General features: G+C 72.8%; 115 protein-coding genes and 1 pseudogene (2 of these 116 running past the window's edge). 46 read left to right on the top strand and 70 right to left on the bottom strand.

Features of this window, described 5'->3' with window-relative positions; genetic code table 11:
- Positions 1-412: the start of an amidase gene (locus SJY07_RS23185; RefSeq protein WP_380161706.1), read on the bottom strand. The gene continues 1616 nt to the left of window position 1, outside the view; only the first 412 of its 2028 coding nucleotides appear in the window; its start codon is at positions 410-412; the stop codon falls past the left edge of the window.
- Positions 413-491: 79 nt separating this feature from the next.
- On the opposite strand from SJY07_RS23185, the gene SJY07_RS23180 reads away from it, so the two are divergent.
- Positions 492-1130 (top strand): TetR/AcrR family transcriptional regulator, encoded by a 639-nt coding sequence (locus SJY07_RS23180; protein WP_380161705.1) that lies wholly within the window; start codon positions 492-494, stop codon positions 1128-1130.
- A 7-nt stretch (positions 1131-1137) separates the two neighbouring features.
- Here SJY07_RS23180 and SJY07_RS23175 read toward each other — a convergent pair.
- The 3 genes and pseudogenes from SJY07_RS23175 to SJY07_RS23165 form a co-directional block, all read right to left on the bottom strand.
- Positions 1138-1497, bottom strand: a pseudogene (locus SJY07_RS23175) (IclR family transcriptional regulator C-terminal domain-containing protein); the annotation flags it as partial.
- Between the two features lie 68 nt (positions 1498-1565).
- Positions 1566-2801: an FAD-dependent monooxygenase gene (locus SJY07_RS23170; RefSeq protein ID WP_380161704.1), complete on the bottom strand. Its 1236-nt coding sequence runs from the start codon at positions 2799-2801 to the stop codon at positions 1566-1568.
- Between the two features lie 204 nt (positions 2802-3005).
- Entirely contained in the window at positions 3006-4481 is a 1476-nt protein-coding gene (locus tag SJY07_RS23165) for an IS1380 family transposase (protein ID WP_380161703.1), read from the bottom strand.
- A 419-nt stretch (positions 4482-4900) separates the two neighbouring features.
- On the opposite strand from SJY07_RS23165, the gene SJY07_RS23160 reads away from it, so the two are divergent.
- The gene (locus tag SJY07_RS23160; RefSeq protein ID WP_380161702.1) at positions 4901-5401 is read left to right on the top strand and encodes a MarR family winged helix-turn-helix transcriptional regulator; all 501 of its coding nucleotides are present in this window, start codon (positions 4901-4903) and stop codon (positions 5399-5401) included.
- A gap of 74 nt (positions 5402-5475) precedes the next feature.
- On the opposite strand, the gene SJY07_RS23155 is transcribed toward SJY07_RS23160, so the two are convergent.
- From SJY07_RS23155 to SJY07_RS23140, 4 genes are read right to left on the bottom strand one after another with little or no spacing between them, the layout of a single operon-like run.
- Positions 5476-5886, bottom strand: a complete 411-nt coding sequence (locus SJY07_RS23155) for a hypothetical protein (RefSeq protein ID WP_328291878.1) — start codon at positions 5884-5886, stop codon at positions 5476-5478.
- A 41-nt stretch (positions 5887-5927) separates the two neighbouring features.
- On the bottom strand, positions 5928-6749 hold the full coding sequence (nadE, locus tag SJY07_RS23150; RefSeq protein ID WP_380161701.1) for an ammonia-dependent NAD(+) synthetase: 822 nt from the start codon (positions 6747-6749) through the stop codon (positions 5928-5930).
- Between the two features lie 42 nt (positions 6750-6791).
- Positions 6792-8027 carry an MFS transporter gene (locus SJY07_RS23145; protein ID WP_380161700.1) on the bottom strand — a complete coding sequence of 412 codons (1236 nt, stop codon included), beginning with the start codon at positions 8025-8027 and terminating at the stop codon, positions 6792-6794.
- The gene (locus SJY07_RS23140) at positions 8020-8628 is read right to left on the bottom strand and encodes a winged helix-turn-helix domain-containing protein (protein ID WP_380161699.1); all 609 of its coding nucleotides are present in this window, start codon (positions 8626-8628) and stop codon (positions 8020-8022) included. The genes SJY07_RS23145 and SJY07_RS23140 overlap by 8 nt, the downstream gene beginning before the upstream one ends.
- Positions 8629-8740: 112 nt before the next feature.
- Between SJY07_RS23140 and SJY07_RS23135 the strand changes: the two genes are divergently transcribed.
- Complete coding sequence (locus tag SJY07_RS23135) at positions 8741-9166, top strand: hypothetical protein (protein WP_380161698.1); 426 nt, start codon at positions 8741-8743, stop codon at positions 9164-9166.
- A gap of 9 nt (positions 9167-9175) precedes the next feature.
- On the top strand, positions 9176-9655 hold the full coding sequence (locus SJY07_RS23130) for a hypothetical protein (protein ID WP_328291883.1): 480 nt from the start codon (positions 9176-9178) through the stop codon (positions 9653-9655).
- Between the two features lie 13 nt (positions 9656-9668).
- On the opposite strand, the gene SJY07_RS23125 is transcribed toward SJY07_RS23130, so the two are convergent.
- Entirely contained in the window at positions 9669-10226 is a 558-nt protein-coding gene (locus tag SJY07_RS23125; RefSeq protein WP_328291884.1) for an NAD(P)H-dependent oxidoreductase, read from the bottom strand.
- A 119-nt stretch (positions 10227-10345) separates the two neighbouring features.
- On the opposite strand from SJY07_RS23125, the gene SJY07_RS23120 reads away from it, so the two are divergent.
- Positions 10346-10963 carry a TetR/AcrR family transcriptional regulator gene (locus tag SJY07_RS23120; protein ID WP_328291885.1) on the top strand — a complete coding sequence of 206 codons (618 nt, stop codon included), beginning with the start codon at positions 10346-10348 and terminating at the stop codon, positions 10961-10963.
- A 6-nt stretch (positions 10964-10969) separates the two neighbouring features.
- Here SJY07_RS23120 and SJY07_RS23115 read toward each other — a convergent pair whose 3' ends face one another.
- From SJY07_RS23115 to SJY07_RS23100, 4 genes are read right to left on the bottom strand one after another with little or no spacing between them, the layout of a single operon-like run.
- A complete protein-coding gene (locus tag SJY07_RS23115; RefSeq protein ID WP_380161697.1) occupies positions 10970-11494 on the bottom strand; it encodes a GNAT family N-acetyltransferase in 525 nt (174 codons plus the stop codon).
- A complete protein-coding gene (locus SJY07_RS23110; protein ID WP_328291887.1) occupies positions 11491-11877 on the bottom strand; it encodes an ATP-binding protein in 387 nt (128 codons plus the stop codon). The genes SJY07_RS23115 and SJY07_RS23110 overlap by 4 nt, the downstream gene beginning before the upstream one ends.
- Positions 11878-11894: 17 nt before the next feature.
- Positions 11895-12743, bottom strand: a complete 849-nt coding sequence (locus tag SJY07_RS23105; protein ID WP_380161696.1) for an HDOD domain-containing protein — start codon at positions 12741-12743, stop codon at positions 11895-11897.
- Complete coding sequence (locus SJY07_RS23100; RefSeq protein ID WP_380161695.1) at positions 12740-14959, bottom strand: putative bifunctional diguanylate cyclase/phosphodiesterase; 2220 nt, start codon at positions 14957-14959, stop codon at positions 12740-12742. The genes SJY07_RS23105 and SJY07_RS23100 overlap by 4 nt, the downstream gene beginning before the upstream one ends.
- Positions 14960-15092: 133 nt before the next feature.
- Between SJY07_RS23100 and SJY07_RS23095 the strand changes: the two genes are divergently transcribed.
- The 3 genes from SJY07_RS23095 to SJY07_RS23085 are packed head-to-tail and all read left to right on the top strand — an operon-like array spanning position 15093 to position 19497.
- Complete coding sequence (locus tag SJY07_RS23095; RefSeq protein ID WP_380161694.1) at positions 15093-16970, top strand: LamG-like jellyroll fold domain-containing protein; 1878 nt, start codon at positions 15093-15095, stop codon at positions 16968-16970.
- Positions 16971-17026: 56 nt separating this feature from the next.
- Positions 17027-18139 carry an MFS transporter gene (locus SJY07_RS23090; RefSeq protein WP_380161693.1) on the top strand — a complete coding sequence of 371 codons (1113 nt, stop codon included), beginning with the start codon at positions 17027-17029 and terminating at the stop codon, positions 18137-18139.
- Complete coding sequence (locus tag SJY07_RS23085; protein ID WP_380161692.1) at positions 18136-19497, top strand: hypothetical protein; 1362 nt, start codon at positions 18136-18138, stop codon at positions 19495-19497. The genes SJY07_RS23090 and SJY07_RS23085 overlap by 4 nt, the downstream gene beginning before the upstream one ends.
- 1 nt (position 19498) lies before the next feature.
- On the opposite strand, the gene SJY07_RS23080 is transcribed toward SJY07_RS23085, so the two are convergent.
- The 6 genes from SJY07_RS23080 to SJY07_RS23055 all read right to left on the bottom strand — a co-directional run bounded on the left by SJY07_RS23080 (position 19499) and on the right by SJY07_RS23055 (position 25437).
- On the bottom strand, positions 19499-19807 hold the full coding sequence (locus tag SJY07_RS23080; RefSeq protein ID WP_380161691.1) for a transcriptional regulator: 309 nt from the start codon (positions 19805-19807) through the stop codon (positions 19499-19501).
- 3 nt (positions 19808-19810) lie between these two features.
- The gene (locus tag SJY07_RS23075; RefSeq protein ID WP_380161690.1) at positions 19811-20053 is read right to left on the bottom strand and encodes a hypothetical protein; all 243 of its coding nucleotides are present in this window, start codon (positions 20051-20053) and stop codon (positions 19811-19813) included.
- Positions 20054-20155: 102 nt separating this feature from the next.
- Positions 20156-21655 (bottom strand): hypothetical protein, encoded by a 1500-nt coding sequence (locus tag SJY07_RS23070; protein WP_380161689.1) that lies wholly within the window; start codon positions 21653-21655, stop codon positions 20156-20158.
- A 78-nt stretch (positions 21656-21733) separates the two neighbouring features.
- Positions 21734-24583 (bottom strand): aconitate hydratase, encoded by a 2850-nt coding sequence (locus SJY07_RS23065; protein ID WP_380161688.1) that lies wholly within the window; start codon positions 24581-24583, stop codon positions 21734-21736.
- 132 nt (positions 24584-24715) lie between these two features.
- Positions 24716-25066 (bottom strand): DUF202 domain-containing protein, encoded by a 351-nt coding sequence (locus SJY07_RS23060; RefSeq protein ID WP_380161687.1) that lies wholly within the window; start codon positions 25064-25066, stop codon positions 24716-24718.
- A complete protein-coding gene (locus SJY07_RS23055; RefSeq protein WP_380161686.1) occupies positions 25063-25437 on the bottom strand; it encodes a YidH family protein in 375 nt (124 codons plus the stop codon). The genes SJY07_RS23060 and SJY07_RS23055 overlap by 4 nt, the downstream gene beginning before the upstream one ends.
- Before the next feature lie 131 nt (positions 25438-25568).
- Between SJY07_RS23055 and SJY07_RS23050 the strand changes: the two genes are divergently transcribed.
- The gene (locus SJY07_RS23050; RefSeq protein ID WP_380161685.1) at positions 25569-25910 is read left to right on the top strand and encodes a hypothetical protein; all 342 of its coding nucleotides are present in this window, start codon (positions 25569-25571) and stop codon (positions 25908-25910) included.
- Positions 25911-25938: 28 nt separating this feature from the next.
- Positions 25939-26121, top strand: coding sequence for a hypothetical protein (locus tag SJY07_RS23045; protein ID WP_328291900.1), 183 nt, complete (start codon positions 25939-25941; stop codon positions 26119-26121).
- 2 nt (positions 26122-26123) lie between these two features.
- Here SJY07_RS23045 and SJY07_RS23040 read toward each other — a convergent pair whose 3' ends face one another.
- The gene (locus SJY07_RS23040; RefSeq protein ID WP_380161684.1) at positions 26124-27467 is read right to left on the bottom strand and encodes a class I SAM-dependent RNA methyltransferase; all 1344 of its coding nucleotides are present in this window, start codon (positions 27465-27467) and stop codon (positions 26124-26126) included.
- Positions 27464-29497, bottom strand: a complete 2034-nt coding sequence (locus tag SJY07_RS23035; protein ID WP_328291902.1) for an APC family permease — start codon at positions 29495-29497, stop codon at positions 27464-27466. The genes SJY07_RS23040 and SJY07_RS23035 overlap by 4 nt, the downstream gene beginning before the upstream one ends.
- A gap of 72 nt (positions 29498-29569) precedes the next feature.
- Here SJY07_RS23035 and SJY07_RS23030 point away from each other — a divergent pair, with 72 nt between their 5' ends.
- From SJY07_RS23030 to SJY07_RS23020, 3 genes are read left to right on the top strand one after another with little or no spacing between them, the layout of a single operon-like run.
- Positions 29570-30235: a potassium channel family protein gene (locus SJY07_RS23030; protein ID WP_380161683.1), complete on the top strand. Its 666-nt coding sequence runs from the start codon at positions 29570-29572 to the stop codon at positions 30233-30235.
- Positions 30235-30894, top strand: a complete 660-nt coding sequence (locus tag SJY07_RS23025; RefSeq protein ID WP_328291904.1) for a TrkA family potassium uptake protein — start codon at positions 30235-30237, stop codon at positions 30892-30894. The genes SJY07_RS23030 and SJY07_RS23025 overlap by 1 nt, the downstream gene beginning before the upstream one ends.
- A complete protein-coding gene (locus SJY07_RS23020) occupies positions 30891-31277 on the top strand; it encodes a DUF1801 domain-containing protein (protein ID WP_380161682.1) in 387 nt (128 codons plus the stop codon). The genes SJY07_RS23025 and SJY07_RS23020 overlap by 4 nt, the downstream gene beginning before the upstream one ends.
- 8 nt (positions 31278-31285) lie before the next feature.
- Here SJY07_RS23020 and SJY07_RS23015 read toward each other — a convergent pair whose 3' ends face one another.
- The 4 genes from SJY07_RS23015 to dut are packed head-to-tail and all read right to left on the bottom strand — an operon-like array spanning position 31286 to position 33703.
- Positions 31286-31966, bottom strand: a complete 681-nt coding sequence (locus SJY07_RS23015) for a DUF3159 domain-containing protein (protein WP_380161681.1) — start codon at positions 31964-31966, stop codon at positions 31286-31288.
- Positions 31963-32364 carry an OB-fold nucleic acid binding domain-containing protein gene (locus tag SJY07_RS23010; protein WP_380161680.1) on the bottom strand — a complete coding sequence of 134 codons (402 nt, stop codon included), beginning with the start codon at positions 32362-32364 and terminating at the stop codon, positions 31963-31965. Before SJY07_RS23010 ends, SJY07_RS23015 begins: the two co-directional genes overlap by 4 nt.
- A gap of 56 nt (positions 32365-32420) precedes the next feature.
- Positions 32421-33239, bottom strand: coding sequence for a DUF3710 domain-containing protein (locus SJY07_RS23005; RefSeq protein ID WP_380161679.1), 819 nt, complete (start codon positions 33237-33239; stop codon positions 32421-32423).
- Positions 33236-33703, bottom strand: coding sequence for a dUTP diphosphatase (dut, locus tag SJY07_RS23000; protein WP_380162488.1), 468 nt, complete (start codon positions 33701-33703; stop codon positions 33236-33238). Before dut ends, SJY07_RS23005 begins: the two co-directional genes overlap by 4 nt.
- Before the next feature lie 84 nt (positions 33704-33787).
- Here dut and SJY07_RS22995 point away from each other — a divergent pair, with 84 nt between their 5' ends.
- Positions 33788-34261 carry a DUF3093 domain-containing protein gene (locus SJY07_RS22995; protein WP_380161678.1) on the top strand — a complete coding sequence of 158 codons (474 nt, stop codon included), beginning with the start codon at positions 33788-33790 and terminating at the stop codon, positions 34259-34261.
- Here the strand turns inward: SJY07_RS22995 and SJY07_RS22990 are convergent.
- The gene (locus tag SJY07_RS22990) at positions 34236-34532 is read right to left on the bottom strand and encodes a DUF4193 domain-containing protein (protein WP_328291911.1); all 297 of its coding nucleotides are present in this window, start codon (positions 34530-34532) and stop codon (positions 34236-34238) included. The two genes, SJY07_RS22995 and SJY07_RS22990, sit on opposite strands and share 26 nt — an antisense overlap.
- Positions 34533-34931: 399 nt before the next feature.
- Here SJY07_RS22990 and SJY07_RS22985 point away from each other — a divergent pair, with 399 nt between their 5' ends.
- Positions 34932-35189, top strand: a complete 258-nt coding sequence (locus SJY07_RS22985; RefSeq protein ID WP_380161677.1) for a hypothetical protein — start codon at positions 34932-34934, stop codon at positions 35187-35189.
- Between the two features lie 50 nt (positions 35190-35239).
- Here SJY07_RS22985 and SJY07_RS22980 read toward each other — a convergent pair whose 3' ends face one another.
- Together SJY07_RS22980 and SJY07_RS22975 are read right to left on the bottom strand one after the other, a co-directional pair.
- Complete coding sequence (locus tag SJY07_RS22980) at positions 35240-36082, bottom strand: inositol monophosphatase family protein (protein WP_328291913.1); 843 nt, start codon at positions 36080-36082, stop codon at positions 35240-35242.
- Positions 36079-37209, bottom strand: coding sequence for a ferrochelatase (locus tag SJY07_RS22975; RefSeq protein WP_328291914.1), 1131 nt, complete (start codon positions 37207-37209; stop codon positions 36079-36081). The genes SJY07_RS22980 and SJY07_RS22975 overlap by 4 nt, the downstream gene beginning before the upstream one ends.
- A gap of 106 nt (positions 37210-37315) precedes the next feature.
- On the opposite strand from SJY07_RS22975, the gene sepH reads away from it, so the two are divergent.
- On the top strand, positions 37316-38425 hold the full coding sequence (sepH, locus tag SJY07_RS22970) for a septation protein SepH (RefSeq protein WP_380161676.1): 1110 nt from the start codon (positions 37316-37318) through the stop codon (positions 38423-38425).
- On the opposite strand, the gene SJY07_RS22965 is transcribed toward sepH, so the two are convergent.
- From SJY07_RS22965 to SJY07_RS22955, 3 genes are read right to left on the bottom strand one after another with little or no spacing between them, the layout of a single operon-like run.
- Positions 38426-39565: an alkaline phosphatase family protein gene (locus tag SJY07_RS22965; RefSeq protein ID WP_380161675.1), complete on the bottom strand. Its 1140-nt coding sequence runs from the start codon at positions 39563-39565 to the stop codon at positions 38426-38428.
- 2 nt (positions 39566-39567) lie between these two features.
- Positions 39568-40164 (bottom strand): DUF5998 family protein, encoded by a 597-nt coding sequence (locus SJY07_RS22960; RefSeq protein ID WP_328291917.1) that lies wholly within the window; start codon positions 40162-40164, stop codon positions 39568-39570.
- Positions 40165-40210: 46 nt separating this feature from the next.
- Positions 40211-42901: a GNAT family N-acetyltransferase gene (locus tag SJY07_RS22955; protein ID WP_380161674.1), complete on the bottom strand. Its 2691-nt coding sequence runs from the start codon at positions 42899-42901 to the stop codon at positions 40211-40213.
- 26 nt (positions 42902-42927) lie between these two features.
- Between SJY07_RS22955 and SJY07_RS22950 the strand changes: the two genes are divergently transcribed.
- The 7 genes from SJY07_RS22950 to SJY07_RS22920 all read left to right on the top strand — a co-directional run bounded on the left by SJY07_RS22950 (position 42928) and on the right by SJY07_RS22920 (position 51632).
- Entirely contained in the window at positions 42928-43539 is a 612-nt protein-coding gene (locus tag SJY07_RS22950; RefSeq protein WP_380161673.1) for a nitroreductase family protein, read from the top strand.
- A gap of 38 nt (positions 43540-43577) precedes the next feature.
- Positions 43578-46067: a DNA topoisomerase IV subunit A gene (locus SJY07_RS22945; RefSeq protein WP_328291920.1), complete on the top strand. Its 2490-nt coding sequence runs from the start codon at positions 43578-43580 to the stop codon at positions 46065-46067.
- Between the two features lie 79 nt (positions 46068-46146).
- Entirely contained in the window at positions 46147-47490 is a 1344-nt protein-coding gene (locus tag SJY07_RS22940; protein ID WP_328291921.1) for a M20 family metallopeptidase, read from the top strand.
- Positions 47487-49055 (top strand): AbgT family transporter, encoded by a 1569-nt coding sequence (locus SJY07_RS22935; RefSeq protein ID WP_380161672.1) that lies wholly within the window; start codon positions 47487-47489, stop codon positions 49053-49055. Before SJY07_RS22940 ends, SJY07_RS22935 begins: the two co-directional genes overlap by 4 nt.
- A 24-nt stretch (positions 49056-49079) precedes the next feature.
- Entirely contained in the window at positions 49080-50087 is a 1008-nt protein-coding gene (locus SJY07_RS22930) for a hypothetical protein (protein ID WP_380161671.1), read from the top strand.
- A gap of 89 nt (positions 50088-50176) precedes the next feature.
- Positions 50177-50380, top strand: coding sequence for a hypothetical protein (locus SJY07_RS22925; protein WP_380161670.1), 204 nt, complete (start codon positions 50177-50179; stop codon positions 50378-50380).
- Positions 50381-50462: 82 nt separating this feature from the next.
- Complete coding sequence (locus SJY07_RS22920; protein ID WP_380161669.1) at positions 50463-51632, top strand: HNH endonuclease signature motif containing protein; 1170 nt, start codon at positions 50463-50465, stop codon at positions 51630-51632.
- Between the two features lie 63 nt (positions 51633-51695).
- Here SJY07_RS22920 and SJY07_RS22915 read toward each other — a convergent pair whose 3' ends face one another.
- The 6 genes from SJY07_RS22915 to SJY07_RS22890 all read right to left on the bottom strand — a co-directional run bounded on the left by SJY07_RS22915 (position 51696) and on the right by SJY07_RS22890 (position 59332).
- Complete coding sequence (locus tag SJY07_RS22915) at positions 51696-53015, bottom strand: ATP-binding protein (protein ID WP_380161668.1); 1320 nt, start codon at positions 53013-53015, stop codon at positions 51696-51698.
- Positions 53016-53024: 9 nt separating this feature from the next.
- Complete coding sequence (locus SJY07_RS22910) at positions 53025-54587, bottom strand: carboxylesterase/lipase family protein (protein WP_380161667.1); 1563 nt, start codon at positions 54585-54587, stop codon at positions 53025-53027.
- A 121-nt stretch (positions 54588-54708) separates the two neighbouring features.
- Positions 54709-56382 carry a putative PEP-binding protein gene (locus SJY07_RS22905; protein ID WP_328291928.1) on the bottom strand — a complete coding sequence of 558 codons (1674 nt, stop codon included), beginning with the start codon at positions 56380-56382 and terminating at the stop codon, positions 54709-54711.
- Positions 56375-56647, bottom strand: coding sequence for an HPr family phosphocarrier protein (locus SJY07_RS22900; protein WP_380162486.1), 273 nt, complete (start codon positions 56645-56647; stop codon positions 56375-56377). Before SJY07_RS22900 ends, SJY07_RS22905 begins: the two co-directional genes overlap by 8 nt.
- 20 nt (positions 56648-56667) lie before the next feature.
- Positions 56668-57126: a PTS sugar transporter subunit IIA gene (locus SJY07_RS22895; RefSeq protein ID WP_328291930.1), complete on the bottom strand. Its 459-nt coding sequence runs from the start codon at positions 57124-57126 to the stop codon at positions 56668-56670.
- A 124-nt stretch (positions 57127-57250) separates the two neighbouring features.
- Positions 57251-59332: a DNA topoisomerase IV subunit B gene (locus tag SJY07_RS22890; RefSeq protein ID WP_328291931.1), complete on the bottom strand. Its 2082-nt coding sequence runs from the start codon at positions 59330-59332 to the stop codon at positions 57251-57253.
- A gap of 259 nt (positions 59333-59591) precedes the next feature.
- On the opposite strand from SJY07_RS22890, the gene SJY07_RS22885 reads away from it, so the two are divergent.
- Positions 59592-59795: a hypothetical protein gene (locus SJY07_RS22885; RefSeq protein ID WP_380162484.1), complete on the top strand. Its 204-nt coding sequence runs from the start codon at positions 59592-59594 to the stop codon at positions 59793-59795.
- Positions 59796-59831: 36 nt separating this feature from the next.
- On the top strand, positions 59832-60326 hold the full coding sequence (locus SJY07_RS22880) for a DUF456 domain-containing protein (protein ID WP_380161666.1): 495 nt from the start codon (positions 59832-59834) through the stop codon (positions 60324-60326).
- 78 nt (positions 60327-60404) lie between these two features.
- Here SJY07_RS22880 and SJY07_RS22875 read toward each other — a convergent pair whose 3' ends face one another.
- The 6 genes from SJY07_RS22875 to SJY07_RS22850 form a co-directional block, all read right to left on the bottom strand.
- Complete coding sequence (locus SJY07_RS22875) at positions 60405-61919, bottom strand: RNA polymerase sigma factor (RefSeq protein WP_380161665.1); 1515 nt, start codon at positions 61917-61919, stop codon at positions 60405-60407.
- Between the two features lie 185 nt (positions 61920-62104).
- Positions 62105-62506: a universal stress protein gene (locus tag SJY07_RS22870; RefSeq protein WP_380161664.1), complete on the bottom strand. Its 402-nt coding sequence runs from the start codon at positions 62504-62506 to the stop codon at positions 62105-62107.
- Positions 62507-62555: 49 nt separating this feature from the next.
- On the bottom strand, positions 62556-63599 hold the full coding sequence (locus SJY07_RS22865) for a DUF4192 domain-containing protein (RefSeq protein WP_380161663.1): 1044 nt from the start codon (positions 63597-63599) through the stop codon (positions 62556-62558).
- A gap of 63 nt (positions 63600-63662) precedes the next feature.
- Entirely contained in the window at positions 63663-64022 is a 360-nt protein-coding gene (locus tag SJY07_RS22860; RefSeq protein ID WP_380161662.1) for a YkvA family protein, read from the bottom strand.
- 3 nt (positions 64023-64025) lie between these two features.
- The gene (locus SJY07_RS22855) at positions 64026-64697 is read right to left on the bottom strand and encodes an EcsC family protein (protein WP_328291938.1); all 672 of its coding nucleotides are present in this window, start codon (positions 64695-64697) and stop codon (positions 64026-64028) included.
- A 28-nt stretch (positions 64698-64725) separates the two neighbouring features.
- Positions 64726-64953: a hypothetical protein gene (locus SJY07_RS22850; protein WP_380161661.1), complete on the bottom strand. Its 228-nt coding sequence runs from the start codon at positions 64951-64953 to the stop codon at positions 64726-64728.
- Here SJY07_RS22850 and SJY07_RS22845 point away from each other — a divergent pair.
- From SJY07_RS22845 to SJY07_RS22835, 3 genes are all read left to right on the top strand, one after another.
- Positions 64952-65869 carry a fused MFS/spermidine synthase gene (locus tag SJY07_RS22845; protein WP_328291940.1) on the top strand — a complete coding sequence of 306 codons (918 nt, stop codon included), beginning with the start codon at positions 64952-64954 and terminating at the stop codon, positions 65867-65869. The two genes, SJY07_RS22850 and SJY07_RS22845, sit on opposite strands and share 2 nt — an antisense overlap.
- Positions 65866-66519 carry a DedA family protein gene (locus SJY07_RS22840; RefSeq protein WP_328291941.1) on the top strand — a complete coding sequence of 218 codons (654 nt, stop codon included), beginning with the start codon at positions 65866-65868 and terminating at the stop codon, positions 66517-66519. Before SJY07_RS22845 ends, SJY07_RS22840 begins: the two co-directional genes overlap by 4 nt.
- A 102-nt stretch (positions 66520-66621) precedes the next feature.
- Positions 66622-68985, top strand: a complete 2364-nt coding sequence (locus SJY07_RS22835) for a hypothetical protein (protein WP_380161660.1) — start codon at positions 66622-66624, stop codon at positions 68983-68985.
- Positions 68986-69054: 69 nt separating this feature from the next.
- Here SJY07_RS22835 and gndA read toward each other — a convergent pair whose 3' ends face one another.
- The 6 genes from gndA to SJY07_RS22805 form a co-directional block, all read right to left on the bottom strand.
- The gene (gndA, locus tag SJY07_RS22830; protein ID WP_380162482.1) at positions 69055-70473 is read right to left on the bottom strand and encodes an NADP-dependent phosphogluconate dehydrogenase; all 1419 of its coding nucleotides are present in this window, start codon (positions 70471-70473) and stop codon (positions 69055-69057) included.
- 59 nt (positions 70474-70532) lie between these two features.
- The gene (locus SJY07_RS22825) at positions 70533-71867 is read right to left on the bottom strand and encodes a nitrate/nitrite transporter (RefSeq protein WP_380161659.1); all 1335 of its coding nucleotides are present in this window, start codon (positions 71865-71867) and stop codon (positions 70533-70535) included.
- On the bottom strand, positions 71864-72490 hold the full coding sequence (locus SJY07_RS22820) for a GntR family transcriptional regulator (protein WP_328291945.1): 627 nt from the start codon (positions 72488-72490) through the stop codon (positions 71864-71866). The genes SJY07_RS22825 and SJY07_RS22820 overlap by 4 nt, the downstream gene beginning before the upstream one ends.
- Before the next feature lie 12 nt (positions 72491-72502).
- Positions 72503-73150, bottom strand: coding sequence for a UdgX family uracil-DNA binding protein (locus SJY07_RS22815; RefSeq protein WP_380161658.1), 648 nt, complete (start codon positions 73148-73150; stop codon positions 72503-72505).
- A 109-nt stretch (positions 73151-73259) separates the two neighbouring features.
- Positions 73260-74336 (bottom strand): PfkB family carbohydrate kinase, encoded by a 1077-nt coding sequence (locus SJY07_RS22810; RefSeq protein ID WP_328291947.1) that lies wholly within the window; start codon positions 74334-74336, stop codon positions 73260-73262.
- Between the two features lie 21 nt (positions 74337-74357).
- Positions 74358-75110 (bottom strand): SDR family NAD(P)-dependent oxidoreductase, encoded by a 753-nt coding sequence (locus tag SJY07_RS22805; RefSeq protein WP_380161657.1) that lies wholly within the window; start codon positions 75108-75110, stop codon positions 74358-74360.
- Positions 75111-75222: 112 nt separating this feature from the next.
- Between SJY07_RS22805 and SJY07_RS22800 the strand changes: the two genes are divergently transcribed.
- The gene (locus SJY07_RS22800) at positions 75223-76257 is read left to right on the top strand and encodes an aldo/keto reductase (RefSeq protein WP_328291949.1); all 1035 of its coding nucleotides are present in this window, start codon (positions 75223-75225) and stop codon (positions 76255-76257) included.
- Between the two features lie 4 nt (positions 76258-76261).
- On the opposite strand, the gene SJY07_RS22795 is transcribed toward SJY07_RS22800, so the two are convergent.
- The 3 genes from SJY07_RS22795 to SJY07_RS22785 all read right to left on the bottom strand — a co-directional run bounded on the left by SJY07_RS22795 (position 76262) and on the right by SJY07_RS22785 (position 81207).
- Positions 76262-76441, bottom strand: coding sequence for a hypothetical protein (locus SJY07_RS22795; RefSeq protein WP_380161656.1), 180 nt, complete (start codon positions 76439-76441; stop codon positions 76262-76264).
- A gap of 12 nt (positions 76442-76453) precedes the next feature.
- Positions 76454-77431, bottom strand: coding sequence for a YihY/virulence factor BrkB family protein (locus SJY07_RS22790; RefSeq protein ID WP_380161655.1), 978 nt, complete (start codon positions 77429-77431; stop codon positions 76454-76456).
- Between the two features lie 98 nt (positions 77432-77529).
- Positions 77530-81207: an ABC transporter ATP-binding protein gene (locus SJY07_RS22785; RefSeq protein WP_380161654.1), complete on the bottom strand. Its 3678-nt coding sequence runs from the start codon at positions 81205-81207 to the stop codon at positions 77530-77532.
- 58 nt (positions 81208-81265) lie between these two features.
- Between SJY07_RS22785 and SJY07_RS22780 the strand changes: the two genes are divergently transcribed.
- Both SJY07_RS22780 and SJY07_RS22775 read left to right on the top strand, forming a co-directional pair.
- Positions 81266-82312 (top strand): LLM class flavin-dependent oxidoreductase, encoded by a 1047-nt coding sequence (locus SJY07_RS22780; RefSeq protein ID WP_380161653.1) that lies wholly within the window; start codon positions 81266-81268, stop codon positions 82310-82312.
- 40 nt (positions 82313-82352) lie between these two features.
- Positions 82353-82562: a hypothetical protein gene (locus tag SJY07_RS22775; RefSeq protein WP_380161652.1), complete on the top strand. Its 210-nt coding sequence runs from the start codon at positions 82353-82355 to the stop codon at positions 82560-82562.
- On the opposite strand, the gene SJY07_RS22770 is transcribed toward SJY07_RS22775, so the two are convergent.
- The 3 genes from SJY07_RS22770 to SJY07_RS22760 all read right to left on the bottom strand — a co-directional run bounded on the left by SJY07_RS22770 (position 82553) and on the right by SJY07_RS22760 (position 85077).
- Entirely contained in the window at positions 82553-83059 is a 507-nt protein-coding gene (locus tag SJY07_RS22770) for a metallophosphoesterase family protein (RefSeq protein ID WP_380161651.1), read from the bottom strand. The genes SJY07_RS22775 and SJY07_RS22770 overlap by 10 nt on opposite strands.
- The gene (serA, locus tag SJY07_RS22765; protein WP_328291956.1) at positions 83059-84288 is read right to left on the bottom strand and encodes a phosphoglycerate dehydrogenase; all 1230 of its coding nucleotides are present in this window, start codon (positions 84286-84288) and stop codon (positions 83059-83061) included. The genes SJY07_RS22770 and serA overlap by 1 nt, the downstream gene beginning before the upstream one ends.
- Positions 84289-84402: 114 nt before the next feature.
- On the bottom strand, positions 84403-85077 hold the full coding sequence (locus SJY07_RS22760) for an NAD(P)H-binding protein (RefSeq protein ID WP_380161650.1): 675 nt from the start codon (positions 85075-85077) through the stop codon (positions 84403-84405).
- 27 nt (positions 85078-85104) lie between these two features.
- Between SJY07_RS22760 and SJY07_RS22755 the strand changes: the two genes are divergently transcribed.
- On the top strand, positions 85105-85929 hold the full coding sequence (locus SJY07_RS22755; protein WP_328291958.1) for a transglutaminase family protein: 825 nt from the start codon (positions 85105-85107) through the stop codon (positions 85927-85929).
- Positions 85930-85936: 7 nt separating this feature from the next.
- Here SJY07_RS22755 and SJY07_RS22750 read toward each other — a convergent pair whose 3' ends face one another.
- The gene (locus SJY07_RS22750) at positions 85937-86272 is read right to left on the bottom strand and encodes a TraR/DksA family transcriptional regulator (RefSeq protein WP_380161649.1); all 336 of its coding nucleotides are present in this window, start codon (positions 86270-86272) and stop codon (positions 85937-85939) included.
- A gap of 111 nt (positions 86273-86383) precedes the next feature.
- Here SJY07_RS22750 and SJY07_RS22745 point away from each other — a divergent pair, with 111 nt between their 5' ends.
- Positions 86384-86839 carry a pilus assembly protein CpaE gene (locus SJY07_RS22745; protein WP_380161648.1) on the top strand — a complete coding sequence of 152 codons (456 nt, stop codon included), beginning with the start codon at positions 86384-86386 and terminating at the stop codon, positions 86837-86839.
- On the opposite strand, the gene SJY07_RS22740 is transcribed toward SJY07_RS22745, so the two are convergent.
- The 4 genes from SJY07_RS22740 to SJY07_RS22725 form a co-directional block, all read right to left on the bottom strand.
- The gene (locus SJY07_RS22740) at positions 86836-87747 is read right to left on the bottom strand and encodes a proteasome assembly chaperone family protein (RefSeq protein ID WP_380161647.1); all 912 of its coding nucleotides are present in this window, start codon (positions 87745-87747) and stop codon (positions 86836-86838) included. The genes SJY07_RS22745 and SJY07_RS22740 overlap by 4 nt on opposite strands.
- Positions 87748-87788: 41 nt before the next feature.
- Entirely contained in the window at positions 87789-88280 is a 492-nt protein-coding gene (nrdR, locus tag SJY07_RS22735; RefSeq protein WP_328291962.1) for a transcriptional regulator NrdR, read from the bottom strand.
- 92 nt (positions 88281-88372) lie between these two features.
- Positions 88373-88804 (bottom strand): hypothetical protein, encoded by a 432-nt coding sequence (locus SJY07_RS22730; RefSeq protein ID WP_380161646.1) that lies wholly within the window; start codon positions 88802-88804, stop codon positions 88373-88375.
- A gap of 179 nt (positions 88805-88983) precedes the next feature.
- Positions 88984-89253 (bottom strand): DUF2277 domain-containing protein, encoded by a 270-nt coding sequence (locus SJY07_RS22725; protein WP_380161645.1) that lies wholly within the window; start codon positions 89251-89253, stop codon positions 88984-88986.
- 180 nt (positions 89254-89433) lie between these two features.
- On the opposite strand from SJY07_RS22725, the gene SJY07_RS22720 reads away from it, so the two are divergent.
- A complete protein-coding gene (locus tag SJY07_RS22720) occupies positions 89434-91020 on the top strand; it encodes a methyl-accepting chemotaxis protein (protein ID WP_380161644.1) in 1587 nt (528 codons plus the stop codon).
- A gap of 187 nt (positions 91021-91207) precedes the next feature.
- On the top strand, positions 91208-91939 hold the full coding sequence (lexA, locus tag SJY07_RS22715) for a transcriptional repressor LexA (RefSeq protein ID WP_380161643.1): 732 nt from the start codon (positions 91208-91210) through the stop codon (positions 91937-91939).
- On the opposite strand, the gene SJY07_RS22710 is transcribed toward lexA, so the two are convergent.
- The 3 genes from SJY07_RS22710 to hflX form a co-directional block, all read right to left on the bottom strand.
- Entirely contained in the window at positions 91914-92597 is a 684-nt protein-coding gene (locus SJY07_RS22710) for an aspartate/glutamate racemase family protein (protein WP_380161642.1), read from the bottom strand. The two genes, lexA and SJY07_RS22710, sit on opposite strands and share 26 nt — an antisense overlap.
- Before the next feature lie 31 nt (positions 92598-92628).
- Complete coding sequence (locus SJY07_RS22705; protein WP_380161641.1) at positions 92629-94692, bottom strand: ATP-dependent DNA helicase; 2064 nt, start codon at positions 94690-94692, stop codon at positions 92629-92631.
- 97 nt (positions 94693-94789) lie between these two features.
- On the bottom strand, positions 94790-96343 hold the full coding sequence (hflX, locus tag SJY07_RS22700) for a GTPase HflX (protein WP_380161640.1): 1554 nt from the start codon (positions 96341-96343) through the stop codon (positions 94790-94792).
- Positions 96344-96445: 102 nt separating this feature from the next.
- Between hflX and SJY07_RS22695 the strand changes: the two genes are divergently transcribed.
- On the top strand, positions 96446-97054 hold the full coding sequence (locus SJY07_RS22695; protein WP_380161639.1) for a class I SAM-dependent methyltransferase: 609 nt from the start codon (positions 96446-96448) through the stop codon (positions 97052-97054).
- On the opposite strand, the gene dapF is transcribed toward SJY07_RS22695, so the two are convergent.
- Positions 97038-97961, bottom strand: coding sequence for a diaminopimelate epimerase (gene dapF / locus SJY07_RS22690; protein ID WP_380161638.1), 924 nt, complete (start codon positions 97959-97961; stop codon positions 97038-97040). The two genes, SJY07_RS22695 and dapF, sit on opposite strands and share 17 nt — an antisense overlap.
- On the bottom strand, positions 97958-98899 hold the full coding sequence (miaA, locus tag SJY07_RS22685; protein WP_380161637.1) for a tRNA (adenosine(37)-N6)-dimethylallyltransferase MiaA: 942 nt from the start codon (positions 98897-98899) through the stop codon (positions 97958-97960). Before miaA ends, dapF begins: the two co-directional genes overlap by 4 nt.
- Positions 98900-98926: 27 nt before the next feature.
- Between miaA and SJY07_RS22680 the strand changes: the two genes are divergently transcribed.
- Together SJY07_RS22680 and SJY07_RS22675 are read left to right on the top strand one after the other, a co-directional pair.
- Positions 98927-99256 (top strand): antitoxin, encoded by a 330-nt coding sequence (locus SJY07_RS22680; RefSeq protein WP_380161636.1) that lies wholly within the window; start codon positions 98927-98929, stop codon positions 99254-99256.
- Positions 99253-99393: a hypothetical protein gene (locus tag SJY07_RS22675; RefSeq protein ID WP_380161635.1), complete on the top strand. Its 141-nt coding sequence runs from the start codon at positions 99253-99255 to the stop codon at positions 99391-99393. The genes SJY07_RS22680 and SJY07_RS22675 overlap by 4 nt, the downstream gene beginning before the upstream one ends.
- A gap of 1 nt (position 99394) precedes the next feature.
- On the opposite strand, the gene miaB is transcribed toward SJY07_RS22675, so the two are convergent.
- Positions 99395-100894 (bottom strand): tRNA (N6-isopentenyl adenosine(37)-C2)-methylthiotransferase MiaB, encoded by a 1500-nt coding sequence (gene miaB / locus SJY07_RS22670; RefSeq protein ID WP_328291975.1) that lies wholly within the window; start codon positions 100892-100894, stop codon positions 99395-99397.
- A 130-nt stretch (positions 100895-101024) separates the two neighbouring features.
- On the opposite strand from miaB, the gene SJY07_RS22665 reads away from it, so the two are divergent.
- From SJY07_RS22665 to SJY07_RS22650, 4 genes are read left to right on the top strand one after another with little or no spacing between them, the layout of a single operon-like run.
- A complete protein-coding gene (locus tag SJY07_RS22665; RefSeq protein ID WP_380161634.1) occupies positions 101025-101810 on the top strand; it encodes an amino acid ABC transporter ATP-binding protein in 786 nt (261 codons plus the stop codon).
- Positions 101811-101839: 29 nt separating this feature from the next.
- A complete protein-coding gene (locus SJY07_RS22660; RefSeq protein WP_380161633.1) occupies positions 101840-102745 on the top strand; it encodes a glutamate ABC transporter substrate-binding protein in 906 nt (301 codons plus the stop codon).
- Positions 102746-102773: 28 nt separating this feature from the next.
- On the top strand, positions 102774-103424 hold the full coding sequence (locus SJY07_RS22655) for an amino acid ABC transporter permease (RefSeq protein WP_380161632.1): 651 nt from the start codon (positions 102774-102776) through the stop codon (positions 103422-103424).
- Positions 103421-104311, top strand: a complete 891-nt coding sequence (locus SJY07_RS22650; protein ID WP_380161631.1) for an amino acid ABC transporter permease — start codon at positions 103421-103423, stop codon at positions 104309-104311. Before SJY07_RS22655 ends, SJY07_RS22650 begins: the two co-directional genes overlap by 4 nt.
- Positions 104312-104375: 64 nt before the next feature.
- Here the strand turns inward: SJY07_RS22650 and SJY07_RS22645 are convergent, their stop codons facing one another.
- The 3 genes from SJY07_RS22645 to recA all read right to left on the bottom strand — a co-directional run bounded on the left by SJY07_RS22645 (position 104376) and on the right by recA (position 106250).
- Complete coding sequence (locus SJY07_RS22645; RefSeq protein ID WP_380161630.1) at positions 104376-104669, bottom strand: putative quinol monooxygenase; 294 nt, start codon at positions 104667-104669, stop codon at positions 104376-104378.
- 10 nt (positions 104670-104679) lie between these two features.
- Positions 104680-105114: a regulatory protein RecX gene (locus SJY07_RS22640; protein WP_380162480.1), complete on the bottom strand. Its 435-nt coding sequence runs from the start codon at positions 105112-105114 to the stop codon at positions 104680-104682.
- An 83-nt stretch (positions 105115-105197) separates the two neighbouring features.
- Entirely contained in the window at positions 105198-106250 is a 1053-nt protein-coding gene (gene recA, locus SJY07_RS22635) for a recombinase RecA (protein ID WP_380161629.1), read from the bottom strand.
- Between the two features lie 212 nt (positions 106251-106462).
- Here recA and SJY07_RS22630 point away from each other — a divergent pair, with 212 nt between their 5' ends.
- From SJY07_RS22630 to SJY07_RS22620, 3 genes are all read left to right on the top strand, one after another.
- Entirely contained in the window at positions 106463-107377 is a 915-nt protein-coding gene (locus SJY07_RS22630; RefSeq protein WP_380161628.1) for an aminoglycoside phosphotransferase family protein, read from the top strand.
- 63 nt (positions 107378-107440) lie between these two features.
- Entirely contained in the window at positions 107441-108427 is a 987-nt protein-coding gene (locus tag SJY07_RS22625) for an SMP-30/gluconolactonase/LRE family protein (protein ID WP_380161627.1), read from the top strand.
- Complete coding sequence (locus SJY07_RS22620) at positions 108424-108945, top strand: DinB family protein (RefSeq protein ID WP_380161626.1); 522 nt, start codon at positions 108424-108426, stop codon at positions 108943-108945. Before SJY07_RS22625 ends, SJY07_RS22620 begins: the two co-directional genes overlap by 4 nt.
- A gap of 1 nt (position 108946) precedes the next feature.
- Here SJY07_RS22620 and SJY07_RS22615 read toward each other — a convergent pair whose 3' ends face one another.
- Positions 108947-109174, bottom strand: coding sequence for a DUF3046 domain-containing protein (locus tag SJY07_RS22615; RefSeq protein ID WP_328291985.1), 228 nt, complete (start codon positions 109172-109174; stop codon positions 108947-108949).
- A gap of 55 nt (positions 109175-109229) precedes the next feature.
- Here SJY07_RS22615 and SJY07_RS22610 point away from each other — a divergent pair, with 55 nt between their 5' ends.
- A protein-coding gene (locus tag SJY07_RS22610; protein ID WP_380161625.1) for an ATP-dependent helicase crosses the window boundary here: on the top strand, positions 109230-113377 show its 5' portion. It continues 604 nt past the right edge of the window; the window shows 4148 of its 4752 coding nt (coding positions 1-4148); the start codon lies at positions 109230-109232; the stop codon falls past the right edge of the window.

Genomic DNA, 113377 nt, shown 5'->3' with positions numbered 1-113377 from the left:
TCGGCGGCATGTTCGTGAGGCCGAGGAACACCGCCCCCGCGGCCCGCAACCGGGCGACGGCGAAGGCGTCGTCGCGGGCGACCAGGCCGGCGAAGGCGGGAGAACCGCTGGCGACGGGCAACCCCTTCACCTGGTAGGAGTCCTTGGCGGTGAAGGGGATCCCGTCGAGGAGCCCGAGTTCCCGACCGCGCGCGCGGCGCTCGTCGGCGGCCCGCGCCTCGTCGAAGACCGCGGGGTTGAGCACCGGGACGGAGTTCAACCGGGGACCGGAACGATCGTGGTGGCCGATGCGGTTCAGGTAGCGGGCCACCAGTTCGACGCTGCTGAGGGTGCCCGCGGCGAGGGCGTCGCGCAGCTGCTCGACGCTCGCCTCGACGACGGTGAAGGGCCTCGTGTCCACGGCGGGAAACATACATCGTTTGTTTTCCGACGGCCAGGGTTCCGAGCAGCCTGACGGCCGGTGACGCGTAGGCTCGGCGCGTTCCCAGGAGGTGCCCATCGCCAGACCGACGCGTCCACTGCTCAACCGTGAGCTGATCACCCGGACGGCGCTGGCCCTGATCGACAGCCAGGGCCCCGAGGCCGCCAGCATCCGCGGGGTCGCCGCCCGTCTGGCCGTCAACCCCGCGTCGCTCTACAACCACGTGCCCAACCGCGCCGCCATGATCGAGGACGTGCGGGCCCTGGTCTCCGCGCGGATCGACTCGGGACCGCTGCGGTCCCTGCCCTGGGAGGACGGCCTGCGCGCGTGGGCCCGCTCCTACCGCAGCGCCTTCGCGCGCCACCCCCGGGCGATACCGCTGCTCATGACGGAGCGCGCCTCGGCACCCGTCCTGCTGGCCCAGTACGAGGACTTCGCGGTGGCCGCCGCAACCGTCGGCTGGCCCGAGCGCGACGTGCTCCCCCTGCTGACGGCGTTCGAGTCCTTCGTCCTCGGCAGCGTCCTCGACATGTCCGGGCCGAGCGTCGTCTTCGACCCCACCGGCCAGGAGGCCGCGTTCCCCACGTTCGCCGCGGCGTTCGCGACCCTGGCCGACGAGGACCCGTACGACCCGGTGGCGACGCGCGCCTTCGAGATGGGCCTGGAGATGCTCGTCGCCTCGGCCCGTCCCGGCGGGGCGACGGCCTGAACCGTTCTCAGGAACGCAACGCCCGGGAGACCCCCGCCGCGGCGACGGTCAGCGCCGCGACGAGCCGCGGACGGTCCCGCCCGAGCGAGGACACGACGAGGCCCAGGGCCGCCACCACCTCCCCGTCGGGTCCGCGGACGGGAACGGCGACGGAGGCGTTGCCCACGTCCATCTCGCCGCTGGTGCTGGCGAAGCCGTCCCGCCGGACCGCTGCGAGTTGCCGGGCCAGGACCCTCGGCCAACTGATGCTGCAGGGCGTCACCCGGACGAGTTCGGCGAACACACGGCTCCCCACGTCCGCCGGCACGTGCGCGGGGAGGACCTTCCCGACTCCGGTCGTGTGCAACGGCAACCGGCCGCCGACGTGGCTGAGGACCGGACACCGTGGCCTACCGCCCCTTCACGGGCCGGGCTGGCGGACTCGAGGCGTCGGCGTCAGCCCCGCAGGAGGGGGTAGTCGTCCAGGCGGGGAACGTGGCGGGCGCTGGTGAGGAAGAACCTCTGTGCCAGGCCCTTGAGCGCGGGGGTCGCCGAGAGCCGGTGCGTCGCCTGCACCACTCTGACGCCGAGCGCGGAGGAAGGGTGCAGGAGGCGAGCTCCGCCGGGAGGGAGGCCCTGGGCGCTGTCGGCGTAGCGCCGCAGCAGGGACTCGTAGCGGGCGAACGCCCGGGCCGGGTGATCACCACCCGCGGCGCAGGTCCGGGCGAGTTCCCCCGCGAGCACGTGGGCGGCGACGAGGGAGAGGGTGGTCCCCATCCCCGTCGGGCCCGAACCCCACGCGGCGTCACCCAGCAGGGCGACCCTGCCCTTGCTCCAGGTCGAGACGACCACCTGTTCCATGCGTTGGGTGTAGAACTCCTCGGGCCGTGCGGTGAAACCCTCCAGGATCCGCCGGGTCTGCCAACCGGCCCCCCGGAACCGTTCGCGCAGGACCGCCAACTGCGACTCCAGCGGAAGTCCCTCGAACCCCGCGGGTTCGGACTCGAAGGACATGCTGGCCCGCATCGTGCCCACGTCGTCCGGTCGGATCGAGGCCACCCGCCCACCGGTCGCCGTGTACCAGTCCCACCAGTCGACGTCAGCGGGAACGCGGTCCAGGGTTCCGTAGGTGATGCTCACACCGAAGTCGCGGTACTCGGTCTCCTGGGCGAAGAGCAGTCTGCGCGTGCGCGAACTGCGGCCCTCGGCGACCAGCAGCAGGTCGAAACGTTCCCGGGAGCCACTGTCGAACTCGACGTCGACCCCGTCCTCGTCCTGGCGCACCGCCGTGACGAAGTCGCCGTAGCGCAGGTCGACGTCCCGCGCCACGAGGTCGACGAGGATCTCGGCGAACCTGCCGCGGAGGATCTCCAGTTCCGCCGTCGGTCCGTCACGGCCCTCCTCGCGCGGGAGGACCGCGTAGGGACGTCCGGTGTCGTCGACGTAACGCGTTCCCCGCTCCCCCGTGAGGTTCGCCTTCACGGTGGCTTCGAGGCCCATCCGCCGGACGACGTCGCGGCCCAGGCCGCGGACGTCGATGTTCTGACCCGTCTCGCGCTGTTGGGCAGACCGCTCCAGCAGGGTCACCTCGAATCCGGCCTGGCGCAGGCCCCAGGCGAGGGCGGGGCCGGCGATGCTGGCTCCGGTGATGAGGACCCGGGGCGTACGGGGACGTTTCGCGGTGTTCGTCATCGGTGGTTCCTCCGGGTGGTTCGGTGCGTGTGCGGGTGGTGGAGAACTCAGCCTGGATCCACCACCGAATGACCGATGAGCTCGTGGTGACCTGCCGAAGGCAGGTCACCACGAGCAGGGCATCAGATAGCTGCCGACCGGGTGTTGGCTCTTCCACGGCGATTCCTGGTCGTGCCCTCTCGGGCGGTGGGCGTCGGGCAGTGCTCAGATCCGGCGGGTCACGACCGGCTGATGCCGGTCGATTTCAACGATGGCGGCCAACACGTTCTCCAAGCCGGACTGCCAGGGCCAGCCGGACGGGGCGTGCAACCGCAGCCGACGAGCCGAGAACGCGACCCGCGCAGGCAAGCTGATCAGCTTGCCCCGGATCGTCCCAGCACGTTCGCGACGGTGGGTCGTCCCCGCCAACGCGGCAATGGCTCGGGTCAGGTTGTGCGTGATCGCGGCCAACACCAACCAGGCAGCGTTGGCCTGGAACTTCCCCGACGGCAGATGCGCCAACGGACCGTCCTTGGCCTCGGCGATCACCGACTCGATCACCGCGTGCGCGCGGTGATCTTTCTCCGCGACCAGCATCGGCAGCGGGGAGTCGGTGAACACCGCGTGATAGCGATAGGTCTCGAACAACTCACCCTGCCCCCGACCGAGAGCGGCGGGGTTCAACCGTTTGACGCGGCGGACGATCAACCGCGCCCTCACGTGCTCAGCCTTCCTGCGGCCGGTGAACGCGGTGTAGGTCGTCTCGGCGACCTCGGCATCAGAAACCCAGCGCCGGTCGTCTTCATCCCAGACCGCGTCGGTGTACTTGATCGGCGTCCAGGCATCGTCGGCGATGCCCGCGATCGCCCGCCGGACAGCGGGATTGCTGCGAGCGGTGAGGGAGAAGCGGGCCCGGCCGCGGCGGGCGGCGGCGATCACGGCGTGGTTGTAGTAGGCCGAATCGGCCCGCACGATCACCAACCCGCCACCGGTAGCCGCACCAGCACCAGCACCAGCACCGGTGCCGGTGCCGGTGCCGGTGCGTTTGAGGGTCGCTAGGGCATCGCCCAGTAGTTTCGGCGCACCCTTAGCGCTGGCGACCGATCCCTTTCGCAAGCGGGTTCCCACGATCACCGGCGTGCTGGCCGGGGTGGTCGCGGTCACCAGCATCGCGTTCAGGCCTTTGACTTTCGAGTAGCCGTATCCGGCGCCCTGCTTGGCGTAGCCGTAGGTCTGGCGGATGGTGTCGTCGACATCGACGTAGAGGATCTGGTCGGCATCGGCCAGTAGCGGTGACCCAACCGCGGCGGTCGTGGTCTGCAGGCCGGTCAGGAACCGGGCCGCGACGGCGTCGAGTTGGCGGACGTGGCCGTGAGTGAAGGTCCGCAGGAACGTCCCCAAGGTCGAGGGGGCGCGGACGTCGTCGAACAGTTTCGTGTTCGCGCCGTGTCGCAGGACGTCCATGTCGTCGATGCTGTCGGCGCCGACTAACATCCCGGCGACCAGGCCGGTGGCCTTGGCCGCAGCGTTAGCCGACCCGGGCCCGGCGAGGGTGAGGTGCTGGCCGAGCAGGTCGTGCAGGCCCGCGGTCTGGGCCAGTTGCAGGGCCGGGGCCAGGCCGGCGTGGGCGATGAGGTTTGGGTCGTCGAAGGTGATCGAGGACGCCGCCGCGGTGGTGGGGAGGGCGTGCGAGACTTGCATTTGGCGGGTGTCTTCCTTGCTGCTGCGTTGGAACCGTAGAGAAGTCCCATCGTTGCAGGTCAGAAGCCACCCGCCGCCTCACGTACTGGCCCCCGCAGCATCACGGGACGGTGGATCCAGGCTCAGACGACGGGAAGAGCCACGGTGACGGCGGCGTCAGCAGCCTGGCTGCGGGCGGCGGTGATCATCACCGCGGCGATCTCGTGGAGGCGACGGCGAGACCGAGGACGCGCCGGACCGTCAGGCGGCATTAGCGCTCACCTGAAGTACCTCCATATTGGAGGTACTTGTTCTTGGAGTCAAGCGCTAGCCTGGGTCACCACCACGTCAGCAGCGAGAGGGATGTGATGAGCCAGCCACGCAGTGGATCCCGGTCGGTCCGATCCGTCCCCGACGCGCCGGTAGGCGTCCGGAACCAGATGCCGTTGGCGGACCAGGTCGTCGACGCCCTGCAGGTGTACACGGCCGACAACGCCGACGTGGTCCACCACCTGGCCCGCTGGCTGGGGGTCAGCACGGCTGACGCCGAGGCGTTCGGGCAGGTGGTCTACCACCAGGACCGCGGAACACCCCTCTCACCGACCGTCCTGGGCCGCCGCATCGGTCTGAGCACCGGCGCGACGACCGCGCTGCTCAACCGCCTCGAGACCGCGGGTCTGGTGGTCCGTTCCCGCGAGCACCGGGATCGGCGGGTCGTGACCCTGCGCGTGCCGCCGGACGTGAAGGACCAGGCCGTGGGGTTCTTCGCCCCCCTGGGCGAGCGGGTCGAGGCGATGATGCGACAGCACCCACCGGAACTCCTGCGACAACTCGTGACCGTTCTCGACGAACTCCACCTCGCGGTCTCGGAGGTCGTCGAGGGTTTCGAGACGTCGGAACTCACCGGGAGACACGCTCCCCGTCCTGCCGCACGTCGGTGACGACGGACTCACCGGCGCACGGGCCTACCCCGACGCGGCGCGCTGCGGGTGCTGCGGGTACGACCTGCCGATCGTCAGGCAGCTCCAGCGGGCCACACCTGCAGGAGCCAGGTCTCGGGCGAACCACCGGGGTTGGGCGGTGTGCTCCATCCGTCCACCGAGACGCGGATCCGCACGCGCTCGGCCGGCAACTCGATGTGCTCCAACTGCTCATCGACCTCGAGGAGCTCGCACCACGCCCTGGCCACCCGGCTGGGGTAGTTCCCCTCCAGCTCAGCCGACTTCTCCCATCCTCGTGGGGGTTCGGGAGCGGAGCGGTGCACCTCCACCGTCACCCCGACGGGACCGGCGTAGTGCCCCGAGATCAGGTAGACGCCTTCACCGCCCGTCCTCCCGGCGAAGTCGGACGGGTAGTCGTCGTAGCCCCAGCCCTCGGGCTCAGCGTCTTGGAGCACCCAGAGACCGCCGAGGGAGATCTGCACCACGCCCCGGTACGTCCGGAAGCGTCCGGGGGGTGACTCCACCGCTACCGCCACCAGTCGTCGTGGCCCGAGACCGGGAGCCGGCGCTTGTGCTCGGTGGCCCGGTACCGGGCCTCGATGGCCTCGGCGACCTCCTCGCTCACGGTGCCGCCCTCGAGGTAGGTGTCGATGTCGGCGTAGCGCAGACCGAGGTTCGCCTCGTCGGTCTGGCCGGGCTGGTCGTCGAGCAGATCGGCGGTCGGCGCCTTCTCGGACAACCGGACCGGCGCCCCGAGGTGCTCCAGGAGCGCCCGGCCCTGCCGCTTGCTCAACCCGGCGAGGGGGACGACGTCCGCACCGCCGTCGCCGTACTTGGTGAAGAACCCGGTCACCGCCTCGGCCGCGTGGTCGGTGCCGACGACGAGGAGGTTCTGCTCACCGGCGACGGCGTACTGCGCCACCATCCGCAGCCGCGCCTTGACGTTGCCCTTGACGAAGTCGCTCAACGGTTCCCCCGTGGCGGACTGCACGTCGCGGACGACACCGTCGACGCCGTGCTCGATGTTGATCGTGATCCCCTCGTCGGCAGCGATGAAGCGCAGGGCGAGCTGGGCGTCCTCCTCGTCCGCCTGGCTGCGGTACGGCATCCGCACCGTGACGAACCGGGCGGAGGCGCCCCCGGCCCGCACCGCCTCCACCGCGAGCTGGCACAGGCGCCCGGCCAGGGTCGAGTCCTGCCCCCCGCTGACGGCGAGCACGTAGCCGGCGGCCCCGGTCGCCAGGAGGTAGTCGTGCAGGAACGCCACGCGCCGCGCGATCTCCGCGGCGGGGTCGACGGAGGGGACGACGCCGAGTTCCTCGGCGATGGTTCGCTGGTGTGGACGCACGGCAGGAGTATCCCGCGCGGGTCCTCCGCCGTCAGGACACGGTCACCTCGCCCGGACGCAGGAGGCGGAACCGCCGTCGCGGTCCGGGGACGCCACCGCCGGGTCGTGCGACCCGGCCTCTCCTCCGACGACCATCAGCACCGCCGCGCTCGCGCAGCCGACGGCGGTGACGACGAGCACCACCTGGAACGGCAGGACCCCCACCAGCAGGGCCCCCACCGCGATCGAGGCCGTGGTCGGCACCGAGCTCACCATCTCGTAGCCCGTCGCCACCCGACCCATGACCGCGTTCGGGGTGCGGCGCTGCAGCGTCGTGGCCGCCCCCACCGCCAGCACCGGCAACCCCGCACCGACCAGGAGGAAGCCGGTGAGCACCACCGGCAAGGACGCGACCGCCCCGGCGCCCGCCCCGACCGCGACCAGCGCCATGCCCACGGCGACCAGCCGTGCCTCGTCGACCCTGGAGACGAGGAGGCTGACGGCCACCCCGCCGGCGATGGCCCCACCCCCCTGGACGCTGACCAGGACCCCGACGAACTCCGCGGGGCGGTGCAGACCGTCGTCGACGAGGGCGTAGACCGTCGCCTCGACCAGTCCGACGGAGCCGGAGAACACGAGCGTGGAGCGGGCCACGCGGCGCAGCGCCGTGGTCCGCCACAGGTGGACCAGACCGGCGAGGACCTCGCCACGTCCCGCGGTGGAGTCCCTCCGCTGCTCGCGGTGGCGCAGGCGCAGCAGCACGACCGCGGCCAGCACGAAGGCGGTGGCGTCCAGGGTCGCGACCCAGCGTCCGCCGGCAGCCGCGAAGAGGCCCGCGCCGACGAGGGGGCCCAGCAGGCGCAGTCCTTGCCGGACCGTGCTCAGGGCCCCGTTGGCCGGCCCGAGCAGTTCGGCGGGCAGCATCGACTGGACCAGGCCGGAGGTGGCGGCGTTCGTGACGATGCTCGCGATGCCGTACCAGGCCGCGACGGCGAACAGCAGCCACAGCTGCCGCCGGTCGTGGACCAGCCACAGCGAGGAGACCACGACGACGCCGACCAGGTTCACCCCCAGCAGCACGCTGCGACGGGGCAGCCGGTCGACCACCACCCCGGCGAGCGGCGCCAGGACTCCGGGGGCCGCCATCGCGAAGACCGTCAGGCCGGCGACGGCGCTGCTGCCGGTCAGGGTCTTGGCCCAGATGCCCAGGACCAGCAGCAGCGTCCAGTCCCCGAACATCGACAGGGTCTGCGCGGCGAGCAGCAACCGGAACTCGCGGTGCCGCGCGAGTTCACGCACCGGGCGTCGTCCCGGGACGGGGAAGCAGGTAGGTCAGGACGTCGACGAGTCGGGAGTCCTCGGGCACCACGCCGTCGAAAGTCCTGCGCTGCAACGGAACGATCAACGCAGTGATGGCCGCGGTCAGGTCGGCCAGCTCCTGCCGGGTCAGCCGCAACGTCCAGTCCGACGCGTCGGCGGCCTCGCGCCACGGGTCGGAGGTCCGTCGACCGGCCCAGCCGCGGATCCGGTCGAGGTTGCGCGCGTCCAGCACCGCACCGAGGGATTCGGCGGCGGCGCGTTCCGCGGGTGAGGTGCCCTCCACGATGTGGTTGCCGATGGGGGCCCACCGCCAGGGGCGGTTCCTGCCTTCTCCCCCGTCGGCTTCGACGACGAAACCGAACCGGGCCAGTTGGCGCAGGTGGTAGGAGCACGAGGCGGCGGAGTCGCCGAGCCGTTCGGCGCACTGGCTGGCGGTGAGGGGGCCGTCGGAGACGAGGAGGTCCAGCAGTTGCATGCGGCGTGGGTGAGCCAGGGCCTTGAGGTGTTCGGGGCGTCGCAGTTGCCGCAGCGGCAGGCCGCGTTCGTCGTCGATCTCGGGGTGGTCGTCGCGCGTCGGCACCATCAAAAGCTATCTTTCGAAAGATCCCTTTTCAAGAGGGTCGCGGTTCCGGTGCCGAGGGTCCCCCGAGCGGCGCATCGAGCCCCGCCACGTTCGTCCCGATGACTCCTGCATGTTCTCCTCCGTCCCTCCCGGCAGCCGCGTCGTCGGCTTCTCGCGCGAGGGCGGGTGGTGCCAGGCGCCCCTCTGCCGGCACGCCCTGCCGACCGGCGCCGCCCTGGTGGCGACGCCCACGGGCACCGTCCTGCACCTCGGTCCGGCCTGCGTGCGACGGGTGCTCGGCGTCCAGCTGACCCTCGACGACCTGCAGGCCATCGAGGCCCGCCGGCACGCGAGCTTCGTGATGGGGTTGGCCTTCGTGCACGCGGCCTTCGTCTCCGAGGACCACGCGCTGTGCGCCCGCATCGCCGCCACGCTGGACCTGCTCGCCCCCGCCACCATCGCCGAGCTCGTCGTGCTGGAGGCGGCCCGGGCGCGGCTGCAGAGCGTTCCCGCGCCGGTGCAGGTCCAGGTCGGCGACGGGGTCGAGGTCGCCTAGGGTCTGGCCGTGCCCCTGCCGATGAGCCACCCGCACCAGCGCTACAGCATCAGCGGCTACCAGGAGGACCCCGACGCCCCCGAGGACGCCCTCGAGGTCGCCTGGTCGTGCGACCTGCTGCGGTTCGGCCAGAGCTTCGGGCTGGTGAGCAACGACGGCGCCGGCGGGGCGAACCGCTACAGCTTCACCGACACCGCGCACGGCGAGGAGTTCTGCGCCGCGGCCGGGGAACTGCACCCGGCCGCCGCGCACCCGGAGGACCGGCTCGTCGCGGAACTCGTCACGATCCGGCAGATGAACTCCCTCGACCAGGTCGCCTACTGCCTCGACGACGACCGGTTCGAGGAACTCGGCGAGCACCGCGTCGCTGAGACCGGCCGGACCTTCGAGGAGGTCCGGACGTGGCTCGCCACCGAGTTCGCCGGGCGGGCGCCGCGCATCTGGGACCGGAACGCCTCGGCGATGGTCCCGGTCGCGCCCGCCCGGTGAACTGCTGCGGGGCTCAGGCCGCGGCGACCGTGGTGGCGGCGACGAGCCCACCCAGGACGACGGTGAGCTTCTCCACGACCTCGGCGTCGTCCTTGGGGTGGACGTCGGCGAAGCGGACGACCGAACCCGGGATCGCCATGGTGATCTCGGTGAGGACGTCGGCGCCGGCGATGCCGAACGCCTTGCGCGCGTCGTCCTGCGCCCACACACCGCCGAACTGACCGAACGCGGAACCGATGGCGACGAGCGGCTTGCCGGTCAGGGGGCTGGCGCCGTAGGGGCGCGACGCCCAGTCGATCGCGTTCTTCAGCACGGAGGGCACGGTGCCGTTGTGCTCGGGGGTGACGACCAGGACGGCGTCGGTGGCGGCGATCGCGGCGCGGAAGTCGGTGACGGTCTGCGGCACGCTGCCCTCGACGTCGATGTCCTCGTTGTAGAAGGGCAGGTCACCCAGGCCCTCGAAGATCGTCAGCTCGACACCCTCGGGCGCCAGCTGCACGGCGGTCTCGGCGATCTGACGGTTCGTGGAGGCGGCGCGCAGGCTGCCGACCAGCACCAGGACGTTGGTCATCGGGGATCTCCTCGCAAAGCGGGTGGGGAAGGGCGGACACGCCCGTTCCTGATGCGGACTGTAGTCCGTTTTTCCTGCCCTCTTCAAGCATCCGGACGGGAAGGGCCTACGCTTCACCCGTGCGCCGCACAGTCAGCCTCCTGGGCTCCCCGCCGCCGCCGGAACGCGCCGACGCCTCCCGCAACCGGGAACTGCTGCTGTGCACCGCACGTCGCCTCGTCCGGGACGTCGGCGTCGCCGGCCTCAGCATGGACGCGCTCGCCGCCGAGGCCGGCCTCGGCAAGGGCACCGTGTTCCGCCGCTTCGGGTCCCGCGCCGGGCTCTTCGCCGCCCTGCTGGACGAGTACGAACGCGACTTCCAGGCCGCCTGCCTCAGCGGTCCACCCCCGCTGGGCCCCGGCGCGGAACCGGTCGCGCGACTGGTGGCTTTCGGCCACGAGCGCCTGCGGTTCCTGGCCGACCGCGGCTACCTGCTCCGCGAGGCCGACGCCCACCTGACCCGCGGGGCGAACGCCCCGGCCGCCTTCGCCCGACTGCACGTCCGGGTCCTGCTGCAGGCCGCCGGTGTCGGCGGTGACGTGGAGGTGCTGGCCTTCAACCTGCTCGCGGCGCTGGAGGCACCGCTGGACTTCCACGTCGAGCGGCAGCTCGGCGCCGTTCCACCGCTGTCCCCGCAGCGGCTCGCCGCCGGGTGGAGCGACCTCGTGGCCCGGGTCGTGGGACCGGCCCGCGCGTGAGTCCCCTCAGACCGTGCGCTGGTACAGCACGTGGTCCTGCCAGGAACCGTTGATCCGCAGGTAGCGCCGGGCCACCCCGATCCGTTCGAACCCGTTGCGCTGCAGCACGGCCTGCGAGGCGGAGTTCGACAGCAGCGTTCCCGCCTGCAACCGGTGCAGCCCCAGCCCCGCGGGCGCCTCGGCGAAGGCCGTGCGCAGCAGTTCGGCGACGGCCGCCGTGGCCACCCCGCGACCGTTGACCGCCTGCGCCACGAAGTAGCCGACGTCACCGGACTGGAGGGGGCCGCGGACGATGCCCGAGACGGTGAGGCGGCCCACGACCGCCCCCTCGTGCTCGATCACGCAGGGCACCACCCGACCGGCGGCGTGCTCCGCCAGCAACCGGGCCAGGACCTCGCGCTGACCCTGGGCGGTGAAGTACTCCGGTGCCCGCTCGGGTTCGAACGGGGCGAGGAAGTCCCAGTTCTCCCGCACCAGCGCGGCCAGGGTCGCGGCGTCCTCGAGCGTGACGAGGCGCAACCGGGTCCTCACGACAGGACGAACCAGACGGTCTTGCCGCTCGAGGCGTGCTCCACGCCCCACCGGTCGGAGAGGATGTCGACCAGCGCCACCCCACGACCTCCCTCGGCCTCCGGGGCCACGTCGCGACGCACCGGGGGGTGCGGGTTCCCGTCGGAGACCGCCACCTGCAGACCTGCGCCGTCGCCGCCGCCGCAGGAGACGCGGACCCGCACCGGCGGGCCACCGTGGCGCACCGCGTTCGTCACGAGTTCGGAGACGAGGAGCTGGGCCTCGTCGAGCACCCGCGCGTGGTGGCGCCCGCAGTAGGCCTCACTGAGGAACGTGCGGGCCCGACGCGCGGAGTGCTCGTCGTCGGGCAACGTGATCTCCGCAGCCGGGGTCGCCTCGCACACCCCGCCATCCAACCAGGTCAGGACGTGAGCAGCTGCACCAGTTCGGCCGCGGTGCGCGTCACCCCGGACCGCAGCGCGTCGACCTCGGCGTCGCGCACGTGCCCGGCGCTCAACTGCTCGGCCGGACGGGAGGCCCGGGCCGGGTCCAGGATGCGTTCGGAGAGTTCGAGTCCCAGCCGCACCGACGTCGCCAGCGGGGTCGCCCAGCCGGGGCGATCCACCTGCGCCATCGCCTCGGAGAGCTCGTCCGGGAACGCCCAGGCCGCGAGCGCCTCGGCCGACACCCGGGTGTGGGTGGCGCCGTAGCGGCGGTTCTCGGCCTCCAGCAGGTCGTCGCGGTCCGCGGCACCGGCCACCAGCACCGGGTACTCCTCGGGGTCGCAGCGCACCAGCAGCGCCTGTCCGAGGCGGGCCAGCAGTCCGACGGAGAACGCGTCCGGGGCCTTCGCCCGCAGCCTCGGGGCGAACTCCGCGGCCGCCACGGCGGTGAGGACGCTGCGGTCCCAGAACCCCTCGAGGGCCGGGGGGACGTCGTCGAGGCCGGCCATGGCGGAGACCGCCAGGCTGCGCACGGTGGAGAAGCCGACGACGGTGACCGCGAACGCGGGGGCGGACACCGTGCCGGAGAGGCCGAAGTAGGCGGAGTTCGCCAGGCGCAGGACCTTCGCCACCAGCGCCGGGTCGTAGCTGAGCGTCCGCCCCAGCGACTTCGCGTCCGAGCGGTGGTCGTCGGCCTCGGCGATGATCTTGGCCGCGACGGGACGGTGCGAGGGCAGGTCGTCGAGGGCGGCGGAGATCCGGCCCAGGACCTCCACGGCACCGGGGACGAGGGTGGAGACCACCTCGGGGGCGTGCGTCTCGTTCACGCCGTCACCTCCCGCGGTGCGGGCACGTGCGCCGGGGGCGGTGCGAGGGGGTGCGGGTGCAGCAGGCCACCGGCGCGCAGGACCTCGACGAGGGCCTCGCGGGTCAGCGGCCGCGAGTAGAGGAAACCCTGGACGGCCTCGCAGCCGAGGTCGCGGATGACCGCGTCCTGTTCCAGGGTCTCCACCCCCTCGGCCACGATCCCCAGGCCGAGGGTTCGCGCCAGCGAGACGACGGCGGCGGCGACGGCGCGGGCCGGTCCCCCGGCGACACCCTCGCCGACGCTGTGCAGGTCGCGGACGAAGGACCGGTCGACCTTGAGGTGGTCGACGGGCAGGTCCTTGAGGTAGGCCAGCGAGGAGTACCCGGTGCCGAAGTCGTCGATGGCGACGCGGGCTCCGTCGCGGCGCAGTTCCTCCAGCACCGTGCGGCAGGCGCGCAGGTCGCTGGCGAGCGAGGTCTCGGTGACCTCGAGGCAGATGTCGCGCAGGTGCAGGCCGGCCGCGGCGATCGTCTGCCGGACCCCGGCGGAGAAGCCCTCGGCCGCGAGGCTGACCGCCGACACGTTCACCGCGACGTAGGCCGGGGTGTGCGGCAGGTCGCCCGCGACGTGCGCGGCCCGCCACGAGGCGAGGTCGCGGCAGGCGAGCGCCAGGACGTGGGCGTCGAGCAGCGGGACGAGGTTCGCGCGTTCGGCGAGTTCGACGAACACGTCCGGCCGGATCGGTCCGAGTTCGGGGTGGGTCCAGCGGCAGAGGGCCTCGAGGCTGAGCAGTTCGGCGGGCGAGCCGGGGCGCACGATGGGCTGGTAGTGGACGTCGACGGTGCCGCGCGACAACGCCTCCCGCAGGTCGGCGACGAGGCGCAGGGCGCGTCGGGCGCGCTGGCGCACCTCGTCGTCGAGCAGGGTCCAGCGCCCTCCGCCGGCGGCCTTGGCCTCGTGGACGGCGATCCCGGCGTCGCGGACGACCTCCTCGGCGCTGCAGGTGAGGCCTTCGAGCAGGACGACGCCGATGCTGGCGACGAGCCGCAACCGCAACCCGTTGACCTCGACCGGGGCGAGGACGGCGTCGAGGACGCGACGTGCGGTGGCCTGCACGGCGTCGAGGTCGGTGAGGTCGGCGCAGACGAGCACGAACTCGTCGCCGCCGGGCCGGGCGACCATGTCGCCACCGCGGACGGTCCGGGCGAGTCGGCGCGCGATCTCCACGAGGACGGCGTCGCCGGCCTCCGGGCCGAGTCCGTCGTTGACCGTCTTGAAGTCGTCGAGGTCGACCATGAGGACACCCACGCCGCTCCCCGCCTGCGGGGCCCCGGCCTGCGGGGTCAGCAGGTCGGTGAGCCGCTCCAGCAGGGCGAGACGGTTCGGCAGTCCCGTCAGCAGGTCGTGCTGGGCCTGGTAGGCCAGCCGGTGCTCGCGGGCCAGGCGGTCCGTGACGTCCTCGACGGTGCCGATGAACCCGGCGCCGTAGCCGGGGGTGCGACTGGGGGCCAGTCGCACCGCGACCCAGCGGACCTGCCCGGCGGCGTTGCGCAGCCGGGTGTCGAGGGTGACGCGTTCGCCGGCGAGGACGCGGGCGACGGCCTCGACGACACCACTGCGTTCGTCGTCGACGACGTGGGTGAGCCACGCGGTCCCGCAGAGTTCCTCGGCGGGCAGGCCGATGAGTTCGGCGAAGGCGTCGTTGACGCGGGAGAGGCGGGCCCCGACGTCGGAGACGATGGTCGGCACCGGGGAACTCTGCGCCAGGGTGGCGAAGCGCTCCTCCGCGGCGCGCAGCGCGGCCTGGGCCCGCTCGTCCTCGGGCAGCACGACGGCCAGCACCCAGAACCACTCGCGTCCCTCGCGTTCCGGGACGGGCCAGGCGACGACCTCGACGTGCCGGGACTCCCCGCCGGAGGTGAGGGCGTCGACGGTGCAGCGGATGCGGCGGTCCCGCGAGAGGTGTTCCCCCTCGGGGGACTCCTCGCGACGGCGGAGCAGCCGGGTGACGGCCCGGTCCACGAGGTGGTCCGAGGCCACCCCGAACAGGTCGGCGGCGGCGGTGTTCGCCCAGCGGACGCGGGCGATCTCCAGAGGGGCGGGGGCCTGGGGGCGGGAGACGACCAGGACGGGTTGGTCTGCGGCTGCCGCGAAGTGCAGCAGTGCGGCATCGACACCGGTGGTGGAGTCGTCGCTCCCCCCGGCGTGCTGGCTGCGCCACGCGTCGTTCAGCACTGGTTCCGTCCACGGTGGTTCCCGGCGGCACCTTCCGTGGGCCGCATCAGGGTGTTCATCGGCACGGAGCGCCACGAGTTGATCGTTCGGGGTGGTGGATGCGTTCACCTGCGCGGCACCTGGGTGCGATCGGATGCGGAGCGTGAACACCTCCCCCGGCCCTTCCCGCCGTTCGATGCTGGCCTCCGGACTCGCGGTCCCCGCCGTCGCGGCCCTGCCCGCGGTCACCGGAGCGGGCAGCGCGGCCGCCGCACCCGTCACGTCCGGCGCGACCCCGCGGGGGTCCGCGGGGCGCTTCGACCCCGACTCCCCCCGCTTCTGCCTCGCCGTCCTGCCCGACACGCAGTACCTCTTCGACGCCGACAGCACCGAGCCCACCCCGCTGCGGGCCACCCTGGAGTGGCTGCGGCAGAACCGGGCCGAGGAGAACATCGCCTTCGTCGCGCAGCTGGGCGACGTGACCGAGCACGGCACCGAGGCCGAGCTCGCCGCGGCCGCGGTGGTCTGGGACGGGATGTCCGGCAGCGACCTGCCGTTCTCGGTGCTGGCGGGCAACCACGACGTCTCGGGTGACGACCAGCGCGGTCCCACCCCGTACCTGGACCACTTCGGCCCGTGGCGCTTCCGCGGGACGCCGACGTTCCGCGGCGCCTCCCCCGACGGGTACCACAGCTACCACGTCTTCACCGCGGGCGGGCGGGAGTGGCTGCTGCTGGCGATGGACTGGCGCGCCTCCGAGAAGGGTCTCGCCTGGGCCGCCGGCGTCCTCGACGCGAACCCGACCCTGCCCACGATCCTCACCACCCACGAGTTCGTCGCCGCCGACGAGCACGGGGTCGCTGCCCTCTCCGAGTACGGGAACACCCTGTGGCAGAGCGTGGTCCGGGGCCGGGACCAGGTGTTCCTCACCCTGAACGGGCACTTCTGGCCGGTGGGGCGGACCGTCCTGGTCAACGACGCCGGGCACGAGGTGCAGGCGCACCTGACGAACTACCAGGACCAGTACTACGGCGGCGCCGCGATGATCCGCCTCTACCACGTCGACCTGGCCCGGGGGATCGTCGACGTCGAGACGTTCTCACCGTGGCTGGAGTCGATCCCGCAGGACGAGCGGAACCTGCTCGCGGCGGAGAACCTCGAGAAGTCCACCGACCTCGACCGGTTCAGCTTCCCCCTGGTCGCCGAGGAACGGTTCGCGGGTTTCGCCCCACCGGCACTGCCGGCGCAACGCCCCGACCACGACGTCATCACGAAGGACACCGCCGCCTACTGGCGCTTCGACGAGGTCCGCGGGGTCGAGGGTTCCGTCGTGGGTCCGGGGACGAGGGTGCGCGACCGCACGGGCAACGGCAACGACGTCACCGCGCGCCTGGTCGGGGCGGCCGGGGCCGGGGCCCTGACCTGGTCCGGTGACCACCACGACGACGCACCCGCGCACGCCAGCCTGCGCTTCGACGGGCACCAGGGTCCCGACGGCGGGGCGGTCCTCGAGACCGGTCCCGACGCCCCGGTGAACTCCGAGCAGTTCCTCGACGGTTTCACCATCGAGGTGTTCCTCAAACTGCCCGACCCGTTCGTGGGCGACCACGCCTGGATGGGGGTCCTGAGCTGGGAGGGCAACAACGGCGACGCGGGCAAGACCAGCGGGTACACCACCGAGGAACCCAGCTGCAGCCTGAACGTGACGTCGGAGTGGTTCCTGCAGTTCGTCCTCTACCCCTCCCTCGACGACGTGAACCCGACGTCGTGGACGCACGCCCTGACCCCCGGCCGCTGGACCCACGTCGCGATCGTCAACGACGGGGAGCACACCGTCGTCTTCGTCGACGGCTCCAAGGTCGTGCGCAACCCGGCGCAGCGGGCCCGGGGGATCGCGACCCTCGGCAAGCCCTTCGCCATCGGTGCGACGCAGTCGAACGAGGAGTTCGGGCAGGGGTTCTACGGCTGGATCGGCGACGTGCGGATCTCCTCGCGCGGTCTCGACGTGACGGAGTTCCTCACCGCGCGGTAGTCTCGCGCCAAACGTCCGGCCCCGAGGCCGGTCCGCCCCACCTGGAAGGACGCGCCGTGCTCACGGCGTTCTTCGCGACGGCTGTGGCGGGCCGGATCGGCCTCGCCACGACCAACGTCGCTCTCCTGTGGTTCGTGCTCCACCGGACGGGGTCGTTCGGGGCCGCCGGTGCCCTCGGCGCCGGCCTCGCGATCTCCGAGGCCCTGGTCGGGCCGCAGACCGCCCGCGCCGTCGACCGGTTCGGGCAACCCCGGGTGCTGCCGCTGCTCGCCGTCGCGCACGCGGGCGCGGTGCTCGTGGTGCTGGGGGCGACCGGGCCGGGTTCCTCCCGGTCCGCCCTAGTCGTCCTGGGCGGCCTGCTCGGCGCCACCCTGCCCCAGCTCGGGGCGTTCTCGGCCGCCCGCTGGTCGTACCGCTTCCCGCCCGGTCCGGAGTTGTCGCGGGCCTTCGGGTGGGAGGCCACCGCGAACTCCGCCGCCTACCTGCTCGGACCGGCTCTGGGCGTGGCGCTGGGCAGTTCCGGGCACGCGACGTCCGCCGTCCTCCTCGCCGCCACCCTGGTCGTCGGGGCCACCCTGGTGCTGGGGTTCCAGCGACGTTCCGCGCCCCCGGGGCGGCGCTGCGGCCCACGCGGTCGGGTGGGGCTGCCCCGCGGGGTCGGGTTGCCGATCGCGGTGAACGTCGCGATCGGGGTCCACTTCGGAGCCGTGCCCGTGGCGGTGGCCGCCGCGGCCCGCGGGACGGGGGCGGCGACCTCGCTGGTCGTCGCGTCCAGCGCCGGGGGTCTGCTCGCCGGACTGGCTCTCTCGGCGCGGCCCTGGCGCGCACCCGCCCGGCGCCGGCTGCGGGTGAGCGCCACGGCGTTCGGACTGCTGGCGCTCCTGCTGATCGGCCCCTGGCCGGTCCCGGCCCTCGCCGTGGTGCTCTTCGTCGTCGGGGCGGCCGTGCCGCCGGTCCTGGTGGCGACGTCCGTGCTGGCCCGCGACCGCGCCCCGGCCGGCGCGCTGACGAGCACGTTCTCCTGGCTGGCCTCCTGCAGCGCCGCGGGGAGCGCGGTCGCCGCCGCGGGCGCGGGCGGACTCGTCGACGCGGTCGGGCCGCTGGGCGCCTTCGCGCTGGCGGGAGCGGGTGCCGTGGGGGTGAGCGTGCTTGAGAGGATCGTGCGGTGAGACCGCTGCGCCCGACCCGCCTCCTCAGCCTGGAGTCGGGGTTGTGGGCGCTGGACGAGACCCAGCCCGTGGCCGCGCTCCTGGACCTGCGCACCGGGAAGGTCGAGCGGATCGTCAGCTGGCCGGAGGTGCCGGCCGAACCCGTCCCGACCCCGTGGCCGCCACCGCGGCTGCTGCCGGACGGTCCCTCGTTCTGGACCCACCCGCACGGGGACGCACCGTTGGTGCGGATCGGCCCGGACGGGGTGGAACTCGCGGTCTGGACCCACGGGCTGCGGTTGTCGGCGGTGGGCCCGGACGGGGTCTGGTGCGTCCCGTCGCCCCCGCCCCAGGACATCGTCCGCACCGCCGACGGCCGGCCCAGCTGGGGGCTGCAGCCCGCGCAGCTGCTGCACGTCGGCCGCGGCGGTCGACCCCGGCGCACGAACGTCGACGCCCCCGTGCGGGCGGCGCAGGCGGAGGAGTCGGGGTTCTTCATCGCCCTGGACGACGAGCCCTGGCACCTGGAACCCCTGGGGGCCGACCTCCACGAGGTCGTCTGGAACACCCGCTGGTTCCGGATCCCCTGGGGTGCGGAGATCGGCGACGAACTGCGCGACGTCGCGGAACCCGTCGAGCACGGGCCGGAGGTCCGCACCGAGGACGGTCGCGGTACCCACTCCTGGCTGGACCCGTGGAGCGCCGGGGCCGACCGGCACGGCGTCCGGCTCGAAGGGGCCCGCTGGGGTTTCGGCTGGCGGGCGGACGGGATGGCGGCCGCGGCGGGCCACCTGGTCGCCCTGGTGCACAACGCCGAGGGGAACCCGTTGCGCCGGATCGACCTCGGCCGGGGGACGACGACGTCGGCCGCCCTCGTGGGAACCGGTCCGGCCGAACGCCTGACCGTCGCCGTGCGCCGCGACGTCCTGGGGGTGTTGCGGGCCCCGGTCGACGTCCTCACCGTGCAGCGCGGCGGAGACGTCTCCCTCCTGCTGGGTGCGGGTTCCGTCGACGTCGCCGACCACGTCCGCCCGTTGGCCCCGCGGCCGCTGGAGTCGGGTTCCTACGTCCGCCAGGTGCTGGCGAGCAACGGGAGGCTGCAGGAGCACTGGCGCACCGACGAGGGGTTCTTCCCGCTCGTCGAGGGCATGACCGCCGTCCGTGCCCGCCTCGTGGGCGACTGGCCGGACACCTTGCTGGAGTGGACGTTCGAGCACCCGGACCGACCGGGGGCACGGCTGCGGCGACGGATTCCGTTGTTCGACGAGTCGGGTCGGATCACTCCCCCGGACACCGCGGCCGTCGTGCTGATGGAGGACTTCCAGACCGGTCAGGTGCCCGGGACCGAGCACGCCGTCGGCGGGTTCATCGACTTCTGACTCATCGACTTCTGAGCGCCTCCTCGCTCGCGCGCGACGCGATGGACTGCAGCGCGGCGACGTGGTCGCGCAGGGCTGCCGAACCCGTGTCGGTGAGGGCGAGGACGGTCCTGGTGTAGCGACCGGAGGCGACCTTGCGGATGTCGACGTAGCCGGGGGCGGCCAGCGCGGTGAGCTGCTTGGACAACGTGGGAGCGCTCATCCCGCAGTAGTCGGCGACGGCCTTGAACTCCGCCTCGGCGCACCCCGACAGGTAGGCGCAGATCCGCAGCCGGGCCGCGGAGACGAGGACCTCGTCGAGGTCGGGCACGACTCAGGCCTCCGGCCTGCGGCGCAGCGCCCAGAACCAGGTGGCTCCGGAGGCGAGACCGAGGAGGACGAAGACGGCGCTCATCGTGGAGTCCGCCGTGAACCCGACGACGGCGAGTCCGGCGAGGACGAGCAGGAACGTCGTGTGCTCGGTTCGGACCCGGCCGCGGTAGCCGACCAGCCCCCGACGTCGACGCCACCGGTCCGGCAGCAGGAACGCCGCGGTGAGCAGGGCGACGGCTCCCACGAGTGCGAGCAGGTGCGCGGGTCCGTGCCCCTGCCCGAGCAGGACGACGCCCAGCCCGGCGGAGATCCCGGCGGTGACGGCGAGAGAGGTGGGGAGGGGGCTTCACCCCTTCAGCAGGACCAGCACGCTGCGGCCCTGCCACGTCCCCGCCGTGGTCGGCCAGCTCGTGATCCCCTGCGCGGGGTCGGCGCCCGCGTCGGTCCAGCGCAGGACGAACGGGGTCGGTCTCGCCGGCCCCGGGTCGCGGTGGTGGGCGTAGTTGAACTCCAGCAGCGGCTTCAGCACCGGGCCGGCCTCGGCGATGCGCGCGTCGATGACGCCCTGCAGGTACGCCGGGTCGGAGAACTGGTCGATGATCTCGCAGTCGCAGCTGTAGGCCAGCGTCCCGATCTCCCCGGGGGCGGCGACGCGTTCGTCCCCGACGATCCGGGCGAGGTCGGTCCCGGCGGTCCGGTACTCGGCCGGCGTCGCGAAGTTCGCGAACACCGGCGGGTAGCGCCACGGCAGCGGCAGGGCCGCGGACGGCACGCAGACGAAGAGACCCACCAGGGCCAGCACCGACACCGCGCTCATCGGGACCCACGTCACCCGGGACCGCGACCGCTCACCGCTGAGGACGCCGGCCCCGAGCACCGCCGCGAAGGACAGCGACGCCATCGGCGCGACGTAGTACCACTGGTAGGGCGGGACGCCGAGGACGCTGTAGACCGCGAAGTACCCCACCCCGCCGAGCGCCAGACCGAGCACGGCTCCCGTTCCCGGCCGGGCGCGGCGGCGCAGCAGGGCGAGCACGAGCAGGAGGAGGACGACCACCCCGACCAGGGCCGCGGCCACGCTCACCGCGACGGCGCCCGGCGTGTTGAGCGCGTAGTGGGTCCACAGCCCGCGCAGGTAGGTTCGCCCCTCGCCGAAGTTCCGCTGGTTGGTCTTGATGACGAACGTGTCGGGGATGGCCGACCCCAGCCACCACCAGCTGGCCGCGAACCACGGCAGGCAGACCAGCACGCAGACCCCGACGGCGACCGGCAACCGCCGGCGGACACCGCGGCAGGCCAACGCGATCACCACCACGAAGACGACCATGTCGAGACGGGCCAGCAGGCTGAACGCCGCCACCACCCCGTAGGGGAGCGCCCGGCCGGCGAGACCGGCCGAGAGCAGGGCGGTCATGGCGGTGAAGATGAGGACGACCTCCAGCCCCTGGGCGGAGACCAGGAACGGGTTGGCCAGCACCACGACGAGCGCGGCCGCGGGCCAGGCCAGGGACAGGCCCAGCCGCCCCGCCGCCCGGGCCGACCACCATCCCGCCAGCGCACCGAGCAGGGTCGTCAGCACGCCCAGCGCGAGCTCGCCGTCGGGACCGGCGAACGGCTGGACCAGCCGCAGGCAGCCGGCGAGCAGCGCGACGTTCAACGGCGAGGTCGCCGCGTTCGACGTCAGACCGGGGGTCATCCCCCAGTGCGCGTGCTCGGCGACGTTGCGGGCGTAGGCGAGGGTGATGTAGGTGTCGTCGATGAGCCCGCGGGAGGTCACCCAGCTCAGGAGGGCGCCGAGGAACGCCCCGAAGAGGGCGAGCCGCAGAGCCGGGTGGGAAGAACGCATGGGCGCCATCCCACCACACCCCGAGCACGACGACGGGCGGCCACCTCGAGAGGTGACCGCCCGCGGATCGCGAGGAACTCAGGCGTTGGTCAGCGACCGCAGCACGTACTGCAGGATGCCGCCGTTGCGGTAGTAGTCCGCTTCACCCGGGGTGTCGATGCGCACCACGGCGTCGAACTCGACCGTCCCACCGTCGGTCTTCGTCGCGGTCACCTTCACCGTCTTGGGCGTGCGGCCCTCGTTGAGTTCGGTGATGCCGGCGATGTCGAAGCTCTCGGTCCCGTCCAGCCCGAGCGAGGCCGCGGTCTGGCCCTGCGGGAACTGCAACGGGATGACGCCCATGCCGATGAGGTTGGAGCGGTGGATGCGCTCGAAGCTCTCGGTGATGACGGCCTTCACGCCCAGCAGCGCGGTGCCCTTCGCCGCCCAGTCGCGCGAGGACCCGGAGCCGTACTCCTTGCCGCCGAGGACGACGAGCGGGGTGCCCTGCGCCGCGTAGTTCTGCGCGGCGTCGTAGATCGCGGCCTGCGCCCCACCCTGGGTGAAGTCGCGGGTGAACCCACCGGAGACGTTGTCCAGCAACAGGTTCTTCAACCGGATGTTGGCGAACGTCCCCCGGATCATCACCTCGTGGTTGCCACGTCGGGACCCGTAGGAGTTGAAGTCCTGGCGCTGCACGCCGTGGTCGGAGAGGTACGCACCGGCCGGGCTGTCCGGCTTGATGGAACCCGCCGGGGAGATGTGGTCGGTGGTGACCGAGTCGCCGAGCAGGGCCAGCACCTTGGCGCCGGCGATGTCGGTGACCGGCGACGGCTGGGCCTGCATGCCCTCGAAGTACGGGGGCTTGCGGACGTAGGTGGACTCCGCGTCCCAGTCGAAGGTGTTGCCCTCGGGCGTGGGCAGACCCTGCCAGCGCTCGTCGCCGGCGAACACGTCGGCGTAGTCCTTGACGAACATGTCCTTGCTGATGGCCTCGCCGATGACCCGCTCGACCTCGGCCGCGTCGGGCCAGATGTCCTTGAGGAACACCTCGGTGCCGGACTCGTCGGTGCCGATCGGGTCGTGGTCGATGTCCCAGTCCATCGTCCCGGCGAGCGCGTAGGCGATCACCAGCGGCGGGGAAGCCAGGTAGTTCATCTTGATGTCGGGGTTGATCCGGCCCTCGAAGTTGCGGTTGCCCGAGAGCACCGCGGTGACGGCGAGGTCGTTCTCCTGGACGGCGGCCGAGACGGCCTCCGGCAGCGGACCGGAGTTCCCGATGCAGGTGACGCAGCCGTAGCCGACGAGGTGGAACCCGAGCTTCTCGAGGTAGGGCGTGAGCCCGGACTTGTCGTAGTAGTCGGTGACGACCTTGGAGCCCGGCGCGAGCGAGGTCTTGACCCAGGGCTTGACGCTCAGTCCGCGCTCGACGGCGTTCTTGGCCAGCAGCGCCGCGGCGATCATGACCGAGGGGTTGGAGGTGTTGGTGCAGCTGGTGATCGAGGCGATCGCGACCGCACCGTGGTCGATCTCGGTCTCGGTGCCGTCGTCCATCGTGATGGCGACCCGCTTCGAGGGCCGGCCGGTGGCGTGGCCGGGTTCCGCCGGCTCGTCGCGCTCGTCGCTGGAGGAGGCCGAGGGCGCGTCGGAGGCCGGGAAGCTCTCCGCGCTGGCCTCGTCCTGGGAGGAGCCCACCACCGCGTCGACGGTGTCGCTCCGGGCGCTGGAGGCGCTGTTCACGCCGGGGACCTCGTCGTCGACGTAGTCGCCGAGCGCCGCGCGGAAGGCCTCCTTCGCCTCGGCCAGCACGATGCGGTCCTGCGGGCGCTTCGGTCCGGCGATGCTCGGGACGACGGTGGAGAGGTCGAGTTCGAGGTACTCCGAGAACACGGGTTCGGTGCTCGGGTCGTGCCAGAGGCCCTGCTCCTTGGCGTAGGCCTCGACCAGGGCGACCTGGTCGTCGCTGCGGCCGGTGAGGCGCAGGTAGTCCAGGGTCACGTCGTCGATCGGGAAGATCGCTGCGGTGGAACCGAACTCGGGGCTCATGTTGCCGATGGTCGCGCGGTTCGCGAGCGGGACCGAGGCCACGCCCTGGCCGTAGAACTCGACGAACTTCCCGACGACGCCGTGCTTGCGCAGCATCTCGGTGATGGTCAGCACGACGTCCGTCGCGGTCGCGCCCGCCGGGATGGAACCCGACAGCTTGAAACCCACGACGCGCGGGATGAGCATCGAGACGGGCTGGCCGAGCATGGCCGCCTCGGCCTCGATGCCGCCGACGCCCCAGCCCAGCACCCCGAGGCCGTTGACCATCGTGGTGTGGGAGTCGGTGCCGACGAGGGTGTCGGGGTAGGCCTGCAGCTCACCGTCGACCTGGCGCGGGAACACCACGCGGGCCAGGTGCTCGATGTTGACCTGATGCACGATGCCGGTGCCCGGCGGGACGACCTTGAAGTCGTCGAAGGCGGTCTGGCCCCAGCGCAGGAACTGGTAGCGCTCGCGGTTGCGGCCGTACTCGATCTCGACGTTGCGCTCGAAGGCGTCGGGGCGACCGAACACGTCGGCGATGACGGAGTGGTCGATGACGAGTTCGGCCGGGGCCAGCGGGTTCACCTTGGTCGGGTCGCCACCGAGGGCGGCGACGGCCTCGCGCATGGTGGCGAGGTCGACGATGCAGGGAACACCGGTGAAGTCCTGCATGATCACGCGCGCCGGCGTGAACTGGATCTCGGTGTCGGGTTGCGCGGACGGGTCCCAGCCGGCGAGCGCCCGGATGTGGTCGGCGGTGATGTTCGCGCCGTCCTCGGTGCGCAGGAGGTTCTCCAGCAGGACCTTGAGGCTGAACGGCAGCTTTGCCGAACCCTCCACCGCGTCCAGACGGAAGATCGTGTAATCCGTTCCAGCGGCTGTTAGGGTAGCCTTGGCTTCGAAGCTGTTGTGGCTGCTCACCGGGAGCTCCTCACTCGTCTTCCGTCGTCATCGTCATCGATCCGTGCGTGGTGTCGATGCTCCCACCGGCGGGGGCGGGACCGCGCGCGGGGTCCGTCGCGACGGAACTCCCGGGGGATTCATCTCGACCACTTATCTCGACGTCAAGATACCACGCAGGCCGTGGTCGACGGCGAAGACCAGCGCGAACACGCCGAGGAGCGTGCAGTACCCGGCGGTCGCGGCGAGCACCCCGGCGTGCGGCCCCTCCCCGAGGTGCCCGTCGCTCAGCAGCCGGGCGGTGACCCGGCGAGAACGCGTCCGCGCCGCCAGGTAGGTCCACGCGCCCGCACCGCAGCCCACGACCCCCAGGACGAGCGCGAACACCCCCAGCTGGGGGGCCAGCAGCCGGGCACCGGCGAGCGAGCCCACGAGGAGCGCCAGGGCGCTGCGTCGCCAGGCGAGCGCCGTCCGCTCGGGCTGCAGACCCTCGTCGAAGATCACCGCAGGACCAGGCCGGCGAGGACGAGCAGCCCGGCGAGCACCGCGCCGATCGTCAGGGGCGAGGCGAGGGTCGGGGAGGCCAAGGGCGCGCGGAGCCGCATCGCCCGCTCGTCCCGGGCCCACCCGCGCCAGGCCTGCAGCGGGGTGAGCAGCCCGAGGACGATGAGGAGCACCGACGCCGCGAACCGGAACCCGGGCTGCAACGCGAGGTTCAGCCCCTCCAGGGCGACCCCCGCCGCCAGCAGGGCCAGGGAGGTGCGGATCCAGGCCAGGAAGGTCCGCTCGTTGGCCAGCGAGAATCGCGGATCGGGTTCGTCACCGACGCCGTAGACGCTGCGCGGGAACCTCTCGTCACTCACGGTCCCGATCATCCCCCAGACGTGTCGGACGGCGACGGATCACCCGGACGGGGGCACCCGGACGCACTACTGACGGCTTGAGAAGGATCACGCTCGGTCAGCACAGTAGGGGGACGACCCCCCGACGGACTCAGGAGCAGCCCGTGCACCCCACCCTCCCCCGCACCGTCCCCGCGCCGGCCACCCGCACCACCCGCCCCGCCGCGGCCCACCGCGCCCTTCCCGCCCGGCGCGCCCCCCGCGCCGTGGAACTGGGCGACGCCGAGTCCGGCACCGTCCTGACCGCGCTGCTCGCCGGTCTGCGCGCCGTGCCGGACAAGCCCGTCGTCGACGTCCGCACCCGGGTGCTCGACGCGCTCCGCGCGGTGTGGCAGCGCATCGACGTCGACGGCCTGGCCCTGGTCGCCAAGGCCGGTGCCGGCGCCTCGCTCCTCTTCACCGTCGTCCTGCTGGCGTGGCTGGCCTCCGCCGGCCGCCTCGGCTGACCCCGCCCCGAACGCCCAGGAGAACACCGTGCCGCTGCTCGCCCGCCGTCCCGCCCGCTACGTCCCGCGCCACTCCACCCGCGACACCGCGGGGCGGTGGACGGGGGACCGGGTCCTCGACCTCACCGACACCGGCGAGACGCCGGCGCAGGACGTGCTCGCGTCCGTGCTCGCCGGTCTCGACGAGCTCGACCGCGCGGGTCGCGCCTGACGTCAGCCGCGCGGCACGAACCGCGCGACGCACTCCACGTGGTGCGTCTGCGGGAAGAGGTCGAAGGCGCGGAGCCCGTCGAGGACGTAGCCGTGCTCGGCCAGGAACGCGGTGTCCCGGGCGAGCGCGGCGGGATCGCAGGCGATGTAGGCGATCGCGCGCGCACCCAGCGCTGCGATCCCCTGCACCGCCTCGCGACCCGCGCCCGAGCGCGGCGGGTCGAGCACGACGACGTCGACCCGACGGGACGTGAGCTCCACGTCGGTCAGCGACTCCTCGACGGAACCGGCCCACAGCTCGACGTGCTGCTGCCCGTGCAGCGAGCGGCGGGCGTCGCGCACGGCACGTTCCTCACCCTCCACGGCGAGCACGCTCCCCTCCTCACCGACGGCGTCGGCGAGGAGGGCCGTGAACAGGCCCGCCCCGGAGTACAGGTCCAGCGCGCTCTCCCCCGGCTGCGGTTCGAGCGCGGCGAGCACGGCCTCGCCCAGCACGGCCGGGGCCGCGGGGTGGACCTGCCAGAACCCGGCCCCGCCGACGCGGAACGCGTGCTCCTGACCCCGCACGGTGATCCGCTCGCCGACCCAGGTGCGGCCGGACACCCGGTGCAGTCCCTCGGGGGTCCGCACCGCCACGGAGGCGTCGGGCAGCTTCGGCAGGTTGGCGTGCCGTGAGGGCGTCGGGGTGATCACCACCAGCGGTGCCGCCCCGTCGGAACCCGCGGCGACCTCGACGGTCTCCACGTTGCCGAAGCGCTGGTCGAGGACCCCGCTCTCGATCACGGCCCGGGTGCTGATGGGGCAGTCCTGCACGGGCACGACGTGGTGCGAGCGGTGTCCGCGCAGGCCGGTGCGCCCCTCGGCGTCGACGGCGAACTGGGTGCGGGTGCGCCAGCGCAGACCCTCGGGCCCCGCCAGCGGCGCCTCCTCGACGACGACCTCGAGGTCGAGGCCGGCGAGGCGGTGCAACTGCTCGGCGACGACCTGGGCCTTCAGCTCCCGCTGCTTGGCCGGCGTCGCGTGCTGGAAGTCGCAGCCCCCGCACATCCCCGGCCGGGCCACCGGGCAGGCCGGTTCGACCCGCGCCGGGTCGGCCCGCAGCACCCGGACGGCGTCGGCGCGCCAGAACTTCGCGCTCGCCGCCCCCTCGGTGATCCGGGCCACGACCCGTTCCCCGGGCAGGGCGTGGCGGACGAAGACGACGCGGCCCTCGTGCCGGGCGACGCAGTGCCCGCCGTGGGCGACCGGGCCGACCTCGAGCTCGACCTCGGTCCCGGCGGCGTCCGGGCCCGCCTCGGGGCGGGGCGCCCGCGCTCGGGTCCGACGGGCTCGGGTGGGACTGCTCATTCGATCTCCTCGCTGGGGGCGGGACCGAAGGTTCCCCGCCGCACGACCCCGGGGGCGGCACGTTCGACACGGTCCTCCAGGCCCTCGGAACTGCTGAGCTGCCACGGGACGCTGGCGACCATCACCCCGGGCTGGTAGCGCAACCGGGCGCGCAGGCGCAACGCCGACTGGTTGTGCAGCAACGTCTCCCACCAGTGGCCCACGACGTACTCGGGCACGTAGACGACGACGAGGTCGCGCGGGTACCGCTGGCGCAGCGCCTTGACGTGGTCGACGACGGGCCGGGTGATCTCGCGGTACGGGGAGTCCAGCACGGTCAGCGGGATCGGGATCCCCATCTCCTCCCACCGCTTCTGCAGCGCCGCGCTCTCCTCCGGTTCGACGGCCACCGTCACGGCCTGCAGCTCCGTGGGTTTGGCGGCCCGGGCGAAGGCCAGCGCCCGCAGCGTCGGCTTGTGGATCTTCGACACGAGCACGACGCTGCGCACCCCCGTCGGCAGCGCCTTCGGCTTGGAGTCCGGGCCGATCTCGAGCTCCCGGCTCACCGAGGTGTAGTGGCGACGGATGAGCTTCATGTTCACGAACACGATGACCATGGCGAGGATCGCGATCCAGGCGCCCTGGGTGAACTTCGTCAGCAGCACGATGATGAGGACGAGACCGGTCAGCCCGAGGCCGATGCTGTTGATGACGCGCGAACGCTTCATCGAGGAACGCTTCGCCGGGTCGGTCTCCGACTTCAGGTGCCGGGTCCAGTGCCGGATCATGCCGGTCTGGCTCATCGTGAAGGAGACGAACACCCCGACGATGTAGAGCTGGATCAGCCGCGTGACCTCGGCGTCGAAGGCCACGACGAGCACGATCGCGGTGAGCGCGAGAGCGATGATCCCGTTGGAGAACGCGAGCCGGTCGCCGCGGGTGTGCAGCTGCTTGGGCAGGAAACCGTCGCGGGCCAGGATCGAGGCGAGGACCGGGAACCCGTTGAAGGCGGTGTTCGCGGCCAGCACCAGGATCACGCCGGTCGCGGCCGTCACCAGGTAGAACGCGACCGGGAAGTGGTCGAAGACCGTCGCCGCGAGCTGCCCGATCACCGGGTCCTGGACGTAGGAGCCCCCCACGGGGACGCCGTTGCGCAGCAGTTGGGTGGCGGGGTCCTCCGCGAAGCGGATCCCCGTCAGCCGGGCCAGCGCGATGATGCTGACGAGCATCGTGACGCTGGTCAGGCCGAGGAGCAGGAGCGTCGTCGCCGCGTTCTTGCTCTTGGGCTTCTCGAACGCGGGGACACCGTTGCTGATGGCCTCCACCCCGGTGAGGGCGGCCGCCCCGGACGAGAACGCCCGCAGGACGAGGAACGCCCCCGCGACGCTGGTCAGGCCCCCGGAGATGTGGTGCTCGGCGGTCAGGTCCAGCTGGGCGCTCGGCGCGTCGGGCAGGTCCCCGAACAGCAGCCGGGCGAAGCCCCAGATCGCCATCCCGAGGATCGAGAACATGAAGATGTAGGTCGGGATCGCGAAGGCGGCGCCACTCTCACGCAGTCCGCGCAGGTTGGCCGTCATCAGCAGCAGCACCAGCACGACCGCGAAGAGCGCCTCGTGCCCGCGCAGAGCGGGGATCGCGGCGGCGGCGTACTGCGCGCCCGAGGAGATCGAGACCGCCACCGTGAGGACGTAGTCCACCAGGAGCGCGCTGCCGACCGTCAGGCCGGCGTTGGGGCCGAGGTTGACGGTCGCGACCTCGTAGTCGCCGCCCCCGGAGGGGTAGGCGTGGACGTTCTGGCGGTAGGAGGCGACGACCACCACCATGACCAGCACGACGGCCGCCGCGATCCACGGTGAGAACGCGTAGGCCGCGATCCCCGCGATCGAGAGGGTCAGGAAGATCTCGTCCGGTGCGTAGGCGACCGAGCTGAGGGCGTCGGAGGCGAACACGGGCAAGGCGATGCGTTTGGGGAGCAGGGTCTCGGACAGTCGTTCGCTGCGGAACGGCCGCCCCACCAGTACGCGCTTGATCGCGTCCGTCACAGAGGGCACGTCTGGAGATGCTAGGCGGTGACCGGGTGTGCGCCGTGCTCGGAGCGCGCCCCAGGCGGTAGCGTCTGACCCGTGCACTTCGTGATCATGGGCTGTGGCCGGGTGGGGTCGAGCCTGGCCCTCACCGTCGAGCAGCGGGGCCACAGCGTCGCGGTCATCGACCAGAACGCCGACGCCTTCCGCCGACTGGGCCCGACCTTCGCCGGGCGCAGGGTGACCGGCGTCGGCTTCGACCACGACACCCTGGTCGAGGCCGGCATCCACGAGGCCGGCGCCTTCGCCGCGGTGTCCTCGGGGGACAACTCCAACATCCTCGCCGCGCGTGTCGCCCGAGAGAAGTTCGACGTCGACAACGTCGTCGCCCGCATCTACGACCCGGGCCGCGCCGAGATCTACCAGCGTCTCGGCATCCCCACCATCGCCACCGTCCGCTGGACGGCGGACCAGGTCCTGCGCCGGCTCGTGCCCCAGGGGGCGCTGAGCGAGTTCCGCGACCCCTCGGGTCGCGTCGTGCTCATCGAGACGCCCGTGCACGAGGACTGGACCGGGAAGCCGCTCTCGGCCCTGGAGGCTGCGGCCGGGGTGCGCGTCGCCTACGTGACGCGGCTGGGTCAGGGGGTCGTCCCGACCCGCGGCATGGCCTACCAGGACGGCGACATCGTCCACGTGGTCGTCGCCGACGAACGACAGCCGCAGGCCAGCGCCGTGCTCGCCGCGGCACCGGAGGAGGGTTCCTGATGCGCGTCGTCATCGCCGGCGCCGGGATCGTCGGCCGGTCCATCGCCCGTGAACTGCTCGGCAACGGTCACCGGGTGCTGCTCATCGACCGCAGCCCCACGGCCATGAAGATCACCAGCGTCCCCGACGCGCAGTGGCTGCTCGCCGACGCCTGCGAGATCGCCAGCCTCGACGAGGCCGAACTCGCCGACTGCGACGTCGTCGTCGCCGCGACCGGCGACGACAAGGCGAACCTCGTGGTGTCGCTGCTGGCCAAGACGGAGTACGGCGTCCCGCGCACGGTCGCTCGGGTGAACAACCCCAAGAACGAGTGGCTCTTCGACGAGGCGTGGGGCGTCGACGTCGCGGTGTCCACACCGCGCCTCATGACCGCCCTGGTCGAGGAGGCCGTGAGCGTCGGCGAACTCGTCCGGCTCTTCACCTTCCAGCAGGGCCGCTCCTCGATGTCGGAGTACACCCTCGAGGAGCACAGCCCTGTCCTCGGGCGCACCGTCGGCGAGGTCGTCTTCCCCGAGGACACCGTTCTCGTGGCGATCGTCCGCTCCGAGCGCCCGCTGCCGCCCACCCCGGACGACGTGCTCGAGGCCGGCGACCACCTGCTCTTCCTCTCCGTGCCCGACGCCGAGGCGGCGCTGCGGACCATGTTGGGAACCCCGTGAGCGACGAGTCCCCCACCGCGAAGATCGACGAGCTCGTCACCAGGAGCGCCGGCTGGCGCGGGGACATGCTGGCGCAGGCCCGCGCCGCGATCCTCGACGTCGACCCCGGCATCGTCGAGGAGTGGAAGTACATGGGTGCCCCGGTGTGGTCGCTGGGTGGGACCCTCGTCGTCGGGAACGTCTTCACGGAGAAGGTGAAGCTGGGTTTCCTCTGGGGCGCCTCGCTCCCCGACCCCGACGGGTTGTTCAACGGTGAACTCGGCGGCAACCAGCGCCGCAGCGTGGAGTTCTCCGAGGGCGACGAGGTGCGCGTGGAACCCCTGAAGGCCTTGGTGCGCGCCGCGATCGAGCACAACGCGGCCAAGGCCGGGAAGAAGCGCTGAGCCGGGGCTCAGACCTCGGCGACGGGTTCCGGATCGGCCGAGGGAGCCAGCGGGGTGTTCCCCTTGAGCAGCATCAGTCCGGCGATCGCGATGCCTGCCACCAGCAGCGGCCAGCCCAGGGCCAGTTTGCTGATCGCCAGTGCCGTCGTGTTCCCGCTCAGGTAGAGCGGTAGCTGCACGACGGCGCGGACGACGTAGCCGGCGAGCAGCAGCCCGGTCAGCTTCTGGCAGAGCGACACGATGCCCTTGTCACGTCGCCAGGCGGTCGGGTCCTCGGTGACGGCGCCGACGAGGAAACCCACGACGGGCCACCGCGCGAGCATCGAGAGCGCGAACACCACGGCCAGACCCAGGTTGAGCAGGATGCCGGGCAGGAACACGTCCTGGGCCCGTCCCGTGCGGGAGGCGATGAACGCCGCGACCGCGGTGGTGAGGATCCCTCCGAGCGCGTGCTGGAGGGTCTCCCGACGGGCGATGCGGGCCACGAGGGCGACCAGCAGGACCGCGAGGGAGGCACCGACGGAGACCTTGAGGTCGTGGGTCACGAGCCAGCTGACCAGGAAGGCCAGCGCGGGCGCGGCGGAGTCGAGCAGGCCTCGCCACCCACCCAGGGCCGTCGACAACCGGGTCCGGACGAGGTCCTCGACGGTGGTGGGCGGAGTGCTCGGGAGAGGTGGCGAGGGACTCACGCCTTCTCGGAGCAGAGCAGCTCGTAGACGGGGTTGAAGATCACCCGCTGGCCGTCGTCGCACGCGACGAGACCCCTCGCCTTCACCCGGCGCCCGGGCTCGACCCCGGCGATCCTGCGGCGGCCGAGCCAGACCAGCGACACCGAGCCGGAACCGTCGAACAGCTCCGCCTCCAGTGCTGGCACGCCACCGCGGGGCCGCAACGTCACCGACCGCAGGGTCCCGCACACGCAGGCCTTGGTGCGGTCGGGGATCTGCCCGCACGGGGTCCCGCCCTGACGGACGGTCTCCTCCTGCGCCTCCTCGGCGGCCAGGTCGGACTCGGAAGCGGTGAAACGCGCGAGCGCACGCCGCCAGAGCGGCGCACTCAGCACTGAGGACTTCGGCACGGCACCCACGATAGGCCCCTTCACACGGTCTGAGGGAACAACACCACCCGATGTGGTGATGTTCCTCAGCGCACCTCGGTGATCTCGGGTCCGCGCTCGAACGGCTTGAGCTCTTCGCGCCCACCGTTCTGCCCGGGTGCACCCTCGACCTCGACGCCGGCCTCGCCGTCGGCCGCCGCCTGCTCCGGCTGGGGCGGCAGCGTGAGGGGGATGAGCTCGCGCGGGGCCATGGCCTCCCCGCCGCGGACGACGACGACGTCACGGACGACGGCCTCGAGCTCCGCGGCCGCCGCCGCGTCGTGACCGGCGTGCCCGGAGAAGACCGCGCGCAGGAACCACCGGGGACCGTCGATGCCGGCGAACCGGGTCGGCTGGTGGGCCGTGCGGCCGTCCTCGGTGCGCACGGGCAGGCGGCAGAGCAGTTCGCGGCCCAGCGGGCCGTCCTGCTCCTCCGAGGTGCCGCCCTGGGCCACGACGGCGGCGGCGATCTCCTCGCGGATCTCGTCCCAGACACCGGCGCTGCGGGGCGCGGCGAAGGTCTGCAGCTGGACCGTGGAGCCGTTCATCCCGATCGTCACGGCGATGACGCGCTGGGTGGCCTCCTCGACCTCGAAGCGCAGCTCCATGCCCTCGCGGCCGGCCAGGCGCAGACCGCCGAGGGCGAGCCGGGCGTCGTCCTCGTCGACCTCGGACTCGTCGTAGGGACCGTCGGTCCGGTCGAAGGTCTCGCTCGCGACGGCCTTGGCGGGGGCGTCGGCGGCGGCGGCCGCCTCGGCCTCGGGGTCACCGACGACTCCGGCGGCCGCGGAGACGGTCTCGTCCTCGGAGAGGTCCGGACCGAGACCGGCGTCGGTCTTGCCCTTGCGGCGGTTGAACAGGCTCACGGTCGCTCCTCGCGGGACGGGCTGCTGGTCGGGGTGGTCTGAAGAGCGTCGCTGCCGCCGGTCGAGCCGTGGCCACCGGCGCCGCGCACGGATTCCGGCAACTGCGCGGCGGGGACGAAGCGCACCCGCTCGACCCGCTGGACGACGAGCTGGGCGATGCGGTCACCCGCGTGCAGCTCGACGGCCTCGCGCAGGTCGGTGTTGTGCAGCGTGACGCGGATCTCGCCGCGGTACCCGGCGTCGACGGTGCCCGGCGCGTTGAGCGTGGTGAGACCACGCTTGGCGGCGAGTCCGGAGCGGGGGACCACGAAGGCGGCGTAGCCCTCGGGGAGGGCGATGGAGACGCCGGTCGGGACGGTGACCCGCTCCCCCGGCCCGACGACGACGTCGACGCGCGTGGTGAGGTCCGCCCCGGCGTCGCCCGGGTGGGCGTAGGTCGGCAGGGCCTCGGGGACGGTGAGCACCGTCTCGACCGCGAGGGTCTGCTGGAGCTGATCGGTCACGGGGCTCGACACTACCGTTGCGCCCGCGCGTGCGACCCTGACCGGGTGCAGAGCGTGACGCAGGAGACGGGGTGGGACGGCCGCGAACGGTGGTGGCCGGCCTTCACGAGCTGGTTGACGTGGTTGCCGGCCGTCTTCGGGGGTGCCTTCATCGCGTTGCCGATCTGGGGCCCCAGAGGCGCCCTGGTGGGCGCGGTGGTGGGGGCGCTGCTCGGCGTCGGGGTGCTGTTGAGCCTGTCCTGGTCGACGAGCCTGACCGACACGGAGTTCCGCGTCGGACGGGCCCGACTGCCGCTCGCCGTCGTCGAGCAGGTCGACGTCATCGCGAAGGGTGAGCGGCGAGCCGCGCTGGGGCCCGGGCTGGACGCCCGGGCCCACCTCGCGATCCGTTCCTGGATCCCCACCGCGGTGCGGATCCACCTGGCCGACCCGACCGATCCCACCCCCTACTGGGTGGTCTCGACGCGTCAGCCGCAGCGGCTGGCCGCCGAGATCAGGCGGCGCAGTCGTTGCAGATGATGCGCCCGTCGGGCGCGTTGTGCAGCTGACTGCGGTGCACCACCAGGAAGCAGCTGGTGCACGTGAACTCGTCCTGCTGACGCGGGAGGACCCGCACCGACAGCTCTTCGTTGGAGAGGTCGGCGCCGGGCAGCTCGAAGCCCTCGGCCGCTTCCGTCTCGTCCTCGTCGACCGTGCCCGAGCTCTTGTCCGTCCGCCGGGCCTTCAGCTCCTCGATGGAGTCCTCGGGCTCGTCGTCGTTCTTGCGCGGTGCGTCGTAGTCGGTCGCCATGACCCTGCCTCACACTCCATGCCGTCTCGTGGTGCGCTCACCGGACTTCCGGTGCGGCGAGCTCAACACCGCTCGTGCTCGATCCATGCCCGCCCGGACGTCCGGGGACGTGGTCGAGCGAGCACGCATCATGACCTACGCGCGCGCCCAGTTCGAACCGGGGCGGGTCGCAGGACGCTCGCACCCCACGACGCACTTCCGTCCCGCCGTGCACAAGCGTGCTCACACAACGCCTTTGGGGCGTCCACCGCCGTCCACAGACGGACACCCCGGGAGTTGGCCGCGGGGCCGCGGGGCCGTACGCTGAACGCGTCCCCGCCGATCGGCCGCTCGTCCCACGCGCCCAGCGTCGGGCCGCGAGCGCCGGGCCCCCGAGCAGTCCAGGGAGGTGCCGTACCCGTGCAGGAACCCATCTCGTCCCCCACGTTCGTGGCCGAACTGTCCGAGCGCGTCCAGCGGACGCGCGCCACGATCGACTCCGCCGCCGCGAACGGCGACGACGACCTCGCTCAGGCCTTCCTGGACGACCTCGAGGCCCTCGTGGACCTCGCCGCCGCGCACGACGTGGCCCTGCCCGACACCGTGGCCTACCTCGCGGACCGCCAGCACGGTCGGGTCCTCGACCTGCGGTCCAGCCCGAGCTGCGCGACGGCCTGATCGGCTTAGATCCACCTCGACGCACCGGAGCCTGACCCTCGACCCGAGGGTCAGGCTTCGTCGTTCCCGAGGGCCTGCCGCAGGTGTTCGTGCAGGTCAGAGCCTGCAGCGAGCAGTCCGTGGGAGCCGGCCGGCGCCCCGTCGAAGTCCGTCACGACGGCTCCGGCCTCGGTGGCCACCAGGAGCCCTGCCGCGAAGTCCCAGGGGTTGAGCCCCCGCTCGTAGTAGGCGTCGACCCGCCCCGCGGCCACCGAGCACAGGTCGAGCGAGGCCGTCCCGACGCGCCGCAGGTCCCGGACCCGGGGAAGCAGCCGCGCCACCACCGCCGCCTGCTCGGCCCGGCGCCCGGCGTCGTAGCCGAAGCCCGTGGCGACCAGCGCCTGGCCGAGCCGGGGTCCGGCGGAGGTGGTGAGGCGCCGCGTTCCCCGGCTGTCGGTCAACGTCGCCCCCAGGCCCCGGGCCGCCGTCCAGGTCTCCGCCTGGGAGGGGTCGACGACGGCTCCGGCCAGCACCGTCCACGTCGCCGGGTCGGGCCGTTCGGGTGATTCCTCGTCGAGGACGACCGCGACGCTCACCGCGTAGGCCCGTAGGCCGTAGAGGTAGTTGACGGTGCCGTCGATCGGGTCGACGACCCACGTCAGCCCGCTGCGCCCGGGCTCGAAGCCGCCCTCCTCGCCGAGGAAGGCGTCCTCGGGGCGCAGCCGGGCGAGCTCGGTCCGCAGCAGCTGCTCGGAGGCGGTGTCCATGGCCGTGACCACGTCGGTGGGGCTCGACTTCGTCGCGGCGACCTCGACCCGGTCCGGACGCCCCGCGGAGATCAGCTCCCCCGCGGCCAGGGCGACCGTGACGGCGATCTCGCGCAGCTGCGCGACGTCGGGTGCGGGGCGGCTCACCCGTGGGCCACGACGGGGGCCCGGAAGTCCTCACCGGTCGCCGCCGGCAGGGCGGCCCGCAGGTTGCGGCAGCAGTCGACCGGGCAGACCGTGTGCGAGGCCCCGAGGGCACCGCTGGTGGGTCGGGCGGGGTGCCCGCCCCGGGCCTCCTCGGCGCGTTCCTCGACGAGGTCGACGAGACCGGCGACGAACTGCGCGTGCGCCCCGACGGTGGCCGCGCGGGAGAAGGGCAGGCCGATCTCCTCGGCGGTCTCCGCGGCCTCGGTGTCGAGGTCGAACTTGACCTCCATGTGGTCGCTGACGAAGCCGATCGGGGCCACGACGACACCCGGTACGCCGTCGGCGTGCAGGGCGCGCAGGTGGTCGTTGACGTCGGGTTCCAGCCACGGCTGGGTGGGCGGGCCGCTGCGGGAGCAGTACACGAGGTCCCAGGGCAGGTCGTGCCCGGCCCGCAGCGAGGCCTGGCGGGCGACCTCGGCGGCCACGGCCTCGTGCTGGCGCACGTAGGCGCCGCCACCCGCGGCCGGCGGCCCGGAGACGTCGTTCATGGCGTCCGGGATGCTGTGGGTGACGAAGACCACCCGGGCCCCGGTGCGCGTCTCGGCGGGGAGGTCCTCGAGGGCGTCGGCGACCGCCTGGGCGTTGACCCCGGTGAAGGCCGGGTGGTTGAAGTAGTGGCGGATCTTGTCGACCTCGAGTTCGCGCCCCTCCTCGGCCAGGGCCTGCAGCGACTTCCCGAGGTCCTCGCGGTACTGCCGGCAGCTGGAGTAGGAGGAGTAGGCGCTGGTGAAGACGGTGAGCACCTTGCGGGCCCCGGCCTCGTGCGCCTCGCGCAGGACGTCGGTGACGTAGGGCTCCCAGTTGCGGTTGCCCCAGAGCAGCGGCAGCCCACCGAGCCCCCGGGCGTCGAGCTCCACGCGCAACTGGGTCAGCAGTTCCTTGTTCTGGTCGTTGATCGGGCTGCGCCCGCCGAAGTGCAGGTAGTGCTCGGCGACGGCGGCCAGGCGTTCGCGCGGGATGCCGCGGCCGCGGGTGACGTTCTCCAGGAACGGCATCACGTCGTCGGGGCCCTCGGGTCCACCGAAGGAGAGGAGCAGGAGGGCGTCGTACGGGGTCGCGTCACTCACGTCGTCATTCTCAGCACACCGTGCGGGTGTGCGCGCCCCGGGGTCGGAGGTGGCAGAGTGCACCCGCGATGATGATCGACCACACACAGCCGGGAGGACGCCCCTCATGCAGGACCTGAGGCTCGTCGGGGTCCACGACGACGGGGAGCACGTCGTGCTCGTGGCGACCGACGGCAGCCGGTACCGGTTGCGGGTCGACGAGGCGTTGCGCGCGGCCGTGCGCCGTGATCGCGCCCGCCTGGGTCAGCTGCAGATCCAGATGGAGGCGCAGCTGCGGCCCCGCGACATCCAGGCCCGGATCCGGGCCGGGGAGACCGCCGAGGACGTGGCCGCCGCGGGTGGGCTGACGCTGGAGCACGTCCGCCGCTACGAGGGACCGGTCCTGGCGGAACGGGCCCACGTGGTCGGCCTCGCCCGGCGCACGCCGTACGGGCGTTCCTCGGTCGCGGGCAGCCTCGACGACGTCGTGGTCTCCCGCCTCTCCGCCCGTGCCGTCGACCCCGAGGGTGCCCGCTGGGACGCCTGGCGCGAGGACGACGGGTCCTGGACGGTGCAGTGCGAGTTCGTCGCCGGTGGCCGTGGCCGCGTCGCCCGCTGGGGGTTCGACGCGAGCGCCCGGGTGCTGTCCGCGCTCGACGACGAGGCCCGCTGGCTGAGCGAGGAGGAACCGAGCGAACCGGGGCCGCTGCCCGCCCGTCGGCTCGTCTCCGTCAACGGTGAGGGCCGCGCCGGCGAGCGCGTCTACGACGTCGAGGCCGACGGCGGGGTCCGGACCAACCAGACCGACGACCTGCTCGACGCCCTCGACCACCAGCGCGGGGTCCGCCCCGAGTCCGCGCAGCCACCGGCCCCCGACAACTCCGGATCGGCCCCGCGCGTCGACGACCTGACCGCCGACCCGCCGCCGGCGCACCCCGCGGCCTCGGCCCCCGACGAGCTCGAGGACCGGACGGTCCTGCCCGGCCACGAGCCGGCACCCGTCGAAGCCGAGGAACCTGCGGCCGAGGAACCTGAGGCCGGGGAACCCGAGGCCGTCGAACCGGAACTGGAACCGGCCCCGGAGTCCGAACCGGAGATCGCGGCGGAGGCTCCTGTCGAGAAACCCGCTCCCCGGCGCCGCAACCGCTCCGCCGGCCGCAGCGGCGGTTCCTCGGGCTCCAAGCGCCCGAGCGTCCCGAGCTGGGACGACATCATGTTCGGGACGAAGAAGGACTGATCAGCAGAAGACGCTGAACAGCGGCACGAGGCGTTCCAGGTCGGAGAGCGCCCCGTGCTGTCCGACCAGGCGCAGGGTCTCGGGCCGCATCCGGGCGGAGTTCACGACGGCGATCGGTTCGCGCATGACGGCGAGGACGTCGCCGATGCGCCCGGCGACGCGTTCCTCGACGGGGCCGAACCAGCCGGCGGCGATCGCCTGCTCGCGCAGCACGACCTCGGCGGAACCCCCGAACCGGGCCTGCCAGGTCTGCGCGACCTGCTGCGCCGCACCGGGTTCGGTGTAGAGCTGGACGGTCCGGGGTTCTCCACCGGCGTGTCGAACACCCCGCAGGAGTTCCGGTTCGGCGGCGAGGTCGAGACGGTCCGGCGGGGCGACGTCGACCATGCCGTGATCCGCGGTGACGAGCAGCAGGGTCCCCTTCGGCAACCGGCGGGCCAGCTGTCCCAGGGCCTCGTCGACGCGTTCGAGTTCCGCGGTCCACTCCCCCGACTCGACCCCGGAGCCGTGACCGGTGTGGTCGAGCTTCCCCCAGTAGAGGTAGGTCAGCTGGCGCGGGGCCGAGCGGACCGCGGCGACGGCGGCGTCGACGCGGGCCTCGAGGCGTTCCGGGGTCCCGACGAAGCGTCCGCCGCGCAGGGCGGCCTCGGTCAACCCCGAACCGTCGAAGTGCGGAGGGGCCACGCGGACGACGTCGACCCCGCCGGCGACGACCTGCTGGAAGACCGTGGTGTGCGGTTGCCAACGGCGCGGGTCCACCGCGCTGTCCCACTGGAGTTCGTTGAGCAGCACGTCCCGGTCGGGGTCCAGGACCTCATAGCCGACGAGACCGTGCCCGCCGGGGGCGAGACCGGTGCCGAGCAGACCCATGCTGGTCGCCGTCGTCGTCGGGAACCCGGCGGTGAGGGTGCGGTGCAGGCCGTCGGCGCGCCAGCGGCGCATCGTCGGCGCGTGCCCGGACCGGCTCTGCAGGGCGAGGTCGCCCATCCCGTCGATCAGGACGAGGCAGACCCGTTGCGCCCCGGGGAGGAGCAGGTCGGGTGAGGCGTCGGCGAAGTCCGGCAGCCGCAGGGCCCGGGCGACCGCGGGGAGGAGGTCGGCGAGGGTGTCGCGACCGTAGCCGGGGGCGGGGAGCAGCACGCTCAGCGCGAGGTGACGGCGGACAGCGCGCGGGCGAAGGCGAGCGCGGCGGCGACGGCGTCGGCCCCCTCGGCCGCACCGGCGATCCGCACGGTCAGGTCGTCGCCGGTGAGGGACCCGGTGTAGCCGTGGTCGGCCTCGCAGTCGGGGTCGGGGCACGACGCCGGTTCGAGGTCGACGCGGTGCAGCGCACCCCATCCCAGCGTCAGGCTGACCTCCGCGGGGGTGCTGCCGACGCGGTGGTCGGCCGGTCGGGTGACGACCTGGGAGACCACGACGGAGTGCACCCTCGTCAGCGGGACCGACTCCGTCGAGCAGATCGCGTAGGCCTCGCTCGCGGTCTCGTCGGGGGCGTGGTCGTCGGCGTGCGCCACGACCAGGCGGGTCGGGGTCGTGGCCAGGACGGTGACGTGGCGTCGCACCTCGTTGGCGTCGAACGTCGTCTCCGGGTGCACGAGGTGGAACTCGACCGGCTCGCCGGCGACGGCGGTGCGCAGGCTGTCCGCGACGAGGGTCGGGTAGTAGCCGGCCCGCTCGAGGTCGGTGAGCAGTCGGGCGGGGAGGTCGGTGCCCTCGCGGGTGTCGGTGCGCTCGCGCATGCCACCATCCTCGCGCACGTTGCGGCCGCGCCTCACAACGGCAGGGTCACAGCGGCAGGGTCCGCCGGTCGGGGTCGGCCCGGCCCTGGGGCGCGGCGACCCGCACGACGGCGTCCAGGACGCTCACCCCCCGCTCGGCGACGAGCACCGGCGACAGGCGGAGTTCCGCGATCTCCGGCAACGCGTCGGCGACGACCGCGACGCGGGCGATGACGTCCTGCAGCGCGTCGACGTCCAGCAGCGGGGAGCCGCGGTGCCCGAACAGCTTGGGCGCGGCCCGGACGGAGCGGACCAGGTCGGAGACGTCCACGTCGGTGAGCGGCGGGATCCGGTAGGCGATGTCCCCCATGAGGTCCAGCGGATCGCCCTCGATCCCGAAGGACAGCACCGGGCCGAACAGCGGGTCCTCGTCGCTGCGGACCAGGCAGGGCACCCCGAGGGGGGCCATCGGCTGGACGGCCAGCGTGCGGGCCCCGTCGCCGAAGACGTCGCGCATCTCCCCCACCGCGTCCCGCAGCGCGTCCGGGGTGGAGAGCCCCAGGCGCACCCCGCGCAGGTCCTGGCGCCCCGACAGCTCCTCGCCGACGGTCTTGAGGGCCACGGGCCAACCGAAGCGTTCCGCGGCCGCCACGGCCTCCTCGACGCCGTCGACCTCGGCCCGGGGCAGCAGCGGGACCCCGATCGCCTCCAGCACCGCGGCCCGTGCGTCGCGGCTCAGGTTCGTCCCCCCGGGGTGCTCGCGCAGGGCGTCCTCGACGAGGGTCCGGGCCAGGGCGAGGTCGACGCCCTCGGGGGCCACCGGCCGGCCGCGGTCCTTGCGCCGCCAGTGCGCGTAGCGGACGACGGCCGCCAGCGCGCGGACGGCGTCCTCGGGGGTCGGGAAGCTGGGGACGGTCGGGACGTCGGGCAGGTCGGGAGCGCCCGCGTCGACCCCGAGGAGGGTCGCGGACACCGAGCGGGTGCCGAGGAAGCACGTCACGCAGGTCTTGCCCCCCTCACCGGCGGTGCGGGCCACGGCGACGGCGACGCTCGCGTCGACGGTCGCCGTCGGGGGGACCCAGCTGGCGACGACGGCGTCGACCTCCGGATCGGCGAAGGCGGCCCGCAGGGCGGCCGTGAACTCCTCGGCGCCGGCCTCGGGGTGGACGGCCGTGGGGCCGTGCACGACCTGCAGGCCCCAGCTGACGCACGCGTCGGCGGCCAGGGTCCCCAGGGCGTCGGAGTTGCCGACGATGGCGATCCGCGACCCCGCGGGCAGGGGCTGCTCGACGGCCACCTGGGCGACGTCGAAGAGCTGGTGGACGTTCTCGACGCGGATGACCCCGGCCTGGCGCAGCATCGAGTCGACGACCTCGAAGGGCACCTGCGAGGCCCGCACGGCGTGCCCGGGCGGCACGCCGAACCCCGACGCGCCGGACTTCACGACGATGACGGGTTTGCGCCGGGCGAGCCCGCGCGCGACCCGGCTGAACTTGCGCGGGTTCCCGACGCTCTCCAGGTAGAGGCCGACGGCCGCCGTCGCGTCGTCGTCGTGCCAGAACTGCATGAGGTCGTTGCCGGACACGTCGGCCCGGTTGCCCGCCGAGACGAACGTCGAGATGCCCAGCCCCCGGCGTTGCGCGGAGCTGAGGACGGTCACGGCGAGCGCACCCGACTGGCTGAACAGCCCGAACCGCCCCGCCCGGGGCACGTCCTCGGCCAGGGAGGCGTTCAGCCGGACCGCCGGATCGGTGTTCACGACGCCGAAGGAGTTCGGCCCGATGACGCGCATGCCGTTCGCCCGGGCGATGCGGACGAGTTCCCGCTGCAGTTCCGCCCCCTCCGGGCCGGTCTCGGCGAAACCCGACGACACCACGACGATGCCACGCACACCCGCTGCGGCGCAGTCGTTGACGGCCTCGATGACGGCGGCGGGCAGCACGGCGATGACGGCGAGGTCGATGGGGTCGGCGACGTCGCGCACGGAGGCGAGCAGCGGGATCCCCAGCAGCGTCTCCCCCACCGCGGCGGGGTTGACGGCGTGGATCGCACCGGTGAACCCACCGGTCACGAGGTCGGCCAGCAACCGGTGTCCCACCGTGCCGGGGGTGCGCCGGGCCCCGATCACGACGACCGAGGACGGGGAGAGCAGCGCCGTGACGCTGCGCGACTCCGCGCGTTGCTCGCGGGCCCGCATGACGTCGAGGGAGCGCTGGGTCGGGTCGATGTCGAAGGAGACCTCCAGGACGCCGTCGGAGTAGCCCTGGCGGACCTCGAACCCGGCCTCGCGGAAGACCCCGATCATCTTCGCGTTCTGCGGCAGGACGTCGGCCGTGAACCGGCGGATCCCGCGCTCGCGGGCCGCGGCGGCCAGGTGCTCCAGCAGGACCGAGCCGAGCCCGCGGCCCTGGTGGGCGTCGGAGATGTTGAAGGCGACCTCGGCCGAGCGGGGCTTGCCGGGTCGCACGGGGGCCGCGTCGAAGCGGGCGATGCCGACGATGTCGTCACCGACGGTCGCCACCAGCGCGACCCGGTCGACGTGGTCGACCTGGGTGAAGCGGGCGAGGTCACGACGCGAGAGGCGCGGCATCGGGGCGAAGAAGCGGAAGTAGCGGGACTCGTCGGACTGGCGGACGTGGAAGTCGGCCACCAGGTCGGCGTCGTCCGGCCGGATGGGGCGCACGTGCGCCGTACCACCGTCCCGCAGGGCCACGTCGGCCTCCCACCGGGTCGGGTAACCCACAGGCGGCAGCGGCATGGTGGTGATCCTAGGACGATGGGGGCGTGGAGTTCTGGGAGGTCCTGGCCCGACGTCGGATGGTGCGCCGCTACGACGGCGCCCCGGTGGCGGAGGAAGTGCTGCGGCGCGTGCTGAGCGCGGCGCTGCGGGCCCCGAGCGCGGGCAACAGCCAGGGCCGTGACCTACTGGTCCTGCGCAGCGCGGCCGACCGCGAGCTGTTCTGGGCGCGCACGGCGCAGCCCGGTCCGGCCGACGGGTGGCTGGCCGGCATGCGCACCGCACCCGTCCTGGTCGTCCTGCTCGCCGACCCCGACGCCTACGCCCGCCGCTACGCCGCGCCGGACAAGCCGGGGCCCGACCGGGACGCGGCGCACTGGGAGGTGTCCTGGCCGGACGTCGACACCGGGATGTCGGGGTTGCTGGTGCTGCTCGCGGCGGTCGAGGAGGGACTGGGCGCGTGCCTGTTCGGGGTCCCCACGGCCGCGCACGCCGCCGTGCGGGAGGCCTTCGGGGTGCCTGCGGAGCGCCGCGTCGTCGCCGCGCTGACCCTGGGCCACCCCGCCGCCGACGAGGCCTCGCGCCCCTCGCGGGCGCACCGGCGGACCCTCAACGACACCGTCCACGACGGCCGCTTCGACGCGCCCTGGGGCGGCTAGGACACGATCGCGCCCTGCGGGACGGCAGAATGCGGCTCATGCCTCGCAAGTCCGCACCTCCGCCGCCGCCGTCCGACGTTCCCGAGCGGATCGTCGACATCGACGTCGAGCAGGAGATGCAGGGGGCGTTCCTGGAGTACGCCTACTCCGTCATCTACTCGCGCGCCCTGCCCGACGCCCGGGACGGCCTGAAACCCGTCCAGCGCCGGATCCTCTACATGATGCAGGACATGGGGCTGGTCCCCGCGCGGGCGCACGTGAAGTCGGCCCGCGTGGTCGGCGAGGTGATGGGCAAGCTGCACCCGCACGGTGACGTCGCGATCTACGACGCCCTGGTGCGCCAGGCCCAGAGCTGGACGATGCGGCTGCCGCTGGTCGACGGGCACGGGAACTTCGGGTCCCTGGACGCCGGTCCCGCCGCGCAGCGCTACACCGAGGCGCGGATGGCGCCGGCCGCGCTGCTCATGACGACGGGCCTGGACGAGAACGTCGTCGACTTCGTCCCGAACTACGACGACCGGCTCACCGAACCCGGTGTCCTGCCGGCCGCGTTCCCGAACCTGCTCGTCAACGGGGCCAGCGGCATCGCCGTCGGGATGGCCACGAACATGCCGCCGCACAACCTCGTCGAGGTGGTCAACGCGGCGAAGCACCTCATCCGCCACCCCGAGGCGGACCTCCCGGCCCTCATGCGCTTCATCCCGGGCCCGGACCTGCCCACGGGCGGGCGCATCGTCGGCCTCGAGGGGATCAAGGACGCCTACGCGAGCGGTCGCGGTTCCTTCCGCACCCGGGCCAGCGTGACGATGGAGAAGATCGGCCGCCGCCAGGCGATCGTCGCCACCGAACTCCCCTACGGCGTCGGACCGGAACGGTTGATCGAGAAGATCGCCGACCACGTCAAGAACAAGCGCCTGCAGGGTGTCGCCGACGTCACCGACCTCTCCGACCGGCACAACGGGATGCGCCTGGTCATCGAGGTCAAGAACGGTTTCGTCCCCGAGGCCGTGCTGGAGCAGCTCTACCGGTTGACGCCGATGGAGGAGTCCTTCGGCATCAACAACGTGGCCCTGGTCGAGGGCCAGCCCCGGACGCTGGGGTTGAAGGAACTCCTCGAGGTGTTCATCGGCCACCGCCTCGACGTGGTGCGCCGCCGGACGCAGTTCCGCCTGGAGAAGGCCCAGGACCGGTTGCACCTCGTCGACGGGTTGCTCGTCGCGATCCTGGACATCGACGAGGTCATCGCGATCGTCCGTTCCTCCGACGACGCCCCGGCCGCGTTGAGCCGGTTGATGGAGCGCTTCACCCTGTCGGAGAACCAGGGTCGCTACATCCTGGACATGCAGCTGCGCCGCCTGACGCGGTTCTCCCGCATCGAGCTGGAACGCGAGCAGGGCGAGTTGCGGGCCACCATCGCCGAGCTCCAGGCCATCCTGGACGACGAGAACCGGTTGCGGACCCTCGTCAGCGACGAACTCGGCGCGGTCGCCGCGGAGCACGGGACGCCGCGCCGCACGGTGCTGCTGACCGCCTCCGGCCCGGCGACCGGTTCGGCGGCCGTCCCGACGCAGCTGGAGATCTCCGACGACCCGTGCTGGGTCCTGCTGTCGTCGGCGGGTCTGCTGGCGCGGACGAGTTCGGTGGAACCCCTGGGCACCGAGGGCAGGCGCAGCCGGCACGACCTGGTGCTCGCCGCGGCCCCCGCGACGGCCCGGGGTTTCGTCGGGGTCATCACCTCGGCGGGACGTCTGGTCCGGGTCCCGGTGCTGGACCTGCCGACGCTGCCCGAGACGGCAGGACGGCCGAACCTCTCCGGTGGCACCGGCGTCAAGGAGTTCGTGACGTTCGGGAAGGGCGAGCGGGCCCTGACGATCGTGCCGCTGCCCAGCCCCGGCGTCGAGGACCCCGACGACCCGGGTTTCGCCCTCGCCACCGCCGGCGGGACGGTGAAGCGCGTCGTGCTGGAAGCGCTGGGAAACCGCGACGAGGTCGATGTCATCACGCTGAAGGACCTCGGCCCGCGCCAGAAGGACGAGGTCGTCGCGGCCGTCCAGCTGACGAGCGGCGAGGAGGAGCTGGTGTTCATCACCTCCGACGCCCAGCTGCTGCGCTTCTCCGCCTCGGCGGTGCGCCCGCAGGGTCGTCCCGCCGCCGGGATGGCCGGGATCAAGCTCTCCCCCGGCGCCCGGGTGGTCGCGATGACCGCCGTCTCCGGCGACGCCGAGAACCCCGTCGTCGTGACCGTCGCGGGCGACTCGACGAGCGGGGTCTCGCAGCTCGGCTCGGCGAAGGTCACCCCGCTCTCGGAGTACCCGGCCAAGGGCCGCGCGACCGGCGGGGTGCGCTGCCACCGCTTCGCCCGGGGTGAGGACGTGCTGCTGCTGGCGTGGGCCGGCCCGGCTCCCGCCGAGGCCGCGACGTCGACCGGCACCGCCGTCGCCCTGCCGGAGACGCCCGGACGCCGGGACGGGTCGGGTACCGCGCTGGAACGGCCGATCGCCGCGATCGCGGGGCCGCCCCAGGTGTAGGTGAACTCCGTGTTTCGTCTCGCCGCCACGCCGGTCGTGGACTGGCGACGGGCTCGCGGTGCGAGTAGGCCTGATGCGCATGGCCGAGCAGACGAGCGACCCGACCCGACCGAGCACCCCCGACACGACCTACCTCACCTCGGTGCGGGTGGGCATCGACCGGGCCGCGGCCACCGCGGCCCCGCTGACGAGTGAGCACGCCGGGGCCTCCGAGGCCCTGCTCGACGCGACTGAGGCCGCGGTGGAGGCGCTCGGGGCGGACCTCCTCGCCCTGAGCCACGACCTGCACGCCCACCCCGAGGAGGGTTTCGCCGAGCACCGCTCGGTGCGGGCCGTCGCCGACCTCCTCGCCCGTCACGACGTCGAGGCCACGGTCGGGGTGCACGGGCTGGAGACGGCGTTGAAGGCCGTCGTCTCCAGCGGCGCAGGGCCGACCGTCGCCGTCCTCGCGGAGTACGACGCGCTGCCGGGGGTCGGGCATGGCTGCGGCCACAACGTCATCTGCGCCACCGCGGTGGGGGCCTTCCTCGGCCTGGTCCACGCCCTGCGCTCCGGGGAGGTCTCGGGGACGGCGGTGCTGCTCGGGACGCCCGCCGAGGAGGGCGGGGGCGGCAAGGAGGTCATGGCCCGCGACGGCGCGTTCGAGGGGGTCGACGCCGTCGTGATGCTGCACCCGTTCAGCTACGACGTCGCCGTGCAGCCCTTCCTCGGACGCCGCCAGGTCCGCGCGACCTACACGGGGGTTCCCGCGCACGCGTCGGCGCAACCCTTCATGGGACGCAACGCCCTCGACGCCGTCGTCGCCGGCTACAACGGCATCGCGATGCTGCGCCAGCACATCACCCCCAGCGACCGCGTCCACGGGATCGTCGTCGACGGCGGGCAGCGCCCGAACGTCGTCCCGGCCCGCGCCGTGTCGGAGTACTACGTGCGCTCGGCGGAACCCGCGACGCTCACGGACCTGTGCGGGCGGGTCGACACGATCCTGCGGGCCGCGGCCGCGATGACCGGGTGCGGGGTGGAGCTGGAGTGGGACCGCCAGCCCGCGTACCTGCCGATCCGCGCGAACCTGGAGATGGCCGCGCGGTGGACCACGCACCAGCAGCGACGCGGACGCACCGCCCTGCCCCCGGGGGTCGTCCCGGAGACCCTGTCGGGCTCCACCGACCTCGGGAACGTCAGCGTGCGGGTCCCCTCGATCCACCCGATGCTCGCCGTCTCCGGCCCGGAGCTCTCGCTGCACACGGCGGAGTTCGCCGCCGCGGCCGGGTCCCCCTCCGGGGACGCGGGCGTGCTCGACGGAGCCGTCGGGTTGGCCCTCACCGCGCTGGACGTCCTCGCGGACCCCGAACTCCTGGCGGCCGTGACGGCCGAGTTCGACGCCGCCGGCGGTGTCCTGGACGTCGAGGAGTTCCTGGCGTGAGCTCCTCGGTCGAGACCGCACCCACGACGCGCACCGACCGGCTCCTCGGGGGCGTCGAACGGATCGGCAACAAGATCCCCGATCCCTTCGTCCTGTTCGTCGGGCTGTTCCTGGTTCTCTCGATCGTCTCGACGGTCATGGCGGCGCTCGGGACGACCGTCCGGATCCCCGGCTCCGAGGAGGTGCAGGACGTCCGCGGGCTGTTCACCGTCGAGGGGATCCGGTGGCTCACGACGAACCTCGTCGACAACTTCGTGTCCTTCCCCCCGCTGGGGACGGTCGTGGTGATCCTGCTCGCGGTGGGTCTCGCCCAGCGCAGCGGGTTGATGTCCGCGCTCATCAAGGTCGCGTTCGCCGGGGCCCCGACGTGGGCCCTGCCCTACGCCGTCGCCGCGGTCTGCATGGTCGGGCACGTGATGGCCGACTCGGTGATGATCGTCATCCCGCCGCTGGCGGCGATGGTGTTCAAGGCCGCCGGACGCCACCCCGTCGCCGGGTTGCTCGGCGCCTTCGCCGCGGCGGGGGCGGCGTACTCGACGTCGTTCGTCGTCACGAGCCTCGACGCGTTGTTCTCGGGGATCACCCAGTCGGTGACGGCGTCGCTGCCCGACGCGGGGACTCCGGTGACGCCGGTGTCGAACTGGTTCTACAACATCGCGTGCTCGGTGGTCCTCACGGTCGTCTGCGGGTTGCTCATCACCAAGGTGCTGGAACCCCGGCTGACCCGGCAGGGAGTTCCCACGACGCAGCAGGAGGGTTCCGAGGGCATCGGGACCGTCGAGGACGTCTCGGACCTGTCCGTCTCGCGCGACGACCGCCGCGGGTTGCGCCGGGCCGGGGTCGCCGCGCTGCTCACCGTCGCGGTCCTCGTCGCGCTGACCGTCGTCCCGGGTTCGCCGATGCGCAACGAGAGCGGCGGCTACCTCCCGGAGTCCCCGCTGCTGGACTCCGTCGCCTTCATCGTGTTCGCCCTGCTCGCCGTGCCGGCGCTGGCCTTCGGCCGGTCCACGGGAACCCTGCGCCACCTCGTCGACGTCCCGAAGGCCATGGGCGAGGCCGTGCGCGACATGGCCCCGTTCATCGTCCTGGCCTTCGTGCTGGGTCAGTTCGTCGCGTTGTTCACCTGGTCCCGGGTCGGGTCGTGGATGGCCGTCTCGGGTGCCGGTGGCCTCGACGCCCTGGACCTCGACGGTTTCGAGGCGATCATCGCGTTCATCGTCCTGGCCTCGCTGCTGAACCTGTTCATCACCTCGGGGTCCTCGATGTGGACGATCATGGGTGCGGTGTTCGTGCCGATGTTCGCCCTCCTCGGCTACGAACCCGCCTTCACCCAGGCCGCGTTCCGCGTCGGCGACTCCGCCACCCAGATCCTCACCCCCCTGAACCCCTACCTGGTGCTCGTGCTGGCGATGGTCCGACGCTACGAACCCCAGGCCGGGCTGGGAACCCTCATCGCCCGGTTCCTGCCGTTCACGATCTGCTTCTGGATCGCGTGGGTGCTGATGCTCAGCCTGTGGTTCCTGCTGGACCTGCCGTTCGGGCCGGGGCAGTTCGCACGGATGTGAGGTCCGAGGTGGCACAGTGGGCCCGTGCCCTCGCGTCGCCACCTGCTCGGCCTCGGGCTGCTGGGCGGCGTCGGGCTGGGGCTGCGGGGGTCGGCGACCCCGGTCGTCGTCGGCACCGGCGACACCCTCGCGGCCCGGACGGCCCGTTCGCGGGCCGCGGGCATCCCCACCGGCATGACCGGGTACGAACACGTCGGCGTGCCGGTGGGGACACAGCTCACCCCCCGGAGGAGTTCGTTCACCAGCTCCGCCGACGGAGAGGTCCTCGAGTTCGTCGACCTGCGCGGCCTCGTGACCATCAACCACCGCGACGTGACGATCCGGTACTGCCGGATCACCAGCACCGGGGACCCGAAGATCCGGGTGAACTCCGCGCGTCACCAGGGAGCGTCCCTGCACCTGCACGACTGCGTGGTGCGGGGGGCCTCCGACACCGACCACGGCACGGCCATCGGCTACGGCAACTACACCGCGGAACGGGTCTGGGTCACCCGCTGCGAGGACGCCTTCCGGCTCGGGGCGAACGCGACCATCGACACCTGCCTCACCGACGGTCAGTCCATCGCGCGGCTGCCCAACGGCAGCCGGGTCCACACCGACGGGGTGCAGTCGACGGGCGCGGACAACGCCGACGGGGTCTGGTCCACCGTGCGGAACTCGTCCCTGCTCGCCGTCCGGGTCGACGGCTCGAAGGGGAACTCCGCCGTCATCCTCGGTTCTGAGGGTCCACGGGTGGACGGGGAGAACCTGGGCACCCCCACCCGCAACGTCCTCGTCGAGGGGAACTTCTTCTCCGACGGCTCCTACTCGGTCATGCAGAAGGCACCGGAGAACGCGCGGGGTCTCATGGAGAACATCGTGTTCCGCGACAACGTCTACGCCGGCAACGGGGAGTACGGCGAGATCGCGGTCCCCCGCTGGGCGGTCGGGAAGTACGTCACCTTCACCGACGAGGTGACGGCGGACGGGTCGAGGGCCGGGCTCTCGTACTGGGCGAAGTCGGCGACGGCCCCCGACTGGTTCGTGGACTGACTGGGGTCCGACTCGAGAGAACCGTCCGGAACCCTTGCGACACAACAGGTCACCTTGTTCGAACCTTGCGAACGAGGTAGACTCAGGACATGACAGCGGCACTCGCGGACGCAGCAGAAGAGGCCCCCACCGGGGTCGCCTTCGGCCTCCCCGGCAAGTACCGCCGCTTCGCCGACGCCGCCCACGCCCTGTTCTACCTCGGCGTCGCCGACGCCGTCACCATGGTCCACGACTCCCCCCACCCCGACCTCGACCAACTCCAAGACCACGGGGTCACCATCCTCCAGCGCTAGCGCGCTGGCTCCAGGAACCGGGTTCGACCGCTGGGAAGCCGCCGTCGACCTCGTCGCCGAGGAGTACTCCCGCGACGAAGGCATGGACTTCGACCGCGCCCGCGCCACCATCCACAACGCCTGGCGCAAAGGCCACGACCACCGCGCCCTCTGGCAAGCCGTCGCCGACGCCACCGTCACCCGCTACCAGGCGCGCACCATCGAAGACCACGCCGAACGCCTCAGCGCGCGCACCGCCACCCTCACCGAAGAGATCGACCTCGACGGACGCGTCACCTCCGTCCACGCCGAGGAGGACGAGAAGCTCCTCCAAGGAGAGGACTACACCGCGGCCCTGCAGGACTACCTCACCGACGCCGTCCACCACGCACAGGCAGGATTGACCGGGCGGAAACTGGGCATCAAGTGCTCCCGGAAAATCCGAGCTCTCACCCCTGGCTACGAATCCGTCATCCTGGAGAAGAACGACGACCCCCGCGGACTGGGACACACCCCCTGCGAGGACGGTCTCCACAGCCACCTCGGGTTCATCACCCCCACCGCCTTCGCCCTGCGACTGGTCGCCCACACCAACGCCGCCGCCGACCAGGCCGCCGACGCGGCCAAGAAGGCCGGCCTCCTCGACACCCGCTCCCACGGGCAGCGCGTCCGCGACGTCATCGTCGACCTGCTCACCGACGCCATGGACCGCGCCGTGCCCGCCGCCAGTGACGTGACTGAATTCGCCACGGAGGACTCCCCCGCCGTGACGGGGCGGACGCACCGCCCCGCGACGTCGGTCCAGGTCCACGTCCGCGTCGACGCCACCACCCTCCTCGGCCTCGACGACGACGAAGCCACCGTCGACGGCCTCGGATCGGTCCCCGCCCACGTCGCCCGCGAACTCGCCACCACCACCGGTGCGATGTGGCGCAAGGTCATCTGCTCACCCGGAACCCGAGACGTCATCGACATCGGCGCCAAAGCCTACGCCATCACCGACACCATGCGCCGCTTCATCACCGCCCGCGACGAGTACGGCACCGCGCCCGGCTGCCACGTCCCCGCCGTCAACTGCGACCTCGACCACACGATCCCCTGGCCGCAGGGTCACACCACCGCGAACAACCTCCGCGCCTACTGCCGGGGCCACCACCGCTTCAAGACCCAGTACGTCTTCGAAGCCACCAAGGCCCACCACGCCAGAATCGCCCAGCGGCTCGGGACACCGAAGGAACTCTGGCCCGGACTCCCCGACGAACCACCCTTCTGACCGCCGACGTGAAACACCCCCGCAGCCAGCAAGGCCGCGGGGGCGTTCGTGCTGCCTTGATCCTCAGAGGTAGTTGCCGGTCAGGGCCGCGGGTTGCCAGCGCCCTTCCCGCACGACCTGCTGGAGGACCTCGGTGGTGAGGTTCGCGCCGTGGCCGAGCACGCTGCGGCGCACCACCTCCCGCAGGTCGGCCCCGGTGACCCCGGGCGGCAGCTGACGGGCGAGGGCGGTGCAGTCCACGGCCGTCTCACCGAAGCGGCCGAGGAGACGGCGCAGGATCGCCTCGCAGGCCTCCTGGTCCGGCGGGGCGAGGTGGATCACGGCGTCGAAGCGGGCGGAACGGGTCGCGGCGGCGTCGAGGGCGGCGGGGTCGTTGGTGCTGGCGATGGTGAGCACGTCGCGGTACTCCTCGGTGCCGTCGAGCACGGCGAGGAAGTCGGCCAGCGCGGTGCCGCGCGCCCCGGCCTTGCGGTCCCCCAGGTAGAGGTCGACGTCCTCGAGGACCACCACGCTCGGCCCGAGGTCCGCCGTCTCCCGGTACACCTGGCGCAGCACCGACGACGCGGCGGAGGCGTCGACGATGATCACCGTGAAGTCACCCGCGAGTTCACGGGCGACGACCCGGCTGAGGGCGCTCTTGCCGACCCCGGGCGGACCGGCCAGCAGCACCCCGCGGTTCGTCCCCAGGCCGAGGTCGCGCAACAGCTCCGCCCGGGTGGTGAGCGCCGCGACGTTCGCGTCGATCTCGGCCCACACCGCCGCGGGGAGCACGAGGTCGTCCCGGCCTCCCGGACCCAGCGCGGTGGGTTTGAGCTTCAGCGGGAGGTGCGCGTCGGCGTGCAGGATCCGGCCCCGGTAGAAGCCCTTGTCGCGACGGGCCGTCGCGAGCAGGGAGTCCACCAGACCCCGCGCGGCGGCGTGGTCGCCCGGGCGCGACAGCACCCGCAGCGACGCCGGCTGCGGCGCGTACTCGTGCTGGGCGAGCTGCACGACGACGTCGGCCGCGGCGGCGGTCCCGGCCGGGAAGAACGCCGCCGTCGAGGTGGGGACGGAGACGTGCTCGTCCAGGAGGTCGATGCGCTGCCAGGTGGGCGGTTCGTCGTCCTCGACCGGACCCAGCGCCGCACCGTGCACCTCGACCAGGTCGGCCAGCGCCGCGCCCACCGAGATCGCGCGGGTGTTGGTCAGCTCCACGAGCTCCGACACCAGCGACGTGTGCGGCAGTTCGAGGTGGGCCTCCACGAAACCGTTCGCGGTGACCGTCGAGCGACTGCCGCCGGAGAGGACCTCGCCCACGAGGGCGACCGCCCGACGGACGTCGGCGGGTTCCGCCGACAGCCTGCGAGCGAGGGCGAGACCGAGGTCGTCGTCGTCAGGGAGCACCGCCCGACGCTACGTCCTGGCGGTCCGGAGCGCGACCTCGTCGTAGGGCTGGAACTCGACGTCGGCCCAGGTGCGCTCCCGCGGGTCCGGCGCGAGGTCGAGGGAGTCCTGGGAACCCCAGACCCGCACGGGAGTCCCGTCGACACCGATGGCCGGCCAGCCCGGGTCACCGTCGGCGGCGAACGACGTCCACGCCGCGACCATCCGCCGGGACAGCGCGGAACTCGCCGGGGTGGGGAACACCCCACGCAGCCGGGGACCCAGCCGGGGGACCCGCCGGGCCAACGGCAGCACCGGGACGGCGTGCAGGAAGGGTTCCATCGCCTGCGGGTTGCCGAACGCGAACGGCACGTCGAGACCGTGGGTCGCGCCGAACCGGCCACCGAGGGCCGGGGAACGCCAGGTGAACCGGGACAGGAACGTCCGGCCCCCGCGGGCGGTGTGCGCGCGGGCGAAGCGCCGCGAGGGTTCCGCGAACAGGCCGTCGCTCAGGAGCGCGTCCCCGACCGTGCCCGGGTCCGCCCCGGGCAGGAACCCCCGGTACTCCTCGACGGCCGCCGCGGGCAGGCCCACGGCCAGGGCGAACTCGACGACCTCGCCCCAGGTCTTCGCGACGGGGGCGAAGCCACTGCGGGAGAACAGCTTCCACTCGTCGACGACGCTCGAGACCATGAGGTCGACCGCCGGGTCGCCGCCGGCGCCCGGCCCCTCCATGAACGGCGCGGTGACCACCTCGCCGTCGACGACCGGGTGGTAGAGCAGCGGGACGGAACCCCGCGGGCCGGCGTCCGGGTCAGCTGCGAGGTCCTGGGCGACCGCGTCGGAGGCAGCCAGCAACCGGATCGGCGGCAGGCCGGCGAACCCCTCGCGGTCGGCCGGGACGCGCGCGGCGCGGGCGACGTGACGGGCGACCCGTTCGGCCTGCGCGACGGTGTAGGTCTCCCCCGTGATGCTCGCCGCGATGGCGCGCGTGAACAGCCCCCGGGCGACGGGGGCGCAGGTCAACGCCGCGACCGAGGACGCACCGGCGGACTGACCGGCGATCGTGACCCGCGAGGGATCACCACCGAACGGGGTGATGTTGTCCTGGATCCACCGCAGGGCGGCGATCTGGTCGAGGAGGCCGCGGTTGTGCGGGGCACCGGGGACGGCCCCGAACCCCTCGAAGCCGAGGCGGTAGTTCATGGAGACGACGACGAAACCCCGCGCGACCCACGCGGCCGGGTGGTAGCCCGGGGCCGAGCCGGAACCCGAGACCCAGCCGCCGCCGTGGATCCAGACGAGGACCGGCAGACCGCGCGTGAACGCCTCGGGGACGTGCACGTCGAGGGTGAGGTGGTCCTCCCCGGACCGCGGCGTCCACCCGTAGCCGGAGCGGGGGTCCTGCGGGGCGACCGGGGCCTTCTCGTCGGCGGGTCGGACCCCGGACCACGGCTCCACCGGCGTGGGGGCGGCGAAGCGGCGGACGCCCACGGGTGGGGCTGCGTAGGGGATGCCCAGGAAGGAGACCACTCCGCGCCGGGCCGCCCGACCTCGGACGCCACCCGCCGTCGTGACGACGACCCTGGGCATCGCCCGCTCCTCCCGACGTCCGCCGCGCGTTCCTGAAGGACCCCTCGACGAGGCCGGGGGGACGTCCCGTCGAGGGATCCGTCAGGAGCGCGCGGCGTGCTCCCTCGTGACCCGAAGAACTTTACCGTGCGACGACCTCGGGATCGGCCAGCCTCGCCGCAGCGGCGCGCGCGTCGGCCGGGGTCACCGCGGCCAGCGCCGCCGCCGCCATCGCCCGGCACGTCGCGGAGGTCGTGCGCGACAACGCGAACCGGACGGCGGGCACGGCCGCGGGAGCCATCGAGAGACTGGTGACGCCCAGACCGACGAGGACCAGCGCGAGCAGCGGATCGCGGGCCGCTTCGCCGCAGACACCAACGGGCGCCTGCGCCGCGGCCCCGGCCGCACCGGTGAGACCCACCAGCTGCAGCACCGCCGGCTGCCACGGGTCGAGCAGGTCGGCGAGATCGCCCTCGAGGCGGTCGGCGGCCATCGTGTACTGGGTGAGGTCGTTGGTCCCGATGCTCACGAAGTCCAGCCCCGCGGCGAGCAGGTGCGGGGCCCGCAGCGCAGCGGCCGGGACCTCGACCATCGCGCCGACCTCACGCAGACCCGCCGCGCGGGCCCGGTCGGCGAAACCGCGGGCCTCCTCGGGCGTGGCGACCACGGGCGCCATGACCCAGGGCTGGGTGCCGCTGATCTCGGCGGCTGCGGCCAGGGCCCGCAGCTGGGTGTCGAGCAGATCCGGGTGCCGGCGGGCGGTGCGCAGCCCCCGGACGCCGAGGGCCGGGTTCTCCTCGGCCGCGACCGCGACGAAGGCCAGCGGTGTGTCCGCCCCCGCGTCGAGGGTGCGCACGACGACCTTGCGGTCGCCGAACGCCTTGAGCACGCGGACGTAGACCTCGGTCTGCTCCTCCAGCGTCGGCGCGGAGTTCCGGTCCAGGAAGAGCACCTCGGTGCGGAACAACCCGACCCCTTCGACGTCCAGCGCGGCAGCGCGTTCGGCGTCGGCGAGGGTCCCGACGTTGGCCAGCAACTGCACGCCGACCCCGTCGGCCGTCCGGCCGGGCCCCCCGGCGGACGCGGCGAGTTCGGCACGCACCGCACGACGGGTCTCGATCGCGGACCGGAGTCCGGTGCCGGGATCGAGGGTGACGGAACCGGAGCGGGCGTCGACCGCCACGGCGCACCCGTCGGCGATCCGCAGCGCCCCCTCGACCCGGACGACGCAGGGGATGTCGAACTGGGCCGCGACGATCGCGGTGTGGCTGGTGGGGCCGCCGAGCTCGGTGACGATCCCGACGACCTGGGACAGGTCCAGCGCCGCGGTGTCGGCCGGGGCGAGGTCGCGGGCGATCACCACCGAGGGACCGGAGAGTTCCGGCACACCCGGCTCGGGCAGGCCCAGGACCCGGGCGACGACCCGATCGCGGACGTCGCGCAGGTCGGTGACCCGCTCGGCGAGGTGGGGGCCGCCGGCCGCGAGGATCTCGCAGAACGTCTCCACGGCCTCGTCGACGGCCGTCGCCGGACCGGTGCCGAGAGCCAGTCGGCGCTCGACCTCGGCCGGCAGACCGGGGTCCGCCGCCATCAGCGCGGTCGCCTGCAGGACGTCGGCGACGGTCCCGCCGGCCCGCTCCGCGCGGGCGCGCAGGGAGTTCGCGACGGCGTCGAACGCGGCGCGGACGTCCGCCCCGGCCGTCACCGGGTCCGCGGCCGCCGGTTCGTCGGCGGGCGGGCGGGCGGGGAGGGCGAGCACGACGGCCGTCCCCACCGCGGCCGACGAGCCGACGCCGACCCCGGACGACTCACGCATCGTGGTCGGTCTCCACGAGGCCCGCGAGGGTCTCCAAGGCCGCCTCCGCGCCGTCCCCCTGCGCCGTCAGGACGACCTCGTCGCCGTGCCGGGCACCCAACCCCATCACCCTGAGGATGCTGCGGGCGTCGACCGGGTCACCGGATCCGAGGGCGATGGTCACCGGCAGTCCGGTTGCCGCTGCGGCCCGGACGACGAGTGACGCCGGGCGGGCGTGCAGGCCGACGCGGGAGGCGACGACAGCGGTGCGGGTGGCGGTGGACACAGGGGTCACCGCGACGCCCTTCATCGTCCGTGCACCTCGTTCAGGACGGCCGCGGCGACGGCTTCGGCGTCAGGGGCCCTGAGGAGGGACTCGCGGAAGGAGACGTGCACGAGCTTGCGGGCCAGGGCGGTCAGGATCGTGAAGTGGTCGGCCTCGCCGGTCGTGGGCACGGCGACGAGGAACACCAGGTCGGCGGGGCCGTCGGGTGCGCCCCAGTCGACACCGTTCCCGTCCAGGATCCGCCCGATGGCCAGGCTGGGCACGGTGACGGCCTCGGAACGCGCGTGCGGCAGGCCGATGCCACCGGGGATCCCCGTCGCCATCTGCTCCTCGCGCGCGGCGACGTCGGCGAGGAACTGCTCGAGGTCGGTGAGGCGGCCGGCGGCGGCGAGGGTCTGCGCGAGCTGACGGGTCGCGTCGACGCGATCGGTCGCCCGGAGGTCGAGGAGGACGAGTTCCGGGGCGGTGAGGTCGGTCATCGCTGCAGGTCCTTCACGAGGGTCTCGGAGTCGGCCAGGACACGGACACCGGAGACGGCCGGGGACGGCACTGCCCGGGAGCACCTCGCGCGCTGCGTCGAGGAGGGCCTGGTGCCGCTGCGCGTCACGCGTCGATGCGACCACGGTCCAACCGTTCGGCGCCGGCGATGATGAAGTCCTTGCGGGGGGCGACGTCGTTGCCCATCAGCAGTTCGAAGACCTTGTCCGCCACGGCGCCGTCGTTGACCGTGACCCGGCGCAGGGTGCGGTGCTGGCGTTCCATCGTCGTCTCGGCGAGCTGGTCCTCGTCCATCTCCCCCAGGCCCTTGTAGCGCTGGGGTTCGCCGTAGTGGCGGTTGCGCCGGTTCAGGTCCGCGGTCACCTTGCGCAGCTCGGCGTCGGAGTAGGTGTAGATGATCTCCTTGCCCTTCTTGCCCGGCGTCGTCACCGCCAACCGGTGCAGGGGCGGCACCGCGGCGAAGACGCGGCCGGCCTCGATGAGCGGGCGCATGTAGCGGAAGAACAACGTCAGCAGCAGCGTGCGGATGTGCGCGCCGTCGACGTCGGCGTCCGTCATCAGGACGATCTTCCCGTAGCGCACGGCACTGAGGTCGAAGCTGCGCCCGGAGCCGCCGCCCACGACCTGGATGATCGAGGCGCACTCGGCGTTCTTCAGCATGTCCGTGACGGACGCCTTCTGGACGTTGAGGATCTTGCCGCGCAACGGCAGCAGGGCCTGGTACTCGGAGTTCCGGGCCCCCATGGCGGTGCCCAGCGCGGAGTCACCCTCCACCAGGAACAGTTCGGTGTTGGACACGTCGTCGGAGCGGCAGTCCTTGAGCTTGGCCGGCAGCGAGGAACTCTCCAGCGCGTTCTTGCGACGCTGGGTCTCCTTGTGCAGCCGCGCCGAGATGCGCGACTTCATCTCGGTGACGACCTTGTCGAGCACCGCGGTGGCCTGCGCCTTGTCGTCGCGCGTGGGCGAGGCGAAGACGGCGCCGAGTTCGTTCTCGATGACCTTGCGGACGATGGCCCGCACGGCGGCCGTCCCGAGGACCTCCTTGGTCTGACCCTCGAACTGCGGTTCGGCCAGGCGCACGGTGACGACGGCCGTCAGCCCGGCGAGGATGTCGTCCTTCTCGAGCTTCTCGTCCTTGCCGACCTTGAGCCGGCGGGCCTGGGCGTCGACCTGCTTCTTCACCGCCGCGAACAGGCCCTGTTCGAACCCGGCGAGGTGCGAACCGCCCTTGGGCGTCGAGATGATGTTGACGAAGGTGCGGATCGTGGGGTCGTACCCGGTGCCCCAGCGCAGCGCCACGTCGACGACGCAGTCGCGGGTGACCTCCTGGGGGCTCATGTGACCGGAGTCGTCGAGCACCGGCACCGTCTCGGTGAAGGTGTCCTCGCCCTGCAGGCGCCACACCGCGGTGACGGGGGCGTCGGGGGTCAGGTAGTCGGCGTACTCGCTGATCCCGCCGTCGTGCTGGAAGACCTCCTCGGTCGGCTCCCCCGAGCGCTCGTCGCGGACGACGATGCGCAGACCGGGGACGAGGAAGGACGTCTGGCGGGCCCGGGCGGCGAGGTCCTCGTAGGAGAACGCGGCCTCCCTGAGGAAGATCTGGCGGTCCGCCCAGTAGCGCACGCGGGTCCCGGTCACCCCGCGCTTGGCGCGTCCGGTGATCGCCAGTCCCTGTTCGGGGGTGAAGTCGGCGTCGGGGCCCTCGCCGGCGTAGCGACCGGGGGTGCCGCGCCGGAAGCTCGTCGCGTAGGTCTTGCCGCCGCGGTCGACCTCGACGTCGAGGCGGGAGGAGAGGGCGTTGACGACGCTGGCGCCGACCCCGTGCAGGCCCCCGGAGGCGGAGTAGGACCCGCCGCCGAACTTGCCGCCGGCGTGCAGGTGGGTGAAGACGACCTCGACCCCCGACAGCCCGGTGCGCTTCTCGGCGTCGACGGGGATGCCGCGGCCGTCGTCGTGGACCTCGACGGAACCGTCCTGGTGCAGGATCACGTCGATCAGCGAGCAGTGGCCACCCAGGGCCTCGTCGACGGAGTTGTCGATGATCTCCCACAGGCAGTGCATGAGGCCGCGGGAGTCGGTGGAACCGATGTACATGCCCGGACGCTTGCGGACCGCCTCGAGTCCTTCGAGGACGAGGAGGTTGGCCGCGGTGTACTTGTCGTCCGGTGCGGGGCTGGGCGGAGTCACCCAAGGAAGGGTACGGGTGTTCGAGCAGGTGACCGTGGCGCTACACGCCGCTCCCGGCCACCCGTTCGCCGGACCGGTGTGACGCACAACACCTCCGCTACGAGCGAACGGAATGCTCCAACGGCGTGGGAACGCGAGCGGCCTGCCGAAGGTTGGGGAAGAGTGTCCGGTGGGAGCAGCAGCTGCCCGCCAGCGTGCACGACCCGGAAGGAGTCGCGGAGTGACCACCGCTACCAGCACCACCCTCAGCAACGACCACATGACTGCCTCGGACCGGTGCGACCGGTGCGGTGCCCAGGCCTACGTGCGAGTCGTGCTCAACGCCGGTGGTGAGCTCCTCTTCTGCGCTCACCACGGCCGCGAGCACCGCGACGCGCTGCGTCAGGCCGGCGCCGACATCCACGACGAGTCGCAGAAGCTGGCGGCGACGACGTCGGCGTCCGCGGCTCCCGACGAGCGCTGACCCTGCTCCACGAGCTCCGACGAGCCCGGCATCACCGTGGGTGATGCCGGGCTCGTCGTCGTTGCGCTGACCATCGCGGTCGGCCTCGTGGGGATCGTGGTGCCCGTCCTGCCGGGCACCGTCCTCATCGCCCTCGGGCTGCTCGTCTGGGCCGTGACCACCGGTGGGCCGGCCTGGCTGTTCTTCGCCGGGGCCGCCGTCCTGCTCGCCGCGGGTCAGGTCGCGATGTACCTGCTGCCGGGCCGCCGGATGACCCGGGCGGGGGTCCGCAGGACCACACTGCTGCTCGGAGCCGTCCTCGGCATCGTCGGGTTCTTCGTGATCCCGGTCGTGGGGCTGCCGATCGGGTTCGTCCTCGGCGTGTTCCTCACCGAGCTCGCCCGAGCGGAGTCCGCCGGGGGCCGGGCCAGGACCGCGTGGGCGGCGACCGTGGTCGCCCTCAAGGGCGTGGGGCTCAGCGTCGCCCTCGAGGCCTCCGCGGGGCTGGCGGCGACCGTCCTCTGGGTCGTGGGCGCGCTCACCCTGCGCTGAGCCCGCCACGGGCGACAGGAACGACGAACGGCCCGGCAGGGGAACCCTGCCGGGCCGTTCGTCGTGGAGCCGGTCTCCTCAGTCGAGGTAGTCGCGCAGGACCTGCGAGCGCGACGGGTGACGCAGCTTCGACATCGTCTTGGACTCGATCTGACGGATGCGCTCACGCGTCACGCCGTAGACCTTGCCGATCTCGTCGAGCGTCTTCGGCTGACCGTCGGTCAGACCGAAGCGCATCGAGACCACGCCGGCCTCACGCTCGGACAGGGTGTCCAGCACCGAGTGGAGCTGTTCCTGCAGCAGCGTGAAGCTCACCGCGTCGGCCGGGACGACCGCTTCGGAGTCCTCGATGAGGTCACCGAACTCGGAGTCGCCGTCCTCGCCGAGCGGGGTGTGCAGCGAGATGGGCTCACGACCGTACTTCTGGACCTCGACGACCTTCTCCGGGGTCATGTCGAGCTCCTTGGCGAGCTCTTCCGGAGTGGGCTCGCGACCGAGGTCCTGCAGCATCTGCCGCTGGACGCGGGCGAGCTTGTTGATGACCTCGACCATGTGCACCGGGATGCGGATGGTGCGGGCCTGGTCGGCCATCGCGCGGGTGATGGCCTGACGGATCCACCACGTCGCGTACGTCGAGAACTTGTAGCCCTTGGTGTAGTCGAACTTCTCGACCGCACGGATCAGACCGAGGTTGCCCTCCTGGATGAGGTCCAGGAAGAGCATGCCGCGACCGGTGTAGCGCTTGGCCAACGAGACGACCAGGCGGAGGTTGGCCTCGAGGAGGTGGTTCTTGGCCCGACGGCCGTCCTCGCTGATCCACCACAGCTCACGCTTGAAGATGGAGTCGATGTCGTCGCCGGAGTGCAGCTTCTCCTCGGCGAAGAGACCGGCCTCGATGCGCTTGGCGAGCTCGACCTCCTGCTCGGCGTTGAGGAGGGCGACCTTGCCGATCTGCTTGAGGTAGTCCTTGACCGGGTCGGCGGTGGCGCCGGCGGTGGACACCTGCTGGGCAGGGGCGTCGTCGTCGTCGTCGTCGCGCAGGACGAAGCCACCGGCGGTCTTCTTGGCGCCGGTCTCCTCGGTGGTGTCCTCGGTCGCGGCGTCGTCCTCGTTGGCGAGGTCTTCTTCCTTGACCTCGTCGACCTCTTCGGTGGGCTCGTCACCCTTGCCGCCGGCCTTGGCCGCGGTCTTCGTCGCGGCCTTGGTCGCCGTCTTCGTCGCGGCCTTGGTGGCCGTCTTCTTGGCGGCGGGCTTCACGGCCGCTGGGGCATCGCCCTCCGCCGGCGCGACGGCACGCTTGGCAGCCGGGCGCGCGGTCTTGGTGGCCGTGGCCGTGGACGTCGTGCGGCGCGCCGAGGCGGCAGCGACCGCGCGCTTGGGCGCGGCCTCCGGAACCTTGACCGTCACACCGGCGTCGTCGAGGGCACGGAGGACGGCCTTCATGCGCTGCACGGGCAGCTGCGCGTCCTCGCACGCGACACGCACGGAGTGCGCATCCACGTAGCCGTGGGTGGTTCCGTGCTGCAGGAGCTCCTGGAAGGGAGCGGAAGCGAACTCTGGCGGGAGCGGCCGGGAGGTCGGTACCGACGACACGGACTGCCTTTCGTCGTGGGCGGAACGAGGCTGCGCGGGCAGCAGCCGACAACGTCAACACCGCGGGCGGAGTGCTTATGCCCACTGAGGACGACAAACCACGATTGTGGCACGAACCCGGTGGATCGCGCGCACGACACCGCCCGAACGGCGTGCGTGGCGTGGGCGCGACCCCTCCGGCGGGCTCAGTCCTCCGGCTTCACCGCGAGCACCGGACACGGCGCGTCGAGCAGGATCCGCTGGGCGCTGGCGCCGAGGATCAGCTTGCCGACGGGGGTCCGGCGACGGAGGCCGATGACGATGAGCGAGGCGCTCGTCTCCTCGGCCGCCGTGATGAGGTCGTCCGCGGGGTCCTCGGAGTCGGGGACGTCCCGCATCTCGTGGGCGAGCCCGGCGGCCACGAGCTTCTCCTGCACCGACGCGTGGACCCCGGCGAGCTGTTCGGCGTCCGCGGCGTCGACCTCACGCCCCGGTCGCCGGCTGTGCACGACCACCAGCGGGACCGCGTAGCGCAGCGCCGCCTCACCGGCTCGTTCCAGGGCTGCTCGGCCCTCCGGGTTGGCCACGTACCCGACGACGATCCCCATGCCGCACCTTCCAGACGCCGTTGATGGACGGCGTGACCGTACTACGCGCTCAGTCCCCGCACGGCGGGTGACCCACGAGCAGGAGCTGCAGGACCAGCCGGGCCAGCCGTTGCCCCGGGTCCCGGCGCAACGCCTCCTCGGCCGCGGCACCGGCCCGCACCCCGTCCCCGCCGTTCCAGGACGACCACGCGGCCACCGCCCACGCCCCGGCCGCCGCCGTTCCGCTCGCGTGCCGGGCGACGTCGACGGCGAGCGCCGCGGCCAGGGCGCTGCGCCGACCGTCGGACTCCTCGCGCAGGGCCGGCACGAGGAGGACCGCGTCACGGGTCGCGAGGTCGTCGAACCCCGCCAGCAGACGCCCGCAGAACTCCGGGGCGGGCAGTGCCGTGCTCGTGCCCGCGGCGCGCCGGTCGAGCTCGGCGTCCCACTCCTCCACCAGGGCACGGCGCCGGTCCGGGGTCCAGGGTCGCGTCGCGCCGCGTCGGGCGGCGGAGGCCACGGAGCGGCGTCCGGCCTCGACGGGGGTCGTGGGGGGCAGCGCGGCCGCACGGTCGGGGGCGACGCCCAGCCCGAGGCCGACGGCCTCGGCGACGACCCGGTCGACGTCCGCCGTGGACAGCGGGGTGCCCTCGCGGGGGCAGCAGGCGAGGTCGCAGGTCAGCGAGCGGAAGCGGTGGTCGGTGAGGACGACCACGTCGAGGACGTCACGGCCCCGGGCGCCGAGCAGGCGGGACACCGCGGCCAGGGTGGCGCCCGCGCGGGGGCCCGGGGTGAGGACGCCGGTGCGGGTGGCCTCGGGGTCGTAGCCGAGGACGAGGACCCGGGCCTCGGGTTCCGCCCGGTCGAGGAGGGCGCGCACGGCGCCGGCGGCGACGGCCGAGACGTCCGCGTCGTCGTCCGTGGGCGGCAGGTCCACCCGCAGGACGACCCCGAGCCGTTCGCGGGTGCTGCCGGGTCGGGGGGTCCTCACCTCCAGCAGCACCAGGCTGTCGGCGGGGCGGAACCCGAGGTGGAAGGGGACCAGGGCCAACAGCTGCGCGGGGCCGTCGGCGACCACGGTTCCGGGCTGCTGCGAGGGGGCGGGGGAGGACACGACCGAAGCCTCGACCAGGGGGCGACCGCGACTCCCCCACCCGTCCACAGGTCCGAGTAGGGGTCAGTCCCGGCTGGGGCTGTGTACAGCCGGACGTCCTCCGCGGGCGCGCCACGCGGCGTAGTCCTCCGTCGCCACGAGCACCGACCCGGCGACCCAGGCGGCGACGACACCATCGTCGAGCAGGCCCACGAGCGGCAACCAGGCCTCGGGCAACGCGTCGACCGGTGAGACGACGTAGACCAGCCCGAGCGCGGCCCAGGCCAGCCGGGAGCGTCCGGCTCCGGTGTAGCGGCCGCGCACGCTGTCGGCGACCATCGCGGGCAGCTGGGTGAGCCTGGTCCCCACACCGGGGGTGCCGGGACGGGTCCCGGAACGCAGGGTGCGCCACAGGACCGGCAGGGCGGCGGTGCGGACGGCCACGACTCAGTCGCCCTTGTGCGGTGGGAGGCCGTGCTCGGCGGCCTTGGCGATGCGCCGGAACATCACGGCGTCGACCCCGGCACCGACGGCGCCACCGACGACGGGCAGCGCGCGGGCGGGTACCCGCAGCAGCGTCTTGGTCCCGAAGCGCGCGATCAACCGGAAGCCCACGCCCTTGTTGACGAGCATCAGGACGGGTCGCGGGACGCGGGAGGTGACGAGCCCGGCGATGCGTCCACCGGTGGGCAGCCCGGCGGCCTTGAGCACGTCGGTCGCGTCGGCGCCGACGAGGGTCAGCAGGACGGCGGAACGGACCTGGGGCAGCGACGTGTCGTAACCGCGCAGTTCGGCGAGGGCGGCCACGGCCCGGACGGCGAGGACGTGGAAGCCGAAGACGTTGGCGGGCAGGGCCACCGGCATGGTCACGAGTCCGCCGAGACCGGTCACGAACCCGTTTCCGGCGATGAGACGGGTGTGCTGGCGCAGGACGGCGTGCACGGCCGACTCGGTGCTCGGGTGCCGCTCGAGCGCCGACCGCGCGACCTCCGCGGCGCTGTCGAAGGGGCCGAGGCCGTCGATGCCGACGGCGAGGAGGCGCTGGACGAGGTCGGCGGCACGTCCTTCGAGACCTCCCGGCGGCGGAGTGGCGGAGGTCTTCTGCACGTCGTGGCTCACGTCACGACGCTAGCCGCAAGAACGCCGCTCAGCGCGCGGGATCCTGCTCGCTGAGGAACGTGGACACCTCGGCGACGCCGTCCTCGACGTAGCGACGACGGGCCCAGGCACGGGGCAGGCGCTGGTCGGCACCGACCGGGGGCCGGTCCAGCTGCGGGAGGCGGGAGAGGTCGGCCCGGCGGCGCAGGGCGCGTCGGTCAAGGACGAAGGGGACGACGAACACGGCGAGGAGGCACATCTCCAGGAAGGTCGACATGCTGAGTACCTCGGCAGGACCGCGGGAGAACTTCAACTGGTTGGATCGCGGGGTGTCCGCCCCCCGTCCCGCCCGTCGCACCCGAGGTCCCCGACCCGAGGAGGGCGAGGCCCTGATCACCACGGGCACAGCGCGTCTGGAGCAGGACCGCGACGATCCCGACGGCTGGACGGTGCACGTCAACGGGGTCCCCAGCTCCTACGTCGACCTGGCCGACCCGACCCGGCTGGTCTTCGAGTACCACCAGTGGACGGCCGCCGTCATCGACGCCGTCCACGACGAGGGTCCGCTGCGGATGGTCCACCTCGGGGGGGCCGGCTGCGCCTTCCCGCGCTACGTCGCCGCGACGCGACCGGGGTCCCGTCAGCTGGTCCTGGAGGTCGACCAGCGGTTGGTGGACCTGGTGCGCGCCAGCTTCGGGGCCAGCGGAGCCGCCGGCTTCAAGCTCAAGGTGGCCGACGCCCGCGAGGGGCTGCGCGCCGTCCCGGACGGCACCCAGGACGTGGTGGTGCGCGACGCCTTCGCCGGCGACCGGGTGCCCGGCCACCTGGTCACCGCGGAGTTCCTGCGCGACGTGGACCGCGTGCTCGCCCCGGGCGGGGTGTGGATCGCGAACCTCGCCGACCGCCCGCCGATGCCGCACTCGCGGGCCGAGCTCGCGACGACGGGATCGGTCTTCGCGCACGTCGCGCTGATGGCCGAGCCCGGGGTGTTCCGGGGCCGCCGCTACGGCAACGCGCTGCTCGTCGCCTCGCAGTCCCCGTTGCCCGAGCGGGCCCTGGTCCGGGCGCTGTCGGGTGGCGTCGCCCCGGCCCGCCTCGTCGCGGGCGAGGACGCCCGGCACTTCTGCGCGGGGGCGGGCGTTGTGACCGACGACGCGATCTCGCCGAGCTCCCCGGAGGAACCCGACGCATGAGCACGACCCTGGCCCCGCCCGCCGACTCGCAGACCGGGGGTCTCACCGGGTTCGTCCTCGAGACCGTCGACACCCTGGGGGCCCCCGGCGTGGGGTTGATGAGCTTCCTGGAGGTGGTGTTCCCGCCGATCCCCAGCGAGGTCGTCCTGCCGCTGGCCGGCTACCAGGTCCAGCAGGGCCGCATCGGGCTGGTCGCCGTGGTGCTGTTCTCCGTCGGGGGCGCGTTCCTGGGGTCGCTCGTCCTCTACTGGCTGGGGAAGGTGGTCGGGCTGCAGCGCGCGGCCCGGATCGCCGACCGGATCCCGCTGATGGACGCCTCCGACGTCACCAAGTCCGCGGAGTGGTTCCACCGCCACGAGGGGGCGGCCGTCTTCACCGGTCGCTTCGTCCCCGGGGTGCGCAGCCTCATCTCGCTGCCGGCGGGGGCAGCGGGGATGGGGCTGCTGAAGTTCTCGCTGCTGACGGTGCTGGGCAGCGGGTTGTGGAACGGGCTGCTGATCGGCCTGGGCATGGCACTGGGGACGCAGTACGAACTCGTCGAGAGCTACGGCCACTACCTCGACTACGCCTTCTACGCCGCCATCGCGGCGGTCCTGGTGTGGGCCGTCGCCCGACGGGTGCGCAGCCGCCGGCGGGAACGCGTGGGCTGAGGGAAACCGGCGCTGTGCGTTCCTTGTGCCACAAGATCACGTGTGGGAGCGTCCAGCGCAGCGGCGGAGCAGGGTGCCCGCGCTGTGTCGAGGGGGTCGCCGGTGTCCCGGTTCTCGAAGGTCAGGAGGGCAGCCGTCCTGGCTGCGGCGAGCACCACGGTGCTCGTGGGAACGCTGGCGGTGGCACCCACCGCAGGGGCCGCCGGGCCCGGCTGGAACGTGACCGCGGTCGGCGGGAGCTCCTGGGAGGTGTCCCTGCGGCTGCCCGGACCGGTCCCGGTCCGGGCCGCCCAACCGGAACTGGCCGTGGACGGGGTCGTCCTCGGCGTCGCCCGCCAGGACCCCGACGGGCACACCCTGACGGTGCGGACGGCCGATGCCCGGGTCGCCCGGGCGGGTCGGGTCCAGCTGGCCTGGAACGGGATCGTCGCCGGCGAGGAGGCCCGCGCCCTGCGGCACGCGCCCGTGCCGGCGACCGAGGCGGAGACCCTGAGCGGTGAACTGCTGGGCGTCGACCCCGCGACGCGCGGGACGTTCGGCGTGCGCCGGGCGGACTACGACCTGGGTGACACGGCGGTGCGCCTGCCCGGTCTGGGCGGGCAGGCCGTGGAGGAACGGGCGGCGGTGTACCTGCCGGCCGGGGCACCGGGCCCGCGACCGGTGGTCGTCTTCCTCCATGGTCGTCACCAGGCCTGCTTCGGCGGCACCGACGAGGACGACTTCGGCGGCTGGCCGTGCGCGGGGTCCTCCCGCCCGGTCCCCAGTCACCTCGGCTACGGCGAGGCCGCGCAGGCGCTCGCCTCCCAGGGGTACGCGGTGGTCTCGATCTCCGCCGACGGGATCAACCAGCTGGACTGGCGCGCGGAGGACGGTGGCGCGCAGGCCCGCGGGGAGCTCGTGATGGCCCACCTGGACCTGCTGCGCACCTGGGCCCCGCTCAAGGGGCGCCTGGACCTGACGAACGTCGGCCTGATGGGTCACTCGCGGGGCGGTGAGGGTGTCGTGCGCGCGGCCCTGCTGAACGCCGAACGCCCGGCGCCGTACGGGATCAAGGCGGTGATGCCGCTGGCCCCGGTGGACTTCGCCCGCCAGACCCTGCCGGGCACCGCGATGGCCGTCGTGCTCCCCTACTGCGACGGTGACGTCTCGGACCAGCAGGGTCAGCACTTCTACGACGACAGCCGCTACGCCGCGGGCGACGACGTGTTGCGGTCCTCGCTGCTCGTCATGGGCGCGAACCACAACTTCTTCAACTCCGAGTGGACCCCGGGCCTCTCGCAGGCCCCGTCGAACGACGACTGGTACCTCGCCGACGACCCCGTCTGCGGTGAGAGCGCACCCTCACGCCTCTCCCCCGCCGAGCAGCGCGCGGTGGGTGCCGCCTACGTCTCGGGCTTCTTCCGCCTCACCCTCGGCCGCGAGCAGCAGTTCCTGCCCCTCTTCGACGGCACCGGCGGACGCGCGGGGTCGGCGGGGCGGGCCGTCGTGCACACCCAGGCCCAGCAACCCGCCTCGGTGCGGACCGACCTCGCGCCGTTGGAGTCGGCGTCGCGAGGCGTCTCGCTGCCCGCGGGCGCCGCGTACTGCGCGAGCGTCGGTGTCGCCGCGGCGGGGCAGCTCCCCCGGTGCGCCTCCGACCTGCGCCCGGTGAGTTCCTTCCCGCACTGGACCCCGGCCTGGCTCGCGCCGGACGTCCCCGCGACGCCGCTGCTGCGCGCACGCTGGAAGGCGGGTTCCAGCCCGCGACCGGTGACGGTCCAGGTACCGCGGGGAACGTCACCGCAGGTCGCCCAGGCCCTGACCTTCCGCGCGGCGACACCGCAGCCCGTGGCCACCGACCTCACCGTCACCGCCACCGACCGGGCCGGTCGCAGCGCCGGCGTCCGCGTGTCGCGGTTCAGCTCCGCACTGCGCCCGCTGCCGGCGCTGGCCGACCCGTGGGGCGAGGGGGCGGCGGTGGCCAAGACGTGGCTGCGCACGGTCCGACTGCCCCTGGACGCCTTCCCCGGCGTCGACGTGGGCGACCTCGCGACCGTGACGTTCACCCCGACGGGCAGGTCGACCGACGTGTACCTCTCCGACGTCGCCCTGGACCGCCCGGCGAGCGGGACGGGAACGGTGCCCGCGCTCCCCGCCGTCAGCATCGGCGACGCCGAGGTCTACGAGGACGACGGCACCCAGCAGGTGCGGATGCCGCTGGTGCTGTCGCGACGCTCCGCCGTCCCGGTGACCGTGGAGGTCGACACCGCAGCGGCCGCCCTCGACGGCCGCATCACCCCGACCTGGACCCACGTGACGATCCCCGCCGGTCGCCTCACGGGGTCCGTCGTGGTGCCGGTGGTCGGGGACGACGTGGTCAACGACGCCCAGGCCCGCCTCACGGTCACGCTGTCGGTGCCCCGGCACGCGGTCGTGGGCGACGGGTTCGGGACGCTGAGCGTCTACGACGACGACCTCTACGACTGATCCGCACGACCGGTTCGAACGACGAACGCCCCCTCCGGTCCGGAGGGGGCGTTCTGCGTGCACGGTGGGTCAGCCCTGCGACTCGGACCCGTCGCCGGACCAGTCCACGTGGAAGGCCCCGTCACGGTCGGTGCGCTTGTAGGTGTGGGCACCGAAGAGGTCGCGCAGACCCTGGATGAGGGCCGCGGAGGACCGCTCGCGACGCAGGCCGTCGTAGTAGGCCAGCGAGGAGGAGAACCCCGGCGCGGGGATGCCGGAGTTCACGGAGTGCACGACGACGCGGCGCCAGGCCTCCTGACCCTCCGACACGGCCTGCGCGAAGTAGGGGTCCAGCAGCAGCGACGGGAGTTCCGGCGCGTTGGCGTAGGCGTCCTTGATGCGGTCCAGGAACTTGGCGCGGATGATGCAGCCGCCACGCCAGATCGTCGCCATCGCCCCCGGGTCGACGTTCCAGCCGAACTCCTGGGAACCGGCGCGGATCATGTCGAAACCCTGCGCGTAGGCGACGACCTTCGACGCGTACAGCGCGGCGCGGACGTCGTCGATGAACGCCTCGGCGTCCCCGTCGGCGACGAACGGACCCTGCGACGCCGGGCCGGGCAGCACCGGCTGGGCGGCCTTGCGCTGCTCGGCGTGACCGGACAGCGCCCGGGCGAAGACGGCTTCGGCGATGCCGGAGACGGGGGTGCCGAGGTCGAGGGCGGTCTGCACCGTCCAGCGGCCGGTGCCCTTCTGCTCGGCCTCGTCGAGGATGACGTCGACGAGCGGGGTGCCCTCGCCCCCCGTTGTCGAGGTCGGGTCGTCCTTGTCGAGGACCCGGGCGGTGATCTCGATGAGGAAGCTCTCCAGGTCGCCCTCGTTCCAGGACGTGAACACCTGCGCGAGCTGCTTGGGCGTGCGACCCAGGCCGTGGCGCAACAGGTCGTAGGCCTCGGCGATGAGCTGCATGTCGGCGTACTCGATGCCGTTGTGCACCATCTTCACGAAGTGCCCGGCCCCGTCGGCGCCGACGTGGGTGGAGCACGGGGTCCCGTCGACGGAGACGGCGATGTCGGCGAAGATCGGGCCGAGCTTGGCGTAGGCGTGCTCGGAACCGCCGGGCATGATCGAGGGCCCGAGCAGCGCACCCTCCTCACCCCCGGAGACGCCGACCCCGGCGAAGTGGATGCCCTGCTCACGCAGCGCGGCCTCACGGCGGCGGGTGTCGGCGAAGTGGGCGTTGCCCGCGTCGACGAGGATGTCGCCCTCGGAGAGCAGCGGGGCGAGCTCGTCGATGACGGCGTCGGTCGGGCCGCCGGCCTTCACCATGATGATGATCGTGCGCGGCGACTCCAGGGAGTCCACGAACTCCTGCGCGGAGTAGCCGGGGACGAAGGTGCCCTCGTCGCCGAACTCCTCGACCAGGGCCTTCGTCTTGGCGTCGCTGCGGTTGTGCACGGCGGTCACGTAACCGTGCCGGGCGATGTTGCGAGCCAGGTTGCGGCCCATCGTCGCGAGACCGGTCACGCCGATCTGCGCCTTCTGCTTCTCTGCGGTCACCCTCGGAATCATGCCCTGCCCGACCCCTCGTGGGGAACGGCCCCCTTGCGCAGGGCGTCCCGCATGCGGGGCACCACGACCCCGTTGCGGGCCATCAGCGCCCGGGTCTGGCGCCGGCTGACGAGGATCCCGACGACCCCGACCGACCACAGCGGGAACTGGACGGCGAAGGCCACCTTGAACGCGCCGAGCGAGTACGTCGCCGGGGTCCCGGCGCCCTGGAGGTCGAGCAGGAGGCCGATCGCGGCGATGAAGACGATGGTCGCGGTGAAGCCCATCACGTTGGTCATGCCCGTCGCCCCGCCGAGGCGGTGCACGGGGTTGGAGGTGCGCGCGTAGTCGAAGCCGATCATCGACCCCGGTACCCCCGTCGCCACGACGACGACCATGACGGCGAGCACCCACAGCGGGGCCGGTCCCGGCCACAGCAGCACGACGCTCCAGACGACGAACTGGCCGCCGACGATCGCCAGCACGATCCAGGACCGCCGGAACGGGTGCCGGGCGACGAGGGTGCCCATCAGCGGCCCCGTCCCGGCCGCGCTCACGGTGTAGAGCGTCAGCAGGGCGCCCGCCGCGCCGGTGCCGAGTCCCTGGCCGGAGACGAGGAAGGGGTAACCCCAGAGGGCGGCGAAGGCGTTGCCGGAGAACGGGGTCGCCCAGTGCGACCAGAGCCCGAGCCGGGTCCCGGGGTGGCGCAGCGCGGCCCGGAGGTCACCCAGCACCTCGCGCAGGGGTTTCGCCGCGCGGGGGTTCACCGTCCCCGGTGGGACGTCGCGCAGGACGAGCACGCAGAGGACCGCGGTGAGGACGGTGAACGCGGCGATCCCCCCGTAGGCGGCGGTCCAGCCCGGGCCGTGCAGCAGCGCGACGAGCGGGACGAAGCTGAACACCTGGCCCAGCTGACCGAACAACCCGACCAGCTGGGTCATCACGGGGACCCGCTGCGGCGGGAACCAGTTCGTCACCACGCGGAGCACGCTGACGAACGTCGCGGCGTCGCCGGCCCCGACGAGGACGCGGGCCAGCACGGCCTGCCAGGTCTGGGTGCTCAGCGCCAGGAGGAGCTGTCCCCCGCCCATCGCGATCCCGCCGGCGATCACGAGCCGGCGCGGACCCCAGCGGTCGATGAGGACACCGATCGGGACCTGCAGGACGGCGTAGACGAGGAACTGCAGCACGGCGAAGCTGGACAGCGTCCCGGCGCCGATCCCGTAGCGCGCCTGCGCCTCCAGGCCGGCGGCGGCCAGCGAGGTGCGGTTCCCGACGGTGACGACGTAGGCCAGCGCGCCGACCGCGAAGACGAGCCAGGCGCCCCGGACGGTGGGTTCCCGCCGGGTCACCGGCGCACCGCCCGGAGCCGATCGCCGGCCCGGCGGACGTGGTCGCGCACCAGGTGCAGCCACGCGTCGACGTCGTCGCCGAGCAGGCTCGCGCGCAGCGCCTCGTGGTCGGCCAGGGCCGTCGCGACGCGGTCCCCCGAGCCGTGGAGGTTCGCGACCCCCATCCGCATCTGCCGGTCCCGCAGGGAGTCGTAGAGGGCGGAGAGCACCTCGTTGCCGGCGCTGCGGACGACGGTGGCGTGGAAGGCGCGGTCGGCGGCGGTGAAGGCCCAGGGGTCCCCGACGGCGGCACGCATGTCCTGCAGGTGCGGGACGAGGTCGGCGGCGAGGTCGGCGCGCCGTGCCCAGGCTCGGGCAGCGGTGTGGACCTCGACGAGTTCGCGCGCCTCGAGGACGTCCTCGACCTCGGCCGGGGACACCGGTACGACCAGGGCGCCGCGCTTGGGGATGAGGTGCACGAGGCCCTCGGCCTGCAGTTGCAGGAGCCCTTCGCGGACGGGGGTGCGGGAGACGCCGACGAGGTCGGCGATCTCGCCCTCGGTGAGCAGCTGCCCGCCGGCCAGGGACCGGTCGAGGATCCCGTGCTTGACCTGCGCGTAGACCCGCGAGCTCGCTGTATCCATGATGTATCTATGCTAGCGGAGCGCAGATCCTGCCACCCGCAGGTCGGCCACCAGTGCCGCGTACGCCGCGTCCCGCTCCGCCTCGGGGGTCCGCAGCACCGCCGAGGGGTGGATCGTGCCCAGGAACGTCTTCTCCCCGCGGGAGGTCGGCAGCGTGAAGAGCGTGCCGCGGTGCTTGGTGACCCGGAAGTCCTTGGGCAGCAGCGCCTTCGCGGCGGTCGCACCGAGGCAGACGACGACGTCGGGATCGACCTGGACGAGTTCGGCCGCCAGCCACGGCCGGCAGGCGGTGATGTGCCCCACGTCGGGGCTGGCGTGGATGCGACGGGTTCCGGGCGCGGTCTGGGTGAAGCGGAAGTGCTTGACCGCGTTCGTCACGTACGTCGTGGCGAGGTCGATGCCCGCCTCGGCGACCGCCTTCTGCAGCAGTCGACCGGCCGGACCGACGAACGGGATGCCGCGCTGGTCTTCCTGGTCGCCGGGCTGCTCCCCGACGAGGGCGAGCCGCGCGGTTGGCGACCCCGCCGAGAACACGACCTGCGTCGCGGGCTCCCACAGCTCGCAGCCGTGGCAGCTCGTCGCCGCCTCGCGCAGCTGCTCGACGTCGGCGCCCTCGGGCACCCACTCCTGCGCGCCGGGGCGCTCGACCTTGGTCACCATGCCGTTGTCCTGACCTCTCGCGTCGGTGGTGCTCGCCACTGGCGTGCCTGCGTGACCACCCTCGACCCCTTCGCGGCTCGCCGCCCGGCGACGAGGTCGGACGAGGCGGTCACCGGGAGGGCGCCGTCGCCCCGTCGGGGAGGTCGTTGAGGACGGAGAGGGTCGCGCTCGCCCGCCGGACCGCGCTGCCCGCGCTCGGGTGGGCCGGGAGGACGTCGTCGAGGAAGCCGTAGCGACGCACGAGCTGCGACGTCGCCGAGGTGCGCGGTCCCCGGCGCAGGTGCGACCACCAGTCGGCGATGTCACCCCAGCCCGGGGCGGAGAGCGAGCCGCCGAACTGCTGCACCGAGAGCCCGGCGCACAGGTTCGCGAAGGACAACCGCTGGTCCAGGGACCACCCCCCGAGCGTCGCCGTGAGGAAACCCGCCCCGAAGACGTCCCCGGCCCCGGTGGCGTCGAGGGCCTCCATGGGCAGACCGGGGACCTGCACGCTCTCGCCGCTGACCTGGTCGACGGCGACGGCACCGTCGGCCCCGCAGGTGACGACGGCCACCGGGACCAGTTCGGCGAGCGCCGCGACGGCCGCCGCCGCGGAGTCGGCCCGGGTGTAGCGCATGGCCTCGACGTGGTTGGGCAGGAACGCGTGGCAGTGCTCCAGACCGCCCAGCACGTCGGGGTTCCACTGGGTGGAGGAGTCCCAGCCGACGTCGGCGAAGACCAGCGAACCCTGCGCCTGCGCGCGCAGCACCCACGGCTGCGGGACCGCCGCCAGGTGCACGAGCGCGGCGCGCGAGACGGGCACCGCGGCGGGTTCGTCGACGGGTGCGGGGTGCTCGTGGGTGACCATCGCCCGGTCCCCGCCGTAGGCCAGCGAGACCGTCAGCGGCGAGTGCCAGTCCGCCACCCGGTAGGACGTCGAGAGGTCGATCCCCTCCTGCTCGCCGAGGGTCTGCCAGCAGAACTGGCCGTAGGCGTCGGTGCTGAACGCCGCCGACAGCGACGTCGACAACCCCAGCCGGGACGCCGCGACCGCCATGTTGGCGATCCCGCCCGGGCACGAGCCCATCCCCGAGGTCCAGACCTCGGTGCCCAACCGGGGTTCGGAGTCCAGGCCCGTCAGCACGATGTCCAGGAACACCGTGCCGCGGACGTGGACGTCGAAGGGCGTCTCCTGCTGCGTCAGCATCCCCCGATGCTGTCAGCTGGGTCAGACCGCGAGGTAGCCCCCGTCGACGGGGATCGTGTGGCCGGTGACCCAGGCGGCGTCGTCGCTGGCGAGGAAGGCGACGACGGTGGCGACGTCGCGGGCCTCGGGCATGCCGGGCTTGGGGTTCATGGCCTCCATGCGCGCTTTCATCGCGACCGGGTCGGGGGCGGTCTCGATGAACTTCTCGACCAGCGGGGTCTTCACGGTGGTCGGCGCGACGGCGTTGACGCGGATGTTGTGCGCGGCGTACTCGATCGCGGCCGACCTGGTCAGCGCCACGACCCCGCCCTTGGTGAAGGTGTAGGGGGAGATGTTGATCTGCCCACCGAGGCCCGCGGTGGAGGCGGTGTTGACGATGGCGCCGCCACCGGTCTTCAGCATGGCGGCGATGGTGTGCTTGAGGGTCCAGAACACCCCGTCACCGTTGATGCCGGAGACGAGGTTCCAGTTGGCGTCGTCCATCTCGTGCAGGGGCTGCTGCTTCCCGGCGATCCCCGCGTTGTTGAACACGACGTCGATGCGGCCGTAGTGCGCGACGGCGGCGACGACGGCCGCCTCGACGGAGGCGCTGCTGCTGGTGTCGGTCCCCACGGCGAGGGCGTCGGGGAGGTCGGCGGCGGCCTTCCGGGCGGCGTCCTCGGCGATGTCGGCCAGGACGACCTTGGCGCCCTCCTCGGCGAGCAGCTGCGCGACGGCGAGCCCGAGACCGGACGCGCCTCCGGTGATGAAGGCGACCTTGTCGGTGAACCTCATGGGTGTTCCTCTCCTTCGAGCGTGCAGGTCGGTGAACCCTCGAACTCTATTCGACAGGTGTCGATCTCCGTGCGAGAGGTGCACCGCACCACCCGGGTGTTGGATGCGGGTCATGGAGAACCGAACCCTCGGGAACAGCGGCACGTCCGTCTCCCACCTCGCCCTGGGCACCATGACGTTCGGCAGCGAGACCGACCGCGACGGCTCGTTCGAGCAGCTCGACACGTTCCTGGCCGCCGGCGGGACCCTCGTCGACACCGCCGACGTCTACTCCGACGGCACGTCGGAGGAGATCATCGGCGCCTGGCTCGCCGACCGTCCCGCAGACGTCACCGAACGGGTCGTCCTGGCCACGAAGGGACGTTTCCCGACCTCACCGGAACCCAACGGCGTCGGACTGTCCCGCCGCCACCTCACCCGCGCCCTCGACGCGTCGCTGCGCCGTCTCGGCGTCGAGACCGTCGACCTCTACCAGGTGCACGCCTGGGATCCGTGGACCCCGATCGAGGAGACCCTCGCGACGCTGGACTCCTTCGTCCGCGCCGGGAAGGTCCACCACGTCGGGTTGTCGAACTTCACCGGGTGGCAGCTGCAGAAGGCCGTCGACGTGGCCGACGCGGCGGGTTTCTCCCCGCCGGTCACCCTGCAGCCGCAGTACAACCTGCTGGTGCGCGAGATCGAGTGGGAGATCGTCCCGGCGGCCGAGGAGAACGGCCTGGGCCTGCTCCCCTGGTCACCGCTGGGCGGCGGCTGGTTGTCGGGCAAGTACACCCGGGACAACGCCCCCACCGGCGCGACCCGGCTCGGTGAGAACCCCGAGCGCGGGGTCGAGGCCTACGCCCGGCGCAACGCCCAGACCCGGACCTGGGCCGTCGTGGACGCGGTGCAGAAGGTGGCCGAGGACCGCGGAGCGACGATGGCCCAGGTCTCGCTGGCCTGGCTCGCGGCCCAGCCGGCCGTCAGCTCGGTGATCCTCGGGGCCCGCACGACGCAGCAGCTCACCGAGAACCTCGGCGCGGCCGACCTGGAGCTCGAGGCCGCGGAACTCGTCCTCCTCGACGAGGCCAGCGACCCCGAACCCGCGGACTACCCCTACGGCGGACCGGGTTCGACCCAGCGTTCCCGCAAGCTGCAGGGCGGTCGCTAGGAGATCAGTCCGACGGCGCGTGCGACTCCTGCACACCCTGCACGCCCGCGTCGTCGGCCTCCTCGGTCTCGGGAAGGGTCTTCCACCCCTCCTTGACCTCCGCAGTCAGTTCCTCGGACTTCTCCAGGTGCTCCTGGGCCGTGTCCTTCTGGTCGTCCTTCTGATCGTCCTTCTGGTCAGCCATCTCGTTCCCCTCTCAGCGGTCGTTCGGTTTGCGGTCGGCGGCCACGGCGTCGCGTGAACCCATGGGCTGCTCGGGGCCGACGGTGGTGTCCTTGTCGGTCTGCTTCTCGGCCTCGGCGTTGATCTCGGCGCCGAGCAGGATGGCGTAGCTCGTCAGCCACAACCACATGAGCAGGACGACGACCCCGGCCATCGACCCGTAGTTCTTCGCGTAGGACGACTGCCCGGCGGTGGAGACGTAGATCGAGAAGCCCGCCGAGACGATGAGCCAGAGGACCGTGGCGACCCCCGCACCGACCGAGACCCACTTGACGCGGGGCGAGTCGCGGTCGGGGGCGACGCGGTAGACGACGCCGAGCGCGATGAGGATCAGGGCGAGCAGCAGCACCCAGCGCAGCACGTTGACGACGATGCTGACGGCGCCGCTCGCACCGAGGGCGTCGACCAGGACGGGGGCGACGCCGATGAAGGCGATCGCCAGCAGCATGAAGACGATGGCCCCGATCGTGAGCACCAGGGCCGTGCCCTTGCGCTTGAGGAACCCGCGCGTCTCCTTCTCGTCGTAGGCGGTGTTGGTCGCCGCCATGAGGTTCTCGACGCCGCTGGAGGCGCTCCACAGGGCCAGGAGGACGGCGACGATCGCGGTGATGCCGGCCGCGGACTTGCCGGTGGCGACGGTCTTCACCTGCTCGGTGACCAGTTGTCGGGCCGCCTCCGGTACCGCCGAGATGCCGTTGATCTGGTCGGTGATGTTCTGGGTGTCGCCGAAGATCCCCCAGATCAGGAACGCGGCGGTGAGTGCCGGGAAGATCGCGAGGAAGGCCTTGAAGGCGACCCCGGCCGCCAGCAGCGGTACCTGGTCGTCCTTGGCCTCTCCCCACGCCCGTTTCGTCACGGCGAGCCACCCCTTCGCGGGGATCTGCTGCGGGGAGTCGGCGTTCTCGCCGTGCCGGTCGACCGACAAGTCGTCACGCTGGGTCGTCTTGCTCATGGTCACCAGGGTGCCCGTCGCACCTCCACTGCGCCCGTCGAGAGGAACACGAGCGCAACGGGTTTGCCGGGCAGCGAACTGGGTATGGAACGCCCCGGTCAGGCCGCCGAGGCCCTCCCGGCGACGAAGGAGGCCCAGAGGCCCGCGTAGTAGCCGCCTCGCTCCAGCAGTTCCTCGTGGCTGCCCTCTTCGACGACCCGGCCGAGGTCGAGCACGACGATGCGGTCGGCGCGGGCGGCGGTGGTCAACCGGTGGGCGACGACGATCGTGGTGCGTCGGCTCGCCGCGGCGTCGCTGGCGGCCGCGATGGCCGCCTCGGCCGCGGGGTCGAGCGCAGCGGTGGCCTCGTCGAGCAGCAGGACGTCGGGGTCGACGAGTTCGGCCCGGGCGAGCGCGACGAGCTGACGCTGACCGGTGGAGAGGTTGCGGCCGCGTTCGCCGACGACGAACCCGTACCCGCCCGGCAACGCCTCGATCACCCGGTCGGCGCCGACCGCGGCCGCGGCCGCTCGCACCTGCTCGGGGCTCGCCCCGGGCCGGGCGTAGGCGATCGCCTCGGCGACCGTGCCGTCGAAGAGGTACGCCTCCTGCGGGACGACGCCGAGCCGCTGCCGGAAACCTTCGAGGTCCAGCGAGCGCAGGTCGGTCCCGTCGACCAGGACCCGTCCGCCGGTCGGGTCGTAGAAGCGGGCGGCGAGCTTCACCACGGTCGACTTCCCCGCGCCGGTCTCCCCGACCAGGGCCACCGTCTCCCCCGCGCGGACGTGCAGGTCGAGGTCGGCCAGCGCCGGGTGCTCGGTGTTCTGGTAGTGGAACTGCACGCCCTCGAACCGCAGGTCCCCGCGCAGCCGGGTCACCGGGACCGGCTGCGCGGCGGGGACGACCGTGGTCGGCGTGCGGAGCAGGTCGCGCAGTCGACGCAACCCGACGGCGGCCTGCTGGTACCCGTCGAACACCTGCGACAACTGCTGGACCGGGGCGAAGAACAGGTCGACGTAGAGCAGGAACGCGACGAGGACGCCGAGCGAGACGCTCCCCTGGCGCACCAGGGAGGCACCGACGACGAGCACCAGCGCCGCCGTCACCTCGTTGAGGAACTGCACGAACGGGAAGTACGTGGCGATGTAGCGCTGGGCCCGGACCCGAGCGTCGCGGTAGGCCCACCCCTTGCGGTGGAACGCCGCGGTGTCCTCCTCGGTCCGCACGAAGGCCTGGGTGACGCGGACCCCCGCGACCGACTCCTGGAACTGGACGTTCACCGCGCTGATCCGTTCGCGGGCCTCGGTGTAGGCCGGACGGGACTTCGCCCGGAACACCAGCGTCGCGACGACGAGCACCGGGAGCACGCAGACGACGACGACCGCGAGTTCCGGGTCGAGGACGAGCATCGCGACGAACACCCCGACCAGCGACAGCAGGCTCACCAGGGCCTGGGCGACGCCGTTCTGCAGGAACGTCGACAGCGCGTCCACGTCGGTGGTCATCCGGGTCATGATCCGTCCGGCCTGCTCACGCTCGTAGTAGTCCAGCCCGAGCCGTTGCAGTTGCGCGAACGTCTTGAGCCGCAGGCTGAAGAGGATCCGCTCGCCGGTCCTCCCGGTCACCCGGCCCTGCCCGACGGTCACCAGCCAGTCCGCCGCGACGACGAACGCCGCGATGGCGGAGACCCACAGCAGCGCGCGCAGGTCGTCGGCCGCGACCCCCTGGTCGAGGCCGTCGCGGACCAGCTGGGGCAGGACCAGTTGCGCCGCGGCGTCGCCGGCCACGAGCAGCATGCCCGCGAGCAGCGCCCACCGGAACGGGCGCAGCAGGCGGCCCAGCCCGAACGCGGGTTCGTGCCGCTCCGCGGCGGCGACGTCGATGGCCGGCACGTCGCGCACGGGCGGCAGCGCGGCGATCCGGTCGAGCAGTGCCGCCGAGACGGGCAGACCCGCGTCGACGGCGGCGGCTACGGCGGAGCGACCGGTGCGCGGGGTCGGGACGGGAGAACCCTTCACGGGTGCCGCCGGCACGCGTTCGGGAGCGCTCGCCGGGGCCTCGTCGGTGTCGAAGAGGCGGCGGAAGACCGCGCTCCGTCCCTGCAGTTCCGCCTCGGTGCCCTCGTCGACGACGCGGCCACCGTCGAGCACGACGATCCGGTCGGCCAGGCGCAGCGTGGAGCGGCGGTGGGCCACGAGCAGCGTCGTGCGCCCCTCCTCGCGCGCGTCGGCCAGCGCGCCGAGGATGCGTTGCTCCACGGTCGGGTCGACCGCGGAGGTGGCGTCGTCGAGGACCAGCACGCGGGGGCGGGCCAGCAGCGCGCGGGCCAGGCCGATGCGCTGGCGCTGCCCACCGGAGAGGGTGAGCCCCTGCTCCCCGACGAGGGAGTCCCAGCCGTGGTCGAGGGCGTCGACGAAACCGTCGGCGGCCGCGGTGCTCAGCGCGAACCGGACCGCCGCGTCGCCGGCGTCGGGGACGGAGTAGGCGACGTTCGCGCGGACGGTGTCGGAGAAGAGGAACGTCTCCTCGAAGACCAGGCCGATCGCGGCCCGCAGCGCCCGCGGGTCGAGGTCGCGGACGTCGACCCCGCCGATGCGGACGCTGCCCGCGGCGACGTCGTAGAAGCGCGGCAGCAGGTTCGTGATCGTCGACTTCCCGGAACCGGCCGTCCCGACGAGGGCGACGGTGCCCCCGGCGGGGACGTGGAGGTCGACGTCGTGCAGGACGGTGCGGTCGTCGGTGAACCCGAAGCGCACCCCGGACAGTTCCACCGACAAGGGCCCGTCCGGCAGTTCCCGGGCCGGGGTGGTGCGGGGCGCGAGGACGTACGGACGGGTGTCGACGACCTGCAGGACGCGTTCGACCCCGGCGCGGGCCTGCTGGCCCACGGTGAGCAGACCGGCGAGCTGGCGCACCGGGGAGACGAGCTGGCCGAGGTAGGTCGAGAACGCCAGGAACGTCCCCACCGTGAGGTGACCGTTGAGCGCCAGCCACCCGCCGAAGAGCAGCACCCCGACCTGCCCCAGCGCCGGAACCGCCTGCAGCGCAGGCCCGTAGCGGGAGTTGTAGCGCACGACGCGCATCCGGTCGGTGAACAGGTCACCGACGATCCCCTCCAGGCGGCGCAGCTCCGCGGCCTCCTGCCCGAAACCCTTGACGACCCGCACCCCCGTCACGGCGGCCTCGACGTGGGCGGCGACCTCGGCCGCCCGGGCCTGGGCGGCGAAGTTCGCCGGGAACAGGTCCCGGCGGCTGCGGAACGCGATCCACCACAACGCCGGGCCGATCGCGAGCGCCACCAGGGTCAGCGGCGGGGACAGCGTGGCCATCACGACGAGGGAGACGACGAACAGGACGGCGTTGCCGGTGACGTTGGGCAGCCAGGCGAGCAGTCCCTGGACGAGCTGGACGTCGCTGATCGAGCGGCTGACGACCTGGCCGGTGGAGAGGCCGTCGAGCTGGCGCCCGTCCATCCGCTGCACCGCGGCGTGGACCTCGTTGCGCAGGTCGAACTGGACGTCCAGCGACAACCGCCCGGCGGTGAAGCGGCGCACGAAGCCGAGGGCGTAGACGATCACCCCGGCGAGGACGAGCAGCGCGGCCCACGGCCACAGGGCGGCCCCGGGGGTGCCGATGACGTCGTCGATCACGTGCCGAACGACCAGCGGGACCATCGCGGCGACGCCGTAGGAGACGACCGAGGAGCCGAAGGCGAGGAAGAGGTCGCGGCGGTGGGCCAGGCAGTGGCCGAGCAGCCGGCGGAACCAGCCGGAGGGCCGGGATCGTTCTGAGGGCACGAAGGACGACACTAACCCCGGGTGGAACAGCGTGCCGGTTCGCGGAGTTCCGGTGAGGGTGAGCGTTGCGCTGTCCGTCCTCGACCTCTCCCCCGTCTCCTCGGGCACGCCGGCCTCGCTGGCGTTGCGCCGCAGCGTGGACCTGGCGCGGGCGGCCGAGACGGCGGGCTACGTCCGCCACTGGGTCTCCGAGCACCACAACCTGAGCGCCGTCGGCAGCGCGGACCCGGTGGTGCTCATCGGCGCGATCGCGGCCGCGACGAGCACTCTGCGGGTGGGCGCGGGCGGGATCATGTTGCCCAACCACTCCCCGCTGGCCGTGGCGGAGTCCTTCCGGTCGCTGGAGGGTCTGCACCCGGGGCGCATCGACCTCGGCCTCGGCCGGGCGGTGGGGACGGACCCGCGCACGGCGCTGGCCCTGCAGCGTTCACGTCAGGCGCTGGCCCTGGACGACTTCGAGGAGCAGCTGGCCGAGCTGCACGGCTACGTCGACGGCTTCCCCGCGGGTCACCCCTTCGCCGGGATCCGGGCGCAGCCGGACGACGTGCCGCTGCCGCCGGTGTGGTTGCTGGGTTCCAGCGAGCACGGGTCGGCGGTCGCGGCCCGGTCGGGCACGGGCTACGCCTACGCCGGGCACTTCGGCTCGGTCTCCCCCGTCGAGGTGCTGCGCTCCTACCGGGAGGACTTCGTCCCCTCGCGGTACTGGCCGCGTCCGCACGCGGTGCTGACCCTCGCGGTGCTGGTCGCGGAGACGAGCGAGCGCGCGCAGGCGCTGGCGGCGGCGACGACCCTGGCGACGACCCGGCTGCGCCTGGGGATGCCGGGGCCGTTGCCGAGCCCGGAGGAGGCGGCGGCGCACCGCTGGACCCTCGCGGAGCGCAACATGGCGGGGCGGCTGGGGTCGAAGCTGGTGGCGGGCACGCCGGAGGAGGTCGTCCCCCGGTTGCTGGACGTCGTGGACCGCAGCGGGGCGGACGAGCTGATGGTCGTGACGCAGGTGCACGACCCGGCCGAACGGGTGCTCTCCTACGAGCTGCTGGCCCAGGAGTGGTCGCGCGTCACGCAGTCCGGTGAGGACGTGAGCCGAACGGGTGAACCCGTCTGACGCAGCTCAAGCACGCAGCGTCACGGCCGACGGAGAGGACATGATCAGCCTCACGAGCACCTGGGGCTCGGCGCTGGCCATCACCACGGCCACCCCCGAACCCACCGCGACCTCTGCCGCCGGCGAGCGTGACCAGCGCCGCGGGCGTCCCGCGATGGTCGTGCGTCGCCTGACCGCCACCGAGGACGAGATCGACCTCGGCCCCTCCGACGACCTGCACCCGGCGGGCCGGCTCGACATCTACCTCTGAACCTCGCGGAGCACGAGGTCGCGGAGCCCGCCGTGCTCGACGGTGAGCTCCAGCCAGGTGCCGGTGGGCATCCGCCGTCGGTCGGTGGGTGAGCCGGGGTTCAGCATCCGGGTCCCCGCGGGGGTCGTGGAGTCCCACGGGACGTGGCTGTGGCCGAAGATCAGCACGTCCAGCGAGCCGCCGTGGCGGGCGTCGCAGCGACGTTCCCGGCCCTCCTTCGCGCCCGTCTCGTGCACGACCCCGAACCGGACCCCGTCGACCTCGAAGGCGGCGAACTCGTCCAGGTGGGCGCGCACGTCCGCGCCGTCGTTGTTGCCGGCCACGCCCACGAGGGCGGCGGAGCGGGCGCGCAGGGCCAGCACCGTGGCCTCGTCGCACCAGTCCCCCGCGTGCACGACGAGGTCGGCGGACTCCACCGCGGCCCACACCGGCGCGGGCAGGTCCTTCGCCCGCGCCAGCAGGTGGGTGTCGGAGACGACGACGATCCGGGTGGCCATCAGCCGAGCTGGCGCACCCGGACGGTCTCGGGCAGCTCGCGCAACCGGCGACCGACCTCCTCGGAGGCGTGCGCGGCGATGTCGGTGACGACGTAGCCGAGGTCGCCGCGGGTCGCGAGCTGCTGACCCTCGATGTTGACCCCGGCGTCGGCGAGGACCTTGTTGATGGCCGCGAGCACGCCCGGGACGTTGCGGTGCAGGTGGGCCAGGCGCACCGTCTCGGGGGCCGTCTCGGTGTCCAGCGTCGGCAGGTTCACCGACAGCGCCGTCGTGCCGTGCAGGGCGTAGTCGCGCATCTTGGCCGCGACGAACCGCCCGATGTCCTCCTGCGCCTCCTCCGTGGACCCCGCCACGTGCGGGGTCAGGATGACGTTGGGCAGCCCGCGCAGGACGGAGTCGAACGACTGGCCGCTGCCCTTGGGCTCGGTGGGGAAGACGTCGAGGGCCGCCCCGGCGACGTGGCCGGACCGGACGTGCCGCGCGAGCGCCTCGTCGTCGACGACGAACCCGCGCGAGAGGTTGAGGAAGATCGAACCGGGACGCATCCGGGAGAACTCCGCCTCACCGAAGAACCCGGTGTTGGACCGGCGGCCGTCGACGTGCAGGCTGACGACGTCGGCGATCTCGAGGAGTTCGTGCAGGCTCCCGCAGCGTCGCGCGTTGCCCAGGGCGAGCTTGTCGGTGGTGTCGTAGAAGAAGACGCTCATGCCCAGCGCCTCGGCCACCACGGAGAGCTGGGAGCCGATGTTGCCGTAGCCGACGATGCCGAGGCGACGGCCGCGGACCTCGTGCGAACCCGCGGCCGACTTGTCCCACACGCCGTCGTGCATCGCCCGGTCCTTGACCGTGAGGCGGCGGGTGAGGGCGATGATCTCGGCGAGCGCGAGCTCCACGACGCTGCGGGTGTTGCTGTAGGGCGCGTTGAACACGGCGATGCCGTTCGCGGCAGCGGCGAAGAGGTCGATCTGGTTGGTGCCGATGCAGAAGGCGCCGACGGTGCGCAGGTCGGTGGCCGCCTCCAGGACCTTCGCGGTCACCTGCGTCTGGGAGCGGATCCCCAGCAGCGAGACCCCCTCGACGCGGCGGGCCAGCTCGGCCTCGTCGAGGGCACCGGACGTGGTCTCGACCTCCCAACCGGCCTCGGACAGCAGCGTCCGGGCGTCGGCGTGGATGTTCTCCAGCAGCAGCGCACGTCCGCGACGGACGGGTGCGAGGTCGGGGGCGGACACGGGTTCCTCCAACTGCGAGCGGGTGCGTGGGGGGCCAGTCTCCCGCACCCGCACCCGCGGGCCGAACACCGTGCGCCCGTGAGCGCCCGTGAGCGCCCGTGAGCGCCCGCGAACTCAGACCGCCGCGACGGCGTCGGCCACGGGGGCGTCGCCCCCGACCAGCTCGAGCACCCGCGTCGGCCCGTCCCCGTCGACGAGGCGGTCGAGCAGGGCCAGGCAGACGGCGGCGACGTCGGCCCGGGGGACCGCACCGCGCGCCACCGACGGGGCGAGCTGCACCCGACCCGTCGCGACGTCGTCGCTGAGCGCCCCCGGACGCAGCACACCCACCCGCAACCCGCTGCGCTGCAGCAGGTCCTCCTCAGCCGCCAGTTTGGCGCGGAGGTAGGCGAGGAACACCTCCCCGACCCCGTCGGGGGTGGCGCCGTCACGCACCTGCTCCACGCCCATCGAGGAGACCAGCAGGTAGGCCGGCACCGCGGCGCGCTCGGCGGCGTCGGCCAGCAGGACCGCCGCCCCGCGGTCGACGGTGTCCTTGCGCGACGCGCCGCTGTCCGGACCGGCTCCGGCGAGGAAGACCACTGCGTCGGCACCGGCGAGGTCGCCCGCGAGCGTGGCGGCGTCGAGGGTCTCCAGGTCGCGGACCAGGGCCTGCTCGCCGAGGGCCTCGAGGTCGCGCACGTGGTCGGGGTTGCGGACCAGGCCGACCACCTCGTCACCGCGGGACACGGCCGACCGGGCGAGCAGCAGGGCGATCTGTCCGTGACCTCCGGCGATGACGATGCGCATGCCCAGACCGTAGGCCAGAATCCTCCGGTGCCTTCCCCCACCACCTCCGTCCGCGCCCACCTGCGCCTGCGGGCCGATGCCCCCACCGCGGCCTCCACCCTCGTCGCGCTCGCCGACCGCCACGGGGTGGACCTGCTCTCCGAGACCCTCACCGTGACCGGTCCCGACGGCCCGGTGGAGGTCCGTGAACTCCGCTCGGGCGACGGCACCCGCCTGCACGAGTTCACCGTCCCCGCCGGGGCGAGCACGCTGGAGTACGCAGCCCAGGCCCGCACCTCGACGGGTCCCGACGCCACCCTCGGTGCCCTGGAACGGTGGGAGTTCACCCGGCCCAGCCGCTACTGCCCCTCGGACCGGCTGATCACGTTCGCGGCCGCGGAGTTCGGCCGCCTCGACGCCGGCCCCCGCCGGGAACTGCTGCCGGACCTGGTCGCGCGCTGGGTGTTCGACCACCTCGCCTACGTCAGCGGCTCCAGCCTGCCCACCGACGGGGCCCTGGAGACCCTCCTCGCCCGTCAGGGGGTGTGCCGCGACTTCACCCACCTCGTCGTGGCGGTGCTGCGCGCCCTCGACGTCCCGGCCCGGCTGTGCTCGGTCTACGCGCCGGGGTTGTCACCGATGGACTTCCACGCCGTCGTGGAGGCCGCTCCGGACGGGCGGTGGCAGGTCGTCGACGCGACCCGGCTGGCGCCGCGGGAGTCGTTGCTGCGGATCGCCTCCGGCCGCGACGCGGCGGACACGGCGTTCCTCACCACGGCCGGTCAGGTCGACCTGCAGGAGCTCTCGGTGGTCGCGGTCGTCGAGGGTGACCTGCCCCTCGACGACCACGCGCACCCGGTCGTGCTGCGCTGAGCGGGGCTCAGAGCTTCTCGGTCACCAGGGTGGCGGCGTCGGGGTAGACCTCGAGCCGCTCCTCGGGGATGGGTTCCCCCGAGACGATCGAGATCCCGTAGGTGCCGGCGTCCAGCCGCTTCAGGGCGTCCTCGACGCTGTCGAGGCGCCGACGGGCACCGTCGAGGAGGCCCTCGTTCTCGGCGGCCTGCTGCTCGTGCGCCCCGAGGTCACCCGTGTCCTGGCCGCCCTCGGCGGCGTCGGGGGTGCTGCCGGACTCCAACCGGGCCGTGAGGTCGTCGATGGTCGACTGCAGGTCGCGCTGCAGGCCCAGGAGGCGTTCGCGGGCGGTGTCGGTGTCCATGGTGGTGCTCCCAAGCGTCGACTGCGTGTTCGTGACGTCCGTTGATACCCCGTGCGGGCCCCTGGCGCAGCACGAGGTGACGAACCGCGGGGCCGGGTCCATGCTGAGCGGATGATCTCCGTCGACCTGGCCCTGCAACTGCGCAGCGCCGGCCTGCAGTGGCACCCCGCCTCCGGCGACCGCTTCGTCATCCCCCACCGCGACATGGACTCCGACGTCTTCACCCTCAGCGACATGACGATCGAGGTCCACGACCACCCGTCGGGCAAGATCATCGGGTTCAACGGAACCACCGAGTGGGCGCTGGACTCCGTGGACCAGCCCGAGGCGTGCTGGCTGCCCGCCGAGCACCAGCTCCGGGAGCTCCTGGGCGAGCGCTTCACCCGCCTCGAACGCCGCGACGTCGGCGACACGATCGTCCACCGGGTGCTGCTGCTGGACGAACGGGGCGCCGACGCCTTCGAGGCCGAGGACGCCGCCGAGGCCTACGGACGCGCTCTGCTGCACCACGTCTCGGGCACCGGCGGCGGCAGCGCCGGGACCTCCGACGCCGCCACCACCGCCTAGACCGGGTCCTCGCCGGGGTCGTCCTCGCGGCCGGCGAGGAACCGCTCGAACTCCTCACCGAGTTCGTCCGCGGTGGGCAGGAAGGCGCTCGCCGCTCCCGTGCCGCGGCCCTCGTCGCCGGAGGTGTCGTACTGCTGCTCCAGCGCCTGCACGACGGACGCGGCGTCGGCGGACTCGGCGACCTGGCGGTCGACCTCGACCCGCGTCTGCGAGGCGGCCTCGAGCAGGGACTCCACGGAGGCGGCGACCCCCGTCGCCCCGGACAGCGTCCGGACCAGCACCGCGGCGGCGTCGGGGTAGTCGTTGCCCGCGAGGTAGTGCGGCACGTGGGCCAGCACGGAGAGCACGTCACGCCCGTGCTGGGAACCCCGCAGGTGCAGCAGCGCCGAGGCGTGACCGGGGACCTGGGCCTCGACGTCCCAGGTGCGGAAGCCGTCGAGCAGTTCGGGCCGACTGGCGCTGGCCGTCACCCCGGCGGGACGGGTGTGCGGCACGGCCGTGGGCGCCGCCGACAGCACGATCGTCAGTCCGACCCCCAGCTCGTCCGCGAGCTGCCAGACGGCGGTGGTGAACCGTTCCCACTGCACGTCGGGCTCGGGGCCGCTCAGCAGCAGCAGCGAGGAACCCTCCTCGTCGTGGACCCGGTGGACCTGCAGGCGGGGCGGCTCGTAGTCGAGCCAGTTCTGGCCGCCGAAGGTCATGGTGGGTCGCCGGGCGCGGTAGTCGTGGAGCTGGTCGACGTCGAAGGTGGCCACGAGCTCGTGGCGACAGGTCGCCAGGAGGTGCTCGACGCTCAGGCGGACCGCGTTGCCCGCGTCGATGAATCCGTTCAACGCCACGACGAGCGGAGGTTCCACCAGGGCGGGGCGTTCGCCCTCGTAGCTGTACAGGGAACCGGGATCGAGCATCCCCCCATCATCCCCGTCCTCGACGTGGGACTCGACACGGGTCAGCCGCGGGCGGGCACCGTCTCGACGGGGGGCAGCGGCGACGCGGCGCGCTGGGCCCGCAGCCGGTCGATCGCCGACTCGAAGTCGGAGAGGGAGTCGAAGGCCTGGTAGACGGACGCGAACCGCAGGTAGGCGACCTCGTCGAGCTCCTGCAGGAAGGGCAACGTCGCGAGGCCCACCTGGTGGGCGTCGATCTCGGCGGCACCCTGGGCGCGGACGGCTTCCTCGACGCGGTGGGCGAGCAACGCGATGTCGTCCTCGCTCACCGGCCGACCCTGGCAGGCCTTGCGCACTCCGCTGGCGATCTTGGCACGGCTGAACGGCTCCGGCGCACCGGAACGCTTGATGACCGCGAGGCTCGCCGTCTCGACCGTGGAGAAGCGCTTCGAGCAGTTCGGACACTGCCGCCGACGACGGATCGAGCTGCCGTCGTCGGTCGTGCGGGAATCGACGACACGAGAGTCCTCGTGCCGACAGAACGGGCAGTGCACCCCGACTTCCTCCCCCGAGACCGGACGACAGCTCTGGTCCAGGATCGACCGTACGTCGTGACCGACGCACGGAGCAACCGGGCGCACCACGATCAGCCCTGTTCGGGCATCGTCAGCTGTTGTCCGGTCTGCAGGGTCATGGACGGGAGGGCGTTGAGCTGGACGATCTCACCGGCCACCTCGCGCCAGTCCGCACCCGGGGACCACTGACCGGCGATCTGCGACAGGGTCTGGCCGGGGAGGACCGTCAGGACCGCGGCCGGGGGTGCGGAGGTGCGCTCCACCCCGGCCGAGGCGCTGGAGAGCGCACCCGTCACGGCGACGACGGCACCGGTGAGCAGCGTGGCGGCTGTGCAGGTCACCACGAGACGGCCCCGTCGGGTCAGGCGCAGCGTGCGGGCGGGGCGCCGCGGCGGGGCGACGGGCCGGGCGGTGGCGCAGCGCGGACGGACGACGGCGATGCTGCGGCGGGCAGGGCGGAGCGGGCGTGCGACGACGGGCAGGGCGAGGGCGGTGGCGCTCACGAGCAGAGACCTCCAACGAGTGGCGCACCGTCGAACGGGTGTTCGACCGTGCGCGTCTGTTCTACCACCGTTCGAACGGGGGCGCGCAACCCCCGCGTTCCCGGGGGTGACGTCGACAGACGCTGCCACCGGCCTCCGACACGTGCGCTGACCTGCGCGAACGCTCCGGGGGCCGAGGGTCAGGACGCGAAGCGCCGTGCGCTGCGTTCCTTCGCCCGGGCGGCCTCGACCTCCCGGTCCCTGGGCGGCGCCGTCGTCACCAGGTCCTCGAGCAGGTGCTGCGTCGCGTGCGCGACCGCGGTCACCGCCCGGTCGAACGCCTCCTGGTTGCGCACCGACGGCCGGGTCGACCCGGCCACCTTGCGCACGTACTGCAGCGCCGCGGCCTGGACCTCCTCCGCCGTGGCGGGCGGCTCGAAGTTGTGCAGCTGACGGATGTTGCGACACATGCGCACCACGCTAGGCACCGGGACCACGACGCACAACGGACTCCCAGCCTCCTCCCGGCGCACCTCAGGACCCCGGCCGTGCCGCCGATGGACACGACGACCTCACCCGCCTGCTCCGCCCTGCGCCCTCGGCACGTTCCCCACCCCGCGCCGCGCGAGAACCCTCTGGAAGGCCCAGCCATGAAGGCACTGCGCGATCTGAACGTCGCCCCCAAGCTCTTCGCCGGCTTCGGCGTCGTCTGCCTCCTGCTGGCCGTCGTCGTCGCCGTCGGCCTCAACCGCCTCGGCTCCTCGCAGGCCAACCTGGACACCGTCTCCTCCAGCGGCGTGGCCTCGGTGCAGACGCTGGGCGAGGTCCGCACCTCCTTCCTCACCCTGCGGATGGACATCGTCAACGCCGCGATCAACGACGACCCGAAGGCCACCGAGGCGTCGCTGACCAAGATGGGCGAGGACGACACGGCCTACGACCAGGCGTGGAGCGCCTACCAGGCCTCCAGCCCGGCCACCCCGGCCGCGGACCGGGCCCGGATCGAAGACCTCGTCAAGCAGTACCGCGCGGCGCGGGTCGAGCTCGTGACCCTGGTCCGCAACAACGACCGTGCCGGCTTCGTCGCCCGGCGCAGCACCACGACGACCCCCGTCACCGACCAGCTGCTGCCGCTGCTGGCCACCGCGGCCAAGCACGAGAAGGACGCCGCGGCCGCCATGGCCACCGCCGGCTCCGCCGACTACCACGCCGCCGTCGTGATGCTGCTGGTCATCGGCGCGGTCGCCCTCGCGATCGCCGCCGTCGTCGCCGTCGTCATCTCCCGCTCCATCGCCCGCCCCCTGGCTCGCACCCTCACCGTCGTCCAGGGCCTCGCCGACGGCCGCCTCGACCAGCGCGTCGGCTCCACCACCACCGACGAGGTCGGCCGCGTCGGTGCCGCCCTCGACGTGACCATGGACCGCCTCAACACCACCATGCGCCGCATCTCCGACTCCGCCGCCACCCTCGCCGGCTCCTCCGAGGAACTCACCACCGTCGCCACCCAGCTCTCCTCCGGCGCCGAGGAATCCGCCACCCAGACCCAGGTCGTCTCCGCCGCCACCGAGGAGATCTCCGCCAACATCGGCACCGTCGCCGCGGCCGGGGAGGAGATGACCGCCGCGATCCGCGAGATCGCCACCTCCACCGCCGAGGCCTCCTCGGTCTCCGCCGACGCCGTCTCCAGCGCGTCGCAGGCCTCGGAGATCCTGGACCGCCTCTCCGCCTCCTCCCGCGAGATCGGCGACGTCGTCAAACTCATCACCTCCATCGCCGAGCAGACCAACCTCCTCGCCCTCAACGCCACCATCGAAGCCGCCCGCGCGGGGGAGATGGGCAAGGGCTTCGCCGTCGTCGCCGGAGAGGTGAAGGAACTGGCCCAGCAGACCGCCCGGGCCACCGAGTCCATCACCACCCGGGTGGCGGCCACCCAGGCTGACGCGACCGAGGCCGCGTTCGCCATCAGCGGCATCAGTGAGGTCATCGCCCGCATCGACGGCCTGCAGGCCACCATCGCCGCGGCGGTGGAGGAGCAGTCCGCGACGACGTCGGAGATGGTGCGCAACGTCACCGAGGTGTCCTCGGGGAGTCAGGAGATCGCGCTGAACATCTCCGGCATCGCCGCCGCGGCGGACCAGACCACGGCGGGGGCGACTCACACGGCCACCACCGCCGGCGAGGTCTCCCGCACCGCCAACGAACTCAGCGAGCTCGTCAGCCACTTCACCCTCGCCTGATCCGCCCCGCCTCCGGACCCACCGGCGCCGTCCCGCACCCCGCGGGGCGGCGTCGTCCGGTGGTGCCCCGACACGCCGGTTCGAACACGTGTTTGATCCTCGCCCCCCGGATGACTACCGTGACGTGGATCGGACCCCAGGACGGGGCCCGGTCGTACGACTCACGCGGAACGACAGGGAGAGTGACGTGGCCGACGTGCTGGACGGATCCGGCGACACCGGACAGGTGGCGCCGATGGCCTCGGTCCACCACTTCCCCGACGGTCCCTACGGCCGCGACGGACTCACCCACCGCCAGCGTCGGGTGCTCGCCGCCATCCAGGAGTGCGTCGAGCAGCGGGGTTACCCGCCGAGCATGCGCGAGATCGGCCAGGCCGTCGGCCTCACCAGCCCCAGCAGCGTTGCGCACCAGGTGAAGACCCTCGAGAAGCTGGGCTACCTGCGCAAGGACCCGCGCCGTCCGCGGACGCTCGAGGTCGTCTCGCCGGCGTCGGCCCGCGGCACCATCGACGGGTTCGAGGCCACCGCGGCCGACGGCCGCCCGCGTCCGCGCTACGTCCCGGTCGTCGGCCGGATCGCCGCCGGTGGCCCGATCCTCGCCGAGGAGCTGGTCGAGGACGTCTTCGCGCTCCCCGCGCAGCTCGTCGGCGCCGGCGAGCACTTCATGCTCAGGGTCGTCGGGGAGTCGATGATCGACGCCGCCATCTGCGACGGCGACTGGGTGGTCGTGCGCCAGCAGCCGACGGCCGAGAACGGCGACGTCGTGGCCGCCATGATCGACGGCGAGGCGACGGTGAAGGTGCTGCAGCGCAAGGACGGTCACGTCCAGCTGATGCCCCGCAACCCCCTCTTCGCCCCGATCGACGGCGACGAGGCGACGATCCTCGGCAAGGTCACGGCCGTGCTGCGAAGCCTCTGAGCGAGGTCACCAGTTCGACGGCCGCCTCGATCGCCAACCGGGGCGAGGTGAGGACCGGCACGTGCAGGTCGCGCAGCAACGGCGCCGCGTCGACCATGCTCGCCTGAGCCAGGACGACGACGTCCACGGGCGGGTCGAGCGCCCGCACCTGGGTCCGGACGGCCTCCGCGACCCCGGTCGTGTAGGTCAGGACGTCACCGGACTCGAAGGACGACCAGGTGTCCGGGCAGCGGACCTCGATCAGCTGCACGGCCCGACCGGTGGTCTCCGCGCACTCGCGCAGCAGCGGCAGCACGGTCGCCGCGGCCTCGTCCAGCGAGCTCACGACGGCGATCCGCCGCCCGGCCAGGACGGCGGCCTCGGCCATCGGGCGGTCGACCCGGACGACGCGCAGACCCATCTCGGCACCGACGGACTTGGCCGTGGGGCCGACGGTCGAGCAGGTGCACACGACGACGTCCGCGCCCTCCCCCACCAGCCGGCGCAACCGGTCCGCCAGCGCCGGACGGACGCTGTCGATCCCGTGGTCCCGCGCCGTGGTGAGCAGGCCCGTGTCGACGAGGTGGCGGTCGGCGACGGTGTCGTCCCGCTCGTTCAGGAGATCGCGGAAGGCGCGCACGTGGGCGTGCGCGGTGTGCAGGAAGCCGACGGTGGCCACCTCACGAGCATGCCACCCCGGACGCACGGCGTCAGCCACCGCTACCCAGACGCCGCAACGCCTCCAGCACGGTCGGGGTCGAGGTGGTGGACCAGAAGTCGGGCAGGCTGTCGCGCAGGAACCCGCCGTAGCGGGCCGTCGCGAGCCGCGAGTCGAGCACCGCGACGACACCGCGGTCACCGGTGGCCCGGATCAACCGCCCCGCCCCCTGGGCCAGGCGCACCGCGGCGTGGGCCGCCGAGACGGACACGAACCCGTTGCCGCCGGCCGCGTCGACGGCCCGCGCGCGGGCCGACATCAGCGGGTCGTCGGGTCGGGGGAAGGGGATGCGGTCGATGACGACGAGGGAACAGCTGGGTCCCGGCACGTCGACGCCCTGCCACAGCGACATCGTCCCGAACAGCGAGGTCGCGGGATCGTCGGTGAAGTCCCGGACGAGCTTGGGCAACCGGTCGTCGCCCTGGCAGAGGATCGGGGTCCCCAGCCGCTTGCGCAGCGCCTCGGCGGCCTCCTCGGCTCCCTTGCGACTGGAGAACAGCCCGAGGGTCCGTCCCCCGGCCGCCTCGACCAGTGCGGCGAGCTCGTCGTAGACGGCGTCGGTGGAACCCGCCCGACCCGGCGGCGGCAGGTGCCGGGCGACGTAGAGGATCCCCTGCTTCGGGTAGTCGAAGGGGCTGCCCACGTCGACCCCCGTCCACGGCGTCTTCGAGCCCTTCTCCCCCTTGAGGCCGAAGGCGCCCGCGACGGGGTCGAAGGAACCGCCGAGGGTGAGTGTCGCCGAGGTCGCGACGACGGTGCGTTCGGCGAACAGCTTCTCCCGCAGCAGACCCGCCACCGACAGGGGCGCGATGTGCAGGGACGGCGCACGGGAGGCCGGGCCGAAGCCCGCGGTCACCCAGGCGACGTCGTAGCTGTCCTGGGCGGCCCGGCCGACGTCCTCCGCGAGGCGCTCGGCGACGGAGAACACGTCCTGGACCGCCGCCCGGGCCAGGTGACGCGCCCCGCGGGACTCGGCGTCCTCCTCCTTGCCCTGCCCCTCGGAGGCGTCCTTGAGGTCGCTCAGCGCGGTCCGGGCCGCGTCCCGGACGGCGACGACGGCGTCGGCGAGCTGGTCCGGCCAGCGGTCCAGACGCCCGGGGGGCGCGTCCTCCAGGGCGGCCTCGAGGGCGATCGCCGCGTCGTCGAGGTGCTCCGAGACGATCCCGGCGGAACGGCGCAGCCGACGCGAGGCCGCGTGCAGCACCGAGGCGGACAGCTCCGCCGTCGCGACCGCCGTCACCCGGTCGGCCAGCTCGTGGGCCTCGTCGACGACGAGGACGTCGTGCTCGGGCAGCAGCTGGCCCCCGCTCTCGAGGGCGTCGATGGCCGTCATGGCGTGGTTGGTGACGACGACGTCGACGGTGCGCGCGCGGGCCCGGACCCGTTCGGAGAAGCACTCGGCCGCGACCGGGCAGCGCTGGGACCCCAGGCACTCGCGGGCGGAGACCGAGACCTGCTTCCAGGCCCGGTCGCTGACCCCGGGGTCGAGCTCGTCGCGGTCGCCGCTCGTGGTCGTCTCCGCCCACTCGCGCAACCGGACGACCTCGCGGCCCAGCCGGCCGTCAGCTCCGGCGGAGGAGTCGGTGGTGGGCGCGGCGATGTCGAAGAGCGCGCCCTCGTCGGTGGGGAAGCCGCCGTCGATCTTGTTGCGGCAGAGGTAGTTGGACCGCCCCTTGAGGAGCTCCCAGGTGGGTTCGCGGTGCAGCTGCGGGGCGATCGCCGCGGCCAGGCGCGGCAGGTCGCGCTCCACGACCTGGGCCTGCAGGGCGAGCGTGGCCGTCGTGATGACCACGCGGCGGTCGGCGTGCACGGCGTGCGCGACGGCGGGCACGAGGTAGGCCATCGACTTGCCGGTACCGGTGCCGGCCTGGACGAGCAGGTGGCGACGGGTGCGGATCGCGTCGGTGACGGCCTGGGCCATCCGCGCCTGCCCCTCGCGGCGCTGACCGCCGAGGGCGTCGACGACGACGTCGAGCAGGTGGGCGGCTTCGGGACCCTCGACCTCGGTGGTGGCGTCGGCGCTGGTCTCGGCGGGGGTGTCGGTCGAAGCGCTCACGGGACCATCCTCCCCCGAGCCGGACCGGCTGACGGTCACCGTCCACAGCGCGTCGCGGTGGCGACGCGCTGTGGACGGTGCGGTGTCGCACCGCGGGCTAGGCGGTGCGGGACAGCTTGTACTGCTCGAGCTCGGCCGCGAGTCGCGGCCGCACTCGGGCCAGCATCCGGGTCCCCTCGGCGGTGTGCTCCTCGGAGAGCACCTGGCCGGTGGTGTGGACCCGGTTGACCAGCTCACCGCGGTCGTAGGGCACGACCACGTCCATCTCCACGTCGGGCACCGGCAGCATCGAGGAGACGCGGGCGAGGAGCTCCTCGATCCCCTCCCCGGTGCGCGCCGAGACCGCGATGGAGTTCTTCTCCTTGCGCAGCAGGCGCTGCAGGACCTCGGGGTCGGCCACGTCGGCCTTGTTGATGGCGACGAGCTCCGGGACGTCCCGCGCGTCCACGTCCGCGAGGACGCTGCGCACGGCGGCGAGCTGGCCCTCCGGGTCGGGGTGCGACCCGTCGACGACGTGCAGTACGAGGTCGGACTCCGCCACCTCCTCCAGCGTCGAGCGGAAGGCCTCGACGAGCTGGTGCGGCAGCGAACGGACGAACCCGACGGTGTCGGCCAGCGTGTACGGCCGCCCCTCGGGCGTCTGGGCCCGCCGGACCGTGGGGTCCAGCGTCGCGAACAGGGCGTTCTCGACGAGGACACCCGCTCCGGTGAGCCGGTTCAGCAGCGAGGACTTCCCCGCGTTGGTGTAGCCGGCGATGGACACCGACGGCACCGCACGAGCGTGGCGCAGCGAGCGCTTCTCGTCGCGCGCCGTCCCCATGCCCTTGATCTCGCGGCGCAGCTTGGCCATCCGGTTGCGGATGCGGCGACGGTCCAGCTCGATCTTCGTCTCACCGGGACCACGGGAACCGATCCCCGCACCACCGGCGACCCGACCACCGGCCTGGCGCGACATCGACTCACCCCAACCGCGCAGGCGCGGGAGCAGGTACTCGAGCTGGGCGAGCTCGACCTGCGCCTTGCCCTCCCGGCTCTTGGCGTGCTGGGCGAAGATGTCGAGGATGACGGCCGTCCGGTCGACGACCTTCACCTTGACGATGTCCTCGAGACCACGACGCTGCGAGGCGGACAGCTCACCGTCGCAGATGACGGTGTCGGCCCCCTCCGCGGCGACGAGGTCGGCGAGCGCCGCGGCCTTGCCGGAGCCGAGGTAGGTCGCGACGTCGGGGGTGGCCCGGCGCTGCATGACGCCCGCGAGGACGTCGGACCCGGCGGTGGCGGCGAGGGCGGAGAGCTCCTGCAGCGAGACCTCGGCCTCGGCCCGGTTGGAGTCCGCGCTGGACCAGACGCCCGCGAGGACGACCCGTTCCAGTCGCAGCTGCCGGTACTCGACCTCGGTGACGTCGGTGAGCTCGGTGGAGAGACCTGCGGCCCGGCGCAGGGCCCGGCGGTCGGCGAGGTCGAGCTGCTCGCCGTCGAAGCTGGAGTGCTCGTCCGTCTCCTCCGCCGGCGCGTCCCCGTTGTCACCGCCAGGGCCATCGTGTCCCCGCAGGATCCGGGCGATGGCCCGGTCGAACTCGCGGTCGCGTTCGCTGGTGGTGTCTTCGGGTTCCGCGGACTCCGGTGTCGCGGAAGCGGGACGGTGGTTCATGGACCTCCTCGGTCGTTGCGGTGCGCCACGTCGGGTGGCACACCCAGCGTGACACTCAACGGTGCGAGCGGCGAGGCTATTTCAACCCGTACCCTCTCGGGCGTGTCCCCCGAGCACTACTTCTCCGCCCAGCCCGCGACCGCCGACGAACGGCGTGAGCTCGACGTGTGGCTGGCCGGGCGCGAGCTGAGCGTCACCACGGCGCGCGGGGTGTTCAGCGCGGACCACGTCGACCAGGGCACGTCCGTCCTGCTGCCGCTGATCCAGGACGACGACGCCCCCGGGGACGTCCTCGACCTCGGCTGCGGGTGGGGCCCGATCGCGCTGTCGCTGGCCCTGCAGCGCCCCCACCAGGTGGTGCACGCCGTGGACGTCAACGAGCGGGCCCTGGACCTGGTGCGGCTGAACGCCTCGCACCTCGGGGTGACGGTGCGGGCGAGCCTGCCCGACGACGTCGACCCGGACCTGCGGTTCACCGAGATCTGGTCGAACCCGCCGATCCGCGTCGGCAAGGAGGCGCTGCACGAGCTGCTGCTGCGCTGGCTGCCGCGCCTGGCCCCCGGTGGGGTCGCGCACCTGGTGGTGCAGAAGAACCTCGGCTCGGACTCGCTGCACGCGTGGCTGGGGTCCGGGGTGCTGCCCGGGACGAGCACGACCCGCACGACGACGTCGAAGGGGTTCCGCGTCCTGTCGCTCAGGTCGTCAGGCTGAGGGAGAGCACGCCGGTCGCCACGAGCTCGGCCGGTCCGGACAGCCAGACCGTGCCGCCGGTGAGGGTGGAGTCGGCGCCGACGGTGACGACGAGCGTTCCGCCCGGGACGTCGACGCGCCACACGGCGGGCGCGCCCTCGCCGGCCCAGGCCCGGACGGCGAGCGCCGCCGCGCAGGCGCCCGTGCCGCAGGAGCGGGTCTCCCCCGAGCCGCGTTCGTGCACGCGCATGGTGATCTCGGCGATGTCGGGCACGTCGTCGCCGGTGATGTCGAAGGCGGTGAGCGGGACGACGAGTTCGACGTTGGTGCCCTGCGCCGGGACGGGCTCCACCACGGGGGCCGAGGTGAGGTCGGCGGCGGCGAGCTCGTCCTGCTCGGCGAGCGCGACGACGGTGTGCGGGTTGCCGAGGTCCACGGAGAGCGCGGGACGGGCGACCCCGTCGAGGCCGGCGATGTGGACGAGGGCGTCGGCACCGCGGTTCAGCGCCCGTTCGCCGCCGGTCAGCTTCCAGGCGCCCATGTCGGCGGTCCACTGGCCGTCGAGCTCACGGCGCAGCCGCTTGACCCCCGCCCGGGTCGCGACGTCGAACCAGCGTCCGTCGCCCGCGTCGGCCGGCAGCAGACCGTTGTGCAGCAGGAACTCCGCGAAGACGCGGATCCCGTTGCCGCACATCTCCGCGATCGAGCCGTCGCTGTTGCGGTAGTCCATGAACCACGCGGCCGCCCCGGAGGGGTCGCGGACGGCCCGGATCAGGCCGTCGGCACCGATCCCGGCGCGGCGGTCGCAGATCGCGGCGACGAGGGCGGGGCTCGGGTCCCACGAACCGTCGGGGTCGGCGACCAGGACGAAGTCGTTCTCGGTGCCGTGGCCCTTGGTGAAGGCCAGTCCCTCTCGCGGTTCGCTCACGCGGGCGATGCTACGGGGAGCAGCTGCAGCACCCGGCGGGCGAGGTCGACCGGGTCGGCCCCGTCGGGGGCCTCCAGCCAGTGCACCCGGGGGTCGCGACGGAACCAGGACTCCTGCTTGCGGGCGAAGCGGCGGGTGAGTCGTGCCGTGAGCTCGCGGGCCTCGTCCTCGGTGGTCTTCCCGTCGAAGGCGTCGAGGACCTGCGCGTAGCCCAGCGCCCGGCCGGCGGTCAGCCCGTCCCGCAACCCCCGCCCCTCCAGCGCGCGGACCTCCTCGACGAGTCCGGCGGCCCACATCCGCTCGACACGGGCGTCGATGCGGGCGTCGAGCTGCTCCCGCGGGACGGCGAGGCCGATCTGCAGGGCGGGTTCGAGGTAGGTCTGCTCGGGCAGGGACGCGGCGAAGGGCCGGCCGGTGATCTCGCCGACCTCCAGGGCCCGCACGATCCGTCGGCCGTTGCCGGGCAGGATCTTCGCCGCGGCGTCGGGATCGCGGTCGGCGAGGCGGGCGTGCAGGGTGTGCGGGCCGAGGGCCTCGAGCTCGGCCTCCCAGCGGGCACGGACGACGGGGTCGGTGCCGGGGAAGCGCAGGTCGTCCAGGGCGGCCCGGACGTAGAGGCCGGAGCCGCCGACGAGCACGGGGACGTGACCGCGGTCGCGGACCTGCGCGAAGGTGTCCCGCGCCTGCCCCTGGTACGTCGCGACCTCGGCGGTCTGGGTGACGTCGAGGACGTCGAGCAGGTGGTGGCGCACACCCTGCATCTCGGCCCCGGTGAGCTTCGCGGTACCGATGTCCATCCCGCGGTAGAGCTGCATGGCGTCGGCGTTGACGACCTCCCCGCCGCTCTCGAGGAGCTGGGCCAGCGCGACCCCGACGTCGGACTTGCCCGAGGCGGTGGGACCGGTGATCGCGATCAGGGGAACGTTCGACTGGCCCACGCGGTCATGGTGTCAGAGGGTGGGTGGATGGGAACCATGGACTTCCTCAAGGGCAAGATCACCGAGGCCACCGAGCAGGCCAAGGACGTCGCCGAACAGGCGCTCCACAAGGCCGGCGGGTTCGCGGCCGAGCACTCGGGCAAGGCCGAGGGGGCCATCGGCAAGGCCGGTGAGTTCGTGAACGCCCGGACCGACGGCAAGTACGCCGACAAGGTCGGCAAGGTCAGCGACCTCGCGCGCAAGGGGGTCGACCGGGCCGCCGACCAGGCGCCGCCGTCGTCGCTGCCCAACGGCGGCACCCCGATGAGCGGGGGGACGAGTTCGGTCGGGACCCCGATGACCGGGCCCGTGCGATGACCATCCCCACCCCGCCGCTGCCCACGCCGACCCCGCCGAGCCCGGTCCCGCAGCCGGGCACGCCGGGGGAACCGATCCCGGACCCGGCACCGATGCCGCTGCCCGAACCGGAACCCTCGGCCCCGCCGGCGAAGTAGCTCAGCGCACCCGCAGGCTGGGAAGCCCCAGGCTGACCGGCCGCGGACCCGTCTCCTCGGGTTCCGGCCGGGCCTGGCGGGACTCCCACGCGTCCCCCGCCCGGGTGCGGCGGACGGCGAAACCACGCAGCTCGTCGGCCTCGAGGTAGTGCGGGGCACCGCGCGTGACGGTGACCGTCGCGACGTCGCCCGGTCGTGGTGCCTGCGTCCCCTCCGGCAGCGCGAAGTGCACGAGGCGGTTGTCCGGGGCGCGACCCGAGAGCCGTTGCGTCGCAGCGTCCTTGCGGCCCTCACCCTCGGCGACGAGGACCTCGAGGGTGCGTCCCGCCTGGGCCTGGTTGTCCTCGTAGGTGATCCGGTCCTGCAGGGCCGTGAGGCGTTCGTAGCGTTCCTGCACGACCTTCTTGGGGATCTGGTCGCCCATCGTCGCGGCCGGGGTTCCCGGTCGCGGCGAGTACTGGAAGGTGAAGGCGCTGGAGAAGCGAGCCTGCTCGACGACGTGCAGCGTCTGCTCGAAGTCCTCCTCCGTCTCCCCCGGGAACCCGACGATGATGTCGGTGGTGATCGCGGCGTCGGGGATCTTGGCCCGGACCCCGTCGATGATCCCGAGGAAGCGGGACTGGCGGTAGGAGCGGCGCATCGCCTTGAGCACGCGGTCGGAACCGGACTGCAGCGGCATGTGCAGGCTCGGCATGACGTTCGGCGTCTCCGCCATCGCGTCGATCACGTCGTCGGTGAAGCTCGAGGGGTGCGGGCTGGTGAAGCGAACCCGTTCCAGGCCCTCGATCCCGCCCGTGGCCCGCAGCAGCTTGCCGAAGGCGAGCTTGTCGCCGAACTCGACGCCGTAGGTGTTCACGTTCTGACCCAGCAGGGTGACCTCGAGGACCCCCTCACCCACGAGGGCCTCGATCTCGGCGAGGACGTCGCCGGGGCGGCGGTCCTTCTCCTTGCCGCGCAGAGCCGGGACGATGCAGAACGTGCAGGTGTTGTTGCACCCCACCGAGATGCTGACCCAGGCCGCGTAGGGCGACTCGCGCCGGGTGGGCAGCGTGGAGGGGAAGACGTCGAGGGACTCCAGGATCTCGACCTGGGCCTCGGCGTTGTGCCGGGCCCGCTCCAGCAGCACCGGCAGCGCGCCGACGTTGTGGGTGCCGAAGACGACGTCGACCCAGGGCGCCTTGCGGACGATCTCGCCGCGGTCCTTCTGCGCCAGGCAGCCGCCGACCGCGATCTGCATCCCCGGGCGACGTTCCTTCACCGGGGCGAGGTGGCCGAGGTTGCCGTAGAGCTTGTTGTCCGCGTTCTCACGCACCGCGCAGGTGTTGAAGACGACGACGTCGGGCTCGACCGGCGCAGCGCCGGCCTCGTCGAAGCGCACGTAGCCGGCGTCCTCCAGCAGCCCCGACAACCGCTCCGAGTCGTGGACGTTCATCTGACAGCCGAACGTGCGCACCTGGTACGTGCGGGCGGGGCTGGGCTGGGTTTCCGTCGTCGTGCTCATCACGCCTCAGTCTAGGTCTCCGTCCAGGTGACGCGTGGCGCGTCGACCGGGGTCACTTTCGGATCACGATGTCGCCGCCGCGGTGCGGGATCTGTGGGCAGACTGCGCGCCTCCTGTACGGTCCAGCCGCATGAGTGACCACGTGCAGGCCCCTCAACCGTCACCGCGCCCGTCCGGACGCCGCCCTCTCGTCGTCCTCGAGGGGGTGCAGAAGCACTTCGGCGCCCTGCACGTGCTGAAGAGCATCGACCTGACGGTCGCCGAGGGCGAGGTCGTCGTGGTCATCGGACCCTCCGGGTCCGGCAAGTCGACGCTGTGCCGCACGATCAACCGGCTCGAGACCGTCGACTCCGGCCGCATCACCATCGACGGCAAGGACATCCCGGCCGAGGGGAAGGACCTCGCCCGGCTGCGCGCGGACGTCGGGATGGTCTTCCAGTCCTTCAACCTCTTCGCCCACAAGACGGTGAAGGAGAACGTGACCCTCGGTCCGGTGAAGGTGCGGGGGAAGTCCGCCGCCGAGGCGGGCAAGCGCGCCGACGAACTCCTCGAGCGGGTTGGCCTGGCCAGCCAGGGCCCGAAGTACCCGGCCCAGCTGTCCGGTGGCCAGCAGCAGCGCGTGGCGATCGCCCGCGCCCTGGCCATGGACCCCAAGGTCATGCTCTTCGACGAGCCCACCTCGGCGCTCGACCCCGAGATGATCAACGAGGTCCTCGACGTCATGACCGGTCTGGCCAAGGACGGCATGACCATGGTCGTCGTCACCCACGAGATGGGTTTCGCCCGTCGGGCCGCGGACCGCGTCGTGTTCATGGCCGACGGCGCGATCCTCGAGGACACCGATCCCGAGACCTTCTTCACCGCGCCGAAGCACGAACGCGCCCAGGACTTCCTCTCGAAGATCCTCACCCACTGATGAGCACCACACACCAGGAGGCAACACCCATGAGGAACTTCCGCACCGCAGCCCTCGCCGGCCTGGCGACCACCCTGCTCGCGCTCACCGCATGCGGAGGCGGAGGCGAACTCTCCGAGGAGGGGGCCGCCGACCAGCCCACGGCCGAGGCCCGCGCCAGCTTCGAGGCCGGCACCACGATGGCCACGATCTCCGAGGCGAAGAAGATCAAGATCGGGACGAAGTTCGACCAGCCCGGTTTCGGTGAGGCCAACCTGCAGAACGTCCCCGAGGGTTTCGACGTCGACGTGGCCGAGTACATCGCCGCGAAGCTCGGTGTCGCGCCGGACGCCATCACCTGGGTCCCCTCCCCCAGCGCCCAGCGCGAGGACCTGATCGCCAACGGCGAGGTCGACCTCGTCGTCGCGACCTACACGATCAACGACAAGCGCAAGGAACGCATCACCTTCGCGGGGCCGTACTACGTCGCAGGCCAGCAGATCATGGTGGCCAAGGACAACTCCACCATCACCGGTCCGGAGTCGCTCAAGGCCAACCCCGACCAGAAGATCTGCTCGGTCACCGGTTCGACGCCGGCCGAGAACATCCGCCAGTACCTGGCCGACCCGAGCCAGCTCGTCGAGTTCGCCGGTTACAGCGACTGCGCCGACCAGCTCAAGAACGGCCAGGTCGCGGCGGTCACGACGGACAACGTCATCCTCACCGGCCTGGTGGCCAAGTCCGACGACGCGTTCAAGCTCGTCGGGGAGCAGTTCACCGAGGAGCCCTACGGCATCGGCATCACCAAGGGCGACACCGCGTTCTGCGAGTTCATCAACGAGACGCTGAGCGAGATGTCCGAGTCCGGTGACTACGAGAAGGCCTGGAACGCGACGGCCGGGAAGTACGAGGGCACCGAGGTGCCGACCCTGCCCACCGCCGACGCCTGCGTCTGATCCTCGACACTCCCGGAGGGCGGTCCCCGTGGACCCCGTGATCGACAACCTCGATCTGTACGCCGCAGGGTTCCTCAGGTCCCTGGGCCTGGCCGCGTGGGCCGCGCTCGGCGCCCTCGTCCTGGGCACCGTGCTGGCCGTGTTCCGGGTGAGCCCGGTCCCCGTCCTGCGCGGCGTCGGCGCCACCTACGTGACGCTGCTGCGGAACACCCCGCTGGTCATCGTGCTGTTCTTCTTCGTGTTCGGTGTCCCCGCGCTGGGCATCAACGCCTCGAACTACACGCTCGCGGTGTGCGGTCTCATCGTCTACACCGCGTCGTTCGTCTGCGAGGCCGTCCGGTCGGGGATCTCCACCGTCCCGACCGGGCAGGCCGAGGCAGCCCGGGCCATCGGGCTCCCGTTCGGCCTGAGCCTGACCCAGATCATCCTCCCGCAGGCGATGCGGGCGGTGGTCCCCCCGGTCGGCAACGTCATCATCGCGATGATCAAGAACTCCGCCGTCGCCGGCGCGATGGGCGTCGGCGGCGACCTGTTCAGCGTCTACGCCCGCCTCGCGAGCGCCCAGGGCCTGCCTCGGCTGCCCGTCATCACGGGGATGGCCATCGGCTACCTCGTCCTGACCCTGGCCGCCGCGCTGCTGCTGGCGATCGCCGAGCGACGCATGGCGGTGGCCCGGTGAGCGCCCCGACCGCGGTCCTCTTCGACACTCCCGGGCCGGTCGCGCGCCGCCGGACCCGGATCGGCAGCATCGTGGCGGGGGTCCTGCTGCTCGCGACGATCGCGCTGGTCCTGGTCCGGATGCAGCAGCAGGGCCAGCTCACCCCGGAGAAGTGGGGTCCGCTGGTCGACCCCACGAACACGGACTTCGCCCCGGTCTGGCGACTGCTGCTCCCCGCCTGGGGCGTGACCCTCCGGGTCGCGGCCGTGGCCGTCGTCGCCTCGGTCGTCCTGGGCCTCGTGATCGGGGCGCTGCGGTTGCTGCTGCCCCGGGGACCCCGCATCCCGCTGATCGCCGTGATCGAACTGCTGCGCGGGTTGCCCGTCGTGGTGACGATCCTCTACGTCGACATCCTGCTGCGGACCCTGAACGCCCACCCCGGCTCGTTCTGGGTCCTGGTCGTCGGGCTCACGCTGTACAACTGCGTGATCATCTCCGAGATCGTCCGGGCCGGGATCCAGTCCCTCCCCCGGGGCCAGGTGGAGGCGGGACTGGCCATCGGCCTGACCCGCGGCCAGGTCATGACGCAGATCCAGCTGCCGCAGGCCGTCCGGGCCATGCTGCCGGCGCTGATCAGCCAGCTCATCGTCGTGCTCAAGGACACCGCCCTCGGCAGCGTGGTCCTCGTCTCCCTGGGCGACGTCGGCGAGATCGCGGGACGACTGCGACAGGTCCTGGACAACTCGATCCAGACCTACTTCGTCGTCGGGCTGATGTTCGTCGTCGTGAACCTCCTGCTGGACCTGCTCGCGCGCAAGGTCCAGCAGCGGATGTCGACCGGACGGCGGGCGACCACGACACTCACGGTGGTACGGACCGGCGAGAACAGCGGTGGTGTCCCCGGCTGATCAGTCACAACGGCGGCGAAGGCCCGTCCCCAGGTGGGGGGACGGGCCTTCGCCGTTCGTGCACTCAGATGTCGTCGCGCACGGTGTAGAGCGTGAGCTTGCGGTCCGCGACGATCGTCCCGAGCCGTGACGCGCCTTCGGGGGTCTGCCGGAACGCGCGGTAGGCGTTGTCGTTCTCGACGGACTCCCAGCGCTCGACGATGGAGACGTGAGTCTCGTCGGCGTTGTCGATGAGGACCTCGCAGCCGAGGTTGCCCTCGAAGGCGCGGGTGGCCTCGAGGGTCTCGGTGAGGATGGCGGGAGCGTCGGCGACGTTCTCGGCCTTGATGGTCAGTTCCAGGATGGCGATGGTGGTCACGCGCCGGAGGTTACGCCTCGCCCTGGATCTCCTCACGCACGACCCGTACCACGACGTCCGAGGGGAAACCCCGCCGCGCCAGCATCGCGAACAGACGGCGTTCCCGCACCGCCCGTTCCAACCCGCGCATCGCACCCACCTTGCGCTGCACCATAGCCTGCGCGGCCTCGATCTGCGACGCGTCGTCCACGACCTCGAGGGCCTCGGCCGCGGTCTCGTCGTCGACGCCCTTCATCCGCAGTTCCTGGGCCAGGGCGCGACGGCCCCGTCCACTGCTGCGGGAGTGCACCCAGCCCTCGGCGAAGGTCTTGTCGTCGACGAGACCGACCTCCTCGAAGCGGTCGAGCACCTCGACGGCGACCTCGGCCGGAACGTCCTTCGCCGCGAGCTTCTCGGCGAGCTGGGCCCGGCTGCGCGGTGCCCCCGTCAGTTGCTGCAGGGCGATGGTGCGGGCGACCTCGTGCGGGTCGGCCTCCCGGTCCGGGTTCTCGTCCGGACCGGGGGGGACCTGTTCTCGGGACCGACGGCTCAGAAGTCGACCTTCTCCTCGACGGCGGCCACGTCCTCGGCAGGCGCGTCCATGCGGGCACCGATGCCGAGCTTCTCCTTGATGCGCTTCTCGATCTCGTCGCCGAGATCGGGGTTGTCGCGCAGGAAGGCGCGGGCGTTCTCCTTGCCCTGGCCGAGCTGGTCGCCCTCGTAGGTGTACCAAGCCCCGGACTTGCGCACGAACCCGTGCTCGACACCGAGGTCGATGAGGCCACCCTCGCGGGAGATCCCGAGGCCGTAGATGATGTCGAACTCGGCCTGCTTGAACGGCGGGCTGACCTTGTTCTTCACGACCTTGACGCGGGTGCGGTTGCCGACGGCGTTCGTCCCGTCCTTCAGCGTCTCGATCCGGCGCACGTCGAGGCGGATGGAGGCGTAGAACTTCAGCGCCTTGCCGCCCGTCGTCGTCTCGGGCGAGCCGAACATGACGCCGATCTTCTCGCGCAACTGGTTGATGAAGATCGCGGTGGTGCCGGAGTGGTTCAGCGCACCGGTGATCTTGCGCAGCGCCTGCGACATCAGGCGGGCCTGCAGGCCGACGTGGCTGTCACCCATCTCGCCCTCGATCTCGGCCTTCGGCACGAGGGCCGCGACGGAGTCGATGACGATGATGTCGAGGGCACCGGAGCGGATCAGCATGTCCGCGATCTCCAGCGCCTGCTCACCGGTGTCCGGCTGGGAGACCAGCAGCGCGTCGGTGTCGACGCCCAGCTTGGCCGCGTAGTCCGGGTCGAGGGCGTGCTCGGCGTCGATGAAGGCGGCGATGCCGCCGGCCTTCTGGGCGCTGGCGACGGCGTGCAGGGCGACGGTCGTCTTGCCCGACGATTCGGGGCCGTAGATCTCGACGACGCGCCCACGGGGCAGACCGCCGATGCCGAGCGCCACGTCCAGGGCGATGGAGCCGGTCGGGATGACCTCGATCGGGGGCCGGACGTCGTCGCCCAGCCGCATGACCGAGCCCTTGCCGAAGTTCTTGTCGATCGCGGCGAGGGCGGCATCGAGGGCCTTCTCGCGGTCCGCAGGAGCGGGCATGTCTCCACCTTGTGGTCTGGGTTCCAACTGACTCGGGGAACGTTAGGACAGACCTCCGACACGACCCCCGAACGACGAGGAGGACTGTGGACGGAGGAGCCTGACGAGCCCCCTGTGGACACGTCGATGCTATCCGTACAGGTGTTCGATCCCAACTCGACGAGACCCCGGCGTGTCGGCGTGCCTCTGCCGAGAGGTCTGGAGGTGCGCGCGTGATCGCTGTGTCGGAGGTGCTCCGCAACCACGCCTCCGCCGCCGGCGCCGGGGACTGGCTGGGCGCCCTCCCAGAGCTGCTCGCCCGACTGGAACGTCAGTGGGGCGTCACCGTCGGCCGCCCGTTCACCGGGGCCACCGAGGCCTACGTCGCGGAAGCGACCACCGCCGACGGGCGACCGGTCGTGGTCAAGGTCCTCCTCCCCCTGAGGGAGGGCGAGGGCCGCCACGAGATCGGCGCGCTCCGACTGGCCGGGGGCCGGGGGATGGTCGCTCTGCTGCGCGACGACCCCGACGCGGGAGCGCTGCTGCTGGAGCGGCTGGGCCCACCACTGCACGCGCTGGGGCTGCCCACCGCGACCCGCCACGACGTCCTCTGCGACACCGTGGCCCGGGTCTGGCGTCCGGCGCCGGGGTCCGGGCTCCCGACCGGCGCGGAACGCGCACAACAGCTCGCCGCTCGGGTCACCACGGCGTGGGAAGCCCTCGGGCGGCCCTGCTCGGAGCAGGCGCTCGACCACGCCCTCCGCTGCGCGCGCCGGCGCGAGGCGGCCCACGACGACGAGCGGGCCGTGCTGGTCCACGGCGACGTGCACCAGCTGAACGCGCTCCAGGACGGCGGACGGTTCACCCTCGTCGACCCCGACGGCCTGCTGGCCGAACCGGAGTACGACCTCGGGACGGTGATGCGGGGCGACCCCGTCGACCTGCTGCGCGGGGATCCGCACGAACGGGCCCGGCGCCTCGCGGCCCGGACCGGCCTGGACCCCGCGGCCGTCTGGGAGTGGGGGGTGATCGAGCGGATGGCGAGCGGCCTGCACTGCACCGCGATCGAGCTGCAGCCGCTGGGACGCCAGACCCTGCTGGCCGCCGAGGCCGCCGCCCAGCACGACCGGACGACAGGCGGTCTCTGAATCGGGTCCGCCGGGTCCCACGCCGGTCCAGCTCGGCGAGACGGGATCACTAGGCTGCCGCTCGTGACGCAGACGTCTCCCACGATCCTCGACCCGCGCGGCGCCGACCTCGTCCCCGCGGGCGCCACCCTCGAACGCCTCGGCACGGGCAGCACGTGGGCCGAGGGCCCCGTCTGGCTGCCGGGCGAGAACGCCCTGATCTTCAGCGACATCCCCGGTGACCGGATCATGCGCTGGGACGAGAGCCCCGGCACCGAGACCTCGGGAGGGGGCGGCCTCAGCGTCCACCGCGAGGGCGTCGAGTTCACCAACGGTCGCACCCTCGACCGCGAGGGCCGCGTCATCGCCTGCTCGCACGGTCGCCGGGCGATGGAACGCACCGAGGCCGACGGCACCACCACGGTGCTCGTCGACCGCTTCGGGGACAAGCGGTTCAACTCCCCCAACGACGTCGTCGTCGCCTCCGACGGGGCGATCTGGTTCACCGACCCGCCCTACGGGATCACCGTGGCCGTCGAGGGCCACGAGGGGTTCCGGGAGTACGGCGACAACTTCGTCTTCCGCTTCGACCCGGCGACCGGGGACCTGCGGGTCGTCGTCACCGACGTCGAGGAACCCAACGGGCTCGCCTTCTCCCCCGACGAGTCACTGCTCTACGTCGCCGACACCTCCGCGGCCCCCACCCCCGGCAACGGCGACCACCGCCTCATCCGGGTCTACGACGTGCTCACCGGGATCACGGGTGGCCGCGGCCCGCAGGCCGTCCCCGGCGGCCCCGTGGTGAAGAACGGCCGCGTGTTCGTCGAGGTCGACCGCGGTCTGGCCGACGGGTTCCGGGTCGACACCGCGGGGAACGTCTGGACCTCCAACGGGGACGCCGTCACGGTCTTCGCCCCCGACGGCACCCGGCTGCTCGAGGTCGTCGTCGGCGAGGTCGTGGCCAACGTCTGCTTCGGCGGGGCCGACGGCACGGACCTCTTCATCGCCGCATCGACGAGCGCCTACCGGCTGCGGACCAGCGTCGTCGGCGCCGGCCTGTGGTGGCTGTGACGTACACGGCGCCCCCGGCCCCCGAACGCGTCGAGCCGCCGGAGATCGGCGACGAACGCGCCACGCTCGAGGGGTTCCTGGAGTACCACCGGACGACGTTCGCCCGGAAGCTCGAGGGCCTGACCGCGGAGCAGCTGCGCCGTTGCGCCGTCGAACCGTCGTCGTTGTCGCTGCTCGGCCTCGCCCGCCACCTCGCCGAGGTCGAACGCAGCTGGTGGCGCAGCCGGGTGGCCGGTGAGGACCTGTCGCCGATGACCTACTCCGACGACAACCCCGACGGCGACTTCGACGACGTCGACAGCGCTGATCCGGAGGCCGACCTCGCCTGGCTCGTCGAGGAGCAGGACCACGCCCGGCGGATCCTCGCCGAGCGCTCCCTCGAAGACGTCTGGGAGCACCCGGGCCGTGCCGACAAGACGGTGCGTTGGGTGCTGACCCACGTGCTCGAGGAGTACGCCCGTCACAACGGCCACGCCGACCTCCTGCGCGAGCGGATCGACGGCGCCGTCGGGGAGTGAGTCAGGTGCGGCGCCTGGGCCGGCGGTCCCGGCCGAGGCGTCGCTCCTGCGGCACGTCCATCGCGTCGCAGAGCGCCATCCAGATCTCCTTGGGCTCGACGCCCGCGTCCAGCGCCTCGCTCGAGGTCCGGTCGTCGAGCACCAGCAGGTGGTGGTCAGCCGCCAGCGAACGGCCGTAGGCGGCCCCGAACTCGTCCTCCACCAGGATCCAGAACTCGCTGACTCGCATGGGCGACAGGGTGCCATGAGGGGCACGTGTCGGAGGCGGGTGGTCGAATGACGGGATGAGCCCGGAGCAGCACCACGACCTCACCCCCGACGAGGTGCTGGGCCGTTTCTCCGAGGCGACCCGGGCCTGGTTCACCGGTGCGTTCGCCGCGCCGACACCGGCCCAGGTCGGGGCCTGGGACGCCGTGAGCCGCGGGCAGCACGCCCTCGTCGTCGCCCCCACCGGTTCGGGCAAGACGCTGTCCGCCTTCCTCTGGGCCCTCGACGGCCTCGCCGCCGAGGCCGTCCCGGAGGACAAGGACCACCGCTGCCGCGTCCTCTACATCTCGCCGTTGAAGGCGCTGGCCGTCGACGTCGAACGCAACCTGCGCTCCCCGCTGACCGGCATCCGGCAGGCCGCCCAACGCCTCGGCCTGCCCGTGCCCGACGTGCGGGTCGGGGTCCGGTCCGGGGACACGCCGGCCGAGGAACGCCGCGGGTTCACCCGCACGCCCCCGGACGTCCTCATCACGACCCCGGAGTCGCTGTTCCTGCTGCTCACCTCGAAGGCGCGCGAACAGCTGCGCGGGGTCCGCACCGTCGTGCTCGACGAGGTGCACGCCATGGCCGGCTCCAAACGCGGTGCCCACCTGGCGATCTCGCTGGAACGTCTCGACGCCCTCGTCACCGCGGCCGGTGGGAAACCCACCCAGCGGGTCGGGTTGTCCGCGACGGTCCGCCCGGTCCAGGCGGTGGCCGAGTGGGTCTCCGGCGGCCGGCCGGTGACGATCGTCCAACCCCCCTCGACGAAGGAGTTCCACCTCAAGGTCGTCGTCCCCGTCGAGGACATGAGCCAGCTCGACGCCTCCGGTCGCGGTGCGGAGGACCCGGACGACCTCAGCGGCCAGGCTGCGGGAAACCCCCGCCGGGCGAGCATCTGGCCACACGTCGAGGAACGCATCGTCGACCTCGTCGCGGGGCACCGCTCCACCCTGGTGTTCGCGAACTCGCGCCGGTTGTCCGAACGCCTCACCGCCCGCCTCAACGAGATCTGGGACGAACGCCTCAACCCCGAGGAGGACGAGGGGGCCACCCCGGTGGGCCTCCCCCCGGCCGAACTCATGGGCCAGGCCGGGCAGAGCGCCGGCGCCCCCGCGATCCTCGCCCGCGCCCACCACGGCTCGGTGTCGAAGGAACAGCGTTCCCTCATCGAGGAGGACCTCAAGGCGGGCCGCCTCCCCGCCGTGGTCGCCACCTCCAGCCTCGAGCTCGGCATCGACATGGGCGCCGTCGACCTCGTCGTGCAGGTGGAGTCCCCGCCCAGCGTGGCCAGCGGTCTGCAACGCGTGGGCCGCGCCGGTCACCAGGTCGGCGCGGTCTCGCGCGGAGTCCTGTTCCCCAAGTACCGCGGGGACCTGCTGCAGACCGCCGTGGTCGTCGAACGGATGCGCGACGGGCGGATCGAGGAACTGCACGTCCCCTCCAACCCGCTCGACGTCCTCGCCCAGCAGATCGTCGCGATGGTCGCGATGGACGAGTGGACCGTCCCCGACCTCCTCGCCCTGGCCCAACGGGCCGCACCGTTCGCGACGTTGTCCCGCGCTGTGCTGGACGCCGTCCTGGACATGCTGTCCGGCCGCTACCCCAGCGACGAGTTCGCCGAGCTCCGACCGCGACTCGTGTGGGACCGCGTGACCGAGACCCTCACGGGACGCCCCGGGGCGCAACGGCTCGCGGTCACCAGCGGCGGGACGATCCCCGACCGCGGGTTGTTCGCGGTGTTCCTGGCCACCGGCGAGGGCCCGGGGCGACGGGTCGGGGAACTCGACGAGGAGATGGTCTACGAGTCCCGCGTCGGCGACGTCATCACCCTCGGCTCCTCGGCCTGGCGGGTCGAGGACATCACCCACGACCGCGTCCTGGTCACCCCCGCCCCCGGACAGCCGGGCCGGCTCCCGTTCTGGCACGGCGAGGCCCTGGGTCGCCCCGCGGAACTCGGGCGGGCCCTCGGCGAGTTCGTCCGCGAACTCGGGGCGCTGGACGGCGGGTTCGCCGGCGAACCCGCGAAGGACCGGGTGAAGGCGGCCGGTCTCGACGACTGGGCCACCGGCAACCTCCTCGCCTACCTGGGCGAGCAGCTCGAGGCGACCCGCCACGTCCCCGACGACCAGACGATCGTGGTGGAACGCTTCCGCGACGAGCTCGGGGACTGGCGGATCTGCATCCACTCCCCCTTCGGCGGTCAGGTCCACTCCCCCTGGGCGCTCGCGCTGGGCGCGCGGATGCGCGAGCGGTTCGGCGTCGACGTGCAGGCCATGCCCGCCGACGACGGGATCGTGCTGCGCCTGCCCGACCTCGACCTCCCCGACGGCCAGGCTCCCGACGTCGCCGACCTGGTGGCGCTGGAGGCGAACGAGGTCGCGGAACTCGTGACGGCCGAGATCGGTGGCTCGGCGCTCTTCGCCTCCCGGTTCCGGGAGTGCGCGGCGCGCGCGCTGCTGCTGCCCCGGCGCCAACCGGGCAAGCGCCAGCCGTTGTGGCAGCAGCGGCAGCGCGCCGCGTCGCTGCTGCAGGTCGCTAGCCGCTTCCCGAGCTTCCCGATCGTCCTGGAGACGGTGCGGGAGTGCCTGTCCGACGTCTTCGACGTCACGGGCCTGGAACGCCTGATGACCGACCTCGCGGCCCGCAAGGTCCGCGTCGTCGAGGTCGAGTCGAGCCAACCCTCACCCTTCGCCCGCGGCCTGATGTTCGGCTACGTCGCGCAGTTCCTCTACGAGGGTGACTCGCCGCTGGCGGAACGCCGTGCCGCGGCGCTCGCCCTCGACCCGAGCCTGCTCGCGGAACTGCTGGGCCGGGGCGAGGGCGCCGCGTTGCGCGACCTGCTCGACCCGGAGGCCGTGCAGCGCACCGAGGACGAACTGCAACGCCTCGTCCCCGAACGACGGTGTTCCGACGCCGAGGACGTGGCCGACCTGCTCCGCGTCCTGGGTCCGCTGACGACGGCCGAGGTGGTCGAACGCAGCGGGCGCGCCGAACCCGGTACCGAGGAACCGGTGGTGCTGCCCGACGGTGAGGTGGCCCGCTGGCTGGTCGCCCTCGAGGACGCCCGCCGGCTGATCCGGGTCCGGATCGCCGGCGAGGAGCACTGGGCCGTCATCGAGGACTCCGGCCGGTTGCGCGACGGGCTCGGCACCCCGCTGCCGGTGGGGATCCCCGAGGCCTTCACCGAACCCGTCGCCGACCCGTTGGCGGAGTTGTTCGGGCGGTTCGCCCGCACCCGCGGGCCGTTCACCGTGCTCGACGCGGCCGCGCGCTTCGGCGTGGGCCGGGCCGTGGCGCACGACGCGCTGCGCCGGTTGCAGACCAGCGGCCGCGTCGTCGAGGGCGAACTCCGCCCCGGGGGAACCGGTCTGGAGTTCTGCGACGCCGACGTCCTGCGCATCCTGCGCCGACGCTCGCTGGCCGCGTTGCGGGCCGACGTCGAACCCGTCCCGCCGCGCGACCTCGCCCGGTTCCTCCCGGCCTGGCAGGGCGTCAGCACCGGTCTGCGCTCCCGCCTGCGCGGGGTCGACGGTGTGCTGCGGGCCGTGGAGCAGCTCGCCGGTGCCGTGGTGCCCGCGAGCGCCGTGGAGCCGCTGGTGCTCTCGGCCCGGGTCGAGGGCTACCGGCCGGCGATGCTGGACGAGCTGACCGCGGCGGGTGAGGTGGTGTGGTCCGGTCACGGCAGCCTGCCCGGTGACGACGGCTGGGTGTCGCTGCACCCGGCCGACCTGGCGCCGTTGACGTTGCCGGACCCGGAGGATTCCGAGATCGAGGTCGACACCGAGGTGCACCGCGCGGTGCTGGAGGCGTTGGCGGGCGGTGGCGCGTACTTCTTCCGCGCGCTCTCGGACGCGGTGGGCTCCACCGACGACCCGGGTCTGACGAGCGCGCTGTGGGACCTGGTGTGGGCGGGGCGGTTGACCAACGACACCCTGGCCCCGTTGCGGAACCGGCTCGCGGGGAAGGGGGCCCACAAACCCCGGGCGGCCGCGCCCCGGTCCCGCTACGCCCGCCCTGCGCGGGGGCTGCGCGGGACCCGGGTGGAACTCCCCTCCCGCAGCGGGCCGCCCTCGGCCGCCGGTCGGTGGTCGTTGCTGCCGGAGATCGAGGCCGACGCGACGGTCCGCGCGCACGCCAGCGCCGAGGTGCTGCTGGACCGGCACGGGGTGCTGACCCGCGGCGC

Source organism: Kineococcus sp. R86509 (assembly GCF_042466365.1).
Lineage (GTDB): Bacteria > Actinomycetota > Actinomycetes > Actinomycetales > Kineococcaceae > Kineococcus.
The sequence above is the reverse complement of the archived record's forward strand: the minus strand, read 5'-3'. Positions and strand labels throughout refer to the sequence as shown.

Bases quoted from the DNA above. Each gene is read 5' to 3' on its own strand.
- SJY07_RS23170 (WP_380161704.1), bottom strand. From the start codon at position 2,801: ATGACGAACACCGCGAAACGTCCCCGTACGCCCCGGGTCCTCATCACC.
- SJY07_RS23165 (WP_380161703.1), bottom strand. From the start codon at position 4,481: ATGCAAGTCTCGCACGCCCTCCCCACCACCGCGGCGGCGTCCTCGATC.
- SJY07_RS23160 (WP_380161702.1), top strand. From the start codon at position 4,901: ATGCCGTTGGCGGACCAGGTCGTCGACGCCCTGCAGGTGTACACGGCC.
- SJY07_RS23135 (WP_380161698.1), top strand. From the start codon at position 8,741: ATGTTCTCCTCCGTCCCTCCCGGCAGCCGCGTCGTCGGCTTCTCGCGC.
- SJY07_RS23125 (WP_328291884.1), bottom strand. From the start codon at position 10,226: ATGACCAACGTCCTGGTGCTGGTCGGCAGCCTGCGCGCCGCCTCCACG.
- SJY07_RS23095 (WP_380161694.1), top strand. From the start codon at position 15,093: ATGCGGAGCGTGAACACCTCCCCCGGCCCTTCCCGCCGTTCGATGCTG.
- SJY07_RS23070 (WP_380161689.1), bottom strand. From the start codon at position 21,655: ATGCGTTCTTCCCACCCGGCTCTGCGGCTCGCCCTCTTCGGGGCGTTC.
- SJY07_RS23055 (WP_380161686.1), bottom strand. From the start codon at position 25,437: ATGATCGGGACCGTGAGTGACGAGAGGTTCCCGCGCAGCGTCTACGGC.
- SJY07_RS23040 (WP_380161684.1), bottom strand. From the start codon at position 27,467: ATGAGCAGTCCCACCCGAGCCCGTCGGACCCGAGCGCGGGCGCCCCGC.
- SJY07_RS23025 (WP_328291904.1), top strand. From the start codon at position 30,235: ATGCGCGTCGTCATCGCCGGCGCCGGGATCGTCGGCCGGTCCATCGCC.
- SJY07_RS22990 (WP_328291911.1), bottom strand. From the start codon at position 34,532: ATGGCGACCGACTACGACGCACCGCGCAAGAACGACGACGAGCCCGAG.
- sepH (WP_380161676.1), top strand. From the start codon at position 37,316: ATGCAGGACCTGAGGCTCGTCGGGGTCCACGACGACGGGGAGCACGTC.
- SJY07_RS22960 (WP_328291917.1), bottom strand. From the start codon at position 40,164: ATGCGCGAGCGCACCGACACCCGCGAGGGCACCGACCTCCCCGCCCGA.
- SJY07_RS22955 (WP_380161674.1), bottom strand. From the start codon at position 42,901: ATGCCGCTGCCGCCTGTGGGTTACCCGACCCGGTGGGAGGCCGACGTG.
- SJY07_RS22945 (WP_328291920.1), top strand. From the start codon at position 43,578: ATGCCTCGCAAGTCCGCACCTCCGCCGCCGCCGTCCGACGTTCCCGAG.
- SJY07_RS22940 (WP_328291921.1), top strand. From the start codon at position 46,147: ATGGCCGAGCAGACGAGCGACCCGACCCGACCGAGCACCCCCGACACG.
- SJY07_RS22925 (WP_380161670.1), top strand. From the start codon at position 50,177: ATGACAGCGGCACTCGCGGACGCAGCAGAAGAGGCCCCCACCGGGGTC.
- SJY07_RS22920 (WP_380161669.1), top strand. From the start codon at position 50,463: ATGGACTTCGACCGCGCCCGCGCCACCATCCACAACGCCTGGCGCAAA.
- SJY07_RS22910 (WP_380161667.1), bottom strand. From the start codon at position 54,587: ATGCCCAGGGTCGTCGTCACGACGGCGGGTGGCGTCCGAGGTCGGGCG.
- SJY07_RS22905 (WP_328291928.1), bottom strand. From the start codon at position 56,382: ATGCGTGAGTCGTCCGGGGTCGGCGTCGGCTCGTCGGCCGCGGTGGGG.
- SJY07_RS22895 (WP_328291930.1), bottom strand. From the start codon at position 57,126: ATGACCGACCTCACCGCCCCGGAACTCGTCCTCCTCGACCTCCGGGCG.
- SJY07_RS22885 (WP_380162484.1), top strand. From the start codon at position 59,592: ATGACTGCCTCGGACCGGTGCGACCGGTGCGGTGCCCAGGCCTACGTG.
- SJY07_RS22870 (WP_380161664.1), bottom strand. From the start codon at position 62,506: ATGGGGATCGTCGTCGGGTACGTGGCCAACCCGGAGGGCCGAGCAGCC.
- SJY07_RS22845 (WP_328291940.1), top strand. From the start codon at position 64,952: ATGCTGAGTACCTCGGCAGGACCGCGGGAGAACTTCAACTGGTTGGAT.
- SJY07_RS22850 (WP_380161661.1), bottom strand. From the start codon at position 64,953: ATGTCGACCTTCCTGGAGATGTGCCTCCTCGCCGTGTTCGTCGTCCCC.
- SJY07_RS22840 (WP_328291941.1), top strand. From the start codon at position 65,866: ATGAGCACGACCCTGGCCCCGCCCGCCGACTCGCAGACCGGGGGTCTC.
- gndA (WP_380162482.1), bottom strand. From the start codon at position 70,473: ATGGGCCGCAACCTGGCTCGCAACATCGCCCGGCACGGTTACGTGACC.
- SJY07_RS22820 (WP_328291945.1), bottom strand. From the start codon at position 72,490: ATGGATACAGCGAGCTCGCGGGTCTACGCGCAGGTCAAGCACGGGATC.
- SJY07_RS22815 (WP_380161658.1), bottom strand. From the start codon at position 73,150: ATGGTGACCAAGGTCGAGCGCCCCGGCGCGCAGGAGTGGGTGCCCGAG.
- SJY07_RS22810 (WP_328291947.1), bottom strand. From the start codon at position 74,336: ATGCTGACGCAGCAGGAGACGCCCTTCGACGTCCACGTCCGCGGCACG.
- SJY07_RS22805 (WP_380161657.1), bottom strand. From the start codon at position 75,110: ATGAGGTTCACCGACAAGGTCGCCTTCATCACCGGAGGCGCGTCCGGT.
- SJY07_RS22800 (WP_328291949.1), top strand. From the start codon at position 75,223: ATGGAGAACCGAACCCTCGGGAACAGCGGCACGTCCGTCTCCCACCTC.
- SJY07_RS22795 (WP_380161656.1), bottom strand. From the start codon at position 76,441: ATGGCTGACCAGAAGGACGATCAGAAGGACGACCAGAAGGACACGGCC.
- SJY07_RS22790 (WP_380161655.1), bottom strand. From the start codon at position 77,431: ATGAGCAAGACGACCCAGCGTGACGACTTGTCGGTCGACCGGCACGGC.
- SJY07_RS22775 (WP_380161652.1), top strand. From the start codon at position 82,353: ATGATCAGCCTCACGAGCACCTGGGGCTCGGCGCTGGCCATCACCACG.
- SJY07_RS22770 (WP_380161651.1), bottom strand. From the start codon at position 83,059: ATGGCCACCCGGATCGTCGTCGTCTCCGACACCCACCTGCTGGCGCGG.
- SJY07_RS22760 (WP_380161650.1), bottom strand. From the start codon at position 85,077: ATGCGCATCGTCATCGCCGGAGGTCACGGACAGATCGCCCTGCTGCTC.
- SJY07_RS22750 (WP_380161649.1), bottom strand. From the start codon at position 86,272: ATGGACACCGACACCGCCCGCGAACGCCTCCTGGGCCTGCAGCGCGAC.
- SJY07_RS22745 (WP_380161648.1), top strand. From the start codon at position 86,384: ATGATCTCCGTCGACCTGGCCCTGCAACTGCGCAGCGCCGGCCTGCAG.
- SJY07_RS22740 (WP_380161647.1), bottom strand. From the start codon at position 87,747: ATGCTCGATCCCGGTTCCCTGTACAGCTACGAGGGCGAACGCCCCGCC.
- SJY07_RS22725 (WP_380161645.1), bottom strand. From the start codon at position 89,253: ATGTGTCGCAACATCCGTCAGCTGCACAACTTCGAGCCGCCCGCCACG.
- SJY07_RS22720 (WP_380161644.1), top strand. From the start codon at position 89,434: ATGAAGGCACTGCGCGATCTGAACGTCGCCCCCAAGCTCTTCGCCGGC.
- hflX (WP_380161640.1), bottom strand. From the start codon at position 96,343: ATGAACCACCGTCCCGCTTCCGCGACACCGGAGTCCGCGGAACCCGAA.
- SJY07_RS22680 (WP_380161636.1), top strand. From the start codon at position 98,927: ATGGGAACCATGGACTTCCTCAAGGGCAAGATCACCGAGGCCACCGAG.
- SJY07_RS22675 (WP_380161635.1), top strand. From the start codon at position 99,253: ATGACCATCCCCACCCCGCCGCTGCCCACGCCGACCCCGCCGAGCCCG.
- miaB (WP_328291975.1), bottom strand. From the start codon at position 100,894: ATGAGCACGACGACGGAAACCCAGCCCAGCCCCGCCCGCACGTACCAG.
- SJY07_RS22665 (WP_380161634.1), top strand. From the start codon at position 101,025: ATGAGTGACCACGTGCAGGCCCCTCAACCGTCACCGCGCCCGTCCGGA.
- SJY07_RS22660 (WP_380161633.1), top strand. From the start codon at position 101,840: ATGAGGAACTTCCGCACCGCAGCCCTCGCCGGCCTGGCGACCACCCTG.
- recA (WP_380161629.1), bottom strand. From the start codon at position 106,250: ATGCCCGCTCCTGCGGACCGCGAGAAGGCCCTCGATGCCGCCCTCGCC.
- SJY07_RS22615 (WP_328291985.1), bottom strand. From the start codon at position 109,174: ATGCGAGTCAGCGAGTTCTGGATCCTGGTGGAGGACGAGTTCGGGGCC.